At 35.9% G+C, this 115,343-nt stretch carries 103 protein-coding genes and 2 tRNA genes (2 of these 105 cut by a window edge); 56 read left to right on the top strand and 49 right to left on the bottom strand.

The genetic code is table 11. From position 1 onward, the window contains the following. Together IP023_RS09380 and mqnB are read right to left on the bottom strand one after the other, a co-directional pair. Positions 1–730 carry the 5' portion of a pyruvate dehydrogenase complex E1 component subunit beta gene (locus IP023_RS09380; protein ID WP_241790013.1) on the bottom strand. 254 nt of this gene lie to the left of the window's left edge, so 730 of the gene's 984 nt are visible here — the first part of the coding sequence; the start codon lies at positions 728–730; its stop codon lies off the left edge, out of view. A 124-nt stretch (positions 731–854) separates the two neighbouring features. After that, positions 855–1,466: a futalosine hydrolase gene (mqnB, locus tag IP023_RS09375; protein WP_241790012.1), complete on the bottom strand. Its 612-nt coding sequence runs from the start codon at positions 1,464–1,466 to the stop codon at positions 855–857. A 53-nt stretch (positions 1,467–1,519) separates the two neighbouring features. Between mqnB and IP023_RS09370 the strand changes: the two genes are divergently transcribed. The 10 genes from IP023_RS09370 (at position 1,520) to IP023_RS09325 (ending at position 8,562) form a co-directional block, all read left to right on the top strand. Continuing rightward, complete coding sequence (locus tag IP023_RS09370) at positions 1,520–1,933, top strand: 6-pyruvoyl trahydropterin synthase family protein (RefSeq protein WP_241790011.1); 414 nt, start codon at positions 1,520–1,522, stop codon at positions 1,931–1,933. 23 nt (positions 1,934–1,956) lie between these two features. Further along, positions 1,957–2,586: a GTP cyclohydrolase I FolE gene (gene folE / locus IP023_RS09365; protein ID WP_241790010.1), complete on the top strand. Its 630-nt coding sequence runs from the start codon at positions 1,957–1,959 to the stop codon at positions 2,584–2,586. Between the two features lie 152 nt (positions 2,587–2,738). Beyond that, positions 2,739–3,374, top strand: coding sequence for an O-methyltransferase (locus IP023_RS09360; RefSeq protein WP_241790009.1), 636 nt, complete (start codon positions 2,739–2,741; stop codon positions 3,372–3,374). Positions 3,375–3,453: 79 nt separating this feature from the next. Continuing rightward, entirely contained in the window at positions 3,454–3,897 is a 444-nt protein-coding gene (locus IP023_RS09355; protein ID WP_241790008.1) for a glucosaminidase domain-containing protein, read from the top strand. A gap of 18 nt (positions 3,898–3,915) precedes the next feature. Continuing rightward, positions 3,916–4,833 (top strand): glucosaminidase domain-containing protein, encoded by a 918-nt coding sequence (locus IP023_RS09350; protein ID WP_241790007.1) that lies wholly within the window; start codon positions 3,916–3,918, stop codon positions 4,831–4,833. Between the two features lie 266 nt (positions 4,834–5,099). After that, complete coding sequence (locus IP023_RS09345) at positions 5,100–5,408, top strand: hypothetical protein (RefSeq protein ID WP_241790006.1); 309 nt, start codon at positions 5,100–5,102, stop codon at positions 5,406–5,408. 3 nt (positions 5,409–5,411) lie between these two features. Beyond that, positions 5,412–5,642, top strand: coding sequence for a hypothetical protein (locus IP023_RS09340; RefSeq protein ID WP_241790005.1), 231 nt, complete (start codon positions 5,412–5,414; stop codon positions 5,640–5,642). A 239-nt stretch (positions 5,643–5,881) separates the two neighbouring features. Next, positions 5,882–6,640 carry a hypothetical protein gene (locus tag IP023_RS09335; RefSeq protein ID WP_241790004.1) on the top strand — a complete coding sequence of 253 codons (759 nt, stop codon included), beginning with the start codon at positions 5,882–5,884 and terminating at the stop codon, positions 6,638–6,640. 7 nt (positions 6,641–6,647) lie between these two features. Then, positions 6,648–7,643, top strand: coding sequence for a DUF3078 domain-containing protein (locus IP023_RS09330; protein WP_241790003.1), 996 nt, complete (start codon positions 6,648–6,650; stop codon positions 7,641–7,643). A 7-nt stretch (positions 7,644–7,650) separates the two neighbouring features. Continuing rightward, positions 7,651–8,562 carry an N-acetylmuramoyl-L-alanine amidase gene (locus IP023_RS09325; protein ID WP_241790002.1) on the top strand — a complete coding sequence of 304 codons (912 nt, stop codon included), beginning with the start codon at positions 7,651–7,653 and terminating at the stop codon, positions 8,560–8,562. Positions 8,563–8,735: 173 nt separating this feature from the next. Here IP023_RS09325 and IP023_RS09320 read toward each other — a convergent pair whose 3' ends face one another. From IP023_RS09320 to IP023_RS09295, 6 genes are all read right to left on the bottom strand, one after another. Continuing rightward, positions 8,736–10,439, bottom strand: a complete 1,704-nt coding sequence (locus tag IP023_RS09320; protein WP_241790001.1) for a sodium:solute symporter — start codon at positions 10,437–10,439, stop codon at positions 8,736–8,738. A gap of 108 nt (positions 10,440–10,547) precedes the next feature. Continuing rightward, on the bottom strand, positions 10,548–10,745 hold the full coding sequence (locus tag IP023_RS09315) for a hypothetical protein (RefSeq protein ID WP_241790000.1): 198 nt from the start codon (positions 10,743–10,745) through the stop codon (positions 10,548–10,550). Between the two features lie 13 nt (positions 10,746–10,758). Continuing rightward, entirely contained in the window at positions 10,759–13,137 is a 2,379-nt protein-coding gene (locus tag IP023_RS09310; protein WP_241789999.1) for a PIG-L family deacetylase, read from the bottom strand. 417 nt (positions 13,138–13,554) lie between these two features. Further along, positions 13,555–13,812: a DUF6952 family protein gene (locus tag IP023_RS09305; RefSeq protein ID WP_241789998.1), complete on the bottom strand. Its 258-nt coding sequence runs from the start codon at positions 13,810–13,812 to the stop codon at positions 13,555–13,557. Next, complete coding sequence (locus IP023_RS09300) at positions 13,793–14,107, bottom strand: thioredoxin family protein (protein ID WP_241789997.1); 315 nt, start codon at positions 14,105–14,107, stop codon at positions 13,793–13,795. The genes IP023_RS09305 and IP023_RS09300 overlap by 20 nt, the downstream gene beginning before the upstream one ends. Before the next feature lie 63 nt (positions 14,108–14,170). Further along, the gene (locus IP023_RS09295) at positions 14,171–14,803 is read right to left on the bottom strand and encodes a peroxiredoxin (RefSeq protein WP_241789996.1); all 633 of its coding nucleotides are present in this window, start codon (positions 14,801–14,803) and stop codon (positions 14,171–14,173) included. Positions 14,804–15,115: 312 nt separating this feature from the next. Between IP023_RS09295 and IP023_RS09290 the strand changes: the two genes are divergently transcribed. After that, positions 15,116–15,196: transfer RNA gene (locus IP023_RS09290), tRNA-Tyr, on the top strand. Positions 15,197–15,360: 164 nt separating this feature from the next. On the opposite strand, the gene IP023_RS09285 is transcribed toward IP023_RS09290, so the two are convergent. Beyond that, a complete protein-coding gene (locus tag IP023_RS09285) occupies positions 15,361–16,539 on the bottom strand; it encodes an MFS transporter (RefSeq protein ID WP_241789995.1) in 1,179 nt (392 codons plus the stop codon). Between the two features lie 486 nt (positions 16,540–17,025). Between IP023_RS09285 and IP023_RS09280 the strand changes: the two genes are divergently transcribed. Further along, positions 17,026–17,526 carry a MepB family protein gene (locus IP023_RS09280; protein WP_241789994.1) on the top strand — a complete coding sequence of 167 codons (501 nt, stop codon included), beginning with the start codon at positions 17,026–17,028 and terminating at the stop codon, positions 17,524–17,526. Positions 17,527–17,722: 196 nt separating this feature from the next. Then, positions 17,723–17,794 (top strand) — tRNA-Arg (locus tag IP023_RS09275). 453 nt (positions 17,795–18,247) lie between these two features. Here IP023_RS09275 and IP023_RS09270 read toward each other — a convergent pair. Then, positions 18,248–18,409, bottom strand: coding sequence for a hypothetical protein (locus IP023_RS09270; RefSeq protein WP_241789993.1), 162 nt, complete (start codon positions 18,407–18,409; stop codon positions 18,248–18,250). Positions 18,410–18,544: 135 nt separating this feature from the next. Here IP023_RS09270 and IP023_RS09265 point away from each other — a divergent pair, with 135 nt between their 5' ends. Further along, the gene (locus IP023_RS09265) at positions 18,545–19,096 is read left to right on the top strand and encodes a TetR/AcrR family transcriptional regulator (protein ID WP_241789992.1); all 552 of its coding nucleotides are present in this window, start codon (positions 18,545–18,547) and stop codon (positions 19,094–19,096) included. 5 nt (positions 19,097–19,101) lie between these two features. Continuing rightward, positions 19,102–20,346, top strand: a complete 1,245-nt coding sequence (gene fabF, locus IP023_RS09260) for a beta-ketoacyl-ACP synthase II (RefSeq protein ID WP_241789991.1) — start codon at positions 19,102–19,104, stop codon at positions 20,344–20,346. A 149-nt stretch (positions 20,347–20,495) separates the two neighbouring features. Here the strand turns inward: fabF and xpt are convergent, their stop codons facing one another. After that, on the bottom strand, positions 20,496–21,068 hold the full coding sequence (gene xpt / locus IP023_RS09255) for a xanthine phosphoribosyltransferase (protein ID WP_241789990.1): 573 nt from the start codon (positions 21,066–21,068) through the stop codon (positions 20,496–20,498). Between the two features lie 559 nt (positions 21,069–21,627). Here xpt and uxaC point away from each other — a divergent pair. From uxaC to IP023_RS09220, 6 genes are all read left to right on the top strand, one after another. Next, positions 21,628–23,043 (top strand): glucuronate isomerase, encoded by a 1,416-nt coding sequence (gene uxaC / locus IP023_RS09250; protein ID WP_241789989.1) that lies wholly within the window; start codon positions 21,628–21,630, stop codon positions 23,041–23,043. Positions 23,044–23,119: 76 nt separating this feature from the next. Continuing rightward, complete coding sequence (locus tag IP023_RS09245; RefSeq protein WP_241789988.1) at positions 23,120–23,575, top strand: hypothetical protein; 456 nt, start codon at positions 23,120–23,122, stop codon at positions 23,573–23,575. A gap of 311 nt (positions 23,576–23,886) precedes the next feature. Then, positions 23,887–24,948, top strand: coding sequence for an aminotransferase class I/II-fold pyridoxal phosphate-dependent enzyme (locus IP023_RS09240; protein ID WP_241789987.1), 1,062 nt, complete (start codon positions 23,887–23,889; stop codon positions 24,946–24,948). A gap of 190 nt (positions 24,949–25,138) precedes the next feature. Beyond that, positions 25,139–25,432 carry an HU family DNA-binding protein gene (locus IP023_RS09235; protein ID WP_241789986.1) on the top strand — a complete coding sequence of 98 codons (294 nt, stop codon included), beginning with the start codon at positions 25,139–25,141 and terminating at the stop codon, positions 25,430–25,432. A gap of 14 nt (positions 25,433–25,446) precedes the next feature. Continuing rightward, positions 25,447–26,286, top strand: coding sequence for a tetratricopeptide repeat protein (locus IP023_RS09230; protein ID WP_241789985.1), 840 nt, complete (start codon positions 25,447–25,449; stop codon positions 26,284–26,286). A gap of 297 nt (positions 26,287–26,583) precedes the next feature. Beyond that, on the top strand, positions 26,584–28,137 hold the full coding sequence (locus tag IP023_RS09220; protein ID WP_241789984.1) for an Rne/Rng family ribonuclease: 1,554 nt from the start codon (positions 26,584–26,586) through the stop codon (positions 28,135–28,137). A gap of 74 nt (positions 28,138–28,211) precedes the next feature. Here the strand turns inward: IP023_RS09220 and IP023_RS09215 are convergent, their stop codons facing one another. The 3 genes from IP023_RS09215 to uvrA all read right to left on the bottom strand — a co-directional run bounded on the left by IP023_RS09215 (position 28,212) and on the right by uvrA (position 33,196). Next, positions 28,212–28,649, bottom strand: a complete 438-nt coding sequence (locus IP023_RS09215) for an RrF2 family transcriptional regulator (protein WP_241789983.1) — start codon at positions 28,647–28,649, stop codon at positions 28,212–28,214. A 73-nt stretch (positions 28,650–28,722) separates the two neighbouring features. Next, positions 28,723–30,366 carry an alkaline phosphatase PafA gene (gene pafA / locus IP023_RS09210; RefSeq protein WP_241789982.1) on the bottom strand — a complete coding sequence of 548 codons (1,644 nt, stop codon included), beginning with the start codon at positions 30,364–30,366 and terminating at the stop codon, positions 28,723–28,725. 34 nt (positions 30,367–30,400) lie between these two features. After that, positions 30,401–33,196 (bottom strand): excinuclease ABC subunit UvrA, encoded by a 2,796-nt coding sequence (uvrA, locus tag IP023_RS09205; protein ID WP_241789981.1) that lies wholly within the window; start codon positions 33,194–33,196, stop codon positions 30,401–30,403. Between the two features lie 181 nt (positions 33,197–33,377). Here uvrA and IP023_RS09200 point away from each other — a divergent pair, with 181 nt between their 5' ends. From IP023_RS09200 to IP023_RS09185, 4 genes are read left to right on the top strand one after another with little or no spacing between them, the layout of a single operon-like run. Next, on the top strand, positions 33,378–36,116 hold the full coding sequence (locus IP023_RS09200; protein ID WP_241789980.1) for a TonB-dependent receptor: 2,739 nt from the start codon (positions 33,378–33,380) through the stop codon (positions 36,114–36,116). A gap of 7 nt (positions 36,117–36,123) precedes the next feature. After that, on the top strand, positions 36,124–37,311 hold the full coding sequence (locus tag IP023_RS09195; protein WP_241789979.1) for a DUF4876 domain-containing protein: 1,188 nt from the start codon (positions 36,124–36,126) through the stop codon (positions 37,309–37,311). A gap of 2 nt (positions 37,312–37,313) precedes the next feature. Further along, the gene (locus IP023_RS09190) at positions 37,314–38,870 is read left to right on the top strand and encodes a DUF6850 family outer membrane beta-barrel protein (RefSeq protein ID WP_241789978.1); all 1,557 of its coding nucleotides are present in this window, start codon (positions 37,314–37,316) and stop codon (positions 38,868–38,870) included. 42 nt (positions 38,871–38,912) lie between these two features. Continuing rightward, entirely contained in the window at positions 38,913–41,126 is a 2,214-nt protein-coding gene (locus IP023_RS09185; RefSeq protein WP_241789977.1) for a HEAT repeat domain-containing protein, read from the top strand. A 261-nt stretch (positions 41,127–41,387) separates the two neighbouring features. Here the strand turns inward: IP023_RS09185 and IP023_RS09180 are convergent, their stop codons facing one another. The 7 genes from IP023_RS09180 to xseA all read right to left on the bottom strand — a co-directional run bounded on the left by IP023_RS09180 (position 41,388) and on the right by xseA (position 50,475). Next, positions 41,388–41,996, bottom strand: coding sequence for a hypothetical protein (locus tag IP023_RS09180; RefSeq protein WP_241789976.1), 609 nt, complete (start codon positions 41,994–41,996; stop codon positions 41,388–41,390). A gap of 95 nt (positions 41,997–42,091) precedes the next feature. Continuing rightward, positions 42,092–43,216: a cytochrome-c peroxidase gene (locus IP023_RS09175; protein ID WP_241789975.1), complete on the bottom strand. Its 1,125-nt coding sequence runs from the start codon at positions 43,214–43,216 to the stop codon at positions 42,092–42,094. A gap of 10 nt (positions 43,217–43,226) precedes the next feature. Next, positions 43,227–44,723, bottom strand: coding sequence for a DUF6850 family outer membrane beta-barrel protein (locus IP023_RS09170; protein WP_241789974.1), 1,497 nt, complete (start codon positions 44,721–44,723; stop codon positions 43,227–43,229). An 8-nt stretch (positions 44,724–44,731) separates the two neighbouring features. Next, on the bottom strand, positions 44,732–46,027 hold the full coding sequence (locus IP023_RS09165; RefSeq protein WP_241789973.1) for a DUF4876 domain-containing protein: 1,296 nt from the start codon (positions 46,025–46,027) through the stop codon (positions 44,732–44,734). A gap of 18 nt (positions 46,028–46,045) precedes the next feature. Then, positions 46,046–48,790, bottom strand: coding sequence for a carboxypeptidase-like regulatory domain-containing protein (locus tag IP023_RS09160; RefSeq protein WP_241789972.1), 2,745 nt, complete (start codon positions 48,788–48,790; stop codon positions 46,046–46,048). 167 nt (positions 48,791–48,957) lie between these two features. Continuing rightward, on the bottom strand, positions 48,958–49,215 hold the full coding sequence (gene xseB / locus IP023_RS09155) for an exodeoxyribonuclease VII small subunit (RefSeq protein WP_241789971.1): 258 nt from the start codon (positions 49,213–49,215) through the stop codon (positions 48,958–48,960). A 3-nt stretch (positions 49,216–49,218) separates the two neighbouring features. Next, positions 49,219–50,475, bottom strand: coding sequence for an exodeoxyribonuclease VII large subunit (gene xseA / locus IP023_RS09150; protein ID WP_241789970.1), 1,257 nt, complete (start codon positions 50,473–50,475; stop codon positions 49,219–49,221). Positions 50,476–50,623: 148 nt separating this feature from the next. On the opposite strand from xseA, the gene IP023_RS09145 reads away from it, so the two are divergent. Together IP023_RS09145 and IP023_RS09140 are read left to right on the top strand one after the other, a co-directional pair. Continuing rightward, a complete protein-coding gene (locus IP023_RS09145; protein ID WP_241789969.1) occupies positions 50,624–51,910 on the top strand; it encodes a serine hydrolase domain-containing protein in 1,287 nt (428 codons plus the stop codon). Next, complete coding sequence (locus tag IP023_RS09140) at positions 51,910–53,067, top strand: dipeptidase (protein ID WP_241789968.1); 1,158 nt, start codon at positions 51,910–51,912, stop codon at positions 53,065–53,067. The genes IP023_RS09145 and IP023_RS09140 overlap by 1 nt, the downstream gene beginning before the upstream one ends. Positions 53,068–53,277: 210 nt before the next feature. Here the strand turns inward: IP023_RS09140 and IP023_RS09135 are convergent, their stop codons facing one another. Together IP023_RS09135 and IP023_RS09130 are read right to left on the bottom strand one after the other, a co-directional pair. Continuing rightward, a complete protein-coding gene (locus IP023_RS09135) occupies positions 53,278–53,898 on the bottom strand; it encodes a hypothetical protein (protein WP_241789967.1) in 621 nt (206 codons plus the stop codon). Positions 53,899–53,902: 4 nt separating this feature from the next. Then, the gene (locus IP023_RS09130; RefSeq protein ID WP_241789966.1) at positions 53,903–54,403 is read right to left on the bottom strand and encodes an RNA polymerase sigma factor; all 501 of its coding nucleotides are present in this window, start codon (positions 54,401–54,403) and stop codon (positions 53,903–53,905) included. Positions 54,404–54,493: 90 nt separating this feature from the next. On the opposite strand from IP023_RS09130, the gene radA reads away from it, so the two are divergent. The 7 genes from radA to IP023_RS09095 all read left to right on the top strand — a co-directional run bounded on the left by radA (position 54,494) and on the right by IP023_RS09095 (position 64,853). Then, positions 54,494–55,882, top strand: a complete 1,389-nt coding sequence (radA, locus tag IP023_RS09125; RefSeq protein WP_241789965.1) for a DNA repair protein RadA — start codon at positions 54,494–54,496, stop codon at positions 55,880–55,882. 775 nt (positions 55,883–56,657) lie between these two features. Then, positions 56,658–57,308, top strand: a complete 651-nt coding sequence (locus tag IP023_RS09120; protein WP_241789964.1) for a TonB-dependent receptor plug domain-containing protein — start codon at positions 56,658–56,660, stop codon at positions 57,306–57,308. A gap of 42 nt (positions 57,309–57,350) precedes the next feature. Next, positions 57,351–60,527, top strand: coding sequence for a SusC/RagA family TonB-linked outer membrane protein (locus IP023_RS09115; RefSeq protein ID WP_241789963.1), 3,177 nt, complete (start codon positions 57,351–57,353; stop codon positions 60,525–60,527). Between the two features lie 12 nt (positions 60,528–60,539). After that, positions 60,540–62,105, top strand: a complete 1,566-nt coding sequence (locus IP023_RS09110) for a RagB/SusD family nutrient uptake outer membrane protein (RefSeq protein ID WP_241789962.1) — start codon at positions 60,540–60,542, stop codon at positions 62,103–62,105. Between the two features lie 17 nt (positions 62,106–62,122). Next, a complete protein-coding gene (locus tag IP023_RS09105) occupies positions 62,123–62,839 on the top strand; it encodes a hypothetical protein (RefSeq protein ID WP_241789961.1) in 717 nt (238 codons plus the stop codon). Between the two features lie 8 nt (positions 62,840–62,847). After that, positions 62,848–63,906, top strand: coding sequence for a DUF5007 domain-containing protein (locus tag IP023_RS09100; RefSeq protein ID WP_241789960.1), 1,059 nt, complete (start codon positions 62,848–62,850; stop codon positions 63,904–63,906). A 209-nt stretch (positions 63,907–64,115) separates the two neighbouring features. Further along, on the top strand, positions 64,116–64,853 hold the full coding sequence (locus IP023_RS09095; protein WP_241789959.1) for a discoidin domain-containing protein: 738 nt from the start codon (positions 64,116–64,118) through the stop codon (positions 64,851–64,853). A 427-nt stretch (positions 64,854–65,280) separates the two neighbouring features. Here IP023_RS09095 and IP023_RS09090 read toward each other — a convergent pair whose 3' ends face one another. From IP023_RS09090 to IP023_RS09080, 3 genes are all read right to left on the bottom strand, one after another. Next, positions 65,281–65,523 carry a hypothetical protein gene (locus IP023_RS09090; protein WP_241789958.1) on the bottom strand — a complete coding sequence of 81 codons (243 nt, stop codon included), beginning with the start codon at positions 65,521–65,523 and terminating at the stop codon, positions 65,281–65,283. Positions 65,524–65,611: 88 nt separating this feature from the next. After that, positions 65,612–65,923, bottom strand: a complete 312-nt coding sequence (locus IP023_RS09085; RefSeq protein ID WP_241789957.1) for a transposase — start codon at positions 65,921–65,923, stop codon at positions 65,612–65,614. 122 nt (positions 65,924–66,045) lie between these two features. Next, positions 66,046–66,432 (bottom strand): SRPBCC domain-containing protein, encoded by a 387-nt coding sequence (locus IP023_RS09080; RefSeq protein ID WP_241789956.1) that lies wholly within the window; start codon positions 66,430–66,432, stop codon positions 66,046–66,048. Positions 66,433–66,577: 145 nt separating this feature from the next. On the opposite strand from IP023_RS09080, the gene IP023_RS09075 reads away from it, so the two are divergent. Next, a complete protein-coding gene (locus tag IP023_RS09075) occupies positions 66,578–67,945 on the top strand; it encodes a methyltransferase RsmF C-terminal domain-like protein (RefSeq protein WP_241789955.1) in 1,368 nt (455 codons plus the stop codon). On the opposite strand, the gene coaBC is transcribed toward IP023_RS09075, so the two are convergent. Genes coaBC through IP023_RS09060 form a run of 3 tightly spaced genes read right to left on the bottom strand, consistent with a single transcriptional unit; the run spans position 67,940 to position 70,427 of the window. Further along, positions 67,940–69,145 carry a bifunctional phosphopantothenoylcysteine decarboxylase/phosphopantothenate--cysteine ligase CoaBC gene (gene coaBC, locus IP023_RS09070; protein ID WP_241789954.1) on the bottom strand — a complete coding sequence of 402 codons (1,206 nt, stop codon included), beginning with the start codon at positions 69,143–69,145 and terminating at the stop codon, positions 67,940–67,942. The two genes, IP023_RS09075 and coaBC, sit on opposite strands and share 6 nt — an antisense overlap. 12 nt (positions 69,146–69,157) lie before the next feature. Next, entirely contained in the window at positions 69,158–69,487 is a 330-nt protein-coding gene (locus tag IP023_RS09065; protein ID WP_241789953.1) for a DNA-directed RNA polymerase subunit omega, read from the bottom strand. Positions 69,488–69,512: 25 nt separating this feature from the next. Beyond that, positions 69,513–70,427, bottom strand: a complete 915-nt coding sequence (locus IP023_RS09060) for an outer membrane protein assembly factor BamD (protein WP_241789952.1) — start codon at positions 70,425–70,427, stop codon at positions 69,513–69,515. Positions 70,428–70,641: 214 nt separating this feature from the next. Here IP023_RS09060 and IP023_RS09055 point away from each other — a divergent pair, with 214 nt between their 5' ends. Together IP023_RS09055 and IP023_RS09050 are read left to right on the top strand one after the other, a co-directional pair. Further along, complete coding sequence (locus IP023_RS09055) at positions 70,642–70,887, top strand: NifU family protein (RefSeq protein ID WP_241789951.1); 246 nt, start codon at positions 70,642–70,644, stop codon at positions 70,885–70,887. 93 nt (positions 70,888–70,980) lie between these two features. Further along, positions 70,981–71,637, top strand: coding sequence for a peptidase associated/transthyretin-like domain-containing protein (locus IP023_RS09050; protein WP_241789950.1), 657 nt, complete (start codon positions 70,981–70,983; stop codon positions 71,635–71,637). A gap of 12 nt (positions 71,638–71,649) precedes the next feature. Here IP023_RS09050 and IP023_RS09045 read toward each other — a convergent pair whose 3' ends face one another. From IP023_RS09045 to polA, 12 genes are all read right to left on the bottom strand, one after another. Next, complete coding sequence (locus tag IP023_RS09045; protein ID WP_241789949.1) at positions 71,650–72,900, bottom strand: FtsX-like permease family protein; 1,251 nt, start codon at positions 72,898–72,900, stop codon at positions 71,650–71,652. Then, positions 72,897–73,538, bottom strand: coding sequence for an MBL fold metallo-hydrolase (locus IP023_RS09040; RefSeq protein ID WP_241789948.1), 642 nt, complete (start codon positions 73,536–73,538; stop codon positions 72,897–72,899). Before IP023_RS09040 ends, IP023_RS09045 begins: the two co-directional genes overlap by 4 nt. Positions 73,539–73,555: 17 nt before the next feature. Next, on the bottom strand, positions 73,556–74,131 hold the full coding sequence (gldD, locus tag IP023_RS09035; protein WP_241789947.1) for a gliding motility lipoprotein GldD: 576 nt from the start codon (positions 74,129–74,131) through the stop codon (positions 73,556–73,558). 1 nt (position 74,132) lies between these two features. Continuing rightward, positions 74,133–74,882 (bottom strand): shikimate dehydrogenase family protein, encoded by a 750-nt coding sequence (locus IP023_RS09030; RefSeq protein WP_241789946.1) that lies wholly within the window; start codon positions 74,880–74,882, stop codon positions 74,133–74,135. Further along, positions 74,879–76,288 (bottom strand): tetratricopeptide repeat protein, encoded by a 1,410-nt coding sequence (locus IP023_RS09025; protein ID WP_241790041.1) that lies wholly within the window; start codon positions 76,286–76,288, stop codon positions 74,879–74,881. The genes IP023_RS09030 and IP023_RS09025 overlap by 4 nt, the downstream gene beginning before the upstream one ends. A gap of 164 nt (positions 76,289–76,452) precedes the next feature. Continuing rightward, on the bottom strand, positions 76,453–77,844 hold the full coding sequence (locus tag IP023_RS09020; RefSeq protein ID WP_241789945.1) for an OmpA family protein: 1,392 nt from the start codon (positions 77,842–77,844) through the stop codon (positions 76,453–76,455). 248 nt (positions 77,845–78,092) lie between these two features. Continuing rightward, positions 78,093–79,106: an inorganic phosphate transporter gene (locus IP023_RS09015; RefSeq protein ID WP_241789944.1), complete on the bottom strand. Its 1,014-nt coding sequence runs from the start codon at positions 79,104–79,106 to the stop codon at positions 78,093–78,095. Positions 79,107–79,138: 32 nt separating this feature from the next. Further along, positions 79,139–79,786 carry a DUF47 domain-containing protein gene (locus tag IP023_RS09010; RefSeq protein WP_241789943.1) on the bottom strand — a complete coding sequence of 216 codons (648 nt, stop codon included), beginning with the start codon at positions 79,784–79,786 and terminating at the stop codon, positions 79,139–79,141. 71 nt (positions 79,787–79,857) lie between these two features. After that, on the bottom strand, positions 79,858–80,670 hold the full coding sequence (locus tag IP023_RS09005) for a sensor histidine kinase (protein ID WP_317224541.1): 813 nt from the start codon (positions 80,668–80,670) through the stop codon (positions 79,858–79,860). A gap of 279 nt (positions 80,671–80,949) precedes the next feature. Then, positions 80,950–81,603: a phosphatidylserine decarboxylase family protein gene (locus IP023_RS09000; RefSeq protein WP_241789941.1), complete on the bottom strand. Its 654-nt coding sequence runs from the start codon at positions 81,601–81,603 to the stop codon at positions 80,950–80,952. A gap of 47 nt (positions 81,604–81,650) precedes the next feature. Continuing rightward, positions 81,651–82,778: a toxin-antitoxin system YwqK family antitoxin gene (locus IP023_RS08995; RefSeq protein WP_241789940.1), complete on the bottom strand. Its 1,128-nt coding sequence runs from the start codon at positions 82,776–82,778 to the stop codon at positions 81,651–81,653. 6 nt (positions 82,779–82,784) lie between these two features. Then, the gene (gene polA, locus IP023_RS08990) at positions 82,785–85,580 is read right to left on the bottom strand and encodes a DNA polymerase I (RefSeq protein WP_241789939.1); all 2,796 of its coding nucleotides are present in this window, start codon (positions 85,578–85,580) and stop codon (positions 82,785–82,787) included. 116 nt (positions 85,581–85,696) lie between these two features. Between polA and rsgA the strand changes: the two genes are divergently transcribed. From rsgA to IP023_RS08965, 5 genes are all read left to right on the top strand, one after another. Beyond that, positions 85,697–86,617: a ribosome small subunit-dependent GTPase A gene (gene rsgA, locus IP023_RS08985; protein WP_241789938.1), complete on the top strand. Its 921-nt coding sequence runs from the start codon at positions 85,697–85,699 to the stop codon at positions 86,615–86,617. 68 nt (positions 86,618–86,685) lie between these two features. Continuing rightward, complete coding sequence (locus IP023_RS08980; protein ID WP_241789937.1) at positions 86,686–88,602, top strand: AsmA family protein; 1,917 nt, start codon at positions 86,686–86,688, stop codon at positions 88,600–88,602. Between the two features lie 114 nt (positions 88,603–88,716). After that, positions 88,717–90,420, top strand: a complete 1,704-nt coding sequence (locus IP023_RS08975; protein ID WP_241789936.1) for a TrkH family potassium uptake protein — start codon at positions 88,717–88,719, stop codon at positions 90,418–90,420. Between the two features lie 25 nt (positions 90,421–90,445). Next, positions 90,446–91,126 carry a potassium channel family protein gene (locus IP023_RS08970; RefSeq protein ID WP_241789935.1) on the top strand — a complete coding sequence of 227 codons (681 nt, stop codon included), beginning with the start codon at positions 90,446–90,448 and terminating at the stop codon, positions 91,124–91,126. 76 nt (positions 91,127–91,202) lie between these two features. After that, positions 91,203–93,668 (top strand): YfhO family protein, encoded by a 2,466-nt coding sequence (locus IP023_RS08965; protein ID WP_241789934.1) that lies wholly within the window; start codon positions 91,203–91,205, stop codon positions 93,666–93,668. Positions 93,669–93,729: 61 nt separating this feature from the next. Here the strand turns inward: IP023_RS08965 and IP023_RS08960 are convergent, their stop codons facing one another. Then, on the bottom strand, positions 93,730–94,326 hold the full coding sequence (locus tag IP023_RS08960; protein ID WP_241789933.1) for a ribonuclease HII: 597 nt from the start codon (positions 94,324–94,326) through the stop codon (positions 93,730–93,732). Between the two features lie 137 nt (positions 94,327–94,463). Between IP023_RS08960 and IP023_RS08955 the strand changes: the two genes are divergently transcribed. The 4 genes from IP023_RS08955 to fabD all read left to right on the top strand — a co-directional run bounded on the left by IP023_RS08955 (position 94,464) and on the right by fabD (position 100,317). Continuing rightward, complete coding sequence (locus tag IP023_RS08955) at positions 94,464–95,192, top strand: hypothetical protein (protein ID WP_241789932.1); 729 nt, start codon at positions 94,464–94,466, stop codon at positions 95,190–95,192. Positions 95,193–95,213: 21 nt separating this feature from the next. Next, positions 95,214–98,039 carry an outer membrane beta-barrel protein gene (locus IP023_RS08950; protein WP_241789931.1) on the top strand — a complete coding sequence of 942 codons (2,826 nt, stop codon included), beginning with the start codon at positions 95,214–95,216 and terminating at the stop codon, positions 98,037–98,039. Positions 98,040–98,130: 91 nt separating this feature from the next. After that, complete coding sequence (locus IP023_RS08945; protein WP_241789930.1) at positions 98,131–99,363, top strand: M16 family metallopeptidase; 1,233 nt, start codon at positions 98,131–98,133, stop codon at positions 99,361–99,363. A 63-nt stretch (positions 99,364–99,426) separates the two neighbouring features. Beyond that, positions 99,427–100,317 (top strand): ACP S-malonyltransferase, encoded by an 891-nt coding sequence (gene fabD, locus IP023_RS08940; RefSeq protein WP_241789929.1) that lies wholly within the window; start codon positions 99,427–99,429, stop codon positions 100,315–100,317. A 55-nt stretch (positions 100,318–100,372) separates the two neighbouring features. Here fabD and IP023_RS08935 read toward each other — a convergent pair whose 3' ends face one another. Further along, a complete protein-coding gene (locus tag IP023_RS08935) occupies positions 100,373–100,792 on the bottom strand; it encodes a nucleoside-diphosphate kinase (RefSeq protein ID WP_241789928.1) in 420 nt (139 codons plus the stop codon). Positions 100,793–100,918: 126 nt separating this feature from the next. On the opposite strand from IP023_RS08935, the gene IP023_RS08930 reads away from it, so the two are divergent. The 3 genes from IP023_RS08930 (at position 100,919) to IP023_RS08920 (ending at position 104,131) form a co-directional block, all read left to right on the top strand. Beyond that, complete coding sequence (locus tag IP023_RS08930; protein ID WP_241789927.1) at positions 100,919–101,767, top strand: 4-hydroxy-3-methylbut-2-enyl diphosphate reductase; 849 nt, start codon at positions 100,919–100,921, stop codon at positions 101,765–101,767. Between the two features lie 69 nt (positions 101,768–101,836). Further along, the gene (gene hemH / locus IP023_RS08925) at positions 101,837–102,865 is read left to right on the top strand and encodes a ferrochelatase (protein ID WP_241789926.1); all 1,029 of its coding nucleotides are present in this window, start codon (positions 101,837–101,839) and stop codon (positions 102,863–102,865) included. Between the two features lie 9 nt (positions 102,866–102,874). After that, entirely contained in the window at positions 102,875–104,131 is a 1,257-nt protein-coding gene (locus IP023_RS08920) for a metallophosphoesterase (RefSeq protein WP_241790040.1), read from the top strand. A 71-nt stretch (positions 104,132–104,202) separates the two neighbouring features. Here IP023_RS08920 and pfkA read toward each other — a convergent pair whose 3' ends face one another. The 4 genes from pfkA to IP023_RS08900 form a co-directional block, all read right to left on the bottom strand. Then, a complete protein-coding gene (pfkA, locus tag IP023_RS08915; RefSeq protein WP_241789925.1) occupies positions 104,203–105,177 on the bottom strand; it encodes a 6-phosphofructokinase in 975 nt (324 codons plus the stop codon). Between the two features lie 56 nt (positions 105,178–105,233). Then, positions 105,234–106,934 carry a protein-disulfide reductase DsbD family protein gene (locus IP023_RS08910; protein ID WP_241789924.1) on the bottom strand — a complete coding sequence of 567 codons (1,701 nt, stop codon included), beginning with the start codon at positions 106,932–106,934 and terminating at the stop codon, positions 105,234–105,236. Between the two features lie 82 nt (positions 106,935–107,016). Further along, positions 107,017–107,472 carry a protein-disulfide reductase DsbD domain-containing protein gene (locus IP023_RS08905; protein WP_241789923.1) on the bottom strand — a complete coding sequence of 152 codons (456 nt, stop codon included), beginning with the start codon at positions 107,470–107,472 and terminating at the stop codon, positions 107,017–107,019. 105 nt (positions 107,473–107,577) lie between these two features. Next, positions 107,578–108,351 carry a biotin--[acetyl-CoA-carboxylase] ligase gene (locus IP023_RS08900; protein ID WP_241789922.1) on the bottom strand — a complete coding sequence of 258 codons (774 nt, stop codon included), beginning with the start codon at positions 108,349–108,351 and terminating at the stop codon, positions 107,578–107,580. A 45-nt stretch (positions 108,352–108,396) separates the two neighbouring features. Between IP023_RS08900 and rsfS the strand changes: the two genes are divergently transcribed. From rsfS to IP023_RS08880, 4 genes are read left to right on the top strand one after another with little or no spacing between them, the layout of a single operon-like run. Beyond that, entirely contained in the window at positions 108,397–108,771 is a 375-nt protein-coding gene (gene rsfS, locus IP023_RS08895; protein ID WP_241789921.1) for a ribosome silencing factor, read from the top strand. Between the two features lie 27 nt (positions 108,772–108,798). After that, positions 108,799–110,871, top strand: a complete 2,073-nt coding sequence (gene ftsH, locus IP023_RS08890; RefSeq protein ID WP_241789920.1) for an ATP-dependent zinc metalloprotease FtsH — start codon at positions 108,799–108,801, stop codon at positions 110,869–110,871. Positions 110,872–110,910: 39 nt separating this feature from the next. After that, positions 110,911–111,558 carry a LutC/YkgG family protein gene (locus tag IP023_RS08885; RefSeq protein ID WP_241789919.1) on the top strand — a complete coding sequence of 216 codons (648 nt, stop codon included), beginning with the start codon at positions 110,911–110,913 and terminating at the stop codon, positions 111,556–111,558. Between the two features lie 6 nt (positions 111,559–111,564). Further along, a complete protein-coding gene (locus tag IP023_RS08880) occupies positions 111,565–112,191 on the top strand; it encodes a rhomboid family intramembrane serine protease (RefSeq protein ID WP_241789918.1) in 627 nt (208 codons plus the stop codon). Here the strand turns inward: IP023_RS08880 and IP023_RS08875 are convergent. Beyond that, on the bottom strand, positions 112,188–113,726 hold the full coding sequence (locus tag IP023_RS08875; RefSeq protein ID WP_241789917.1) for a YifB family Mg chelatase-like AAA ATPase: 1,539 nt from the start codon (positions 113,724–113,726) through the stop codon (positions 112,188–112,190). The two genes, IP023_RS08880 and IP023_RS08875, sit on opposite strands and share 4 nt — an antisense overlap. A gap of 193 nt (positions 113,727–113,919) precedes the next feature. Between IP023_RS08875 and IP023_RS08870 the strand changes: the two genes are divergently transcribed. The 3 genes from IP023_RS08870 (at position 113,920) to IP023_RS08860 (ending at position 115,246) form a co-directional block, all read left to right on the top strand. Next, positions 113,920–114,189, top strand: a complete 270-nt coding sequence (locus IP023_RS08870) for a YtxH domain-containing protein (RefSeq protein ID WP_241789916.1) — start codon at positions 113,920–113,922, stop codon at positions 114,187–114,189. Positions 114,190–114,276: 87 nt separating this feature from the next. After that, positions 114,277–114,750, top strand: a complete 474-nt coding sequence (locus IP023_RS08865) for a phage holin family protein (protein WP_241789915.1) — start codon at positions 114,277–114,279, stop codon at positions 114,748–114,750. Then, positions 114,734–115,246, top strand: a complete 513-nt coding sequence (locus IP023_RS08860; RefSeq protein WP_241789914.1) for a hypothetical protein — start codon at positions 114,734–114,736, stop codon at positions 115,244–115,246. The genes IP023_RS08865 and IP023_RS08860 overlap by 17 nt, the downstream gene beginning before the upstream one ends. On the opposite strand, the gene fcl is transcribed toward IP023_RS08860, so the two are convergent. Further along, positions 115,243–115,343 carry the 3' portion of a GDP-L-fucose synthase gene (fcl, locus tag IP023_RS08855; protein ID WP_241789913.1) on the bottom strand. Its footprint extends 829 nt past the window's final position, so the window shows 101 of its 930 coding nt (coding positions 830–930); the start codon falls outside the window, past its right edge; the stop codon is at positions 115,243–115,245. The two genes, IP023_RS08860 and fcl, sit on opposite strands and share 4 nt — an antisense overlap.

Genomic DNA, 115,343 nt, shown 5'->3' with positions numbered 1-115,343 from the left:
AATCAATAGGACGTACTGAACGTAAATCTATTAACTCAACACTGATACCTTCTTTTTCTAATTCTGCTACCGCAGGAATTACAACACGTGATAGCATCTTACCAAATGAAACTACAGTTACATCTGTACCTTCTTGAATGGTATTGGCTTTACCAATCGGTAAGTAATATTCTTCTTCAGGAACAAATCCTTTGTCACCATACATAACCTCAGATTCCATAAAGATAACAGGATCTGGATCGATGATAGCAGACTTGAATAATCCTTTAGCGTCATATGGATTCGAAGGAACAACTACTTTTAATCCTGGTGTATTTGCATACCAGTTCTCAAAATTTTGTGAGTGCTGGGCGCCCAATTGACCTGCATTTCCTGTAGGGCCACGAAATACGATAGGACATGATAATTGTCCACCAGACATTTGACGGATTTTTGCTGCAGAGTTGATGATTTGGTCAATTGCTACTAATGAGAAGTTGAATGTCATGAATTCAACAATAGGCTTCAAACCATTTGTAGCAGCTCCTACAGCGATACCTGCAAAACCAAGCTCAGCAATAGGTGTATCTATAACGCGTTTTGCGCCGAATTCCTCCAGCATACCTTGACTTACTTTGTAAGCACCGTTATACTCAGCAACCTCTTCACCCATTAAAAATATAGTTTCATCTTTACGCATCTCTTCGTTCATTGCTTCACGAAGGGCTTCTCTGAATTGAATTTCTCTCATTAGTATTAAAAATAGATCTATTTAATTTGAATATGCAAAACTACTATTTAATAATGATATTTCGTAATAATAGCAATGCATTTAGCTTGATATTTGTCACTTTTTGATAAAGAATAGGTCGCAATTAATAATATTTTTGAAGGAATGAAACCAACCATTCATTTATATTTTTAACGGCCAAAGGGATATTCCATGTTGATTTATCGCGTTTCTCGACGTGATTTGATATGGATCGAACTTGTAGGGATGGTATGTTTAAGTGATGGGCTACGTAAAAAAACGATGCTCCCTCCATACTTTCGATACTTGCCTTTGGAAACAAATTTTTTACATTATTTATAGATTTTTCTGATCCATGGATGGTGTTGACCGTGATGCCAATGTGCTTAGGTAGATATGTTTCTATACTTGAAAGGTTAATTTTTCTGTATTCGGACTCCCCAAATCCTAAGTCCTTGATCTGGATGAAATGATCACCATCCTCAGCCCCCAATTCCGATAAAATATCGCAATCGACCTCTATTACAGTACCTATGTCGATGGTTCTGTCGATGGCTCCCGCAATGCCAACCTGGAGGAGGAGGTCACAATTGTTGGTAGATAGGTAGCGCGTAAGCGCATATGTCGTCGCAACCATTCCTACGCCCGTAATGAGGTATGGGATATTATGTTTTTCCAAGAATGGAATGCTATTTGCAATTTCTTCTCGTGTAGCAGAAACAATTAATGGTCTCATTTTGTTATTTTTGAAATACTAAAATATAGTTTTTTCAGGTATCTTTGCATAAGATGATTTACATTACTAGACGTGAGCGCTTTAGCGCAGCACACAAATTGTATAAAGAAGAGTGGTCTACGGAAAAAAATGTAGCCATTTTCGGGAATTGTGCTAACCCCAACTGGCATGGCCATAATTATGAACTCTTTGTAACAGTAAAAGGTGAGGTAAATCCAGAAACGGGGTTTGTCATAGATCTCAAAATTATGAAAGCCATTATAAATTCTGCTGTCATCGATAAATTGGATCACAAGAATATAAACTTGGATGTCGATTTTATGAACGGTAAGATGGCCTCAACAGAAGTCATAGCAATAGAGATCTTTCAAGTGTTGGCACCCTTGTTTAATGCGCATAATGTACAGCTGCATAGTGTGAAGCTACATGAAACAGAAAATAATTCAGTCGAATATTTCGGCAATTAATCATATTTAATATTAGAAAAGTAATGAGTAATTCTACGGATTTCAATGAGGAATTAGACGGATATAAAAAAATAGATCAGTATAACCCTGTGCAGGTAGATCGTATCGCAGCACACTATACCGATATATTAAGTGCATTGGGGGAAGATCCTAATCGTGAGGGATTGCTAAAAACACCGGAGCGAGTTGCTAAAGCATTACAGTTTTTGACGCATGGCTATGATATCAATGCTGCTGAAGTCTTGAAAAGCGCTATGTTTGAAGAAGACTATAGCCAGATGGTCGTGGTAAAGGATATTGAGGTATATTCTATGTGTGAGCATCACATGTTGCCCTTCTTTGGGAAAGCGCATATCGCTTATATTCCAAATGGTCATATCGTAGGTCTAAGTAAGATTCCACGTATAGTAGATGCTTTTGCACGTAGACTACAAGTGCAAGAAAGATTGACCAATGAAATCCGTGACTGTATTCAAGAAACTCTCAATCCTGCAGGTGTAGCTGTAGTATTAGAGTGTAAACATATGTGTATGGCAATGCGTGGTGTACAGAAACAAAATTCTGTAACGACGACTTCTGCTTTTACGGGAGCTTTCCAAAATGATGTTACACGATCTGAATTTTTACGCCTCATAACGGCGTCTTTAGCATAAATTAACATTTATAAAATTATCCCCTATAAAGCCTTTAAAACACACGTTTTAAAGGCTTTTTTACTTTTTTTATTAATCCTTTTCCCTTCACTTTAGTCCGTATATCCAACAAAATGAGTTGATTTTTAAATAAGTTGTGTAACTTTGTACTTATGTTTCAAAATGAAGATCAGGTAAATACCTATTTGGAAGCGCATAGTGATGAGGAAGATTCTTTACTAAAAAGGATCAATAGGGAGACATATCTTAGAGAAACAATGCCACACATGATGTCTGGACATTATCAAGGTAGAGTGCTTTCTATGATTAGTAAAATGATCAATCCTAAACGAATTTTAGAGATAGGTACATTTACGGGGTATGCTACTTTATGCTTAGCTGAAGGGCTACAAGAAGAGGGTGTAATTTACACTATTGATATCAATGAGGAGCAACAAGAACGCGTTTCTGGATATTTTGAAGCGTCGTCTTTTGCGCATCAAATAGAATATCGAATAGGCGATGCCTTTGAAATTATACCTAGCATAGAAGGGCAATTTGATCTTGTATTTATTGATGCAGATAAAAAGAGGAATTTGGTGTATTACAATATGCTAATAGACAGAGTTCCCAAAGGAGGATTGATTTTAGTAGACAATGTTTTGTGGAAAGGAAAGGTCTTTGATGAGAACCCGGATAATCAAACAAAACAAGTATTAGAGTTAAATAGTACTTTGGCAATCGACAATCGTGTAGATAAGTTGATATTGCCAATTAGAGACGGGCTTTTTGTGTTACGCAAAAAGTAATGGTTGGACTAAATAATAGAAAATGCAAAAATCTTTAGTAAGCAGAATAATGCTTATAATGGTGTTATGCTTCGTTTCGATGTCAGTAACATTTGGTCAACAGAAGTTTTCCATATCAAGTTATATCGATCAGCATAAAAAAGTTGCACAACAACTTATGAAAGAAACAGGTGTTCCTGCATCTGTAATTTTAGCGGTAGCTATTCATGAAAGCGCATACGGTAATAGCCGTGTGGCAACAAATCTAAATAATCATTTTGGGATAAAAGGGAAGAATAATAGTACGGCTATACGGTCTGCATATAAAGGCTATGGTTCTGTTTTTGATTCTTATAATGACTTTGTAGGTTTATTAAAAAGAAAGAGAACTACGCAAGCTTTGTTTGAGACGAAAAGCTCTACTGATTACAATGCCTGGGTAAAAGGAATAGCCCGTTCAGGATATTCCGCATCAAAAGGATGGGGAAGTAAAATAATATCTACAATCAATCGTTATGATTTGAATGAATTAGATGTTAAATAACGCTTATCATTTATATATATGCGAATAATTGTACTTTCTTTATTGATGATATGCTTGATGTCATCTTGTGCTTCAAAAAAGAATACTGTTTTGAGGAATCCTTCTTCTGTTTCCAAGGAAAGGACTAAGGAGACCCATTCCATGAAAGTACATACACCAAAAAAGGAAACTCATCCAACTAAATCGCATCAAAAAGCTAAGGAAATACCGAATCTAAGTGCTAGTAGCGGAAAGAAAGGTACTTCAGTACAAGGGCTCAATTATATTGATGCATACAAAAGTGTCGCTATTCGCGAGATGAATCAATATGGCATTCCTGCGAGTATCAAATTGGCACAGGCCTTATTGGAGTCTGGCAACGGAAACTCCTATTTGGCAATCGAAGCGAACAATCATTTTGGAATTAAGTGTGGTGGTGTATGGTCTGGAAAGTCCATTGCACGTGATGATGACAATCCTAATGATTGCTTCAGAGTATATGATAATGTCGAAGCGTCTTATAAAGATCACTCTCAGTTTCTCCTGCGTAAGCGCTATGAGAAGCTGTTTTCTTTAGCTAAAGACGATTATAAAGGGTGGGCTAAAGGCTTAAAAGAGGCAGGTTATGCAACCAATCCAAGATATCCTCAATTATTGATTGATATCATAGAGCGCTATGATCTACATCAATATGATAGCAAAGAATCTTCTGTTGAGCATGACGTACGACAAGATAAAGTTATTCATTTGATCGAAGATAAGATCGTTTCAGAACCTGTCGTCAAAGCGGAACAAATAAAGACGCCTCTGGCGATGGTCATCCATGAAGTGAAAGCTTCACAGACACTTTATGGTATTAGTAAGCAGTATAAAGTAACTGTTGAACAGATTAAATCGTTGAATAACTTGTCAACAGACAACCTCACTATTGGGCAATATTTGGTGATTTCTAAGTAATTTATCCTCTTATGGGCATATGTCCCATTTATACTGTGTATATAGTCGTTCTTATCTTTACTACGGCTAATAATCTCCCTTTAAACTCTGTTTTTAATATCACTTTCTTCTTTCAAACAAATAGTTATAAGCATTAATAAGCGTGATAAATATTGTTCTGCCGTCAAATAGAGCTCGATTTACATGATTACTGGAATGAGGCTAGTTGGAATGCTGTTTGAACTTACGTGGATAAAGGTGGCAAAGTATTTTATACAATGGATGAAATGGAACCTAACAATGTTAATGCTCCAACGAATAAGTTCTTAACAGGTTTATTAGGACAACCTTTATTAATCGCTAAGCCAAGTGAAAATTATGGTGTTTATAGATTTACAGATACGCAAGAGGGAGAAAATGATGTTGCTATCTTGGATGGTGTCTTTGGAGATGTAAGGCCATATTATTGGGGACAAGATAGGGTAGGAACCACATATGTAAGAGGTTATACGGGAACAGATGCAATTGTATATAGCAACAGGGCGCAAAATTATAAACCTCAAGTAAAGCCAGGGATGGCATTTTTTAGACTTTAGTCATTGAATTATTTTTATGTAAGTGATGGCGGTTTTTTTGCTAACAATGCTCCAGGAGAAATGAATAGGGAGCGTGATTGGGACAAGTGGCCATTTAGAACGATTGCGACTGGACCTGAAAAAGATTTTCCTGTAATTAATAATTATGGTCATGCCGCATATAGTGATTCTCCTACTTATTATGCGCCCTACAAAGGAGCTAGTGTCGGACATATCCAATTGCCAATGCTATGATGTTTGGCAATATGTAAGCTTGGATGTTAGAAATGGCCTATTTCGATCCAGTAGATCGAAACTGATAAGAGAATTATTTGATTTTGAAAAATAAGTTTTAAAAATGGGTGCCTTTAAAAGCACCCATTTTTTGTAATACTATGTTTTGTGGATAGGTACACTTTGTAATATGTCTGTTTAATGTATTAATTTATGTTAAAATATCGGTAAATTATGCATAATATTGTAGTTTTAGTACTGTGATTCAATTTACTTCAATATTATTTTTCCTGTATTTTTTTGGGAATATAGGTGTAGTGTTTGCGCAGCAAAGCACTGAGGGGATCGTATTTGATAGGGATACTAAACAAAGGGTAGGCAAAGTTCTACTATTTAATAAGAGTACCAATCAAAAGATTTTTAATAATAGTAGAGGTGAATTTAAGATAGATCTTAATGTTGGCGATATGCTGATCGCTAGCAAAGAGAATTATTTTACGGATACCCTTATTTATCAGGGTGACAAAGTGCTGATTATAAACATGAAACGAGCTTCAATATATATAGATCCTGTGACCGTAGTAGCTCGCAAAACACCAGATCAGATACTTACTGAGCGCAAAAGAGATTACAATAAGGCGTATCGCTTGGCGGATCCTGGAAGTTTATTGAGTGTAAGTGATAATGGGGCAGGGTTGAGTATAGGAGCTATATATAATTATTTTAGCAAGGAAGGCAAAAATGCAAGGCGATTGACGCAGTATTTCGAGCGTGAATACCAAGAAAATATTATTGATATGCGGTTTTCTCGTGAATTGGTGCGTATCACTACCGGGTTGGAAGGGGAAGCTTTGGATAATTTTTTGGTTCGTTATCGCCCGTCATATGACTTTGTGTTGCGCGCAAACCATTATCAATTGATAAGTTATATAAAATCTAAGTATGAATTTTTTAAATTTGTACCTTATATTAAGCCATTACCGGATTTAAGTGAATTTAGTATTTCTCCTAAAGGATAATTTAGATATGAATTTTAAACCATACTTTTTGTTTGGACTATTGTTAGTGCTATGTTGTATTAGTGTTAATGCTCAAGAAAATTTGAAAGAGCTTCGAGAGAAGCCAGGTACTCAGATATTGAATGCAGATACTATTGCTAAGATACAAATAAAGCAAATCACGGTACCTATTCCACAATTAGGATTAAAGGTTAATTATTGGAAACATTGGACCAAATTTGGTATCAATGCCAATCAATCATCCTTCAGTGATAGTTGGAATGCCGGTGGGGTAAACTCTGTCGCTCTGTCGGGCTTGATATGGCACAAATCAGATTATACAAAAGATAGATTCAATTTCGTAACGGAGCTAGATATGAAGTATGGTAAAGTATGGAATGAAGACCAACTACCTAAGAAAAATGTCGACCGTATTTTCTGGGATAACAAAATAGCACATCGAATAAGTGAAAAGTGGTCCGTTTACTTCTCTTTAACATTCGAATCTCAATTTGATGTGGGTTATAAATACGGTAGAAATCAGGAAGGGAAAGAGGTTATTTTAGATACCGTTTCAGCATTTATGGCACCCGGATATTTTACAGAATCCCTAGGTTTGGAGTATAAGCTAGACAAGGCATTTTCGTTACGTCTAGGTACAGGTACTGCACGACAAACATTGGTTTTGAATAACAAGATAGCGCCTAAAGAAGGTGGGTCCGAAGTGTATGGTGTAGAACCAGGTAAAAAATTCCGTAATGATTTAGCCTTTCAGATTACAGCAAATTTAGACCGTAATTTATCACAAAACTTAAATCTAAAAGCGCGATATAACTTATTTGCAGATTACAAGGATGTAACTGATCCTGATCAGCGTCTTGATGTCACGGTGACGGCAAAAATTACTAAATTAGTAAGCGTTACTGCCAGTGGTGTTGTTTTCTATGATCCTGATCAACAGAATGGTAGAGTTCAATTTAGTCAAGCACTATCTATGGGCTTGATCTATTCATTACCTAAATAATATGTTGATGAAAGGTTTTTTTTGTGCTGTATTTGTCGTGTTAATGATAGTTGGGTGTGGGACAGCTAAAAAGCCATCTAAAAAATCTTTAATTAGCCCTGTTTCTTTAATTGATCAGCACAGGAAAGATTCAGTCTTATCGGCTATAATAAATACACAGGTCGTAAAAGATAGTGTCATCCCTAATCTTACAGCTAATACTGATGATACCGGTTTGGTTATTCAGGATAAGTTACAATTACAAAAAGCAACAGGAATCTATAAGGGAGCAGATTGGACTCCCGCGATTCATTATGATTTGCGTAAGCCTAATTATGTGATTATTCATCACACCTCTCAGGTAAGTGTTGCGCAGACGATACGTACCTTTCAAGTACCGCATTCCAAGGTTAGTGCACATTACGTAATAGGTAAGGATGGTCAAATAATACAGATGCTCAATGACTATGAGCGTGCATGGCATGCTGGGAAATCTAAGTGGGGCAGTATGACGGATATAAATTCTGCTTCTATCGGTATCGAGCTTGATAATAACGGAAGGGATGCTTTTCCTGATGCACAGATCAAGTCTTTATTAATATTATTAGATACCCTAAAAAGTAAATATTTAATTCCACAATTGAATTTTATTGGGCATGCGGATATTGCACCTACGCGCAAAAATGATCCTAATGTTAATTTTCCTTGGAAGATATTAGCAGAGAATGGATTTGGGATATGGTATAATGAGGATTTTCTGATGACACCACCTAATGATTTTAATCCCATTGATGCACTTAAAATAATGGGATATGATATGACTAAGCCGGAGTCTGCAATTGAAGCTTTTAAGCGTAAGTATATCGTCAAAGAAGTTAATAAAGTATTAACGCCTTATGACAAAAAAGTACTTTATGATCTGTATCGTAAGTATTATTAAGGCCTATTTGTATTTTACTGTTTCTATTTGAGGAAGCTCATTTTGAGCCTTTGCTCTGCTAGTTGACACGAAAGGAACTTTTTATCAATTGGCTGTTGAGCAGTTGCCCGTTCTAATTTCTGCTATTACTACATTTAATAATGAAGAGCTGTGTTTAGTAGCTTTGGGATAGCTTAATTACTTGGTAGTTTCTTTCTTGAATTTATAAAAATTTGTAGCATCAATCCCAATAGGATGACTAATATACAGCCTATCAAGTTGAGCCATAAAAAAGCTACAATATTCATCTTCCAAATTGCAAATACACCTACTTCTGATAATACTGCTGCCCAAAAGACTGCTTTCCCCCCTATATTTTTTAGATAAAAGGCGACTAAGAATATCCCTAATATTGTGCCGTAGAATAATGATCCTAATATATTAACGGCTTCTAATAGGTTACCCAATTTGTTCGCATATAAGGCTATTATAACCGTAAATACGCCCCAAACTAATGTAAATAGTCGCGACGCTTTGAGGTCCATAGCTTCTGTTCCATTTTTAGAGATAAAACGCTTATAGATATCTATTACTGATGTGGATGCCAACGAATTAATAGCACTCGCGGTGGCGCCCATGGAAGCTAACATAATAATAGCTATTAGTAGGCCTATGAATCCTTTTGGAAATGTCGTGGTAACAAAATGTAGAAAGATATAATTGTTGTCATTGGTATCTGCTTTTTGATCATTTTTTTTGATTAAAGTAATTACCTCTTCTCTTAATTTCTCTCCTTTATTATTTAAATCCTGTATTGTATTACGTGATTCATCTATCGCAGGGGTGTTATCTGATGAAATAGCTTGTGTAAGCTCTGCTAATGTGATTTTTTTGGCCGCGCTTAATTTTTCTTGCTCTTTAAGGATATTATTATAATCGTTAGCATAGATGCTTTGCTCTAATTTGTAGGTTTCTTGACTATTAAAAAATAAGGGTGCCGTATTGAACTGATAATATACAAATACTAATACTCCGATCAGTAAAATACAGAATTGCATAGGTACTTTTAAAAGCCCATTCATCAAGAGCCCTAATCTACTTTCTCGGACTGATGCACCTGTTAAATAACGACCAACTTGACTTTGGTCCGTACCAAAATAAGATAATTGCAGAAAGAAACCTCCGATTAGACCTGTCCATACCGTATATTGGTTGTCTAGGTCAAAGCTGAAATCTATAGCATTGGTCTTGCCCGATTTGCCCGCAATTTGCAACGCTTCTGAAAAACCTATGTTTGCTGGTAATAGATAGATAACCATGATTCCTGCAGCCAATAGTCCACCAAAAATAATACTCATCTGTAGCAGCTGGGTGTATGACACTGCTTTGGTACCGCCATATACTGTATATATAATCACTATACTACCTATTAATAATGTAGTAAGCGTCACATCTATATGCAATATGGTAGACAATATAATTGAGGGAGCAAAGATAGTGATCCCTGTGGATATGCCTCTTTGTATAAGAAACAAAAATGCTGTTAATGCTCTTGTATTTACATCGAATCGTTGCTCCAAAAATTCATAGGCCGTGTATACATTGAGTTTTTGGAAGATAGGGACAAAGGTGATACAAAGAACTATCATCGCTAAAGGTAGTCCAAAATAAAATTGAACGAAGCTCATGCCCGATGAATAGCCTAATCCTGGCGCTGACAAAAATGTAATTGCACTGGCCTGAGTAGCCATGACAGAAAAACCAACAGTATACCACGAAAGAGATTTGTCTCCGAGTAAATAGCCGTTTATGTTTTTAATATTCCTGCTTTTGTAGATGCCGTAGGCAACTATCAAAAGCAGGGTAGTGAAAAGTACGATCCAATCCGTTGTACTCATGAATAATATTTCGTGAAAAAATACATTAGTATAATACACACGAGCAACCAAGCCACAATAATCCAATAAAATTGCGACCAGCTATTTACGAATGGGGGTAATCCTTTCTTATCTATCACTTTCTCTTTGAGGTAATAAAACGCTATTGAAGAATACTGCAAAAACTAATCCTACAACTGCTCCACCGATTATACTTAAAAATGTACCACAAGCTACAGAAGCAATAAGAGCACTAAATACAGCAGCTACTAATAAGATAATACCTTTAACGTTTAAGGATTCTGTTTCTTTTAATTGATTTTCCATATATAATGATTGTTTATTTTTCTTTTGCCAACAAATTTACAAATAATCTATAAGCTCCGGGCACTCCGGCAGGTAATTGTCTGAAAAAAGATAACGATGTATATACAAATTTTCCTTTACCATGGTCGACAATCAATAATGATCCTTTGCTAGGCTCTTCATTTTTGTCGTTAATCAATATTGGAGTTCTGTAGTGTGCATCAATATCTTCTGCAAAATAAAGCCCTCTTTCTTGAATCCATCCCTCGAAATCTGTTGCTGTAATCTTATTCGGGAATTGTAAGGCCTGATCATTACTGTCAAAAGAAACCTTAGCATCTTCTTCAGTTACACGTGCGCGTGAGATAGTAAATGGATATGGACCTATTTTATTAGAGTTTAACCTTGTATTTACATTGTATTGTATTAATACAGTACCTCCATTTTCGGCATAGGCCAATAATGCTTGCATTGTTTGATCACTTTTGTCACTGATATTGAAGTATCGAATTCCCACTACGACAGCATCATAGGCTTGTAGTATTTGTTGCGTTATCTGTTGTTCGTTAATAAGGGTCGTTTCTATACCAATCTGATTCAATGATTCGGCAACTAAATCTCCTGCACCTGCTATATATGCTACTTTTTTGACTGGGTTTATAAGTTGTAAATTTTGAATCCTTGCCTTTGCTATTGGAAACCATGTGATAGAAGGTATATGGTCGTATTTGATCGTCTTAGTATTGTGTAAGATCTCATTATTCCACGATAAATGCAAGGTTCCTTCTTTTGCTGCTCTAGATACTGGTTTTATCTCTATTTCTTTGGTGATGGTATTTTCTTTACCAAAATCTAAATCTATTACCGATGGTGAGATTTGCCATCCGTTGATTTTAGCGATATTGATCTGAAAAATTTGCTTATGAAGATCGTTTCTTGTAAATGTGATATTTACTTTTTGTGGTTTATCATTTATAATAATAATATTATCGTTCGCTATTGATGCTGTGATAGTAGGCGCTATTATAATATCTTGATATAATTCTCCTTGTACAGGATCTACTGTTTTATATTGTATATCCGTATTGATAGCAAGCTCTTCTCCATTAACTTTTAATACAAGTCGTATACTCGGTTTATCACTATTAGTAGGATTTCCTAAATCATGTTGTGTTACTTCAAATTTACCTAATGAGTGTGGTAGATTTAACCAATATGGTTGTGTTATTTGGGGCCAAGTGCTATTTTCTTTTCCTTTCCAAGGGATGTTGCAATACAAGTTGTAATTGACTTTGTCATTATTGACCTGTACTAGTTCCACATTTACATTTGGAGTTCTGACTAGTGCTTCTATATTAACTTCAAAAGTAGTATTTACAGGGTATTGACGGTGTTCTGCAGTAGCCTCAACCCACAGTCCTGCGCAAGATATAATAAGCTCATTTACTTCTTTTGTTTTTTGTGCTCTCCAGTAGTTATCATCAATCTTTTGAATCAGCTTTTTTAAAGCTAATAAATCAGGAATACTTTTTTCTGGTTGAAGGGGGTTGAAATTTGTATTTAGTTTGTTGATTAATTGCTGAATAGGCTCTGTATTGTTGATTCTTTTCCAGGAAGTTATGACCTCGTCCATGAGTTCTTCCTTGGCAGGAACCCCATCTACGTAAGCAAAGTATTCGGTGCTATTTCCTCTACTTGAGGCAGCGCCAAAGCCTTGACTTTTGTGCTGAGAACGGCTGTTAGCCGCAATTTCACCGTATGATTGTCCTAATAAAGGGTTGTATGCGCCGATATTGATCTTCAGCTGATCTTCAGCAGTATTATTAGCGCCACCAAAGTTGGCTGTATTCCAAAGTAATCGTTTTGCTTGCCAAGGTTTTACTTCTTGGAGCTGATCTGGAAACATCGAAGGATCGGCGGCAGCGATAAATGCTTCATGTGCCAATATAGCAGATGCTTGATGATGGCCATGTCCTCCTCTTTTGTCTGGAGGGAATCTAGTGATGATTACATCGGGCTGAAACTTGCGTATCAACCAGACCGCTTCACGAAGCGCTGTTTCTTTATCCCAAAAAGAAAAGGTTTCTTCATGCGTTTTGGAGAAGCCAAAATCATAGGCTGAGGAGAAAAACTGTTCGCCATTGTCGATAGATCGTGCCGCCAGAAGCTCTTGTGTTCTTATAAGTCCCAGTTCTATCCCTTGTTCGGTTCCAATCAAGTTTTGTCCACCATCACCTCTTGTTAGAGATAGATAGCCTGTTCTGTATTTTTTCTCCTGGGCCAACCATGCGATTAATTTTGTGTTTTCGTCATCTGGATGCGCCGCAAAATACAATACTGATCCTAAAGTGTTAAGTTTTTGTAGGCCTAGTTGAATTTCGTTACTTGATTTGGGTTTGATTTGAGCTTGCACATTTAGTTTGGCGATGCTACAAATAGAAAATAAAAAGATCCATTTTTTTAACATGTATTAAATATACAGCTTATGGATAATATAACATATAATGTACTGTAATAATGTTATTATCTTAGGATAAAGGAGCTAAAATAGAAAAAGGAACTTCTTATTAGGAAGTTCCTTTTTACCAACAATTAAAAATCTTCAGTCTTAAATATTTCTCTTTTAATCGCTACAATTGAAAGCTAAATAGTATTTCAGTGTTGAACGTAATGTACAATTACTTAACTATAGTAAAAGTAATATAAAAAGTGGATTTTTATGTATTTGTTGAAATAAAAAATTTTCCACACTATTCGAGTTGTGCACATTGAGCAGTGTGGAGGTCCCGATAACGAGAAAAAGATGCTTCTCGAGGTAGATATAGGGGTATTATTTGTCGATCGACCCTAAAACGCGCTTCATAAATAAATTTAAAGCCTCTTTCTTAGGTGTTCCTTCTTTTATTAACTTGTCTACTTCGATAGCGCCATACATATTAGAGATCAATTCTCCAATAACATCCAATTCTTCATCTTTCAATGAAGGGACTTCTGTTAAAGCTTCTAATGTTTCGATAGTTTCTAAAACATAATCTGCATCATTAGCTTCAATAAAGTCAGTTAAGTGCTTAATTACTGGTAACTTCATTTAATAAATCGATTAATCCGTCAATTTTGTTTGTTTGTACTTGGTTTACCAATTGTCCATTTTTGAAAGCTGCAAAAGTTGGTAAATTATCTACATTAGCTAATTTTCTAGATTCAGGAAATTTCTCTGCATCTACGATTACGAAGGCTACGCTATCGTTCTCGCCAGCCAATTTTTTGAACTTAGGTTTCATAATACGGCAGTTGCCACACCATGTTGCCGAATATTGTACTATTACTGTATCGTTGCCTACTACGACATCTTGTAAGATATCGCTTTCTAATTCTTGTAACATAATATTTTGAATCTTTTAATGTAGAGGCGGAGGGAGTCCGCCTCTTGACAATGTCTGTACCTATTAATTTTCTGATAAGTAAGAAGCTACACCTTCGCGAGTTGCGTTCATTGCTTCTTTACCTTCTTCCCAGTTTGCAGGACATACTTCACCATGTTTTTGAACGTGTGTGTAAGCATCTACTAAACGGATATATTCTTTTACGTTACGACCTAAAGGCATATCATTTACGGATTCATGGAATACTTTACCTGTCTCATCAATTAAGTATGTAGCACGGAAAGTAACTGCTGAACCTTCTGCAATCGTACCATATTCTGGATGCTCTACTTCTTTAACATCTAATATACCTAAGATGCTAGATAAGTTGCGGTTTGTGTCAGCAATAATTGGGTATTCAACACCTTCGATACCACCGTTGTCTTTAGCTGTATTTAACCATGCAAAGTGAACCTCGTTTGAATCACAAGAAGCACCAATTACGATTGTGTTACGTTTTTCAAATTCTGCAACAGCTTCTTGGAAAGCGTGTAATTCAGTAGGACAAACGAAAGTAAAATCTTTTGGATACCAGAATAATAATACTTTTTTGTTCTCTTGTTGTGCTTTTTCAAAAATGTTAATTGAGATGTAATCACCTAAATAATCGATAGCATCTACTGTGATGTTTGGGAAATTCTTACCTGTAAAACTCATAGTTGTTTCTTCTAATTTTTATTGTAACACAAAGGTAAATATTTTAAGCTCTTTTGTGTATAATAAATTATTATATGTTATAGTTAAAATCTATCAGTGAATTATATTTTTATAAAGGCGGTTTATGAGCTGTTCAGCGCCCTTATCGTGCATTTTGTCTCTATTCCTTATTTTTATACGAAATTATTATTGTAACAAAAAATTAACTCGTTTATATTCTTTGTGTTAGTAAAAATTGAGATGAAATATTGTGATTATTAATATTATTTTCCGATGTTTGCATCGTTCTCTTAGAGAACAGAATAAATTGCTGGAGGGGTTCCAGAGCGGTCAAATGGGACGGACTGTAAATCCGTTGCTTCGGCTTCGAAGGTTCGAATCCTTCTCCCTCCACATTTTTTCTTTCCTTAATATATACAATCAGCACATCTTAATAGAAAAAACAGCTTCCTTATCAAAGGACAAGCTATGTTCCTTTTCTTATGATGCTTTAATAGCTTAAAAAAAGGCGATAACCATTTGATAGTTATCGCCTTTTTTTGCTATTTGATCCCGTATTATTCGTCTCTAAACATTTTTAGTTTGCTGGTCATCACAAACATCATCAATCCAAAGAAAGCAAATACGCCGTACGAGTAGCGCAAGCTAAATAACTCGGCAATATAGCCGATCAATGGAGGCCCCATCAAGAAGCCTAAAAAGCTGATGCTAGAAACCATTGCTAATGCCACACCTGATGGTACTTTTGTGCTCTTACCCGCCAAACTATATACTGTAGGTACATTGCAAGCAACTCCTATACCTACTAGCATAAAGGCAATCGTACATAGCCAAAAGTCTGGGAATATGACCGATCCCATCATTCCTATAAACATCAAAAGACCGCTGCCTTGAAGTGTTCTTTTGCGGCCTATTCTGCTAATAATATAATCACCCACAAATCGACCTGCAGCCATCGTTACCATAAAGGAAGCATATCCTACTATGATTAGATTTTCTGGTGCTTCAACTATTTCTTTGAAATAAACGCCACTCCAGTCAAACATAGCACCTTCTGTAGCCATACTGAAAAAGCCGATAATACCCAATTGTACCAACGATTTTTCGGGTTTAGAGAAGAAAGATGTTTTCTCAGTCTCCTTTGCCTTGCCAGGGACCAAAAATCGGTAGTTGACTAAGGTGTTTATTACGATTAATACGAATATGATGATAAAATGTGTTAAGGTATCTATACCGATATTCATCGTCAATAAGCCGATTAGCGCACCTGTAAAACCAGCAATACTCCATGCACCATGGAAAGAGGACATGATAGATTTTTTGAAGATTCCTTCTGCTGCTACACCCTGTGTGTTAACGGCTATATTGCACATATTACTTGCTATCCCAAAAGCTAATAATACAGCTCCTAATTGTATAGCATTCACTGCAAAAGATATCATGCAAAGCAAGCATGCGTAAATAATAGGCATTATTCGGAGTACTTTTGAACTACCGTATGTGGTTACTAATTTGCCTGATAGAGCCATTGTGGCTAATTGTCCAACAGGAAGCATGAGTAATAATGTACCTAATTGAGCCTCCGTTAGAGCGAGGTTTTCTTTGATGACAGGAATACGACTTGCCCATGAGGCAAAAACTAATCCTTGACAAAAGTAGAATAAAGAAACAGCTATTCTAACTCTGTTTCTTTTGTTGTAAAGTTCTTCTTCAGAGGTGATTGAAGATGTATGCATGATAATAAATTTGAGGGTGCAAAGGTACGTTTTTTTGAGTAATATAATTTATTTTAATGGTATGATTTTCTGTATTTTATGTTAATGATTATTAAATATATAGGATACGCTAATTGTGAATAATTTTTACCTCCTTTTCAAGGCTTACTTTGTGAAGTAATACTGCTGAGTTTTTTTTACGTAAAAAAAACATCTCAATAGACAAGTTAAACACTTAGTATTAGCAGTGGGTCGAAAGTTGTAGTCGATCTGAAGGCATATTATGTTTTTAAGGTGTGACGTGATATAATTGAAATGAAAAAAGTAATTTTAGATTTCTATACATTACAAACAGTAATGTGTCAACCGGAAATATTGCTTATTGGATGCTATACGATTGGATGGCTGAGTGCCAAATAGGAAGTCATTGCTTTATAGTTTGCTTCTGTTGATATTATACCTCCAAAAGCGTTTGCCTAGGTGAAATATTATCTAAAAAATGTATCGATGATTAATGTATTTAATAAAATTGAAAAGCTACTTAGTGTAAATCCTTTATCTAAAGCTTCTAATCTAATGGAAGAGGAAGGAGCAAAGGAGTATTTTGGTGTTAATTTTCAAGTAGATCAGTTGAATTTTAAATTTAGGAAAGCGAAAATTACACCTAAAAAGGTGGGTTTATTCCTTACATTATGGAGGCGGAATTCCGAAAATCGAACGGAATCATTTAAAAAATCTGATAATTTCGATTTTTATATTGTTGCAGTTGAAGAAAATGAAAATCATGGATTCTTTCTTTTTCCAAAAAATGAATTAGCGAAAAGGCAAATTCTTACTACAAATTTGAAAGAAGGAAAACGCGGTTTTCGAGTTTATCCAAATTGGATAAAAACTGAAAGTAGACAAGCGGTAAATACCCAAATTTGGCAAAGTGTATATTTTGTTGATTTAGCTAATGCTAATTACGACAATACTGTACGAATAAAGGAAATATTAGCAAATAGATAATATATTTTGGTTGAATATTAGAATAACGAAACTAACTCAAAAACATAGTGGATTCTTCATCGTGTAAGTAAAATTATCATCTTCTTTTAGATCTTATAAAAGGATTCGATATTGCATCTACTCTATTTTTAAGAAATGGGGGCATATAAATTTGTTAGAATGTTTCGATTATGATACATTTGTTGTATACTGTATTGGCCCCGTAGTTCAACGGATAGAATAGATGTTTCCTAAACATTTGATAGCAGTTCGATTCTGCTCGGGGCTACAAATATTAGACTTTAATTAGTTTATTTTCAATGTGTAACGTCCGTGTGTTGTTGTCGTGATATTATTTTTGCACTTGGATTTTGTACGTTAAGAATATAATCTCCTTTTTTATATATAAGTTTTTAGTATTCTGGTTCAAAATAACAGATTGCCACGTCGTACCTCCTCGCAATGACGAAGGGGCAAAAACGTCGTACCTTCTGGCAATGACGAAAATAATCCACCGTCATTGCGAGTGTCACACTGCGTATATCGAAGTGCAGCGAAGCAATCTGTGACAAACTGGTACAGTCTTAAAATAACAGATTGCCACGTCGTACCTCCTCGCAATGACGAAGGGGCAAAACCGTCGTACCTTCTGGCAATGACGAAAATAATCCACCGTCATTGCGAGTGTCACACTGCGTATATCGAAGTGCAGCGAAGCAATCTGTGACAAACTGGTACAGTCTTAAAATAACAGATTGCCACGTCGTACCTCCTCGCAATGACGAAGGGGCAAAACCGTCGTACCTTCTGGCAATGACGAAAATAATCCACCGTCATTGGGAGTGTCACACTGCGTATATCGAAGTGCAGCGAAGGAATCTCTTACTACGGATCTGTCGTTCATATGGATCCTGCTGAATTATTATGGTCGTAATACGCTATTAGCAATTAGTTATAGATTGGTATCTCTTGGACTCCTACAAATGTAATTTTTTTTAAACAATTTGTCTATCTACTAGTAGGTAGGTATATTTGTGCTATGAATACTAGAGATAAAATTGTTTTACGAGGAGATAACCTAATTCGACGAGTGGGATATAACGCTTTTAGTTTTGGTGATATATCTAAGGAATTGTCGATAAAGAATGCCTCCATTCATTATTATTTCCCTACAAAAAGTGCTTTAGTGATGGCTATTATTCAAAAACATACTTTGCTGCTCGAAAAGTTTAAAGGGTATGTACGAAATGATGAGCCATTAGAAAAGATTAATAAATTTCTTACCGTATATAAGATGGCGAGATTCGGTGGTAGGATTAGTATTCTGGGCGCTTTAGCCAATGATTTTCTCAATTTTGATTTCGATGTACAAACAGAATTGAAAATTCTTACCGATAATACGGTCAATTGGTTGACGGATACGTTGATTGAGGGACAAAAAACTGGCGTTTTCCATTTTAATATTCCCGCTAAGAACAAAGCACTTATTCTAATTACCAATATCCTTGGAGGAGAACAGCTGTCACGTATTACCTACCAAAGCGATTTTCAACAAATAAAAGAAACAATAATTAGTGATTTAATAAAATAAACGAAATGAGAAGAGTTGTAATTACAGGAATTGGAGCATTAACTCCAATAGGAAACAATGTCAATGATTTTTGGGAAGCAGCGAAAGCAGGAAAAAGTGGCGCTGCTCCGATAACTCGTTTTGATGCTTCACTATTCAAAACAAAATTTGGTTGTGAGCTTAAGGATTTTGATGCCTTAGATTTTATCAAAAAAGCTGATGCCCGAAAATATGACCGATATACGCAGTATGCATTAATTGCTGTCGAGGAAGCGGTCAAAAATGCAGGAATTAATTTTGACGATTTAAATAAAAATAGAATCGGTGTAATATGGGGATCTGGAAATGGTGGTATAGAAACTTTTCAGGATCAGGTTAAGGAATTTGTCGAAGGAAATGGCGTGCCTCGATTTAATCCTTTTTTTATTCCTAAAATGATCGTTGATATTGCATCAGGTGTTATTTCTATTCAGTATGGTTTACGCGGTGTCAATTTTACCACCGTATCTGCTTGTGCTACTTCAAATACAGCTATTATAGATGCTTTTAACCATATCAAGTGGAACAAAGCTGATATGATTATTACTGGTGGTTCAGAAGCAGCGATTACAGAAAGTGCTGTCGGTGGTTTTAATGCGGCGCGCGCATTGTCGTTAAATAACGATAATGCCGAAACGGCATCTCGACCTTTTGATATTACGAGAGATGGTTTTGTGATGGGTGAGGGTGCAGGAGCTATAATATTGGAAGAATTGGAATCTGCCAAACGTCGTGGCGCAACTATTCTTGCGGAGGTTGTTGGTGGCGGTATGGCAGCAGACGCTTACCATTTAACAGGAACACATCCTGAAGGTGAAGGTGCTTACCTGGGGATGATGGCGGCACTGGAAGAGGCAGAAATTAAACCCGAAGAAATTGATTATTTGAATGTACATGCCACATCAACACCGCAAGGTGATATCAGTGAGCTGAGAGCTGCTGTACGACTTTTTGGTAAAGATAGTAAGTTGAGTATTAGTGCAACAAAATCTATGACCGGCCATCTATTAGGTGCTGCGGGTGCTGTAGAAGCTATCATATGTATTAAATCAATTATGGAGAATATTATTCCTCCGACGATTAATACAACAGCGATGGAGCCAGAGTTTGATGGTGTTTTTGATATCGTATTTGGCGAAAGTAAAAAGAAAGAAGTGCGCTATGCTATGAATAATACATTTGGATTCGGTGGACATATTGCAACGAGTATTTTCAAAAAATACGAAGAGTAAATCAAAATATGATGTTCTTGAACCCTTTATAATTTGGATTATGAGGTGTTTATGATTTTAATCGTGTTTTGTCCTTATAGGACAAATGAAAAATAATAAATTCAACAAAAAGCGGTTCCCGTATTAGTTAACCGCTTTTTGTTGAATTCTTAATCTTCAAATGTTACTTGATTTAAAGCTAATGTTTTGATACGCGCTAGAGATTCAATTTGAATATCTGTTTTTTGGCGTAGTATATTTCCACCTTCTTGAAATGCCTTTTCAATAATAAAACCCATTCCTAAAATTTGAGCTTTCGCTTCTTTTGCCAATTCAATAATTCCCAAAGCAGCATTGCCATTGGCCAAGAAATCATCAATAAAAAGAACCTTATCCCCTTCTTTTAAAAATTCTTTACTTACACATACATCATATGTGCGATCTTTAGTAAATGAATATACCTGCGCAACAGCCATATTTTCCATGGTTTTTGGTTTTGCTTTTTTCACAAAAACAACGGGCAGCTCCAGTAAATATCCAACCATTATAGCAGGTGCGATACCAGAAGCCTCAATAGTAACGATTTTGGTAATAGGTAAATGTGCAAATCGCTTAACAAATTCTACGGCTACAGATTTCATAAGAATAGGATCCATTTGATGATTAATAAAGCTATCAACCTTTAAAATACCCCCATCTAGACTTTTACCATCACGTAGGATTCTTTCCTTTAACTGTTTCATACTATATTGAATAAAGTGTAAAAATAAGTCTTTATATATAAAATACGGTTTCTTAGCATTTTATTAATTTATAATTAAAGACTTCTTATTGCATCATATCTCCTTTTATATTCTTTAATACGAATATCCTGTTTTACTCTTGGAAAAAAATTATACCTATTCAAAATGCAGGCTATTAAATGTTTTTGATCTTTTATACGCTTTTTGAATAAAATGTAAGGGTTCGTTTTTTGGCTACAAAAAACAATTTTAACAGCCTGATTTTAACGATTAGTTAATTTTTTAAGTATATTACTTAAGTAGAAGTGCACTTCTATTGAGAGATGTTTCCGTTATAATAAGGAAATTATATAACCAATAATAAGGAAAATACATTTAGGCAGATTGTAGTAATATTCAACGACGAACAGCTGCTTCAATATATAGTATATTATAACCGGTATATAGACTGCATAAGTTTGTTTAGTAGCTAAGGTCAATAGTATTTCTTATTGGTGTTCCCTTGTGGAATGTAATCTTCAATTAAAATATTTAATAATCAGAACCATAAATATATAGTATGAAAACATTTATAGACGATAATTTTTTGTTGCATACCCCATTTGCACAAGAATTGTATACTAATTATGCAAAAGATTTACCTATTATAGATTACCACAATCATTTGAGGCCTGAGCAGATAGCTAATGATATTCAATTCGAAAATATCACCCAAGTATGGCTGGAGGGGGATCATTATAAATGGAGGGTAATGCGTGCCAATGGCGTAGATGAAAAATATATAACAGGGGATGCCTCCGACAAAGAGAAGTTTATGAAGTGGGCCGAAACAGTACCCTATATGATGCGTAATCCATTGTACCATTGGACCCATTTAGAATTAAAGCGTTATTTTGGTATTGACGAGCGGTTAAATAGAGATACTGCGGACCGTATATTTGAAATTACTACAGATATGCTCGTTACATCCGAGTACTCCGCACGCAACCTGTTGAAGATGATGAATGTAGAGGTGATATGTACTACCGACGATCCTTTAGATAGCTTGACGTATCATCAGCAATTTGTGAAAGAGAAGGAATCCTTCAAGATGGTGCCTACATACCGTCCCGATAAGGCTATTAATACCGATGATATTGATGCGTTGAATGCGTATATTGATCAGTTGAGTGCTGTTGTAGGGCTGGCTATTGCTACCGCTGACGATTACTTGTATGCGTTGAAGCTACGGCATAATTATTTTGCTGCAAATGGCTGTTCCGTTGCGGATCATGCTTTAGAGTATATGTGCGCAGTAGATTATACCGATGCTGAAATTGAAAGGATTTTCACTAAGATTCGTGCTAATAGTACACTCTCAGCAATAGAAAGTATACAGTTCAAGTCTGCTATGTTGTTTAATTTTGCTATTTGGAATCATGAAAGAGGATGGGTCCAACAATATCATTTGGGAGCTTTACGAAATAACAATACGCGTATGCTGCGCGATATTGGGGCTAATATGGGATATGATTCTGTTGGAGATTTTAGCCAAGCAAAGGCTTTGTCTAGGTTCTTAAATCGATTAGACAGTAGTGGTCAATTAACAAAAACTATAGTGTATAACTTAAATCCTGCAGACAATGAAGTGATAGCCACCATGCTTGGTAATTTTAATGATGGCATCACTGCAGGCAAGATGCAATATGGTGCAGCATGGTGGTTTTCGGATCAAAAGGAGGGAATGACAAAACAGATTAATACGCTTTCAAATATGGGGGTCTTGAGTAGGACAATTGGTATGCTTACGGATTCGCGCTCTATTCTATCATTTCCTAGGCATGAGTATTATAGAAGGATAATGTGTGATATCTTCGGTAAAGATGTCGACAATAAAGAGCTTCCAAATGATATCGAATGGATTGGTAAAATTGTTCAAGATATTAGTTATAATAATGCGAAAGCATATTTCAAGTTTTATCTGGCCAATACATAGCGTATATATAGATAATATATATTTTGTGAAACAATGATGTCTCCTAATTTGTATATTTAGATAAACACAAAAATATATGCGTTTATTATTATTACTAGTCGCAACCTGTAGCTTTTTTTTTGTTAAAGGTCAAGAACTCGGAAAATCCAGTTGGATTGTAGGACCTAGCGTTGCTTATCAATACCAATCGAACAATTTTGTGAAGCTTTCTTTTTGGGGCTTGACAGATTTGGGATATGCTGATTATTTGAAGATAGATGCTGGAGCAGATTTCACGTGGAGCAATAAGAAGATGCATGTTATTCCGGAGTTGGGGCTGACCTATTACCTCAATAGCAGGTTGATTTGGCCTTTTATAAAAGCTGAAGTCACACCGTATACCATCAGCCCAAAGGTGGGGCTTGGGATATTCAATATTATAGAGTTGGGCTTGGGTTATGGATGGTCTTTGAAGGATAAAAAAGAGCTGGGGGCTATCAAAGGGTTTAATTTTTCGTTAGGGTTAAGCTTGCCTTTAAATTATACGTTGTAAACACATGGTCTTTTTTCCTAAAGCAGCAATTATAATTTAGAGCTTTATATTGAACTTCTTTATATAAGAAAATTAAAAATCGGGTAAGATTTATTATACGAAGTCGATAATAGTAGTTTCAAGTTTATTCTTTCTTATCTTAAGTCCAATTTTTTTGCTTTAAAATTTGATTGTACCAGACAGTTAATCAATAAGCTGATGTATAGGTAGATCGTACCTAGATCTATTAGCTAAACTCTTTTTCACTTTAGGTTGTATTCTAATTTATAAAATAAGAGATTTGCTATATCGCAAATACTAGTAAATTATAAATGAACGCATTTCAAAACCTACACCAACCCACGAAGCGTATATTGACAATAGAGGAAAAGGATTATCTTTTTTTTGGTGGCACGGCTTATTTAGGATTACTGGACAATCCACAATATATAGCGCTATTTAAAAAAGGAATAGATAAATATGGCCTTAATAATGGGACTTCGAGATCTAATAATGTGCAGTTGGGCATATATAATGACGCAGAAGAAAAATTGGCCTTAAGGTTTGGTTTCGAGGCTTCGGCCTTGTTTTCTAGTGGTTATTTGGCTGCGCAGGCTACAGTAAGGGCATTGACGGATGGCAGTGAAGTGATCTATGCGCCGGCAAGTCATCCTGCATTATGGATGGATGGCAACCCACAGGTAGAGGAGAGTTTTGAACAATGGGCATTGCGTACTATTAATTATATTAATGACGCCAAGCGGCAAAAGTTTGTAATTGTGTCGAACTGTATTGACAACCTACGCCCCGAAAATTATGATTTTTCTGTATTTGATGCGGTATCCTCTGAGAGGGAAGTATTATTTATTCTCGATGATTCTCATGGATTGGCTGTCGTAAATAAGAATGATGTCTCTTCGAACATCGGCGCCTTAAAAGCAAGACCCAATTTTGAAATAGTTATTATATCTTCTTTGGCAAAAGGCTTAGGTACGGATGCTGGTTTAGTATTGGGCGATTTAAATAATCTTATGAAGATCAAGCAACATCCCATATTTATGGGGGCTTCTCCAGCTTCTCCTGCAGCAATTTATGCTTTAGTAAATAGTGAAGCTATTTATGATGCTGCATTTGAAAGGATGCATGCTAATATTGATTACTTTTCTAGCCATCTCCCTGCAGATTCTGGCTTGAGTCACATTCCTAATTTTCCTGTTTTTAGTTCCAATAATCCTGATTTGTATAGTCATTTGGTAAATAATAATATCCTAATTTCTAGCTTTCCATATCCTTTGGCATCAAGTCCATTGCTCAATCGTATTGTAATATCTGCTTTGCATAGTAAAGGGGATTTAGACTGTCTTCTTGATATTTATGGCTTTAAATGCAAATAAAGGTTTGAAAATCAGTAAAATAGTTGTATTTTTGCAGACTATTTCGAAGGGCTTATTTTACTAATCGTTTGAAAATGAAAAAAATAACTGTTATAAAACAGCTAAAATATTTTTAATCATCATATAAAAACGATAATTTTGCAACCCCAAATAGTAGGTGGAGAAATAAATAATTACAGTATAAATAGATATGACTAAAGCAGAAATTATTGCAGAGATCTCTAACAAAACAGGTTTAGAGAAGGTAGATGTGCAGGAAACAGTTGAAGCGTTCTTCAAAGTTGTTAAAAATGCGATGATCGAGGGAGAAAATGTATATGTAAGAGGTTTCGGAAGTTTTGTAGTTAAGAAAAGAGCAGAAAAAACAGCACGAAATATCTCTAAAAATACAGCAATTATTATCCCGGAGCACTTCGTGCCTAGCTTTAAACCAGCAAAAGTTTTTGTTGAAAAAGTTAAAAATGGTAATAAAGCAAAAAAATAGTTTAAATTCGCCTTATGTTAAAGACCAAACAAATAGTTGTAGTGTTATTAGTACTTGTACTAATAGGCACGTTGTTTGCAAGACCGATAAAGGGTTTGGTAGATAAAGATGATGAAAGTAGCTCTTCTAATACAGCCGAGAATTCCTCTTCGGCGTATAATTTGGAGTCCGTTTCGGAATTATCTAAACAGGGCGTTAATGCTAGTTTATTGCAAGATATCTTTGCTTTAGAAACAAAAGTAGCTAAGGCTGAGGGAGAAGAAAAAATTGCTTTGTATGGTGAATTGGCTAAAAAGTGGGATGATCTCGCAAAACCAATTCCGCAAGGATTTATCTTTCAGGAGATGGCAAAAATTTCTCCTAAATTTGAATACTACTTAAATGCAGGTGATGCTTTCCGTGCTGGATATACCAATCAACAAGATACTGCACTCGCTGCAGAGCTTAACAGATTAGCGATATCTGCGTACGAAGAAGCATTAGCATTGGATGCGAATAGTCTGAAGGCTAAGACAGGCTTAGGTGCTGGCTTAGTAACGGGGTCAAACAATCCAATGTCGGGAATTGCACTATTACGTGAAGTAGTAGCAGCAGAGCCCAAAAACGTAGAAGCTAATAAAACATTAGGTACGTTTTCAATGCAATCTCAACAGTATGATAAAGCGATAGAACGTTTTAAAACTGTCATTGAGGTTCAACCTGATGCGGAAACTTATTTTTATTTAGCTGCTGCATATGTAAAAATCGGACTTAAAAATGAAGCTATTTCTGCTTATCAAAAAAGTAAAGAATTAGCGGCAGACCCGTCCTTATCTCAATATATAGATCGTCAGATCGAAGAGTTGAGTAAATAATTAACAAAATTTATTAACATTATTTAAAAACTTTAAAGCTATGCCAAGCGGAAAAAAAAGAAAAAGACACAAAATGGCTACTCACAAGCGTAAAAAACGTTTAAGAAAAAATAGACACAAGAAAAAATAGTTCTTGTTAGATAGTCTAAAGCCTTTAAAAAGCACAAGACATTATACAATCTATGGCAACAAACCTTGTTTGTCCCGTAGATTGTATTTTTTCATTAAACAAGTTTTATGTTCATTGGGATTATATAATGATGCGCGAGGCATCATTTCCCCTAATTTTAGTAGCTGTTGGTAAAGGAATTAATTATCGATTCAACTCCTGAAAATGGAGTGACTATTGCTTTGCTACAGGATAAGCAACTTGTAGAGTTAAACAAGGAAAAGGCAGGAAATAATTTTGCTGTTGGAGATATCTATCTCGGACGCATCAAAAAAATCATGCCCGGCTTAAATGCAGCATTCGTAGATGTAGGCTATGATAAGGATGCATTTTTGCATTATTTAGACCTTGGACCTCAAGTATTGTCCTTGCTGAAACTAACGCGTGTAGTAAAGAACGGCAGTTATCAAGAGAGCCTGCTCAATAGTTTAAAACTTGAAAAGGATATCGATAAAGCGGGTAAAATTTCGGATGTATTAAGCCGTAATATATTAATACCGGTACAGATAGCAAAAGAACCAATATCAACCAAAGGTCCACGACTAAGCTCTGATTTATCTATAGCTGGTCGCTTTGTAGTATTAGTTCCTTTTTCAAGTTCTGTTTCCATTTCCAAAAAAATCAAAGGTAGCGCAGAACGTAGTCGCCTAAAGAAGATTGTAGAAAGTATAAAACCTGCGAACTTTGGTGTTATTATACGTACTGTCTCGGAAGGTAAAGGAGTTGAAGAACTTCAAAAAGACCTTTTAGATTTGATTGCAAAATGGGAGCTTTTTACCAAACGTCTTAAAAATGCTGAACCTCCACAAAAGGTATTAGGTGAAATGGATAGAGCATCTACTATTTTGCGTGATATATTGACGGATGAGTTTACGCATATTCATGTTAATGATCCTTCTATTTACGAAGAAACAAAATCGTACATACAGGATATCTCTCCAGATCTGGAAAAAATTGTCAAGCTTTATAAACATAAAGAACCGATTTTTGACCATTTTGGCGTTGAAAAACAGATTAAGGCGTCTTTCGGTAGGACGGTTAATTTACAAGGTGGTGCATATTTAGTAATAGAACATACTGAAGCTTTGCACGTCATTGATGTAAATAGTGGTAACCGAATTGCGAGTAAAGAAAATCAAGAAGATAATGCACTTTTAGTAAATAAAGAAGCAGCAAAAGAAATTGCCAGACAATTAAGATTGCGTGACATGGGTGGTATCGTCGTCATTGACTTTATCGATATGCACAAGCCTCAAAATCGAAAAGAGTTGTATTCTTATCTTAAAGATTGTATGAGCGAAGATAGAGCTCGTCATACAATTCTACCGCCAAGCAAGTTTGGCTTGGTTCAAATCACACGTCAGCGTGTGCGTCCAGAGATGAGCGTGGTGACCAATGAAAAGTGTCCTGCTTGTGATGGTACGGGAGAAATTAGATCAAGTATAGTATTGCTTGATGACATTGAAGAGAATTTGAGCTTTATTCTTGAAGAGCAAAATGAAAAAGGAATTACATTGAATGTACATCCTTATATTGACGCCTACATTAAGTCAGGCTTTATCTCAAGAAGACTTAAATGGTTTTTCAAGTATGGCAAGTGGATTAAAGTAAATCCAGTACAGTCATATTACCTTACTGAGTTTCATTTTTTCAATTCGAAAGAAGAGGAAATTAAACTATAAAGATCTTATCTTATATAAAAAAGGCATTACCTCGAAGAAGTAATGCCTTTTTTTGTATACGCTAATTTGGTTATTTAAACCTCTAAATTAAGCTCACTTTCTTTGTTTATTAACGTAGCAATACTCGTGTCATTAAGGATTTGTAACATCGAATTGCGGACATCGGTGAAGGTGTCTCGAATACCACAAACATGCTCCTCTACACATTCGTCACAACGACGGTAGAAGTTCAAACTAACGCATGGTAGCAAGGCAATAGGTCCATCGATCAAACGCATTACCTGCGACAAGAAAATGTCTTCAGGCGCTTTATTTAAGCTATATCCGCCTCCGGCACCTTTTTTGGAATACAAAATACCGGCATTGCGCATTTCCAATAGAATTTGTTCTAGGAATTTTTTTGGAATGCGTTCTTCCTCTGCAATTTTCACAATTTGCATCGGATCTTTACCATAGTTTCTTCCTAAAACCATCAATGCTTTAATGGCGTATTTCGTTTTCTTTGATATCATAAATAATGCTTGTAATACTCAAAAATACAAAATATTCTTAGAGATATTATTTTATACTTTTCTTTATCTTATTCTATTGTCCTAAAACCTCTACAATTGGCTTTCCAATGCTTCCATTTGGCTCCATTACATGCAATAAAGACGCTAAAGTAGGTGCTATGTCTATGTTATAAACTTCGCGGTTACTAACGCCAGGTTTTATGCCCCATCCCATAAATATTAATGGAATATGGGAGTCGTACGATGACCATACACCATGTGTGGTGCCTGTACCACGTGGTGTACCCGAATACCACTGTGGCTCTGCTATTATTTGAATCGACCCACTGTTTTTACGGTTGTAGCCATTTGTTATTTTCTCACGGATAGGAGCCGGTATAAGCATATTTTCGTTTGCTTCTAAGTCAATAACATAGGCTATGCCATCTTGCTTTTTAAGGTTTTTAATAACCACCTTTTTAATATCATCTCGATCCAAATCTAATGAATCAATTAATTTATTATTCAGATGTACTTGATAATTAGCGAATGATATAACTAATTTATCTTGACCAAACTTGGCTTTTAGCTCATTGTTTATCTCACGTTGTATTTGTCTGGTAAAAAGGTAACCACCATTTCCTTTTTGATCGGTATAATACATTGGATTGTACGATGCCGCATGATCTGCAGTTAAGAAAAGGGTGTAGTTGCCTTTTCCCACCGTCTTGTCCAAATAGGTTAAGAAATCGGCTATATCATGATCTAATCTTAGGTAGGTATCTTCAATCTCTACCGACGACAGGGAGTATCTATGACCTACATAATCTGTAGCTGATAAGCTCACACATAGAAAATCCGTGTTATTAGTAGGATTGTTACCTAATTTTTCACTTTCAATAGCACTTTTTGCAAAGTCTAATGTAAAGGTGTTTCCTTGAGGAGTAGTCTTAATAAGTTCGTAGCCGACATCTTTCATGATAGAAGATGTTTGGTGTGGAAATGTAGGTGTTTTTTCCCCAGGCCATTTACCTTCGTAAGGATTATTGTCACTGATACTATTTTTTGCATAGCTTTCAATTGGATACAAAGTATTCCAATCTTGTTTTAAGTATTTCGCAGCAAGGCCTTTTTTATTGAATTTCTCCACCCAGTTAGGTAATTTTTCCATGTAAAAAGTACTGCTAATCCAGTCGCCAGATTTTGCTTCAAACCAATATGCGGCGTCTGCAAAATGTCCCGCAGGCAGAATACCGCCACGGTCTTTAATAGCAATCCCTATTACTTTGGACTGAAAATTAGTACCTAATTTTAGTTCATCTGTTATCGTTGATGATAATAGATTGCGTGGAGATTGTTTTCCTTCCGCTTCTTTGGTGCCTACACCGTCGACGCTATTATCTTCTGTACAATACATGGATTTGCCTGTCGCTTGTACGATCCAGTCATTGCCAGCTATACCATGTATTGAAGGGACAGAGCCTGTGTATACGGAGCTATGTCCAATAGCAGTATAGGTAGGAATATAATTTATTAACGTGTTTTCACATGAAAATCCCTCGCGCAATAATCTTTTGAAGCCATCTTCTCCAAATCGATCAGAGAATCGATATAAATAGTCCCATCTCATTTGGTCTACCATAAGTCCCACCACCAATTTAGGTCTTTCTACTTGGGCAAATAGAGATTGGCTTAGTGCGATTAGGGCTATTGTTGCACCCATTAGATATTTTCTCATAATATTTAGTACTTATATTATCAAATGTATACAATTACAGGTAGTTCTTTAGAAATTGACCTGTATAACTTTTATTACATTTTGTTAAATCTTCTGGTGTTCCAGCAAAAACAAGCTCTCCACCACGTTGACCTCCTTCTGGACCTATATCAATAACCCAATCTGCAGATTTTATCATGTCCATATTGTGCTCAATTACCAAAATGCTATTTCCTAGGGCTATCAAAGCTTCAAATGATTTTAACAATTTTTGGATATCATGAAAATGTAGACCTGTAGTAGGTTCGTCAAATATGAATAGTGTTTTTTTGGTATTATTCCCTTTTATCAAGAATGAAGCTAACTTGATACGTTGTGCTTCACCACCAGATAATGTACTTGATGATTGTCCTAGTTTGATGTATCCTAAGCCTACATCTTGCAATGGTTGTATCTTAGCTAATATTTTAGGGAGATCAGCAAAGAATAATAATGCCTCATTAATACTTAAATCAAGGATATCTGCTACCGACTTCTCTTTGTATACGACATCGAGTACATGTTGTTTGAAGCGCTTGCCATTGCACGCTTCACAGGGCAGGACAATATCTGCCATGAATTGCATCTCTATTTTTACCTCACCATCACCTTGGCAGATGTCACAACGTCCACCTTCAACATTGAAGGAGAAGGCTGCAGGTTTCAATCCGCCCGCTTTGGCAAGGGGTAGGTTGGCGTATAGCGCTCTAATCTCGTCCCAAGCTTTGACATAGGTAACAGGATTGGAGCGTGATGATCTCCCTATTGGATTTTGATCTACCAATTCTACCTGTTCTATTTGTGCATAATCACCTTCGAGGCTATCGAAAATACCCGTCTGTTCGCCAGAATAGTTTCCTATAGTTTTTTGTAGTGCTGGGTATAATACACGTTTTATCAAGGATGTTTTGCCAGAGCCTGATACGCCTGTTACTACCGTAAATACATTTAGCGGGAAGTCTACTGTTATATTTTTAAGATTGTTCTCGCGTGCACCTTTGATGCGGATTGAATCCGTCCATTTTCTTCTCTTTGTAGGTACCTCAATTTTTATTTCCCCACTCAGGTATTGTCCTGTCAAAGATTTTTTGTCTTTAATTATCTCTTTATAGTCGCCCGCAAATACTAATTCGCCACCATTGATTCCGGCCTCAGGGCCAATATCAATGAGGTAATCTGCGGCTTCCATCATTTCTTGCTCATGCTCTACTACGATTACGGTATTACCGATATCACGCAAAGTCTTCAGGACCTCGATAAGTTGCTTTGTATCTCTAGGATGTAATCCTATACTTGGCTCATCCAGTACATATAATGAACCTACTAATGAGCTTCCTAAAGAGGTCGCTAGGTTGATACGTTGTGATTCTCCTCCAGACAATGTATTACTCAATCTATTCAATGTTAGATAGCTCAATCCGACGTCTGATAAAAACTGAATCCTATTTGATATCTCCATCAAAAGACGTTTGGCTATGATAGCTTCGTTCGTTGTGAGTTCAATATTGTTAAAGAGAACGAGCAATTCATCAATTGGTAGGAGTACTAAATCAATAATAGATTTACCGTTTATTTTTACGTAAGTAGCATCTTTACGTAGTCGTGTTCCTTTACATTCAGGACAATCCGTTTTCCCACGGTAACGGGATAACATGACACGGTATTGAATCTTATATGTTTGTTCTTCGAGTTCTTTAAAGAACTCATGTAGACCTTTAAAATACTTGTTGCCCGTCCATAAGAGTTCTTGTTGCTCTGGGGTTAGGTCTGAATAGCTACGGTGAATAGGGAAATCAAATTTCAGTGCTGAACTAATCAATGCTTCTAAATATACACCCATTTTTTCGCCACGCCATGGGGCAATAGCGCCATCGTAAATAGATTTACTTTTGTCAGGCACAACTAAATCGGGGTCGATTCCGATTACTTTACCATATCCTTCACATTTTCTACAGGCTCCAAAAGGATTGTTAAAGCTAAAGAAATTTGGTGTTGGTTCTTCGAAGGTAATCCCATCGAGCTCAAATTTTTCGGAGAAATGAAGGCGTTCACCTTCTGCTTCAACAATACACTCACCTTTACCTTCAAAATAAGCGGTTTGAATCGAGTCTGCTATGCGGGCAGTTGTTTCTTCGGTACCATCTAGGCGCAATCTATCGATTACAATCTCTAGTTGTCCAGCTTTGAAATCCTTATTGGCTACGGTTTTATCTTCTATTAGTGATTCTACCTTATGGATGGAGTCATTGAAATAAACTCGAACAAATCCTTTTTGTAATAATAAGGAAAGCTCTTCTTTCAATTTACGGCCATTTGTCGGTTGCAATGGGCTGTATATCGTGATGGTAGTATCTGTCGCAAAATTTAAAATACGATCTACTATTGAGGAGACCGTGTCTTTAGTAACAACCTCTCCAGAGATGGGAGAATATGTTTTGCCTACTCGTGCAAATAATAACTTCATATAATCATAAATCTCTGTAGATGTACCTACAGTAGATCTAGGATTGCTAGTGATCACTTTCTGCTCAATAGCAATGGCAGGAGCAATACCTTTGATATAATCAACCTCAGGTTTGTTCATACGACCCATAAATTGTCTAGCATAAGACGATAAGCTTTCTACATAGCGTCGTTGTCCCTCTGCATATAAAGTATCAAATGCTAAGGATGATTTTCCTGAGCCTGACATCCCAGTGATTACCACAAGTTTGTTTTTAGGGATATCAACATCAATATTTTTTAAATTATTGACACGTGCTCCTTTAATCTGAATATATGATTTTGGATTCTTTTCCGAATTTTTTGCCATAGGATACAAAGTTAATCATTTATAAGGAGTTGATAGCATTGACTATCGTTTCTTCTTCTATCTTGCTATGGATACTATGATCCATCAAATATCATGTAAGTACTTAAAAAGTTAAAATAAGTGAGAATTGTTATTTAGTTTAATTCTAAATAGTATATATTTGCGCCACGTTAATCACCTTATGAAGAAAGTAATTCTATCCGTTGCCTTAATAAGCAACATTTTGTCGTTGGATTATGTATCCGCAAAGACACCGGTTTATTCGTTTAAAGATCTTCAAAAATCAAACGAATTAATAGGTACTGTTTATTCTAATGGTAAGGCGCTAGTGGGTGCTACAGTTACTATATCCGAATTGCAGCTGATCTCTACCACGGACAAGAACGGTAGATTTATGTTCCACAAAATACCTAAAGGGGTCTATGTATTGTCTGTACAATATACAGGGATGAAGGTGAGCCAAACTAAGGTTGCAACGGGAGAGAATATAAAAATAGAGCTTATTCCAAATGCTATTGATATCGATGGGGTACAGGTATTGGGACAAAAGTCAAAGGTCAAAGGTGCTACTTCGACATTGATAAATCGTCAAGCGATAGAGCATTTGCAAGCAACAAGTATCGCTGATGTTTTACAACTACTGCCTGGTCAAGCAATATATAACTCTTCTTTTGCGGGGGTCAATACACCTAGTATTCGACAAGTTAGTGGTGACCCTAGTAATACGACGCGGGATGCGAGAGCAGCTAATGTAGCTTCGCTGGGGACTTCTATCATGATCAATGGTGCGCAGCTATCAAACAGCGCAAATATGCAGGCTATAAATACGGCAACTAGTGGTCTATCTTCGAGTTTTAATAACTCTACAGGTATGGGAACTGACTTGCGTCAGATTACAGCAGATAATATAGAGTCCATAGAGGTGATAAGAGGAATTCCTTCTGTAGAATATGGTGATCTGACAGCTGGTGTGATTGATGTCAAGACAAAAGCTAACGTACAACCCTTGCAGGCCAAATTTAGATTAAACCCGACCTTAAAGCAAGGTTGGTTAGGTCAGGGGTTTGCGCTAGGGAAGGGGGCTTTATTTGTTGATCTAGATTACACGTATGCTACGCATAAACAGATTCAAGCATCTGAATCGTATGAGCGTTTTAATACATCTGTACAGTATACAAATACATTTGGTGCTCACAAAAATCTGTATACGAATACCACATTAGCGTTTGGGGGCTACTTTGATAAAGATAATATTGATCCCGATTTAGTGACGCTTCAGGAGATTAATAAGGCTGAAAATTATGACCTTAGATTTTCTACAAATGGTCGTTGGAATATCGATAAGAAATTTGCGCGTAATATCAATTATGTAATCTCGGGACAACTAGGTTTTCAGAATGGTTTTCAACAGAAAATGAATACTGGTGAGGTGTCTGCTGTATCTAATGCTATGCATGATATCACGCAGGAAGTAGAATTTCTTCCCTCAAGCTATTTGCAACAAATTTACCTCAAAGGGAAGCCTTTGAATATACAAGCTCGTCTATCGGACAATTTTTATTTTTCTTCGGGACAGACGAGACACTCTATCATGCTGGGTGCAACATATACCTATGATAAAAATTTGGGCGAAGGTCGTTCTTTTGGGGATGGGTTACTGCCCAAAACTAGTGATGGCTTAGGGTATAGACCACGCCGTTTCTCAGATATACCTGGTATGACTCAAATAGCGGTATATGCAGAGGACAAAATAGCAACTACAGTATGGGGGAGACCATTGAATGTAGTAGCAGGCCTGCGCTACGATTGGACACAGCCTTTCCGACATGATGTCAAGCTTGCTTTTTCTCCGCGTGTGAATGCTTCCTACCAATTGTTTAATGATTTTAATGTGCGTGGGGGATATGGATTGAGCGCAAAAGCGCCTTCATTGATATATTTATATCCTGATCCTGTATATGTCGATGTATTCAGCCTCAACTATTACAAACAAGATGCTAATGAGCGCTTGGGCTTGATGACCACGCGTGTGTTTGATGCCGCAAATGAAGACCTAAAAATGGCTGTTTCTCGGAAAGCAGAAATAGGTGTAGATTACAAAAAGTTCGCTGTGACATTATTTGATGAGCGCATAGATAATGGATATGATATGTATCAGAACTATAATTTCACAACTATCCCTATTTATGCCGTTGCTTCGCAGCATGCTGGACAAAAGCCAGAATTAAGCCCCCTTGTGAAGGATTCATTATATGTAACTGATTATAATATCCCTACCAATGGTGCAAACATCATAAATAAGGGAATAGAGTTTGATTTTGATTTTGGTCAAGTAAAGCCTATTCGTACATCTTTTACCTTAAACGGAGCATATACTTATACCAAGTCAGTAGATAATAATCCGTATGTATATGCACGTCGTGTTGCTAATCAGCCCTACAATCAGCTTGGTGTATTTGAAGGTAGAGGAACGGAGCGCTCTAGATTCTTGACTACTTTGCGAGCTATTCACCATATCCCTGAGGCACGATTGCTAATCACGGTGACGGCACAGACTATTTGGACGGAAAAGTTCAATTATCTAAACTATAGCAGCCTTCCTTATGGTGTCATTGATATCAATGAAGGCAATAATAGTAATGTACGATTATTGTCGCCAGCAGAGATTGCGGGCATTCCGGAGACATCGGGGATATATATGAGTGTAGGGGACAGTTATTACTTGAAAGACTCTTGGAAGCCATTGTGGTTGTTCAATACTAAAGTGACTAAGGAGTTTGGTAAGAATTATGGTTTTTCTTTTTATGTAAATAATATCACAAATAATAGACCATACGAACAAAGTAAACGCAACCCTACGGAATATACAAAGCGTAATATTCCAATATTCTTCGGGATGGAATTAAGTATTAAATTTTAGTTTAAGCATGATGAAAAATCTATTTATATATATAATAGCATTAAGCATATTTGGATTGGCAAGTTGTCGTAAGGACTTCCAAGAGATAGCGGCAGTACAAGTGACTTTGCAGCTAGATTTTCCGGACAACTATGTCGATGGAAGCATTGCTAAGAATATCCCTGTCAGCATCAAGAATACTATAACAGGACAGATCGTAAGCTTCATCTCTGATGATAGAGGACTCGTTACTGCGGATTTGATCCCAGGGACATATAGTGTGATAGCTTCAAAATCCTTCTCCGCTGCTGAGGCAAATATATTGACTGGATATGAGCAAGAGTCTTTTGTCAACGCGAATGTCACACCATTGATTATCGATGGCCCCAAAGTGGTAGCCATAAAATTGAATGGCAGTCGTTCTGGTGGTTTGGTAATCCGTGAATACTATTATAGTGGCGTTCCCTCTGCTTATTTCTATGACTTATTTATAGAAATATATAATAACTCCAATGCCGATATTCGTGTCGATAGTCTTTATTTAGGTAATACAAAGACTGCTTCGACTACAGCATACGGATTTACAAAGTATACACAGGATTCTGTGTACCTGGCGCAGGTATTTATGGTGCCTAATGAAGGTAGTCCACGTTTCTTGAAGCCTGGGGAATCGCTAATAGTGGCGATGGATGGTATAAATCATAAAAGTGATCCGTTGGGAAATGCTAATTCTCCTGTAGATCTTGGGCCTGGCGTAGCGGATTATGAGACTTTTTGGAGCTACTCCGCCAAAGAATTAGATGCACCCGATGTGCCCAATCTAACACACGTATATGGCAGTTCTACATCCGGTTTTGATTGGTTGCCAGGATTAGGTGGTTGTGGACTTGTAATCTTCAATACGGCTGATTTTGATAAGCTCCCAGTGATGAAAGAACCAGGAACAACGGCTGCAACACAATTTAAAGCAATACCAACGAAAGATATTATTGATGGATTAGAGACGGTAACAAACTCCAATGTACAAGCTACCGCGAAAAGGTTGCCTATCGCGATAGATGCTGGAATGACTACAGTAGGGGCTATGTATAATGGTAAATCGGTACGTAGAAAGATAAAATCTGTTGTCGATGGGCGGACCATTTTTGTAGATACCAATAATTCATCTGCAGACTTTGAAGTTAACAGTACCCCTTCACCTCGTAAATGGAATTAATAATGCATAGAAATATTGTTTTTAGCCTGATGGCTATAGCGAGTATAGGTGTTGTAAATGCACAAACAGCACCATTTGAATTGGAAAAATTTAAAACGCAAGAGGTAGGATTAAATAGTAATAATGCGGCTTTATTGAATACGGTTGATTTTAAAAATCTGGGTGAATCCTCTGTTTTTTATAAAGGTGCTTCTGGAGCTTTTAAGCACCCTCTGGTAGGGGAGAAGTCTCAATATGGAGGCTTTCAAACCGCACGTTATCAAGCGCTGAAAAAGTGGAAATTCTATGGGAAGTTTGCATTAGACTTTGGCAAGGATAAAGAGGTTAGCAATACAACGCAACTGAATCCTTTGCGCTTGAATCCTTTTATTATTGTTGATTCTTTGTCGGGAGATTGGAATAAGCAAAACTACGATATAGCAGTAAAAATAGCCTCGCCAATACTAGCTGATAAGTTCTCTTTTGGATTAGGGCTAGATTATAAAGTGTCAACGGGTGCTAGGCAGCGTGACCCTAGACCAGAGAATACCAACAATATATTGACGGTAAAACCGGGGGCTACTTATTTAATAGACCAAAATAGTACGATTGGTATTAATGGCTTATATCAAAATTTTGTGGAGGATTTCACCGTATCTAATATCAATACCACTACGGTACACAATATGTATAAGTTGATTGGAGTTGGTGAGTATATCGGTAGTGCTCCTTTTTTTATATCTACAGGAGGAATTACGCGTAGATATGAAGGCAATAAGTTTGGTGCTGGTTTACAGTATGTGCTTTCACATGATCAATGGAGATTTGCTGCAGATGCATTTTATAACCACAATAAAGAGAAGGCTATCGATGGTACAACATATCCACAGCAGGCAGGCCAACATGAGTATGATGAGTATGGCCTAAACTTGGAGGCGCTATGGCATGCTAATACAATTCAACATCGTCTAGATATTGGCTGGATACAGCAAAATATAGATAATACTGAATTTCATCAATATCAAGATGTTATAAGTAAAGAATATATAACGTTATTTTCTAATGTCTTCAATACAAACTTAGTTACAAATGCTAATTTGAATTATTCATTTGTAAAGTACAAAGGCAATGATTTGAATTGGAAATGGGGTGCTAACTTAGCTTATGCTGGCTGGGATAATAGGTATTCCGTAAAGGAGAGTCAACAGACGGTAGACCGATTAACCTATGGGCTTAACTTTAAGAAATATTTTAATTTTGCTAATTTATCTGCTTTATCATTTGCTATTAACCCTGCATATAGTCAATCTATTGAATCGACCTTTGCGTATGATGAGAAGGCATATTCTACAAATTTTGTTGCCAACAACATATTGTACCCAGCAAATGATTATTTAGCAGCCAACTATTTTACGATTGCAGCGAATCTTCAATATGTATTTAAGCCGTCTAAAAATAATACGCAGGTATATATTAAAGTTACAGAAAACTTTATTAAACCTGTTGAAAACACAGATTATTTTAGTAAATCGCAACGTCGTTTGGATTGGCAATTGTCTGTGGGACTATTGACATTCTAATTATCTAAGGTATCCAATAAAATATAGGTATATATGAAGAATATGAAAAATATAGTAGCGGCATTATTGCTGTTGGGGGTGACTAATACGTATGCTCAACAAATCGAAAAACCTACGATAAAGTCAAAGACTACTTTTGCTATTATCGTAGACAGGGCTACCTATTCATCTGCTAAAGCAGAGATCGATGCCTATAAAGAGGTAGTGCAGAAAGACGGTTTGGGAACATATATCGTATCGGATGAATGGACTTCGCCAGAGAAGATAAGAGAGATACTCCATAAATTGTATCTCGATAAGAAAGCTCCTTTAGAGGGGGCTGTATTTGTAGGTAATATTCCAGTGCCAATGTTGCGTGATGCGCAGTTTATGACATCAGCACTGAAGATAAATCAAAAAATCCGTTGGGACAAATCCTCTGTTCCCTCAGATCGTTATTATGATGACTTTGATTTACAATTTGACTATCTCAAACAAGATACTGCAAAAGGTAGGGAATTGTACCATTACTACTCCCTCAGACCCGAGTCACCTCAGTTCCTAGAAATGGATATCTACTCTGGTCGTATCAAACCTCCAGTACGTGATGGCGAAGATATGACGCAGAAGATAAAAGATTATTTAACCAAGGTGGTATCACTTAGAAAGCAGTCTTATCCTTTGGATGATATGATAGTTTCGGTGGGGCATGGGTATAATTCAAATTCTGTGAATTCTATATTAGGTGAATCTGCCGCTTTGAAATCACAATTTCCATACTTATTTAAACCAGGTGGTTCTATTAAATTTTTAAACTACCGCAATGCGGAATTTATGAAGTATAATTTGCTGACAGAGCTGAAGCGTCCTTCTGTGGATTTTGCTTATATGACTGGTCATGGTACTAGTACATTGCAGATGATAAACGGATACCCAGTGAGCTCGGCGCCACAACCATCTATGGCCAATGTAGCCCGCTATTTGCGCTCCAAAATGCTAGCTGCCAAAGAGAGCAATAGAGATACATTTAAGGTAAAAGAGGATTTTAAGAAATCATTAGGGCTATCTGACAAATGGTTTGAAGATGCTTTTGATGCGAATGCTATCAAAGCGGATTCTATTTACAATATCAATTTGGATGTACAGATCGATGATTTGAAGGATGCTAATATCCAAGCAAAACTTGTTTATCTGAATTCTTGTTTGACAGGGTCATTTCATTTAGATGATTATATTGCTGGTTATTACCCATTCTCAAAGAATCAAAATATAGTGGCTATTGCTAACTCGGTAGGTGTATTACAAGACCTTTGGCCTTCCGAATTGATGGGATTATTGGGCAATGGATATCGTGTAGGCAATTGGTTGAAACATATAGCATATTTGGAAACACATATCCTTGGTGATCCTACTTTTCACTTTGCTTCAGCGCGAGCGCAGGAGCTGAATGATGCTACAGCATTGAATCAGTCTGTGGGATATTGGAAAAAAGTACTAAAAGAGAATGATGCTGATTTGCAGAGTTTAGCCTTAGAAAAATTGGCTGGTATTCTTTCTGTAAAGGAGGTGTCACCATTATTGAAGGAGTATTACTTTAATTCTCCATTTGAATCGACACGTATGCAAGCGTTCCAATTATTGGCTTACATAGAAAATGATGATTATATTGAGGTGTTGCATGCCGCAAAGAATGATCCTTATGAGTATATACGTCGTAGAGCGATTTATGATCTTACAGATTTTGGTTCGGATGAATTTACTAAAGATCTAATCCAATTTTATGTTGATGATCCACATTCCGAGCGTGTCGCATATCGCGTACGTTGGGCTCTTCAATTTATGAACCCCGTGTTGGCCAAGAAAGAAATCAATACCCTGATCCGAAATAATCCGGCAGTTGTTGGCGGTGCTGTACTGGCTGAAAAATTGGATAAGGATGTAGATTATGCAGCAAAGAAAGCGAATGACTTGGCAAAGGCATTAAATGACACCTCATTGTCTGAAAAAGAACGATTGGGAGAAATCAACTCTTTACGCTTATATAGACATCATGCTGTAGTGCCTGATGTGATAGCATTAGCAAAAAATAAAGATAATTCTGAAACCATACGTATCAAAGCATTAGAAGCATTGGGATGGTTTACGTTATCTTATCAAAGAAATAATATAATCGCTGGATGTGATGATATTATAAGCTCTGAAGCGCCTAAAGCTGTAAAAGCAGAGGCTTTGAAGACAAAGAATAGAATCAAAGGTAATGCACATAAGAAATCGTAAATATATCGTTTGTCCATTATAGCTATATTATACGGGACAAACTTCATCGATATCTAATCCTCCCAAAAGTAATAGCTACTATTGGGAGGATTTTTTTTGTCGCAAGATAGTTATACTGGGGACGGTTTGTAGGTACGTTATCTGCTTACTTAGCGATATAGGATGTGGTGTTTGGTATATACCTAGGTATATGCTATAGATAAACTATAAACAATAAAAGGCTTACGTTTTGTAAGCCTTTTATTGTTTATAATATTGCACTTAGTGCTTATGATCGTCAAGTGGTGGTGTAATCATGATATGTGCTTTGTAGGAACCTTCGTCCATCAACCAAGGCATACCAATGTTATTACTTTTGTTCGAAAGACCTAAGTCAGCTGCTTTTGCGTATGGTATATAAATTACATATCTGCGCTTAGCATCTTTTATTTCTCCAGTAGTTGCATCTACATTTTGTGAGTTACCCCAATAGCCATATAATGTTGTTGGCGTCTGTGGGATAGATAATTTACCATCTTTAAATTCTTGCTCACGGATTTTATCTCTTTCTTTACGTTTACCTTGCTCTGTTAATTCACGTCCGCGTGCCATAAAGGGCTCTAAACTTTCGGGGTAACAATAGGCATAGTACATTGACATCTTGTAATCTGGAGCTAAACAGATGTATCCATTTTTTCCTTCACGTAATGTCACCAATTTTCCGTTTTGATCATAGCCATATACTTTGGCTTCTGCTCTAAATTCTGCTGGTGCTGCTTGAGTAGCGATTTTAATCTGTAGGTCGGCAGGAAGAATCTGCTTTGCTTGCTGTGCATTTGTTGTAAATATTAATGCTACAAATGCAATAGCTAAACTTGCTATGTTTTTCATGGTTTTAACGTTGAATTGTTATAAACAAATATAGGTCTAAATAATTTATTTAGACCTATATTTTGAAAGCTAAAATAGCTCTTTATATAAATATTTTAACGGGGCAAAGTCTCTGGCCTTGGCATTTTATATTTTGAACCTGTCGCCGCTTGCAGGAATGCAGCAACGGCTTGAATCTCTTCTCTTGTTAAGTCTAGTGGCTTCAACAAAGGGTCTGTATGTGGAAACATAGGGTCTGCCAATTGTGCTGCTGTCTTTGGGTTGTTCATCACCATGCCACTATTATACATATTTAAAACGCCTATCATATTGTCAAAAAGACCATTATGCATCCACGGGTTCGTGTTCATTACATCTCGCAGAGAAGGGGTTCTAAATTTACCTACATCTGCAGGGTTTTTTGTTACTTCATAACGGCCTAAATCCTCATATTTCCGTTTGTAATAGGTCAATCCTAAATTGTGAAAGCTTTCGTCTGTAAGGAATTGACCATTGTGGCAGTTCATACAGCGTGCTTTGGTGCGAAATAAGTGCATCCCTTGAATCTCTTGATCTGTCATCGCATTGTGCTTGCCATCCAAAAACTCATCAAAACGGCTTCGACGGCTTTGTAAAGTACGTTCGAAAGACGCTATTGCTTTCATCACTTCAGGGATAGAGAAGTCCTCATCGCCAAAAGCTTCTTCAAACATTTTTCTATATCCAGGTACCGCTTTAAGCTTAGGGATTACTTTTGTTATATCCATATCCATCTCATGGTGTGCCTCGATTGGGAATAATGCCTGTTCTTCTAAAGAGCCTGCTCTACCATCCCAAAACATACTCTTGCGTGCATATACATTCAATAGGGAAATACTATTTCGGGTGCCTTGTAGGTGGTCATGTCCTGTAGGTACTGTCAGGTGATCTGCCCATGAGGTCTGTGGATTGTGGCAGGAGCTACAAGATATCTGATTTGAACTTGACAATATAGGGTCAAAGAATAGGGTCTTTCCAAGTTTTATCAAGGGATGATCCATCTTCCTTAAATAGCTGCTGTCTATCTTCGGTAGCGACTTAAATTCGGACCATACTACCCCCGAATCAATCGTCGGTTTGGGCCATTCAGTAATAGGTTTACTGTATAGCACGCGCAAATCATCTATTGATTTATTACTTAGTAAAGTAATAGAAAGAATAATACTTGATAACGTAATAAATACTACACTCAATCTCTTCATCGTTACAAATTTAAAAAACAAAACCAGAAGTAATGCCAAATTGTGTCAAATTATAAGCAGATGCATGGGATATATTTCCGCCTATAAAGTAGGTTTGCAGCTTTTTAACGGGAACAGCTATCTTCACCGCAAAGTCTATTAATGAAACTTCTGTATTTTTATAATCAAAATTATTGGCCAACATTTGATATCTCATTGATGTTGTGTTCATTCCTGTCCATGCTGCTTGGGAGGATAGGGGCTTACTTAGTGAATATCCTATTTTTGCAATTAATGTGTTTTTTGCAATTTTTTGATTCAGATCAATCTGACCACCGACATGGAGTAATTTAATATTTTCAATAGCCGCAGGTAGTAAGTAGGATTCTTTGCTGTCGATATGGTAACCGAATATTTTCGCCGCCCATGTCGTAGGAGAAGTGTTTTTCTGATAGGACAAATAACCTCCTATTGATTGGTTAACTGCATTAAACAAATTTTCTTCACTGATTTTTACAAGGCCTATTTGGCTGTCTAGATTATTGAATCGTCCTTCGAATCCATCTATGTTTTTGTAATTATATTGCACAGCAGCTTCAATTCTTTGGGATGAATTTATAGCAACTTTATACCCAAGTTGTACGTCGAAATCATATTTATCTGCTTCGTTTATAACTAAAGCGACATCTTTTATTTTCTTTTGGATATTTGATCCAATGAATTTGGTCCTTGCAAACCAACCAAGGTGATTGGAAGGGACGTAGTGGATAGAGAACCCGTAATTATACCCTAGGTATTCTGCATTGTCTCGTATACCAGCAAATATTTTGTTGTAATTTCCTAAGCCTGTCTCGTGAATGATAGTTGGTCGTCCTAACTCACTATTAAATGATACCTTAGCTTTTTGGAAGTAGCGTGCACCTATTAGTGCTATACCTAAGTTGTAATTTGAGGTCGTTTTATATGCTAAAGAAAATGTTGCATTGAGATCTGAACTGATATTGTTGGTTCTAGGATCTCTCTGCCTTGTTGACTGCTTGCCTATAAAAGAAGCTTCAAAGGCATATGTCATTTTATTATAACTCTTAGAAAGTCCTCCTAAGATCTTGTATTGTTCATTTGTTAAATCGCCCCCAACGGTATCTGACATGATGTATGGATACAAATAATCATAGTCCAATGTTTCATTAAAATTGACATTCTTCGTTTTAATGTTATTGTATTGGAAATCACCCCAAAGGTTTAAGTTCTTATTTTTTGTTTGGAAAGACTCAATATTAATATTGAAATCGTTTGTTGCAGAACCTTTTTGAAGGATATACCTTTTACTATCTTCAGCGGTGTAATTCACGCTCATATTCGTGTATTGAATGGGAATGTTGAGCGACTTTAACGCAGGAGCATCATAGTATTTATTTAATTCATTATTGAGGGTATTATATTTTGATAATACCACAAAAGTACTATCCTGAGCATGAAGTGTCGTGCTCAGGATAGAAAGTAATGATATGATTGTTAACAATCTCATTTAAAATATTATTTCATTAAAGAAGGCTTTGATTCTGGGGTAAAATCAACGCTTGAATTATTGGTGTCTTGATAGATAACACGTCCATCAGGATTTGTTGTTAATACTTTGCGCAATACCGATTTACCATAGCGTGTAGCGTCAGATGAAGTTCTACCACAGTATGTCCAGCCCATATCCAATTGTGGAGAGGTAAGGATCCATTCAAAATCTGTTTCTACGGATAAATTAACAGCGTCCAAAATGTATGTGTTTGGTATTTTGTATGAATTTGAATTAACAGGGTTGCCAAGAGCATTTAAATAACTATATGTATATAAATGGTCCGTTTTGTAATTGTCTATAGTCATTCCTTCTGGAAGTCTAGCCAATACATACGATTTAAAACCTCTATTGTTCATAAGCATAGTCCCATTAACAGAGATCATATTTGTTACTTGTGGGTTGTCAACATTGATAGTAGAAATTAAGTCAATTTCGAACTCTGCATTTCGAAGGTCAAGAGAGTTCGGATTGTATTCTATATGGTCAATAGCGTTATTGGCAATTACAATTTGTTTACCAGGTAAAATAGGGGATTGTTTTCCTGTCCCTGGAACCATAATAATTGATCCTGCAGTAAATGCTTCATTCATTATATTTGGGGTGTATTCTCTTTTTGTTGTTGTTAAGAAAGCTGCTTCTGAAATAATCAAGCCATCAGCATATAGCGTTTCATCAGAATTATTGTAAATAATAAAATATTTGTCACCATTATAGGATTTGTTTTCCGGTGTAACTGTTCCGGTAAAGAATATCTCTTTCAAGATAAGACCTGCTGTTTCATCAAAAATGAATAAGTCTAATTGAATATTTACGTTTGGACCATTAATAACTATTCCATTTTTAGAACCTCTTACTTTAGACGTTATCGCTTGGCCATCTTTGTTATAACGCATAGATCCCTCTAATGTGACATCGTATGTTCCATTTGGTAATGTACTAGCGAAATCGTTGATAACACTTGCGCCAGAATCACTAAATTTTACTATTCCATCGGCAGCGGCATTAACCCCAACCGTATTAGAAGAAGCTACTTTTGATAAATTCGTTGTCGGGTTAATAACAGTACTTGTCACAATACCTGTATTAATCTCCGTGAATTTTAATGTAGCATTTTCTATGGCATAATCTTGGATCCCTTCAGGTGCTTTCATGGATACCTCAACATCGTTGAATTGTATATCTTGATCTTTCGAACAAGAAAAAAACAAGGTAGAGCTGATTAATCCTACAATTAGTAAAATCGTATTTTTTGTATTCATTGTGTTTGTATGTTATGGTTATAGTGTTAATGTTAATTCCATCCCAAAGTATGCCGGATCTAAGGTTCTCGTTACTGTCGCACCACTTGGTGTTGTATAATTTGGTTTATACAAGAATAAGCGGTTGACAAATACTGATGCTCTTAGGTAGTTTTTAAATATTTTCGAAGCTTTTAGATTAATCTGTAAATCTATGGGTTGCTTGCTCGGGACAAACAAGGTTAAATTGTAAGATTCGACTAACTGCTTTAGCGTAGGATCATTTAGTGATTCTGCTGTAAATGGTCTTACAATTTCATCTTCGACAAATTTATAGGCTATAGGAATGCCTAACTTGGGCATGCTCTGCGATTTGTAATACCATAAGGCTTGAAATGAAGCTGATATATTTAGACCTAAAGAAGGCAAATAACTATCAACAGTGAAATTTGAATTCAACATATCACGGATATAGCCATCATCGTCTAAGTACAATCCTGATATCTGACGTGTTTTTCCATTGTGGATAATATCATCGTTTAGTTTCCAGATAGGCAAGCTATTCTTATATATTGTTTTATACCAAGCTCCATTAACTGTAAAACGGGTGTTGATACCACGGAAACGTCTTGTTGTTAACTGAAACTCTAAACCATCTTTAAGAATCTGGCTTTCATTTTCAGATTGTGAATAGGAGTAAAATTCCTTTGCTTTCTCAGCATCAAAATCTGCAAGAGAAGGTTTTTGTGTTAGATTTGATACATCAATAGAGGTATTATTATATTTAGTATACTCAATAGATTTTTGAATATTGTTTGGTCGGAACGCATCATTCATTCTTTCTTTGAAGAATGTAAAAGAAAGTCTATTACCATCGTAATCAAAATCTGTAGTTACCTCAAATTTTTTATTAGTAGCGGGTAATATATTGTAGTTTACCGGATTGGTAATGTCTGTATAAGCTTGCGCAATACGGTATTCTGGATTGTTGTGAAAGAAATTTAATTCTACGATATCACGATAATGCAGGTTTGGATATAAATGATCTAAGGTTGGTGTTTTTTTGTGAATACCAACTCCACCGCCAACTGTTACACCAAACGGTTTGTGATCAATATTGAAACTTGGCAAATGTAATCTTACATTGGCACGGGGTTCAGCATATATCTTGTTAGACATGTTATATTCTTTTGATAAAGATGTCATTGAAAAGGCTCTTATTCCGATCATTGCTTCCAATCTGAATTGGTTGAAATTGTAAGATAGGTTGTCTTCTGCAAATGCAGATAGGGTATGGTAGCTAGGGATATCTTTAAATGCTCTAGGTCTAGCTGTTATCGCAGTATTGGTTGGGTAGTCGAGATCATATACTTGACCTTTACCATAGTTTTTAGAAAAATTACTTTCAACACCTAGTTTTATATTGTTCTTTAGGGCATTGAAGTCTATATTATGCTGAGACGTCAATTTTGTATACGCGGTAAAAGGAAGCCCCTCTACATACAAATTTGAAAGGTACGAAGGAGTCAGAAATTGTGCCTCATGTGAACCTTGCTCTAATGAATTGACTAGTATAGTAGCTGTTCGTGCTTGAATCCACTTATCCTCTTCAATGATATCTTTTTGGAACGTTAGATTGGATGTAAGGTGTAAATTTTTAATCCATTTGTTAGGGTTGAAAGTGATTAAAAATTGATTGTTCCATCCAAAGCGCTGTTTTCTCCCATAATAGCTATCTGCCACAAATGAATTGTCGGGATCTGTCTTGTTATTATCTAATGTAGTATTGTAATCTAGATTAGACTTGAAGTTGTAGCTGTGAAGACCTATCCATGTTTTATCTAAGCGTATAGATCCACTTGCACGACTAAAGTTGACAAAACTATTCGTTGGATCGGACTGTGCTCGAATGTAACCAATGTCAGCATTTATGAATAAATTGTCCTTTAGTGAATAACCTTTGCTTAGTGAAAATAACTTGCCGAAACCATCTGCTTTAGCACGGAATGTATAAGGGGAATAACCTTTCTTTCTTTCGATTAATACTAAGCCAGATGTCAAATCACCATATTCTACCGAAGGAATACCTCTTACGATGGTTACCTTTTCAATATCATCTGTACCTAATGACCTAAGGTCCAATCCTCGATTTGTGTTTTCTACATTGCTATTTAATCCTGATGTAGTGTATCCTCTTACGGACTGTAAATCGGAGTTGGTGTTGATTGGTGCACCATCCATGACAAAAGAGATGCCCAAAGAAGACATATCATATTTGTCTGAAGTGATAGTTTTATCTTTTAGGTTTACCTCACGTAGCTTGATCGCATTAAAGGAGGTTAACTCTGGGTCCTGCGCACGTCCTCCGGGCAATAATTCTAATAAATCTGCAAAACTTGAAGGTTGCAATAACTGCATGGCTTCTTTGGTGATGACAGAGCTGGTATTTAGATTTTTGGACTCTTGTGCTGTAACATATACTTCATCAATATTTTGTACAGCATTTGAAAATTGCACATCCAATATGGTATTGTCATCTATGGTTATATTTCTGGTTATTTTATTATAACCGATGTATTGGAATACAATCGTGTGTGGCCCTTTACTAAGCGTTAGTGCATAGGAGCCATTCTTCTTACTCACTATCTTTGTGCCATTTGTAGAAATAGTAACATTCGCTAGAGGAACCTGTTTTTCATTGGTGATAGTACCCGCTAGTTTATATGTTTGAGCGAATGTGAAATTCGTCGACAATAAAAATATTAGTAAGAATATGTTTTTCAAAACTTATTAAGATTAAATCTAAACAATGCAAAATAACATAAAATTATTGAGCTGTTTAGAATAATTCTTAACACATAAATGTAAATTTTTATTGTTGTCTTTTATTGATTAAATATCGTCAGAATTTAATACGAAAGTTCAACAATAAATAGAAAATTGTTTTCTATTTATTGTTCTTCCATATCTTCCTCAATATCTTCTTCTGTTGAATCGCTTTCTTCTGCTTGTTCAACTTGTAGTTGATTCAATAATTCTTGAACCTGCGCTTCGGATGCGGTAAGTTTAGATTTGCAAATATTGATTAATAGGGAAGCACGTTCAATTTTAACAGCCAGTTCGTCAACATTCACTTCACCCAATTCTATTTCTGAAACGATTTGTTGCAATTCGTTGTATGCATCTATGTACGTATATGTAGTTTCCATGATTTATTTTTTTTGCGTTACAGTGCTTGTGACTAATCCATCTACAAATAGCGTTTCTATTTCATCGCCTATGTTGATTTCCTCTTTTGAAGTAATTGCTTTACCATTCTTTCTGCTAATACTAAAACCTCTCTTCAATAATAAATGGGGGTCAGCCATTTTTATTAATCGGCTTAGATTATCCAATTCATGATGTTGTTGTTTGATGAAATGTTCGCTATATAGTTGTAGCTTTTGTGCGAGCAAGCTGATTTGATGTTGTTCTGATTTGATGTTATTAATACTTGACCAATTTATGGTTTGCACAGCATTTTGCAATTTTGACCTTTCTGTGTGAAACAAATTGTTGATAGCAAGAATAAGCTGTTTTTGAGCATTATCAAGCGGAATAGCGAAGTTGTGGAACTTTTGGATCAAGAAATCAGCTAATTCACTTGGTGTAATCGCATTTTTATAAGCTACCATTTCACTGACTGTTTCATTTGTCGAATGACCAATTCCTGTTAGTACCGGTATTGGGAAAATAGCAATTGCTTTGGATAAATGATAGTTATTATAACTAGAAAGACCTACCTCACCACCACCACCACGAATGATGGCTACAGCATCATATTGATCGGTACGTTCGGCAATGACGGCCATTTGTTTGATGATGGAAGCTATAGATTTGTCGCCTTGTAATAATGCAGGATACAATGTGGTTTCTATTTTATAACCCCAAGGATTGTTATTAATTATCTTATAAAAATCAGATAATCCTTTACTTGTTTCTACCGAAATAATGGCCAATCGCTTTGGTATAAGTGGAAATGGAATGCGTTTGTTGGCATCGAATAGTCCTTCTTCCTGAAGGCGAAATATACTCTCTTTCTTTTCTTTCTCCAACTCGCCGAGTACAAAGGAAACGTCTATATCAACAATCCGAAGGCTCAAGCCGTGCAATGGATCATAAGAAATACCTGCCTGAAAGTAAATCGTAATGCCATCACGGAGGGGTTCGTTCAGCAATTTGATAAACTGAGCATTGACACGTTCGAAGTCAGACTTCCATAATATAGAACGTATCTCGGCGACGATTTTACCGTCTTTTTTTTCGACTAACTCGGGGTAGCAATGTCCAGAATGTTTGTAGTGATTGAGTTTGTTCATCTCTGCTTTTACCCAAAATAAGCTTTTGTAGCGATCAGAAATTGTTTTCTGAATGCTTTTCGTTACTTCTAGTAAGGAGAAGATCGTCTTATCATTAATCACTTCTGGCATCTCTCAAATATAAGCTAAAAAAGATGTGCTATCAAGATTATTTGAATAGGGTTGGTTGCTTAAATAAAGTAATTGTTACAAAGTCTATGCTGTTGTTTTGCGGTTTCATGCGTTTTATTAGTACATTTACTCTAGAAACCTATACATAATGAATACACTAAATCGACTATCCGTTCTACTATTAATTGCTGCTTTACACGCAAGTGGAACTGTGTATGCGCAGCGCAAGCCAGCTAATTCGTCTACAATAAATTTTGATAATTCATCTTCTTCGGTCTATAATCTGAAGAAAATGACTAAAGAAATTGATGCGATAGCGCAGGAAGCTATACGCGAAAAAGCAACACCTGGAATGGTGGTGATGGCAATAAAAGATGGTAAGGTTATTTTTGATAAAGCGTATGGTTATCACACCTATGCTAAGAAAGTACGTACAAAGACAAGTGATATTTTTGATTTAGCTTCCATTAGCAAAATTGCTGGTACTACTCCAGTGATCATGAATCTTTACGATAAGGGTATGCTAGATTTGGATGATACCATGGGGAAATATTTACCTGAGGTTCGCAACACGGATAAAGATACGATTACCTTGCGTTCAGTATTATTGCATGAAGCAGGTTTTACACCATTTATTCCTTTTTATAATGATTTAAAGAAAGGAGATTTACAAAAGTCTTATGCAGAGACACATCAAGTAAAGCTGGCTGATGATGCATTCTTGAAAAACAATTATTATAAGGATGTGATGTGGCCACAGATGATGAAATCTACTTTGAAGACTCCCGGTAAGTACGTGTATTCGGATATCAGTATGTATGTGATGAAGGAGGTAGCAGAGCAGATCACAAATGTTCCTATGGACCAATATGTAACGGATACTTTTTATAAGCCTATTGGAATGCATACCGCGGGTTATAATCCTAGAAATCGTTTTGCAAAAAATAGAATTGTGCCAACAGAAAATGATACCTCTTTTAGAAAAGTGTTATTGGAAGGATATGTGCATGATCAAGGTGCAGCCATGGCAGGTGGCGTAGCAGGGCACGCTGGCTTGTTTGCGACAGCAAAGGATTTAGCTATTTATGGACAAATGTTGTTGAACAGAGGAGAATATGCTGGTGTTCAGTATTTCAAACCTGAAACCATTGATTTGTTTACGTCTAGTCAGTCCAAAGTCAGTCGTAGAGGCCTTGGTTTTGATCGTTATGATCCTTCATCAGCAAGTGGTTATCCTTCTAAGTTGGCGAATAAAACGGTTTATGGGCATACAGGATATACAGGTACTTGTATTTGGGTGGATCCACAAAACCAGCTTGTTTATATATTTTTGTCAAACCGCGTACATCCGCAGGTATCTACGAAGTTGTTGAATCTGAATATCCGTAGCCGCATTCAGGATGTTATTTATCAAACCATAAATCAAGTTAAATAATGATTAAATATATTGCAGCATTAACTATTGCTACATCTTTGTCGACAAGTTTGTGGGCACAAGATTATAAGCAAATCCATAAGGATATGATCGTTGTCGATGGACATAATGATGTTATTATTTCTTCAATATTGGATGGCCATGATATTGGATATCTATTGAAAGTAGGGCACACAGATATTCCTCGTTTGATAGAAGGAGGTGTTGATGTACAGGTGTTTGCCGTGTGGTCTGATGATAAAAGATGGAAAATTGGTGCCTTCAAGCATGCTAATGATCAGATTGATGCGCTGGAGGCTGTTGTAAATCGAAATACCGATAAGATCCAAATTGCAAAGTCATATGCTGATATACAACGTATCCAAGCAGCAGGCAAGATTGCTGCAGTAATCGGAATTGAAGGTGGCAATATGATTGAAGAAAGTGTTGATAATTTAGAATATTTGTACAATCGTGGTGCGCGTTACCTTACATTAACATGGAATTACAATTTGCCTTGGGTTACAGCGGCTGCTGTTGAAGATAGTAAACCGGAAAATGAACAACAGGGATTGTCCAAACATGGGGTGGAGATTATTCGTAAGATGAATCAATTGGGGATGATGGTTGATCTATCGCACGCCAGTAAAAAGACATTTTATGACGTGATGAAAGTGAGTAAAAAGCCTGTTTTGGTATCACATAGTAACGCGGCAGCTTTGACACCACATTCCAGAAATCTAGATGATAAACAACTTAAAGCACTCAAGAAGAATAAAGGTGTAGTAGGTGTAAATTTCTATTCTGCATTTTTGGATTCTACCTACAACTCACGTTTAAATACGCTATATACAGTGCAATTGGGCGTAGCACCTTCCGAAAAAATGGGCTCTACAGCTAAATATAATAAATTGACTCCGGAAAATCAGGCTAAAGCAGATGCACCTATCGAGCGATTATTGGAGCATATCGACTACTTAGTGGAAAAGGTAGGTATCGACCATGTCGCAATTGGCTCAGATTATGACGGTATAGAATCTGCCCCTGTAGGCCTGGAGGATGTTTCTAAATTCCCTGTCCTTACTAAAGCGCTGTTGGAACGCGGTTATTCCAAAAAGGATATCAGTAAAATAATGGGATTGAACTTTCTACGTATTTTAAAAGATAATGAGGGATAATAAGGTTCAATAGTTTGTTAATTAGTAGAGTGTGAAACGATATCTACTTAATTACGAATTAAATAGGCTATATCTACTATTTTATTTATCCTGTGATAAGCCTATTTTTGAAGCCTTATTTTACGCATTCATCAATCCATTGTTACGGTCACTATTAGCGTCATTTTCTTTCTTAAAGATCTAGCATCCTTCAGTTGCTCAAGATCTTTTTCAACTTTCTAAGCTAACGAGTTCGTCATAGTTTTTCTTCAGTTTCTGTATCAGACGTACATAGACAAATCTGTAATATAAGAGTAGAAGTATGCCTATTATGGTAAATGTAGTAAGCATGATCGTTACCATAGCTGCATTTGATACGGCGGCTGTATGTTCTGCGCCTGCACCATCTGTAAAGCCTTCTTTAAACGAATGAAATACAGACTCGTCTAGGATGCCAAATGTCCATTGAACGATAATGATACCCATGGTGATAGCGATGTACATCTTTACCCAAGATCGAGCTTTTAGTATGCTCTTCATTAGAGACTTGGTATCGGTATACGTTTTTATTTTATTATATTCTTTATAGAATACAATAAGGAAATATGCTGTCGCTAGGGTACCTAGTACTTCCAGAACTATATCATAGTTTTTCATCTTTTCTGTTTCATAGATGAGGTAATATCCCTTTAAGGATAAGCCTACGATAAACTCTGCCAAACAGATGAATAGTATCCAGCGCAAGATAGAAGAAGAGTTCTTATGGAGCATTCTTCTTATTTCATCTTTATTTATTTTAGGGAAGTGGTCTGCCTTTTTCCAGTGTGTCTTTAATAAATCTAGTTCTTCCATTGTACTATCCCTCCTGATTAATCATTGTTTTCAATTTTGTCTTGATGCGGTTCATCTTTACACGTGCATTAACTTCGCTAATACCCAATGTTTCCGATATTTCAGCATAATCTTTATCTTCTAAATACATATATACTAGCGCCTTTTCGATATCATTTAATTGGCGTACTGCGCTATATAGGGAGCTGAGTTGTTGCTCTTGTTGGTCATCATATTCTTCGTATCGAATATTTTGAAGGGAGTTATCCCATTCTACGGTAGTAATTTTTCTCTTTTTTACACGATAAAGTGATATTGCAGTATTCAAGGCAACACGATATGCCCATGTTGTAAATTTTGAATCTCCTTTGAAGCTCGGATACGCTTTCCACAACTGAATGACCATTTCCTGAAATAGGTCTTTATGTGCATCGATATCTGTGGTATAGAGGCGGCAAATTTTATGGAGGATATTTTGATTCTCCTCCAGTAGGTTGACAAAGTATAGCTCAGCTTGTGGATTCATATATTGACTTATATGTCGAATTTACGTACTTATTGTTACAGGTTATTTTTAATTTTTAGGTTACCGCTCTTTTTTTTATAATTTCGCTATATGGCTAAATCAAAATCAGCACACTTTTGTCAATCGTGTGGCTACGAATCGCCCAAATGGTTGGGACAATGTCCTTCCTGTAAACAATGGAATTCTTTCGTCGAAGAAGTTGTCGAGAAGGCCTCTTCTCGTGTGCCGGAATGGCGTAGTACAACGACTGCCTCTGGCGTACAAAAAAGAACGAATAAAGCCGCCATTATCCATGAAATAGTATATTCTGAAGAACAACGTATTACGACTCCAGACAATGAATTTAATCGTGTCTTGGGAGGAGGGATCGTACCCGGTTCTTTGGTGTTGATAGGTGGTGAACCTGGTATTGGTAAATCTACGCTTATGTTACAATTGGCACTTTCAATTCCAAACATCAAGGTGTTGTATATCTCTGGTGAAGAGAGTGAGCAGCAGATAAAGATGAGAGCAGAGCGTTTGTCACAGCATTCAACAGCAAATTGTTATATCCTAACGGAGACTTCTACACAGAATATATTTAAACAATTGGAATCCATTGAGCCCAATGTGGTGGTTATAGATTCAATTCAAACACTACATTCATCGCAGATTGAATCTGCACCGGGGTCCGTATCCCAAGTGCGTGAATGTACAGCTGAATTACTGCGTTATGCTAAGGAAACAAATACACCCGTTTTTATCGTCGGTCATATCACTAAAGACGGGTCGATAGCAGGGCCTAAAGTGTTGGAACATATGGTGGATACGGTTTTGCAGTTTGAAGGGGATAGACACCATGTATATCGTATTCTGCGTGCTGTAAAAAATAGGTTTGGCTCTTCTTCTGAATTGGGTATATATGAGATGCAGGGCTCTGGATTGAGGGAGGTATCAAATCCCTCGGAGATCATGATATCGCAACGCGATGTACCCACCAGTGGTGTGGCTATAGCAGGTATGTTAGAAGGGGTACGTCCTTTGATGATTGAAGTGCAAGCATTGGTGTCCAATTCCGCCTTTGGTACGCCACAGCGTAGCTCTACCGGTTTTGATACCAAGCGTCTCAATATGTTACTAGCTGTTTTAGAGAAGCGTTTTGGCTTTAGACTTTCGGCACAAGATGTATTTTTAAATATTGCCGGTGGTCTTCGTGTAGAAGATCCCGCCATTGACCTTGCTGTTATTGCGGCGATTATTTCATCGCAACAAGATATACCGTTACCGAGCAATATCGCTTTCGCTGGTGAGGTCGGCTTATCTGGCGAGATTAGAGCGGTCAATAGGATAGAACAACGTATCTCGGAGGCCGAGAAATTGGGCTTCGATGGGATCTTTATTTCAAAATACAATACTAAGGGCTTAGATGCCAAGAAATATAACATCGCTATTCGCCCGATGGCAACCTTAGAAAATGTATTTAGTGCATTATTTGGGTAACAAAAGGGAGCTTCTTACAAGCTCCCTTTTATTTGCACTCTTAGTTTATACATTGCAAGTGTATAACTTTGAAACTCTACCAGCCTATAATTAGGGTTAAGATCTGATTTTTCTAATATCAGTTTATTTGTTGTACGGGATAGGTTGTGCTACATTTGTATTCAGCCTTTAAATATTATTTTGCCTAAGCAGATTATCATTTGATATCGTCTCCTAACGAGAAAAAATTATCTTAATAATATAATTAATATTCATGTTGGATGTCAAAAAGTGTGTGATTTTACCTAAAATAGCCTATTTTCGACGTTTTTATCACTAGATAGCACTATACCAATTTGCTATTATAGGTATTATTGGTGCTGATGATCTAATGATTTAAATACTTCCTATTATTACTGCCATTTTATTTGCGTCATAACGCTTTTTATGGACCTTTTGTCTTTTGATTGATAGGTTTTTAACTGTTTGGAGGGCTAATTGTTAGTCTTATTCATTCCAATTTGATTGAACCAGCTTTTTTTTATGTCTATTATAAGCTATTTATCCTATCGCCATAAGGTTTTGTTTTACTTTTTTGTTACAGAAGGGGTGCTCTAATAATTATTCCCTTCTTAACGAAACCGATTGCGTAAAATACGCAATCGGTTTCGTTAAGAAATTGTTAAAATAAAATGTAAAATTCCTTTTTTATTAACAAGCTGATTATTTATCATTGTTTATTAAGTCAAACTTAATAAGAAAATACTACCAATAAATAACACCTAAAAGCTTACCTATGTTAAGGAATTTTTGTGTATTAATGACCGCAGTAGTGGCAAGTATTACAACTGCAAAAACCATTGATATTGAAAGTTTGAAACTTTCAAAAAATTGGAAATCTAAAATTGATACTACTGAAGAACAGTTGTCTAAAGAGGCGCTAGATAAATTTGCTGGTTTTAGATCTACTTCTAATAGTATTGATACTGTCAATGTAAAACAGGCACAACTACAAACATTTACAAATCTAGCTAGTATTATTCAATCACAGGTAGCAGGTGTATATGTTCAAAAACCTAGCGCTGAACCTGGAGCATATCAGAATGTTAAAATTAGAGGAGCCAATTTGCCAATTTTTGATAATGCTGCATTGAATAATGTTAGACCAACAGTCTATGTAAATGCTGTTCCAATGAGTACAACACATAGCTTTGCCTACAATATTCAAAGTTATGATTTCAACAGAATTGGTCCCGAGACGGACTTTCTTAATTTTGTAGATGTCAGTGCAATACAGAGTATTGAAATCGTAAAGGATCCTGTTCAATTAGCTACTTTGGGGACCTTGGCTTCAAATGGTGCTATCTTGATCACGACATATGGCGGTAAGTCTGGTAAGCGTGAAATATCGGTAAATTCGTATTACTTCTATAATAATTTTATGTGATGTTACTTTAGACAAGTAAAAATTAAAACTAAACCCTAATTTATGAACCCAAAATTCTACCTTAGTATACCTAAGGATTTTCTTTTTACTTTATTTTTTATTCTTTTTTTTAGTTTACCCGCCTTTACTCAGCATGTAGTTAAAGGTAAAGTTTCTGATAGTGATGGACCTCTAGCTGGAGTTTCTATCAGATCACAGAATAATAGTAAAGTCATTTCTTCAACAAATTCAGATGGCTCATTTAGTGTAACTGTTAATGATAATGATGTGTTGATTTTTAGTATAGTAGGATATCAACAAAAGCAAGTATCTGTTGATAAAAAGACTGTAATCAATGTTTTGATGGTTCCTTTAGAGAACGTATTAGATGAAACTATTGTTACGGGGTACACAACGATAAATAGAGCCAAGAATACTGGAGCTATAGCAAGTATATCGTCTAAAGATATTGAAAATCTTCCTGCAGCAAGTATTGATGTGTTGTTACAAGGCAAGCTTCCCGGCGTAAATGTACAAAATTTTACAGGTATGCCAGGGGTGAAGACATCATTGGTGATTCGTGGTAATTCGAATATCCCTAGATCAGGTAGTCAGTTTGATACAGAGAATTTGACTAGTAATCCCCTCTATGTAATTGATGGTGTTCCAATTTCTGATGATGAAATTAGAGCTTTCAATGTAACGGGGACAAATTTTTTGTCAAGCTTGAACCCTAATGATATAGAATCAGTGGATGTTCTGAAAGATGCATCTTCTGCAGCACAGTATGGCTCTAGAGCGAACAATGGTGTTATCATAATAAAAACGAAACGTGGTAAAGTAGGTAAGCCAAGAATAAGTATAAATACTTATCAAGGTTTTATTGTGAAGCCTGAGAAACTAAACACATTGGTCGGTAGAGCTGAACGTGATCAAAAACTTGGTTTACTTTACCGTTATGGTACGTATGCGCAGCAAGGTAATTTGCCCATCATGCTTACAGATAGTCTAAATCCTGCCTTCAATGGTAATACAGATTATCAAGATTTATTTTTCCGTAATGGACACCTTCAAAATTATGATTTATCAGTGGCAGGTGGAACAGAGCATATTAATTACCGTATCTCGGGAGGGTATTATGATGAGAAAGGGATTGTTAAAAATACAGGATTTAAACGTTATTCTTTTACGAGTAATGTAAACTTCAACTTTTCAAAATCATTAGAGTTGCTGACAAATTTCAAGGTGTCTACGATGGATCGTAAAGAAGGTAGGGGTACGACTGAGTTTTTGCGTGCAGGATCATATAGAAATGTATATGGCGTAAACCCTATAAACATGTACTCATCCTTGTACCAGCTTTCTGATGAAACTATAGATGGTATTTTGAATCCTTATGAACACCAACGAAACGATAACATCAATGTAGATTTGACTGGGGTTGGTGAATTGAGATATTCATTTTTGAATGACTTTAGGTTAAGCACGAGAAGTATTATTAATTATTCAACAGCTAAGAATGATTTTTTTTCCCCTTCTTATATGAACTCTGATAAGTTAGCAGCAGGTAAGTCTACTCATACGAAATATAGAAAATACTTGATGACTAATAATTTATTATGGACTAAATCCTTTAATGATGTTCATAATTTTACAGCTAATTTTGTTCAAGAGTATGAGACACGTACGAATACAGGTATGTATTTATTAGGCATAGGTATTCCTAATGATAATATTCAAGTAATTAAAGGTGTAGGTTCGGCAGGAATTGAGGGTTATACAGATTTATCTAGCTATGCTAAATTATCTTATTTGGGAGCTGTACATTATGACTATGATAGTCGTTATTTATTTGATGCTGTATGGAGAAAAGATGCCTCATCACGCTTTGGTAAAAATCATAAGTGGGGTAATTTTCCTTCAGTAGCTGCTGGTTGGATCATTTCAAATGAATCATTTACGGATGGGTTTGATTGGATGAACGAGTTGAAACTGAGAGCAAGCTGGGGACGTACAGGTGATGAGTCAAGTATTACAGATTTTGACCGTTATAACGCTTATATTCCAGGGGATGGTTCTTATGCAGGATCAGGAACCGTTAATTCATACGGTGGGCAGACTGCAATTATTCCTAATTATGCAGGTATTACAAATGATGATATTACTTGGCAACAAACTGAAACATGGAACCTAGGTGTTGATGGTAGCTTTTTCAGAAATAGATTATTTTTCAATATCGATGTGTATTCTCGTGAAACATCAGGTCAAATGTTAAGTATCACAATCCCTGAGTACACGGGTTATACTAGTACATTTACGAATGCTGCCTCTGTTAGAAATTCAGGCTTAGAGTTAAATATCGGTGGTCGTATTTTTGATCAAGAAAAAGCATTTCAGTGGACTCCTTCTATTAATATGGCATTCAATAAAAATATGGTTACTGAATTACCTAATGGGAATCGTGACATTTATTATGGTGATAGAGCTGTATATGTAGTGGGTAAACCGCTTAATATGTATTATGGTTTTTTAGTAGATGGTGCGATTAGCTCTTCAGAGGATATTATCGTCAACCCTTATACAGGTGCTGTTGGTAGTACAAAATGGGGTACTTTGAAACCAGGCTATGCAAATTGGGTCGATGTAAATGGAGATTATACTATTTCGGATGGAATAGGCGCTGATGACCGTACTTTCTTTGGTGACTCAAATCCTAAAGTAGTAGGTGGTTTTAACAATTTATTTACTTATAAAGATTTCTCTCTACAAGTATTAACGACTTTCACATTTGGTCGCGATATTATGAATCAATCTTTTGCTCAGCGTATGTCAAATAGTTTCTTCTATGGTAGTCCCTTTGATATGGCAAGAAGATCAATGGGTGATTTAGAGCAATATAATTATTGGAAGCAAGATGGTGATCAAGCAGATTATCCAGCATTCAATCCATACTTAGGTTTATATACTTGGAGAACGGGGCAATCTATGTTTATGGAACCAGGATGGTATGTGCGTATCAAAAATGTAAACTTGACTTATCGTTTTAATCCTGATAAACATAGCTGGATGCAAAGGGCAAAATTAAACTCATTAAGATTATATGCTACAATAGATAATGTTATGATGTTTCAGTCATTCTCGGGTATCGATGCGGAGCGTGTAGATGGTCAAGGTTATGATATGGCGGATGGTTATCCGTTGCCAAGAAAAATAACATTAGGTCTTCAATTCGATTTTTAAAAATAAGATAACATGAAAATAATAAATATATCGAAGTTAATTCTCTTTATAGCTTTATTATCAGGAACGACTTTATTTGTGTCTTGTGAAAAGCAATTAGATAACGTATTAAAAAATGACACTTATAGTGATGCATTCTGGAAAAATCAATCTGATGTAGAGTCTGCAATAAATGGTACATACGGTTTATTTCGTAGATCATTGAATAATAATCAAGCATTCTTTGTATGGGGAGATACACCAATAGGTAATTTTGTGACGAACGATGGTACGCTGCACTCAGATATTTTTACAAAAGGATGGTTAGTACCTTATTATAGAGAAGCGGGAACTATTAATTGGACAAATTGGTATCGTATAATTGATTTATCGAATCTAATTCTTGAGAAGACACCTAATATTCCTGATGCTAATTTTGCTGAAGGCCAAAAAGATAATTTAATTGGTCAAGCATATTTTATGCGTGGTTTAGCATATTTTTACCTTACTCGTGTATGGGGTGACGTCCCTTTGCAACTTAAAGCTACAGAAAGTGGTGATGATGTGGAGTTGAAAGGAGCTACATCTAGTACAGAAATTTTAGAAATCATAATTGCGGATGCACAAAAAGCATCAGCATTAATGACATGGGAGTCTGTAAATAAATCTGCTCGTAGAAAAGCAAATAAAGGAGCAGCATTAGCCTTACTTGCACATGTATCTGCATTTCAAAATGATTATGCAAAAACCTTAATATATACGGATTCAATTATCAATCAGGCCAGTACTTTTTCTTTATTAAACAAAGGAGAGGTTTCTGATGTATTTTCTAACAATGATGCTAGAGAGAATATTTTTGTAATTACACAAAAGGACTCCGAGAATGAGTCGGCTGCTCATACAGATAATATTTTCACCACATCCGTAAGTTTTAGCACCAGCAGTTCTATTAGCTTTCCTGGATTTCCGTTTACAGTACCGAACTATTACATTGATAAGTCACGTCTTGATAAATTATATAGTCAAACTGATGCTAGAAGAGATGATTTTTTCTTAAAATTTGATGACGGGCCAGTTGCTATTGATAATCAAGCTATTACTGATAGATTTCAATTAACGAAGTACACGAATTTCTTGTTCAAGAATGCTGCGAGTTTGGGCGATTTGCGTGCTGAAAGTAATATTGTCATTTTTAGACTAGCTGATATGATTTTGTTAAAATCAGAAGCTCTTTACCAACTGGATCGAATAAATGAATCTCGTGAAGCGTTGAATATTATTCGTGAAAGAGCAGGGCTAGATCCAATAGCTACAAATTTGAATAATAGAGCCTATTATACTGAAATTCTGAAAGAAAGACAGCGCGAATTAATTGGTGAGGGGCATAATTATTTTGATATTGTTCGTAATATTTGGAAGAAATCAAATATTCAAGAGTTTCAATTCAATCCATCTGACTTAATCTCTTGGAATCTCTCTTTGGGTGATGGTGGAGTAGATAGATTCGCTCAAAAGGGATACTATTTCCCAATCGAAAATGTAAATCTAAATTCAAATAGACTACTTTCTCAAACTCCATATTGGATGGGTAAATACTAACATTAATTTAAAAAGAAATGAAAAATATTATAAAATTTTGTTTTGCTACTTGTCTGTCTTTAGTGATTTTCTCGGCATGTACTAAGGATACGATTATTGATGGAGGTGTGAGCAATCCAAAGGTGAATATGACTACTTATGAATATTTAAAGTCGCACCCTCGTGGTTTGTTCGATACGTTAATTATGATTATTGATAAGGGACAGATGGTTGATTTAGTTAATACTCAAAAAACTTTTTTTGCACCTACAGATTACAGTATCAATGCTTATATCACACTTCGTCAAAGCTTAATTCGTAAAGTTGATGAGCGTAAAAATTATACATTAGATTCTTTATTCAAGGAATTTACACCTCAAATGTTGAGAGACTCTATGTCAGTTTATTTATTTCGTGAAGAAATTAAGAGAGAAAATTTAGATGCAACAGGTAAGACATTTAGTAGTGCATTAGCTGGATATAGTTTTTTAATTACATTAGAAGAACATGCTAATGATGATTATAACGCTGGTGGTTTAATTCCTGAGCGACCTAAATTTATGTATTACAATAGGGTTATTGGTGAACGTGATGTGTTGTCAGCAGGACAATTAAAAGACCCTACAGGAACAGCAAATCTTTTGGATGTAAAGGCTCAATGTCAGACTACGGGTATTCTTACGAATACTGGAGTGTTGCATGTGATTAATAATAGTCATACATGGGTTAGATCATTGAAATTAAATATTAATTAATACATCGGATGAAAAATATATTAATAAAAACATTTAGTATTTTGTTTGTTGGCGCCTTGACTTTAGCAGGCTGTAGCAAGGTTGATGTTGGCTATTTGAGTGATAATATCCGTTATGGATCAAATCCAATTACAGTAGAAAAGGGAGTTTTTAAGATTGTTACGGGTGTTATTCCTGACAATTCAACGCCACCTTTTAAGATTAGTATTTTGGATGTTCGTAATAAAGAAACGGGGTTGCGTGAGGAAGCTTTTTTCCAAGAATCAGAAATTACTGTTTGGAAAGAAAGATACGACCCTAGGACTGATACTACTTTAGCCCTTATAGATGCCAAGCGTGAAAAACAAAAATCTTTGCCTTTTCAAATCATCGAAAAAAGCGGTCAATTGATGTTTACACAAGCATCTGAAAATATTCCGACTGGTGATTATTTATTAGATATTGTAGTAGAGAATTCTAGAGGAAAGAAAGAATACAAAGGTATTACAACATTACAAATAAAAGATCCTTTACATTTCGAACATGTAAATGCTCCATATTATACATTAGTAAAGCCAGAAGATGGCTCTAATGTAAGATATGCCCACGATGTAGATTGGTTTGATATTAATAATCAGGAAAGTGGAACTGCTCGATTTAAAATAACAAGGGATGCAAGTGGCCCTAATCAGGTAATATTGAAAGTGTATGATAAACACGGAAATGTATTCCCCGGTAAAGCTTTACAACGCAGGCCTGATGGCAATGGTTTCTTAAATACGATGTCGACATTTGCATATAAAACCACGGTTACAGACGATGCTGTAATTCACGATTATGCGCAAGCACGCTTCCCAGATGTATATTGGGATTCTCAAGTAAATAATATTTTGTGTTATTATAGAATTTATGATGAATATATTGAATCAGCAGATTATGTAGATGTATGGAACCCACCGTATGAGGTTTCTTATAAAACTGATCCACGACCGTATATATTGCAATTACGTTTTGGTTTGAAATTTAATCTTCCGGGCACTTATTTAGTAGAAATGCACCTAAGAGCAACGAAGAAGCCAGGATCTTAACTTAGGGCATTATCATAAATAAACGGTATAAAAAAGTTTTTTAATAAAGGAACCCCATCATTAATAAATGGTGGGGTTCCTCCGTTTTTGTCCCTGAAATTTAGTATTTTAAAGAATACAAAAAAACGATTATACTGTGACTAAAATTCTAATGGGCTATTGGGCTTAATAATTTACCCTCTCAAAAATATACCTATAAGGTAAAACCTTTGCCTTATGCTGCTACGACGGTATCGGAGAATATAATCTTCGATTGGGCCTTAAATACGGGATACCTACGTGTCAATAATACAACCCGTGCGGTGACGACACTATATTATAAAATTGATAATGCAGCCTCGTATACCGAATTAGTTGTCCCTAATCCGACCATGGAACTCGATGTTGAGATACAGGGCTTGTCACGTGGCGCACATACATTATCGTATTACGTGACAGATGCTATCGGTGGTCAAAGCAAAGTGTTTACCAAGGACTTTATATCGTTTGATATTGTGAAGATCCCGAATACGGAATTGTCCGCTGAAGTGTCTTCTATTGAGCTTGGTGAAGGTGCAGGTAATGGTGTTGCTGCTTCATTGATCGATGGCAATATCAATTCTTATTGGCATACAGCATGGAGCTTGGCTACAAATCCTGCTTACCCGCATTGGATTATATTGGACTTAGGTAAGGTGCGCGCCTTCTCTGGATTCGAGATGATCCGTAGACACAACAATACGACAGGTGGATTCAAGACGTTTACGGTGGAGCATTCTACAGATAATGTGAATTGGACTATTCTTAAAAAGGATTTGAATTTTAACTCAGCAGATTCGCCTGCAGCTTTCCAACGCTATAATTTTGATACTACGAATACACGATATATTAGAATAAATATAACAGCACCGATGGGATCTGTACCGAGTACACATCTTGCCGAAATCAATGTTTTTGAAATTTTATAATACTTAGATTTTAATTATTAATACTAGACAAAGCAGGTGACCCAAAAGGTCACCTGCTTTGTCTAGTATATTTTTTCCGAATATTTTTAATTATGATGTAGCATTGCATTTGTTGCTTTTCTTTTGCCCGAAAAAAGCTCCCACTTTTATCTAGGTAAATAATCTTCTTCTAACTTTTTTATTTTCTTCTGCTTATACTTACTCTTTTCTTTTAAATATATCTCCACCCAATGGTACTAATTCCATCCTTCATTTAGGGCACAAAATCGCTGACATTGAAAGATAAACTCTTTCCGTCATTAAGACCCAGCATTGCTGCTTTCTTGAACTGTTCAAAGTCGAATGGCATCTTTTCTTTCATGACCATATCGTATGAATAATTAAATATAGATAATCTTATCAAATTATTCTGCTGACACAGTTTATGTTACAGCCGTGTATTTATTTGCTCTATTTTTTTTCTCAGCTCCGTAATATCTATAGCCTTAGGAACTTCTTCTGGACCTAGTTCGGACTTATCATGTTTGATTTGTGCATCTATATCAGCAAGTACGGAAGCGATGTTAGCTTCTAGTTTAGCCTTATCCTTTTCGTTAGATTTTTTCCAGACAAAGGTACAGCGCCCAGCAGCAGGCTCAATCTTGCTGGCACCAATATACTGAACCTCCAAACTGAGATAGTTCAATTCATGGAGTAAGCGAACAATATCTGCAAAAAGTCCTTGAATAATACCCTTAAGACGTTTGCCACGAAAGTAATTAATGGTACGGTACGATGCTGCTGTGGCCTGATAACCACATGAAGTGTATATTTTCTGTAAGCTCTTTTTCTATCTTACGACAAGAATAAATATTCTTTAGATAGGCATAGAACAATACTTTGATAAGCATTCTAGTATGATAACGTGTAGTTGCTCCTCCTTTATATAGTTTTATTATTGGCTCTAAATCAAGATTATCAACAACCTGATTAATCAAACGAACAGGATGGTATGCAGGTATTTTAGCAGAAATATCTTCAGGAAATAGACTCGGTCTATTGGATGGTAAAGCTTTAAATTGCATTTTCATGACTTGTTTTGAGGCTTCCTATATTATAAAATTTTAATTTCAAAACATAAAACCCCGACATTTTGTAATGTCGGGGTTCTGTTTTTTTTAAAAAAGCTTTTTAGACAGCCTTTTTGTTCTGTTTACTCTTCGTCCTCATAGAAGTCTATCAAGCTAGCTACATACTCGTCTTCCCATCCGGATACGATTTCTTCATATGCTTCATCGGGGATATTAATGTGGTTGACTTCAAAAGAAGTACCTTTTTTATGCTCATGTAGTTTGATGGTAACAATAGACTGTTGATCTTGTTCTCCAAAGTACCACTCTTGGACAATTTTTTCAAAAGGAACCATCTCTATAAAACGTCCTGTAATAGCGCCATCCCAAAGGGAAAATTCTCCTCCTTCTTGGGGATCTATTTCGACAAGATCTCCAGTCCATAGGCGGATAGTGACTTCCGTAGTCAATGCTCTATAGATCTCCTCGGGTGTAGCTGGAATGATAAAATATTTCTTAAAAACTTTCATATGTGCATGTGTTGATCATATTGACAGCCAAAGCTGAGCAATAAGTATAGCCAAATTTATTGACTTTGTATTATATCGACAAAGCTATTTATTTGTTTTTGTATTTTTAGCTTTTACTTTTGAATATGAGTTTTTACTTTTGATTATGAGTAACAAACTCCCAAATGATTTAATAAATCATCTTAAAGATGATCCTCACTTTAATTATCAGGCTTTCATTGCTGTACATGACGAAGAGGAAAAAACGTCTTCTATACGTCTCAACAATCGTAAAAAAATAGCTATAGATGCATTTGTTATCGACAAAGCTATTCCTTGGTGCAATGAAGGGTATTATTTGAAACAAAGACCAATTTTTACATTAGATCCTTTATTCCATGCGGGCTGTTACTATTCCCAAGAAGCAAGTTCTATGTTTTTGGATCATGCCATTCGTCAGCTTCAGCTTGATAGGCATCCGCTAAAGGCTTTAGACTTATGTGCTGCTCCTGGTGGAAAATCTACATTGATAAATTCTGCTCTGCATGAAGATAGCCTTGTTGTTGCCAACGAAATTATTAAAACTAGGGTCACTGTGCTTCAAGACAATCTGATGAAGTGGGGGCACCCCAATACGGTTGTAACAAACAATGATCCTTCTTCTTTTGAGCGTTTGCCTGGTTATTTTGATTTTCTAGTCATTGATGCTCCTTGTTCTGGCTCAGGGATGTTTCACAAAGATCATGATGCTATCGACGAATGGTCTTTAGCAAATGTTAAATTATGTAGTGAACGTCAGCAACGGATTTTGGCAGCAGCATTACCTTCTTTAAAGACTGACGGCTATTTGTTCTATTCGACATGTTCTTACTCCAGAGCAGAAAATGAAGAAATGGTAGATTGGATTATTGATCAATTTGGCTTTGAAACGGTAAATATACCTGTTGATGAGCGATGGGGGATAGATGTTTCCGAATCCATGAAGCATAAGGCTACTGGATATCGTTTTTATCCGCATCGCGTAGCTGGTGAAGGTTTTTTCTGTGCTGTTCTTAAAAAGAAAGCAGAGCAAGCTACTTTTTCGATGAAAAGAGTGAAATTTGAAAAAAGTACTGCTCCTCAGCAGATAGCTAAGCAATGGATTGATGATCAGGGATTGTATACATTTGCACATAATGATAATCTTCATGTCTTTCCCAAAGCCTATGAACAAGATTTAACAGCTCTACAGAATGTATTGTACCTCAAAAATGCAGGTACACAGTTAGGAAAGCTTGCCGGCAAGGATCTGATCCCTAGTCATGACCTAGCATTGAGCACTTTGATAAGGGCTGATATTCAAGGTATAGATTTGGATCTTGAAGGAGCATTAAATTTTTTACGTAAAGAAACAATCAATGCAGATTTAAATACAGATAACCTAAAGGGATGGGTATTGATGCGCTATAAGAATATCAATTTGGGATGGATTAAAGCTATGCCAAATCGCATAAATAACTATTATCCGAAAGAACTTAGGATCGTAAATCTATAAAGACTTTTGATGTTCGATGATGAGGTTGCTGATATCTAAGGCGACTTCATCTTTTGTTTTTAGCGCATAATTAATGGTTTTGCCATCGCGCGAAAGTATCGTTACTTTGTTGGTGTCTGTTCCAAATCCTGCACCTTTATCTTGCATCGAATTTAAGACGATAAAATCTGCATTTTTTCTCTTCAGCTTGTCCTGCGCATGTTCCAACTCATTATTGGTTTCTAAAGCAAATCCTACAAGTGTTTGTTTGGAGGTCTTCTGTTGCCCCAAAGTGCCTAAGATATCTACTGTTTTCTTTAATGCTATTGAAAAATCTTCTGCTTTCTTTTTTATTTTTTGATCAGCAGGATTTTGTACGGTATAGTCTGCTACTGCTGCACTCATCACAATTATATCACTTATAGCAAATTCCTGCGCACATGCATCATACATCTGTTGTGCAGATTGTATACGAATAGTGCGAATTGAGCTATTGGCCTGTAATGATGTAGGGCCACTTACCAGTGTCACTTCCGCTCCGAGGCGCAGCAGTTGATTGGCTATCGCATAACCCATCTTACCTGAAGAGTGATTGCCAATAAAACGTACGGGATCTATTGCCTCGTAGGTAGGTCCTGCGGTAATCAAGGCTTTCTTGCCTTGCAAAGGAAGGTTACTTGCTAAGTCAGTTTGGAGGTAGCTGATGATATCTTCGGGCTCCGCCAATCTACCTTCACCATTCAGTCCACTCGCAAGCTCGCCTTTACCTGGAGGGATAATCTTATTGCCATAGGATTCCAGAAGTGCTATATTACGCGTTGTAGATGGGTGTATCCACATATCCAAATCCATAGCTGGTGCTACATAAACGGGGCATTTTGCTGATAGATATACCGCAGACAATAAATTGTCACATAGACCATTAGCGAATTTGCCAAGGGTATTGGCTGACAATGGTGCTACAAGCATCAGGTCTGCGTGTAGACCCAAATGAACATGGTTGTTCCATTCTCCTGTTTTTGGATCATAATAATCTACTAAAACAGGGTTCTTGGATAATGTAGAAAGTGTAAGTGGGGTAATAAACTGCGTAGCTTCACGCGTCATTATAACTTGTACAGAAGCGCCTTCTTTAATTAATAATCGAATTAAAGAAGCTATTTTGTATGCGGCAATACTACCGCATACACCTAGCACAATATTTTTGTCTTTTAAAGACATGCTGTATATAGCTTATTCTTGTTCTTTAGAAGGGTTTCTAAAGTAAACTTTGTCGTTCAAAAATTCGTCTATAGCAATTAATGTTGCTTTTGGAAGACGTTCGTAGTGTTTTGAAATCTCGATTTGTTCACGGTTTTCAAACACTTCTTCTAAATTATCATTGCTACTCGCAAATTCTGCTAATTTAGAATTTAATTCTTCTTTGATCTCTACACCAATTTGGTTTGCACGTTTACTGATAATAACGATGGATTCATAAAGATTATCTGTTGCTACGTCCAATTCTCTTAAATCTCTTGTTACTGTAGAGGTTGGGACAGCATTGCTTTTTGCGTGACTCATATTTATTTAAATTAATGTAAATATTCTAATTTTTACCTTCTTCTATTTTAGCCTCAGCTGGGCTGATACCTAATTCTTTATTGCGTTCTTCTATTTGCTTGTTCATTTCGTTCATACGACGAATAGCAAATAAAATCTTTTTGTCTGCATCTGCCTTCAGGTTGTTTAGTTCCGATAGGTACTTACTCTCTGGGAAATGATTTACAAAGATATCATAAAAATCAATAGCATCATTAAAACGTGATTCTTGTTTATAGGGTGAGCTATGATTTGCGTATTCATATTGAGCTTTGACCATTAAATACTCAATATCTTCTGCATATTTAGTATCTGGATATTGCTTCAATACATTGTCAAAAGCAATTACGGCAGCACGGTAATCATCTGGTGATCCCATGTTGTAGTATAATTTAGCATTATCAAATGCTTTTTTCTCTAATTTGTCACGTAAGTCTTGAATTAATACAGCGGCTTCTTTTGCTTTCTCTGATTCCGGATAATAGTTGACAAAAATTTGTAACTCATCTATTGCCTTACGTGTGTTTTCTTGATCTAATGATGATCGTGGAGACTCTATATAATAGCAATAGGCTGCCATGAATCTACATTCCTCAGCACGTGGACTACTTGGATAGGTACTCGCAAAGTTCTTAAAATGAAAACGTGCCGATGTATAATCGCGCATTTTATAGTTTGCATTAGCAATCAAATAGAAAAGATCTTCTGCTTGTGCTTGACCTCTGTATTTACTCGATAGGTCATCAAATAGCACAAGTGCTTTAGAATACTTTCCTTTTTCATAAAGTTTAACCGCTTCTTGATATTTCATAGCGATATTGTTACTATTTCTCAATTTCTCAAACTTGCTCTTACAGCCAGTGAAAAATAAAGTGAAAAGTAGCAGGATGAATGTTGAGCTAATACGTCTATTTAAAAACATTTTACAAAGATACATCAATTAAAAATAATATTCAATTAAAATTTGATACGCAATTTACTTGAATTTAATGGATTAATATTACGGGTACTAACGGTTTAACAAACTTTAACCATATATGTCATTCGTGTCATCGGAGTGCTATAAAATTTCGATTGATAATCGAACTACGCTAAAAAAACGCTATATTTACACTTATTTAATATTTAATAAACAGATGACTTTACTAGAAAAAGTTGAACAAGCGTTGGACACAATGCGTCCTTACCTAGAGAAAGATGGTGGAAATGTGCGTGTTGAAGAAATAACAGCCGATAATGTGGTACGTCTAAAGCTGTTAGGTGCTTGTGCTAGTTGTTCAATGAGCATTATGACATTTAAGGCAGGACTAGAGCAGGCTATCAAAAAAGCAGTACCAGAAATTGTCGCTGTAGAAGCTGTTAATTTAACCGTTGTAGAGTAATCTGGACTACCCTGTAAATCATAACATCATTGTTAGCTGTTTATTAACAGTATTTAACAAGGCTATTTCAATCATTTCTTTATTTTTGTTAATATGCCAAGATTCCTAATACATATCTCTGTTTTTTTATTAGCACTTTTTGTGGGTGGGTATAATTCATTGTATGCCCAGCAACGGAATATTGTACAGTTTAGTGGAATTATTACTTCCCCGGGGTCAGAATTACCTGTGGCATATGCTTCCATAAAAAATATATCTTTCAAGGATCAGGTATTTATGTCTAATAACGATGGTTATTTCTCTTTTGTGGCACATGTTGGAGATACCATTAAATTCTCTAGCGTAGGTTATGATCCCGTGACATTTGTAATTCCTAATGTACCCGATGATAAATATACAGCACATATTAGTATGCGTAGTTTAGTGATTGAACTGCCTGCGGTGACTCCATTTCCATGGGCTAGTTATGAAGATTATTTGTCTGAATTTATGGCTATGTCGTCAGGCATTGACCCTGTCGCTAATGCCCGAAAAAATCTTAGCCCGCAAGCGATGGCTGCAATGGCAAGGGTTGTGCCTAGAAGTGCTGAAGAGATTCAAAGCTTTAATTCTAAGCAGCGTCATAATATCATGAACAATAAGAATATTAATCAACGCTATAATAACCCTTTACTTAATCCATTTGCTTGGGCAGAATTCATCAATCAAATAAAACGTGGTGATTATAGCCGAGAGAAATTAAAGTATTAATAATTGTTATTTTTATTCAGCACTTTTAAGATCTGTTATTTTACCTATCCCTTTTACACTTAGTTTGGATGAAAAATAAGCAACTAGTGATGATAGTATAAATACGGTCCCAAATACTAAAATAAAGTCTAATAGACGAATGTCAACGGGGTATATATCTATTAACGAGCCAGCTCCTTCACCTGTTCGTATAAAGCCAAATTGCTCTTGGAGTTTGCAAAATATATAACCAATCACAATACCAACTATACTACCTAACAAAGCAATCATAAGCCCTTCTATAAAGAAGATACGCTCGATAGTGCTGCGTTCGGCACCTAGATGTTGTAACACCTTCATGTCATCTTTTTTATCTATCACGAGCATCGTTAATGATCCAATAATATTGAATATTGCGATTATCCCTATGAAGGTTAGGATGAAAAACACAATCCATTTTTCAGATTTTATAGTTTTATAGAGTGTTGGATTTTGTTGCTCTCTATTTTTAACTTTAAATTGATCTTTTAGCTCTTTTTCTAAATTATTCTGAATATCAGTGGTCGATTTTTTGTCCTTCAAGTATATTTCAATAGCAGATATTTTCTGATCTTCACCTAATATCTCACGTGCAAATTCCATTGGAACTAGTACCAGATTGTCAAATTCTGGTTGATACGTTAATATTCCATTGACGCCTATATTTCGAATGTTGAAATCATCTAATGGATTAATGTTATTTAAAGAAATACCCTTACGTGGGAAATATAACTCTATTGTATTGAAAAAATTGCTGATCGGAATTTGTAGATTTGCTTGTATTTGCGCCCCTATTAAGGCACGAGGGACACTATCTTCCATGATAGAGAATATACCATTTTGGAGGATGTCATCTTCATTTAGCTTAGTAAAACTTTCTTCTTCAATTCCCTTTAATTGACCTACAAATTGCTTGTTGTCATATTGTAAAAGAATTTTATCCTCTAATGATTCTGAATAATTCTTTACCTCCGGGTTATTTTTTAGATTTTCAAATACTATTGTTTTGGCATCAAATGTCTTCCCTTCTGTAGGCTCAATGCGTAGGTCTGGTGTAAAATTACTATACATAGATAGTATAAATTGTTCCATACCATTATAAAATGATAGTACAATAACCAAGGCCGCAGAACTAACTAGTACGCCAATAAAGCTTATAAACGATATGATGTTGATGGCATTTACCGATTTCTTAGAAAAAAGATATCTATAAGCAAATAGAAATGGAATTCTTAGCCCTTTCATGCACGTATGAATTGGTTATACTTCTTTTCATAACCTATAGTTGTAGTGCTTCCGTGACCTGGATATACAACAGTAGTATCGGGTAAAGTATATATCTTTGTTTTGATATTATCCAGCAATAATTGGTGATTACCTCCTGGTAGGTCTGTGCGACCTATACTATTAAGGAATAATACATCCCCACCAATCAATAGCTGATCTGCTTCACTATAGTAACAAAGGTGTGCAGGAGAGTGCCCTGGTGCATATATTGCTATAAGCTTATCGTTTCCAAATTTGATAGTATCTCCTTCTTCAATAAATGTATCCGGTATAGGGGAGGTTTCATAACGAATTCCCATCTGTGGAGCATAATTTTCTACTGCAACCAATACGGGGATTTCTCCTTCATGAAAATTAGGCTTTAAGCCCCATTGTTCAAATACAAATCTGTTACCCAATACATGATCTATATGGCAATGTGTATTCAGCAGTAATACGGGTGTGAGGTGATTTTGTGCTATGAAGTTCTTTAATACCTCCTCCTCATTGTGGTTATGCATACCGGGATCTATAATGATACAATCTTTGTTATCATTAATGAGTAGATAAGTATTTTCCTGATAAGGATTAAAAGTGAATGTCTGAACAGTAATCATAATTCAAATGTAATGAATTATTTCCACCTAATTGTGCTTATAAGGTGTTCTATGTCTGTTTTTAAAAAATCTAATACGGGTTGTATGCTGTCTAGATTTGGCTTTTCATTAAAATACAAGGCGCCTCTTAGGTAATGATTTGTGCTATCTGAAACATAAAATTGATAGTTGGAAGCCGTATTTCCTTGTATATAGTATTCTAACCCATATATATTATTTGGGGTATTAATGATTTTTTTTTGGTCGATTGATGTTGCTTTTGTTGTATGCTTAAACGCAAATGTTCGTGCATCTTCTATAAGCTTATTAAATGTTGACTTTTCATCAATATCAAAGTAACTCAAGTGCAATGTCGCATTAAATTGTGGGAACGCTAAGTTTTTCCAGCATTTTCCAGCATTTTTTGTGTCGTCTGTTTTTAAGGTAGTATAGATTGGTATTTCAAATGTAAAAGGACAGCCTTCTTCCATCTTGATATACTCCTTGTCGGGAAATTCAATGCGGTGGAAGCCACGTGGTTTGGGGCTAAAGTCTTGATTTGCACAAGAGCTATATAATATGACTAGGAAGAAAAGCCAAATTAGTTGCTGCATTTTAGAAATTATTACTCCAAATAGCCCAATTTTTTTCAGCCTGCAAGAGTAGCATGTCATAGCCATTCTTTATGGTTGCACCTTTTTCTTTGCCCTTTGAAAGAAATAATGTCTCCGCCGGATTATATATTAAATCGTATAATAGATGGTCCTTAGTGATCTCTTCGTATGGAATAGTAGGACATTGGTCGATATTAGGAAATGTTCCTACTGGCGAACAATTGATTATTATTTGATGCGCTGCGAGTGTTGTAGCATCTAATTCCTCATAGGTAAGGTCTCCATTATCTTTTGTTCTACTGACGATTAAATAGGAAATACCAAGCTTAGTGAGTGCATATAGTACCGCTTTAGCAGCCCCTCCATTGCCTAATACTAAGGCTTTCTTATGACAACTTTTTAAGAGTGGCTTCAGGGATTCCTCAAAGCCAAATGCATCAGTATTGTATCCTTTTAGTATAGGTTGTCCTCCCTTGTTGTCTATTGTGATGCAATTTACTGCGCCAATAGCTTCTGCCTCTGGAGATAATTCATTTAACAAGGGCATTACTGCCATTTTGTGTGGAATCGTCACATTAAATCCTCTGAATTCCACGTCTGTATCATATAATTTTTTAAATGAATCTATAGATTCTAATGCATATAATTCATAATCAATCCCCGTTATATCCTCGCGCTCAAATTTATTCAGGTAATAGCTTTTTGAAAAGGAATGACCTAATGGAAAACCGATTAAACCTAGCTTTATCATGATTCTTCAGTATATTTTTTTATAATATCTATTATTAAATGATTTCCTTGTAACTGTGGTAGATAATCAAATAGTATATGATGTTTCTCTGGGCCAAAAGCAAGAGCCAATTCTAAGAAATTTAATGCTTCATTATATTGGCCATTAGCAAATAAATAAGCAACTAGACGATAGAATAATTCTGCACTTTGAGGATTTGCTTGTATAGCATCGGTCATCACCTGTATAGCTTCGTCTAATTTCTTCCTTTCGTAGTATATACTTGAATAATCTAGCCATGCTTCTATATCCGTAGGATTGAGGTTTACGACTTTATCATAAGCGAATTCCGACTCTTCTATTTGCCCCAATTTATACCTAGCATCTGCTATTGCGAACCAATAATCGGGGTTCGAATCATCGATATCTAATGCTTTTTTATAAAAATGTAATGATTCGAAGTAACGGTCTTCGAAGTCTAATGTAACGCCAATACCAAACCATGCATCAGCTAAATCAGCGTCTAATTTAACAGCTTTTTTGTAATGCTCTCTAGCTGTTTCCATTTGTTCTAATTTTTCATAGCATTCACCCATAGCGCAATATGTATCTGCATTAGGTGGTTCGTATTCGAAGGTTTGTTTGTAAACTTCTATAGCTTCAGCATATTTATCTAAGTTTACCAGCGAATTACCTTTATTAAAGTATGCTGACGAGAAATTTTCTTTTATCAGTATTGCGTAGTCATAGGCATCTATGGCAGGTTCGAACTGTGATAATTTATGATAGGCATTGCCTAAATTATACCAAGCGGAATACGAATATGGGTCCTTGTCAATAAAAGCGGTGTAAAATGAAATGCTCTCTTCTTGCTTATTTAGTACATCATAGCAAAAAGCAAGCTCATATAATGCATCTTGATTATCTTGATTTAAATGAAGTGTTTTCTTTAAGTAGTATAAACCTCGTTCGTAATTCCCTTGCAGTTGGAACAATCCTGCTAATTGATAATATATATCTTCTTTATTGTCGCTATTTTCTAATGCCTTGTAAAAACACTCCTCTGCTTCGGAAAAAAGACCCATATTAGCGTATATACTTCCTCTAATAAGATTGATATCACCATCTGAAGGCTGTAATATTTCGGCTTGTGACAAAGCGTCTAATGCGGCTTCTGATTCAAGCAAGGTTGCTAGAATTTGAGCTTTTTTTAATAAGAATGATGTTTCAAATGGGTGTTGATTCATGGCAAAGCTTATCACTTGCAATGCTTTTATGGGGTCATTTTTTTCTGTATAGAAGTCTATAATCCCCTCAAACGCTATAGAATCAAAAAAGTATTGGTCTTCGTTACGAATCATTTCTTCATAACGATTTACCGATGCCTTTTGTTCTTCGGGACTACCGAAATCAAATTCCTCTTCCATTACTTCTCTATTTTCGGAAAAATACACTTTTTACAAAGAAAAAGAAGTATTTTATTTTCCACATTTAAACAATATAGACTTGGACGGCCCTAATTGGTTTAAAATAAATAAAGCCATCACTAATGTGATGGCTTTTATATTTGAATTAAATTTTATTGCTAAAATTATAATTTGATCTCAACACGACGGTTTTGAACACGACCTGCTTCAGTTGCATTAGATGCTACTGGATCAGCGTCACCATAACCTTTAGTAGTGATTTTTGATGCAGCAACACCAGCGTTAACTAAGTATTGTTTTACTGCATTAGCACGATCTTGAGATAATGTAACGTTGTATTCTGCTGAACCTTCAGATGATGCATAACCATTCAAAAGTACTGAAGAGTTAGAAGCACGTAAATCTTTAGCTAATCTGTCTAATTCTGCATATGAGCTAGTTTTTAAAACTGAGCTATCAAATTCGAATTGGATTGCAGAGAATTTCTCAGCTTTAGCTTGCTCAACAACAACAGCTTCTGGGAACAAGATAGGACATCCTGAACCATCAACTACTGTACCAGCAGGAGTGTTAGGACATTTGTCAAATCTGTCAGATACACCGTCACCATCAGTATCAGTACCTAAGATAGCTACTGCACCTTCTAATGTAGAAACGCGTTGTTTTAATGCTTCAACTTCGTTACGTAAAGATGGATCTTTTAACTCATCGTATAAGTTAGCAACTGGGTTAGCAAAAGTTAAGTTTTCTTTGTCTTTTGAACCTAAAGTGAATTCTAAACCACCGTATAAGTTACCAAATCTTTGGTTGTATTGGCTTTTCGCTGAATTTCCGTATAATAAACCATCATCCGTAAAGTTCATTGTGTAACCTAAGTTTAAAGCAACAACTTCAGATAATTTGAATTTAACACCAACACCAACTGGAACATACATACCTAAACGGTAATCTCTGTTTCCAACTCTTTCGCGGTCACCGAAGATTTCTTCACCCCATTTACCTTTGTTGTTGTAAACTTCAGCACCTGTGAAATCGTTATTAGCATATTGAACAGGGTTGAAAGCCATTGCACCTAAACCTACTTTAGCGTAGAAGTTAATTGCATTCTCTCTTCTCATGAAGTCAATTGTACCTAATTGGAATACACCATTTAAGCTTGCTGCCCAGTTAACAGAAGTTTTTGCAGATCTTGCAGTTCCAGCACCATTAGCACCTGAACCAGCTTCGAAACTCGCTAAGTCAGAGTTAAAAGTTTTGATTGAACCACGGTTCGCTTCAACTTCTAATCCGAAAAGGTGAGAGAATTGTTTACGTACAGTTAATCCGTAGTATTCTCCAACTTTATTTTGGAAATAACCTACTTGTTGACCGAATGCATTTTGACCACCGATAAGAACATTAGGTGTAGTGATACCACCTTGAACACCGATAGACCATGTTCTGTATTGAGAACGGCCACCAAATACTTGAGCTTGAGCTTGTGCATTTTCAGCATAGCCTAATGCAGCTACTAATGAAGCAGCAATAGCTGTTTTTTTAATTGTAGAATAGTTCATACTCTTTTTTTTAAGATTATTAAATTTTTAGTTGTTTCTATTTTTAACATTACTTAACAATAATAATGCCAAAACTACTCACCTTTTAGTGTCTGAAGCTTCGCTTTATAAATCATCAAATAAGGCATAAATTTACATATTTATATGCAAACAACCAAATTAATAGGTTAAATTTAATATGTTTATCAATAAAAAATCGACCTGTAGGTGTTAACTTACAGGTCGATTTCTTGTTGATTTATATATATTTATAGTATATAATGAATTATTGCTAATGTTAAGCCACCTAGTACAGCGCTTACTGGGATAGTAAGTACCCATGCCCATAATAAACTTATTGTAACACCCCATCTAACTGCGGAAACTCTTTTTACAACACCAACACCGATAATAGCTCCAGTAATGGTGTGTGTAGTAGATGCAGGTATACCGTAATGTTCTGTAATACCTAATGTCAATGCTCCAGCAGCTTCAGCACTTACTCCTTCTAATGGCGTAACTTTAGTGATTTTTGTACCCATTGTTTTTACAATTTTCCAACCACCACTCATTGTACCTGCTGCGATCGCTATATAACACGATAATGGAACCCATTCAGGCATATCTTCTATACCGCCAATTACACCTTGTGCGATCAATGCTGTAGCAATAATACCCATTACTTTTTGTGCATCATTACCACCGTGCGCAAAACTTAATCCCGCTGAAGATATTAATTGTAATATCTTAAACCATTTTTCAGCGACTCTAGGTTTACTGTTTTTGGCAATATTGATAATAACCAAAGTTATGATTATAGATATCGTCATACCGATAACTGGCGCTAAGACAATAAATGAAACAATTTTTAAAATTGCAGAAATGTTGATCGCCTCGATTGGATTTACGCCTAAGAAAACAGCATAGGCCATTCCTGATCCCGCAAATCCACCTATTAGGGTATGAGAAGAACTAGATGGTATGCCATAATACCATGTGAATAGATTCCATGATATGGCGGCGACGAGTCCTGCAAAGATTACTTCTAGTGTTATATACTGTTCTAGTACAGTTTTTGCAATTGTGTTTGCTACTTTGTGATCTGTGAAATAAAAATATGCTGCAAAGTTGAATATTGCAGCCCAAAGTACAGCCATAAATGGTGTCAATACTTTGGTTGATACAATAGTTGCAATAGAGTTGGCGGCATCATGAAAACCGTTGATGTAATCAAATGCAATAGCCAATACAATAACGACTACTAATAATGTTGTTATACCCATAGTAAATAAATTATAACTTGATAATCTATGCCTTAGGCATTTTTAACAAGAATACTCTCTAAAACATTAGCAACATCTTCACACTTGTCGGTAGCGTCTTCCATTGCAGATAATACTTCTTTTTGTTTGATAAGGTTGATAGCGTCGCTTTCGTATTCGAATAAATCTGCTACGGCTTTATCGAAGATGTAATCTGCCTTATTTTCAACACTGTTTATGCGAACACATGAATCGGTGATGTTTCTGATGTTTTTCAAATCTTTCAATTCGTATAAAGCTTTTGCTACATGTTCTGTAGCCTCTAAGATCAAGTCTGTGATCTCTATCATAGGTAGGGTTACCTTTTCTACTTTATACAATTGCATTCTGTTTGATGCACCATGAATAAAGTCTGCAACATCATCTATGGAGCTTGCTAGCGCATGAATATCTTCACGGTCAAATGGAGTAATGAAATTTCGACCTAATTCTAAATGAATTTGGTGTGTGATCTTATCACCAACATGTTCTAAATCTTCTATTTTTTTTGAAAGATCTTTTCGTGCCTCAAGGTCAGTACTATTAACACTTGCTTGAAGAAGTTTTGCCATATCTATAAGGTTGGCGCCTGCTTGTTCAAACAGAGGAAAGAATTTTTTGTCCTTAGGGACAAAATACTGGAAAATGCTATTTAAAGACATAGTTGTAAATGTATTTGATGCAAAAGTAAAACCTTAATGTTAAGTTAATGTTAAGTTTAATATTATTAGACTTATGTATTGCGAGTTTTTTCGAGTGTGAATCCAAAAGTCGTGCCTAAACCTTCTGTACTTCTTGCATTTACGGTTTGTTCGTGTGCCTCAATTATGTGTTTTACGATCGATAAACCGAGTCCAGAACCACCGATTTCTCTTGATCTGCTTCGATCTGTTCTAAAGAATCTTTCAAATACACGGGCGATATTTTTTTCTTCTATACCCAATCCATTATCTGTAACTTCTATAAGGACTTGATCTATCAAATGAAATATACTTATTGTTGTTTTGCCTCCTTCTTTACCATATTTTAAGGAATTGTCTATGAGATTAACCAATACCTGTTGAATTTTTAGTTTGTCTGCCTCAACTAAGATTGTTGTGTTGGTTTTGAAGTTTAGTATAATATTTATATCCTGTTTTTTTGCTTTATCTTCTAATTGTTCTTTTGTTTCTATAAGTAATGGTATGATGTCAAATTTCTCCATATTTAAAGAAATTTTACCAGTTTCTAATTTTGATATTTCATCCAAATCTGAAATAAGATAGGTCAATCGATCTATATTTTTTGAAGCTTTGCTAAGAAATTGAATAGATAATTTGGGGTCTTCTTCAAGCATTCCGTCTTGCAGTGTTTCAATATATCCCTGTATAGCAAATAGCGGGGTTTTGAACTCATGTGATATATTCGAGAGAAATTCTCTTCTGTACTTTTCTTGCTCACGCAAACGCCTAATTTCTGAAGATCGTTGATTTGACCATTCCCGAACTTCTTCTTCAGCACTGAGGATTGGATCGTCGCTAGCATGCTCAGCAAGTACTTCTTTCATATCTTTACCTAGCTTTAGGCTACGTATTAATTTGTATAAGTTGCTGATTCTATTATTTATGTACCTAAGTATGATTGTACTTAATGTAATAAAGCTAATGATAAAGGAAACAATTAAAATTATGAAAAAATCATTCCAATTGTTTTCGTAGTATAAACTTAAGCAGGCTAAGGAGAGTGCAAAAAATAAAGAAATGTAGATAACTAGTATTTTGTAATTCATAAAAAAAGCTTCAAAATTATTTGAAGCTAAATTTAGTTATATTTTGTAAACTTAATGTTAAAATTGTGCTATCACAGTTTTTCCACCAACTACTTTATCATCTATATTGACATTTATTTTTGTGCCTAATGGCAAAAATAAATCTACGCGTGACCCGAATTTAATAAATCCAAACTCGTCACCTTGTTGAACCTCTTGACCTTCTTCGACATACCATACAATTCTACGCGCTAATGCGCCCGCAATTTGTCTGAATAATACTTCAACACCATTTTTTTTCTTAACTACTACAGTGGTGCGTTCGTTGTCTGTCGAAGATTTAGGATGCCATGCTACCAAAAATTTGCCTGGGTGATATTTAAAATAAGAAACAATGCCTGAGACAGGGTTGCGATTAACGTGAACATTTACGGGTGACATAAAAATAGACACTTGAATACGTTTGTCTTTAAAATATTCACTTTCTTCCGTTTCTTCAATAACGACTACCTTTCCATCTGCAGGACATAATACTACGTTATCATCTAATAAGATTGTCTTTTTTGGACTTCTAAAGAATTGTACTATCGTAATAAATAAGAAAGCAGATAATATATAAATAACCCATTTGATAATAGTATTTACATCATAATAGTCTGCAATAGCATTAATTACAAATATAAATAGAATGACTAAAGCTAGACTTGTATAACCTTCTTTGTGAAACTTCATTTTAAAATAATTTTTGCAAATATAAATAACTAACTCGAATTAAAAACTTAGAAGCCCTTTTCTCTAACAATTTGAACGGGTGGGATCACGATTTTATCTCCTGAAATATATATTTGTAGTGAAATATTTAACCTATCATCAATACTTTTGTTGTCTAAATATGAAGGTAGATAATATTGGATTTGGTCAATCATTCTTTCAAACATAAGCCTTTCGTTACGAGAGAGTTCTCTAGAAGATTCTGTAAGGGTGGATGTGAAAACTAATCCTGTTTTTGCAACTCTAGCAGTATAGTTTAAGGCTATCGTCCCTTCTTCATCTACATATTTTCTATTGTCTATAAGGAAGCGGGTAAATTTCTTAGCAATAAAACTATTAAAACCCGTATGTTCATCAAAAGTACAATTCTTACTTTGTAATAATTCTGCTATATGAAATGCTTCTATAGGAGAGAAACTCAATGTATTATAGTCTATTAACATATCTGTAAAGTAATCATTAATTTCTCTAGCACGTAATTGACCATTTTCATAGGTGGAAATCATGAGAAGGATAGCACGTGGTTTTTTGTCTTCTGTAATAAAAGAAGTATTCCATATGTCGTCGGGAAGTCCATCTTTTACTTTTCCAGTGGTTTTATATTTTGTGTAACCATGCTCCGTAAATCCGATGATTGGTAATGTAATATCTATTTGACCTTCACCATCTTTGACATCTTGATTGCCCTCTTTGTCCCAATATTGTTTGATATACGTATTTGCATTGTCTGCTATCAACTCTAACATTGGCTTACCATCAGGATAATAGTATTTTATGGGTCCCTGCGGCTGGTTATTTACAAATGTAGCTTGCCATTTTTGGGTGCCGTCAGGATAATAAGCAATAAAATCACCTTCTTTGCTTCCTTTAACATAGTTTCCACTTAATACTGTACGACCATTTGAAGCGAAATCTCTGAATTGACCATTAAATTTGTTCGTGGGGATATCAAATTCTGCAACACGTTCGATGGTTTTAAATTCACAGTTTTTGTCTACCAAGTAATACTCATAGTCATAGTAAAATCGAATTGTATTATTTGGTCCTTTCTCAAAAACCGTAGCCACTGCATCTTGAGCAAATGTTGTCTTAACAGAGCCTAAACAAATAAATAGTGCTAAAAATAAATATTTCATAATTAATTAGTGTGCTTCTAACCAGTTATTTCCTTCCCCAATTTCTACTTCTAGTGGGACACGTAATTCGATCGCTGTTTTCATGCGGTGCGAAATAATATCTTTAAAAATAGTAATTTCTTCTTTAGGAACATCAAATACAAGCTCATCATGTACTTGCATGATCATTATACCTTTAAGATTACGATCGACAATATCCTTCTGAATATTGATCATCGCAATTTTAATCATGTCGGCCGCCGAACCTTGGATAGGCGCATTGATGGCATTGCGCTCCGCAAAACCCCTAACAGTCATATTTGCAGAGTTTATATCTCGTAAATATCGCTTTCTTTTAAGGATTGTTTCGACATAGCCATTTTCCTTAGCCAACTCTACAGCTTTGGACATATATAATTTAACGCCTTCGTATTGATTGAAATATTGATCTATTATTTCGGCCGCTTCTTTACGACTAATACCTAGGTTTTGAGATAGCCCAAAAGCAGATTGTCCGTAGATGATACCAAAATTAACGGCTTTTGCATTTCTTCGTTGGTCGGAAGTGACTTCTTCTAAGCTAACGCCGTATACTTTGGCTGCTGTAGCTTTGTGTATATCATGCCCTTGCTGAAATGCCTCTAACATATTCTGATCTCCACTAAGCTCTGCCATAATACGTAGCTCGATCTGCGAATAATCGGCAGATAATAAGGTATGATCATCATCTCTAGCGATAAATGCTTTACGTACTTCACGGCCTTTTTCGGTACGAATAGGGATATTTTGTAAGTTAGGGTTCGTAGAGCTTAATCTTCCGGTAGCCGCCACTGCTTGATTATAGGATGTATGAATTAATCCCGTATTCGGATTTATTAGTAGGGGCAAGGAGTCTACGTAGGTAGATTTTAATTTTTGGTATTGACGGAAATCGAGGATGTCTTGTACAATATCTGATTTGTTAGCTAATGCTAATAATACATCTTCTCCTGTTTTATATTGACCTGTTTTAGTTTTTTTAGCTTTCGGGTCTAATTGTAACTTGTCAAACAATACTTCTCCCAATTGCTTTGGTGATGCAATATTAAATTCAACACCGGCTTTTTCGTAAATACTTGTTTCTAGCGATTTAATATCTTTTTCTAAGGTTTTAGAAAATGAATTTAAGGTGTCTACATCTATTTTTACGCCATTTTTTTCAATCTCTGCCAAGGTGTATACCAGCGGGAATTCAACCTTCTCCGCAAGATCTTCCGTTTTATTATCTTTTAGTAAAGGTTCAAATTTTTGGTAGAGCTGCCAAGTTATATCAGCATCTTCAGCAGCATATTCTTTGACTTTTTCAATCTCTACATCACGCATATTGCCTTGATTCTTACCTTTTGCGCCTATCAGTTCAGTGATAGAAATAGGGCTGTAGCCAAGGTATGTTTCCGCCAATATATCCATTCCATGTCGCGTGTCAGGATCGATTAAATAATGTGCAAGCATCGTGTCAAACAACTTTCCCTTCACTTGAACATCATATTTAGCCAGTAACAAGATGTCGTATTTTATATTCTGACCTACTTTAGTGATCTTTTCATCCTCCAGTATTGGTTTGAAAATATTTATTACCGCTAATGCTTCTTGTTTGTCTGCGGGTGTAGGGATATAATATGCAGTACCTTTTTCATAACAAAAGGATAAGCCTACAATTTCGGCCAACATCGCATCAAGGCCTGTCGTTTCTGTGTCAAAGGCAAATATTTTTTGTTTTGCAAGATCTTGAGCAAGTTGTTGCATGCTTTCGCTCGTATCCACCAAAATATAATTGTGTGGCGTATTAGTGATGTTGGAAGAAGGGGCTGATTCTGGTTCTTCTTGGCTCCTTGTGACTTCGGACGTGGCGCTGCCTGTAGCAAACATGTCCATCTGACCGGTATTGTTTTTGCTAGCTTCTGTAACCGTAAAATCGTCTCCAAAAACACGCTTTCCTAATGTCCTGAATTCTAATTCAGCAAATAGAGGTTCTAAAATGTCTTTATTTGGTGGTTGAACTTCAAAATTGAAATCTTTAACCTCAACAGGTACATCTAATAAAATAGTGGCTAATCTTTTGGATAATAGCGCTTGTTCGGTAAAGTTGATTACATTTTCTTTAAGCTTACCTTTTAGTTTATCAGCATTCGCAATCAGACCTTCTACGCTACCATATTCTTGCATCAGTTTTTTAGCCGTTTTTTCACCAATACCGGGTATTCCGGGGATATTATCCACCGCATCTCCCCAAAGGCCTAGAATATCGATTACTTGTGAGACATCACTTATTTCCCATTTTTCCAATATTTCTGGAACACCTAATACTTCGGCACCATTACCCATACGGGCAGGTTTAAAAATAAATATATTTTCGGATACCAATTGACCAAAATCCTTATCAGGGGTCATACAATATACGGTATAACCTTCTTTTTCGGCTTTCTTTGCCAATGTACCGATGATATCATCTGCTTCAAATCCATCCATCGTAATGATAGGAATATTGAAACCTTCGATTAATTTGAAAACATAAGGGATAGATTTACGTAGATCCTCTGGCATTTCTTGTCTATTCGCCTTGTATGCTTCGAACTCAACATGTCGGTTGGTTGGCGCTGAAGTATCGAATACAACAGCTATATGGCTTGGATTTTGGTTTTTTAAAACTTCCAATAAAGTATTTGTAAAGCCTAATACGGCTCCAGTATTAAATCCAGAAGAAGTCAAGCGAGGAACTTTGCTCAGGGCAAAGAAAGCTCTATAAATCAGAGCCATTCCATCTAAAAGAAAAAGTTTTTTCACTAAAATCTATTTTACGTGTATCTATGCAAAGGTAATAAAATCAATAGATGATGATATTAATAAATTTTTGCGACTTTTGTAGAATAAGTGAATTCAAAAGATTAGGTTTATAATATATGAGAGGATTAGTCAGAAAATCTACCGGCAGTTGGTATTTAGTATTAGGTGAAGATGGGACGGAATACAATTGTCGAATAAAAGGTAAATTTCGGACTAAAGGGATTAAAACCACCAATCCTATAGCAGTGGGCGATTGGGTTAAATTTGAAGTTGAGCCTGGTCAAGAATCCGCTGTAATTCATGAGCTTGAGCCTCGTAGGAATTATATTATTCGTAAATCCGTAAATTTATCCAAGCAAACACAAATTATTGGTGCCAATCTAGACCAAGCTGTTTTGGTTGTTACTTTGGCTTCTCCACCAACATCTTTGGGCTTTATTGATCGCTTCCTAGTTACAGCTGAGGCGTATGATGTGCCAGCGATATTGGTGTTCAATAAGTTAGATTTATTTAGTGATGAAGGATTAGAAATCTTGCAGGAGTATAAAAAGATATACCAAGATTTGGGGTATGTATGTTTTGAGGTGTCAGCAAGAGTAGGGACAAATATCGAGCTCCTAAAAAGCTTGTTGAAAGATAAAGTAACCTTAGTTTCCGGCCATTCGGGTGTTGGGAAATCTACATTAATTAATAGCTTAGTACCTGGCGTGGTTTTAAGAACAGGCGATATATCTGACTGGTCTGATAAAGGAAAGCATACCACCACTTTTGCAGAAATGATTGATTTGCCTTTTGGCGGTCAATTGATAGATACACCAGGAATTAGAGAATTAGGCGTAGTTGATATTGAGAAAAATGAACTTTCTCACTTTTTCCCTGAAATGCGAATGCGCATGAATAAATGTAGGTTCAACAATTGTATACATATTAATGAACCCGGTTGTGTGGTGTTGGAAGCGGTAGAAGAAGGGGTTATCGAATCCTCACGTTATGATAGTTATTTAAGTATTTACTCTAATGATGACAATAGAAGCTAGTTAATTATATAGTATCAAAAAAACAATTATTTGCTTTTATTGTTTTTATTACAAAGCAATAAAATCTCATGAAGAGTTGGTGGAAATGGTTATTAGGAGTTTTCTTCTCTATTATTGTAATCATATTTTGTGGAACATGGTATCTAACCAAGAATTGGAAGCCAATTATTGAATCCAAATTAAAGGAGGTGATAATCAATGCTTCTGATAGCTTGTATACTCTCCATTATACGGATATGGATGTCAATTTCTCCTTTGGCAATATAGCATTAGATAGTGTTGCGCTAATCCCTGACACCGCTGTTTATCAGAAGCTTGTAAAGCTCAAAAAAGCACCCAATAATATATATAATATTCAATTAAATGCTTTGAGAATAAAGCATTTTAGTATTACGGATATCTTATTTAACAAAAAATTGAATATAAGTAGTGTCGTTTTTGATGGGCCAAATATTCATATGACACATGAATACCATGCCTATAATGATACTGTTTCTACTGAAACCCCCAAAAATCTTTATGATCACATTAAAAGTATCTTTAAATCTATTAATGTAAATAAAGTTACGATCGATGATGCTGATTTTAAATATTCAAAAGTTGAAGGTCAGGTCACTAAAGTAACAGCTATCAAGGGTTTGAATATTAATATCAAAGACATATTGATTGATTCCTTAGCGGCATTGGATTCCTCTAGACTTTTTTATACTAAGGATATTGACGTTCAATTGTCTAATTATGAATACAACCTACCCGATGGTTTTTACAAGGTGGCTTTTGATAATCTTCATATCAATACGCGCAATAAATCCTTGTCTATTAAGAATGTGGTCTACAAGCCTCGAATGAATAAAAATGATTTCTTTAGGCGCAAAAAGGAAAATACGACCATGAGTGCAATTAATTTTGATCTTGTACAATTAAATGGATTGGATTTTAAAAGGATGGTGGATTATCAACAGGTTTTTGGTTCTAATGCAAAAATATCTAATGGCCTAGCCTCATTTTCGGAGGATATGCGTTATCCTAGATTCCCTAAAAATAAAATTGGACATGCTCCATATCAGCAGTTAATGAAAGTGAAAAGTATATTTCATTTTAATACTGTTTTTGTGGATAATGTAACGGTAACTTATGATGACTTCAGTGCTAAATATGATAAATTAGGTGTAATTACGTTTAATAATGCAACTGGTGTATTAACTAATGTCACTAATGATAGATTGCTTTTGCAGCACAATAAGATGATGCATGCTGATCTAACAGCAAAAGTAATGAATGCCGGTAAATTACATATTAAGTTTGGATTTGATATGTTGAGTAAAAATGGCTCATATACATATGTCGGTTCGCTGACGCCAATGAAAGCAGCTGATTTCAATAGAATTTTGACCCCATTAGTTAATGTGCAGATTGCTTCTGGAAATATTAAAGGTATTTCTTTTAATATGAAAGCTACAGATTATAAGAATTGGGGTACTTTTAAATTTGATTACGATAGCTTGCACGTTAATATACTTGGAAAGCCTAAAGATGGTAAGGAAGCAGGGACTAAAAAAACTATTACTTATATCATTAATAAAGTACTAATCAATCAGAGTAACCCTGACTCTAAAGGAGTATACCATGTTGGTGCTGTTGAATATACTAGAGTACCTGAATATTCATTTTTCAAAACCATGTGGCAAAGTTTATTAGTCGGTATCGTACAATGTGCTGGGATTAGTGCCAAGACAGAGGCTACAATCATGGGGGCTGCCGAAAAATCTGGGAAGGTGCTTTCTACGATGGGATCCATGGTCAAAGGGACAGAAAAAGCTGCTGTAGCTGTAGGTAGAGGAGTAGGTAAAGCGGGCAAAGCAGTCGGTAAAGAAGCCGGTACTTTAGGCAAAGAAATTGGTAAAGAGGCAGGAAAGGTCGCTCATGGTACAGATAGCTTGTTTAAAAGAATATTTAAAAAGAAAAATAAGGAAATTGAAGAATAATACTTCTATGCAGGATATTGCTATGTTTGTATAATGGGATCGTTAATAGACGCTTTAAAATTTTTTTTAAAATATAGAAAAAAGCTGATTAATCAGATTATGCTCTATGTAAGTATGATTTGTGCAGTGACGGTGATTGTTGAGTTTGGATATATTACAGATCCTCTGCTCGCCATTGAAGTAAAAAAAGCGGTTACCTTCATGTTTTATGGTCTTTTTGTGCTGGAGCTTTTCCGTACCTTTTCGTCTATTTTTGTATTTCGAAAGATTTCTGTCACTCATTATTCCAGGCTTATAGTTATCGTTTATTTTTGCATTATTGTCTTTGCAAGATTATTTGATATTGCATGGCTATCTTTCTTTGACCATGATCAATGGATGTATCTCGGCATAGCTATTGTCTTTCTTACTGAATTATCCAAAAGCAGCTTAGTTTTTGATAATTTCTATTTTAACCCCACTATTATATTTGTAATCAGTTTTATAAGCTTAATATTGATAGGGGCTGTATTTCTGATGCTCCCTCGTGCGACAGTCAATACACCATTGACGATTATTGATGCTATTTTTATGTCTGCGAGTGCGGTATGTATCACCGGATTAGCTGTTACAGATATCGCTACTAATTTATCTTTGTTTGGTCAAAGTATTGTATTAGTATTGATTCAAGTAGGTGGATTAGGGATTATGACATTTACAGGTTTTTTTGGTTATTTTTTTTCTGGTGGTTTTTCTTTTAAGAATCAATTGATGTTTGGTGAAATATTAGGAGAGAACAAAATCAATGCTGTTATATCTACTTTATTGACCATTATATTCATTACTTTATTATTTGAGTTTATTGGTGCATTATTTATATACGCTTCTTTAGATGCTGCTTTATTTCCTTCGGAAGGGGAAAGGATATTTTTTGCTATATTTCATGCTGTATCTTCCTTTTGCAACTCTGGATTTTCTATTCTGAATAATGGTATTGCCAATGAAGGGTATCGCTATAACTATAATTTTCAAATTGTATTGGCTTTAATATTTATATTGGGAGGATTGGGGTTTGGTACTGTTTTCAATTTTTATACATTTCTGAAGAATAAGGCTAAAAGTATATGGTATATGTTCCTGCAAAAGGAATATAAATATAAAGCCCAATATTTTAGTTTCAATACCAAGTTTATTGTAGCTTGTAATGCTATAGTGCTGCTGGTCATAACTATTTCTTATTTTCTATTGGAACAGAAACATACCTTGACTGTGGATAGATCTGTTGCAGGAGAATGGGTGACTTCATTTTTTATGGCTAATGCATCGCGTTCAGCAGGTTTTAATAGCGTTAATATAGGGTTATTAGCAGCGCCAACACTTATCATGGTGACTACATTGATGTGGATAGGAGCCTCTCCGGGGTCTACAGGTGGTGGCGTCAAAGTAACAACTGTAGCGGTAGCCTTTTTGAATATTATTGCGCTCGCTAGAGGCAAGGAATCTATAGAAGTGTTTAAAAGAAGGATTGATGTGGAATCGTTAAATAAGGCATTTGCTATCATTATACTCTCGGTAGTTGTGATTACATTTTCTTTTGTGATGCTCAATTTTACCGATGGTGACAAACCGATGAAAGCGCTACTTTTTGAATGTGTTTCGGCTTATACTACATGTGGGTTGAGCCTCGGTATTACTCCGCTATTGAGTACTGGAGGCAAATTTGTTATTATTTGCACCATGTTTGTTGGACGTGTAGGTACGCTTACTTTGTTGATGGCTATTATCAAGAACACAAGAAACAAAAGTTATATTTATCCAGCAGAGAAATTGCTTTTTTAACCACTTTTTTATTTAATTACACGGAATGAAATACATCGTTTTAGGCTTAGGGCATTTTGGAAGATCTTTAGGTATTCATCTTACAGAATTGGGACATGAAGTAATTGGCGCAGACCGAAATATTCAGATAGTGGAGCAATTAAAGGATAAAATTACCCATACCGTATGTCTCGATACTACAGATAAAGAGGCTGTATCCTCTTTACCACTCAAAGAATGTGACGCTGTAATTGTCGCTATTGGTGAAGACGAAGGTGCTTCATTGTTGACTACAGCATTAGTAAAGCAATTTGGGGTAAAAAGAATTATTGGACGTGTGGTCTCTGATTTGCAAAGAACGGTGATGGAAGCGATGCAGATCGATGAATACATCATGCCAGAGGAAGAGGCCGCAGAGCGATTAGCACTACGTCTGGATAATATTGATATTGTAGATTCCTTTAAAGTATCTGACAAATATTCTATTATAGAAACTAAAGTACCCTCAAAATATGTAGGCAAGACATTGATGGAGGCTAATTTGACCAATACCTATAAAGTAATTGTACTAACGACAATTACTATCTCTGAAAAAAATAAAGGCTCAGGACATAGTAAATTGGCTTCAGGAATCGCCAAATCCGATACTATGCTTAATGAGAATGATCTTTTAGTACTTTTTGGAGAGATTACTGATATTAAAAAATTAATCGAAAAATCAAACTAATCGAAATTGCGTATCAAATATTAAAATCTATTCTATATTTTTGGTTTTTAATAAAAATGTAACCTCTAAATTATTCATGAAAAATTGGTTTAAGGAAAATTCTTCCCATTTAATTGTTATTGCCATATTCTTTGCATTGGTGTTCTTTTATTTTTCGCCAGTATGGCAGGGAAAAGGCTTGTCACAACATGACGTAGTGCAAGCAATGGGTAGTCAAAAGGAGCTTTTTGATTATAGAGCCAAAGATGGCACTGCTCCACAGTGGACAAACTCTATGTTTGGAGGGATGCCGACATTTCAGATATGGTATGAACATGCTAATAATATTGGAACATATATAAATAGAGCAATCACTGCTGTGTTTCCATCACCAGCTGACGTAGTACTTATATTTTTGTTAGGGGCATATTTTATGTTGAGTGTATTTCGTGTTAGACCCTGGCTAGCTGCGGTAGGTGCTATTGCAATCGCGTTCTCTTCTTATAACTTTATTTATATCGAAGCAGGGCACCTCAATAGGGCTTATGCAATTGCCTACTTAGCGCCTATCATTGGTGCTATAGTATTGTCGTATCGCGGCAATAGAGTCTGGGGTACATTACTTTTAGCCTTATTCTTAGCCTTGGAGATCCGGACCAACCATATCCAAATGACCTATTATCTATTGATAGCTATGTTGGTTTATGTGGGTTATGAATTATATTATGCTATTCGTGATAAAAAATTAAATCAATTTTTGAAGGCTACGGCATTCCAAAGTGGGGCTGTTATCATTGCTATAGCGGTGAATGCGTCTGTATTGTTTCCGACCTATGAATACTCTAAACTTACTACTAGAGGAAAAGCAAATATTGTAAAAGTCGAAGAAGGTGCTAAATCTTCTGGTTTAGATAAAGATTATGCTTACGCTTGGAGCCAAGGGATAGGAGAGAATATAACCATGTTGATCCCTAATGCATATGGTGGACGTAGCCAAGGGGTATTAACAGAGAAGTCTAATGTCGCTAAATTTTTTACTAGTGTAGGAGCACCACAAAATCAAGCAGTACAGTATGCGCAAAGTATACCCACGTATTGGGGAGACAAGACTTTTACATCTGGTCCATGGTACTTTGGTGCCGGAGTAATGGCTCTTTTTATATTAGCCTTATTTGTAGTTAGAGACAGGGTCAAATACTGGGTCGTATCGGCTATTGTATTGACTATGTTATTAGCTTTAGGGAGTAATTTTTCTATCCTCTCGGATTTATTCTTCGATTATGCGCCTTTGTATAATAAATTTAGAGCGCCTGAATCTATATTAATCATTCCTTCTATTTTAATTCCTTTACTCGCTGTTTTGGGGGTAAATGATTTGATTACGAGAAAAAATGAAATTCCCAACTTGGACAAAAAAGTCCTTTATAGTTTTGGTGCGGTAGCTGCAATATGTCTGTTGGTAGCCTTGATGCCTAATTTCTTAGACTTAAGAGGTGCTAATCATCAGGATTTTATTTCTACTTTGTCGCAGCAATTTGGTGATGCCAATATGGCCAATCAATTGGCGGATGCTTTGGTCAAAGACCGTGCTGATATTGCTTCTGCTGATGCTTGGCGTTCCTTCTTTATTGTTGCTATCATTTTTGTTTTGGTATGGACATATTTGAAGCAAAAGATCAGTTCAACAGTGTTGGTTGTTGTATTAGGTGTCGTTACGTTGGTAGATTTATGGTCTGTAGATAAACGTTACTTGAATGATAGTGTTTTTGTCACTAAATCACAAGCACAGCCCGTGATACCAATGCGTGAGGTAGATCAGTTGATCCAGATGGATAAAGATCCTAGTTACCGTGTGTTGGATTTGACATCTAGTGTGTTTTCTGATGCTAAAGCATCCTATTACCACAAAAGTTTAGGTGGCTATCATGCCGCTAAATTGATGCGCTTTCAAGAGATCTTAGACAACCAGTTCAATGGTGCGATCAATGAGGATGTATTAGATATGTTTAATGTACGCTATGTAATTACTCAAAATCCTCAAAATGGTTCTGAAGGTATTCAACGTAGATCAACAGCAGCAGGAAATGCTTGGTTTGTAGACAAAGTTACTTTTGTTAAAGATAACGCACAAGAAATGCAAGCTATCAGCAGTTTTGATCCTACAAAGGAAGCTTTTGTTCATGATGAATTTAAAGGTAAATTACAACCCGCTAAATTAGGGGGTAAAAATAATGCCTCTATAAAGTTGACTTCTTATCATCCTGATAAAATGGAATATGAATACTCTTCTCCTAATGATGCATTTGCCGTATTCTCTGAAGTATTCTATGACAAAGGCTGGAAAGCATATGTAGATGGCGAAGAAGTGCCTATTATTCGTGCTGATTATATCTTGAGAGCTTTGCAATTGCCGGGCGGTAATCACAAAGTAGAATTTGTATTTGATCCAGAGACGATGAAAGTATCTAATATTATATCCCTTATAGGATCTTTGGTATTGGTGTTAGGTTTTGTAGTGGTAATCGGCTGGTCTTTCAAGAAGAAAAATGTAAAGACTACTTAATATAAATATATGTGCACAACATAATAAAAAGGCTCTACTACTAAGTGGAGCCTTTTTATTGTTAAAATAATTTTAATTGAGGATCTGTAACTCGGAATGTTTTTCTATGATGTGGGGTCAACCCATATTTCAGTACTGCAGTGCGGTGCTTGACCGTCGGATATCCTTTATTGGACAGCCAGTCATAATTGGGATATTCCATAGCTAGGTTGTCCATATACTCGTCGCGGTATGTTTTTGCTAGTATTGAAGCTGCAGCAATGGATAGGTACTTACCATCTCCTTTGACAATACATTCGTACGGAATATCACGATAAGGGATAAATTTGTTACCATCTATAATTAAATGCTCTGCCTTTAGAGCCAATTGGTCCAATGCGAGATGCATTGCCTTGTAAGATGCATTATGAATATTGATTTTGTCTATTTCGGCTGGGCTAACACTAGCCACAGCAAATGCTAAGGCTTCTTTTTCAATTATCGGGCGCAGTGCCATTCTTTTTTTTTCGGAAAGCTTTTTAGAATCATTCAGAATGGGGTTGTAATAGTCTTTGGGGAAGATGACAGCAGCAGCAAATACTGGTCCGGAAAGACAGCCTCTACCGGCTTCATCACATCCTGCTTCTACAAGTATATCGTGAAATTGGGATAATAACATATTGAAATTCAATGTAACTTCTCTGTGATTTTATACTGTTTACACTTATTTACACAGAGAATTCTTTTTTTTGTATAATATTATACGGTTTGACTTTTTTAACCAATCCAATATATAAAGGTAGAAATATTCTCATCATGTGTAAACAGTATTTATTATTTGTACTTTTTGTAATTCCATTTTTTCTTTTTGCACAAAAGAAAAAAAAGGACCTATATGATATACAGCATATATCGGGCATTATAATTGATGCTAATATAGACGACTGGGAGAATAAGCTTTATAATCTAAAGAGTGATGTGTGGAGCTATGCTGTTGCATCTGATAAGACAAAAATATATGCTGCGGTAATTATAAAGGATAAAAAATTGATGGATGAGGCAATTCGTAATGGAATACTTTTCAATATCAGTTATTCAGACAAGAAAATGGATGGTGCCCGAATAATCTATCCAAAATTTAATTTAGAAAAATTAGAAAATAGTATTGCTGATGACCCTGAGGAAGGGCGGACTATAGTACAAGAGGAGTTGTTACAAAGTACCAAAGGGTATTATGTAGCAGGATTTGATAAGGTAAGGGACGGTTTATTGGCTCGCAATAATCAATACGGTATTAAGGCTTTGTGTAAGATAGATGAATCTGGAAGCCTAGTGTATGAATGCGAAATACCGTTGCACTTGATCAAGTTTAAAACTAGTACGATTGTTGCACAGTTAGCGGTTAATACACTGTATTTTAGTCGTCAAAAGATGTCTGCCGGCATGCGCTCAAGTGGATACCATACTAGAGGTATCTCTAAGCCGACGCTAAAAAATCCCTACACGGAGAATACGGACGTTTGGTTCTCGGGAATTATAAAATAAAAATGAATTTGAAATAGATATATGAATAATTTTAAAAACTGGGTAATTGTTATTTTATTACTTGTAGTGAGTAATAGTAGTTATGCACAGAGGGCTGTTCAAGGGATGTTGCGTGATTCCTCTTTTAGAATCGCATCTGGTGCATCCGTTAAATTGATTTCCAATGGAGATACTGTAGGTACAAGCTCATCTGTAGGCGGGCTATTTAGATTTGATAATGTAAAAGGTAATCTTTTTAAGATAAAGATTAATAGTTTAGGATTTGAGCCTTTTGAGCAGGAGTATACCTATCCTACAGGTGAGAATAACTTCGTGATCCCTACGATTCTATTGAAAGGAATTCCTAATATGTTAGAAGAGGTAGTGGTAAACGGTGTTGTTTCTATCCAAGTAAAAGGTGATACCGTAGAGTATGCAATGGACAACCTGAAATTGCGTCAGGGAGCAGTGGCTGAAGACGCGCTAAAGAAACTGCAAGGGGTAGAAGTAGATAAGGATGGTGCCGTGACGGCTCAAGGTGAGCAGGTCACACGGGTCCGTATTAATGGGAAAGATTTCTTTGGGGGTGATGTGAAGACAGCTACACAAAATCTACCTGCTGAGATTATACAAAAGATCCAAATTGTAGACGATTTTGGCGATATGGCTAATCTTACAGGCAACAAATCTGGTGAGTCTACCAAAGTGCTTAATATCCAAATTGACCCTAAGTATAATAACGGTTATGCGACCACTTTGCGTGTCGGTGGTGGTACAGAAGAACGCTACCAGGCAACAGGTATGTTGATGGGTTTTAAAGCGAAATCACAGGTTTCTATTTTGGGGAACTTGAATAACATGAATGCCCCATTATTTGACTTTAATTCAATGGGTGGTGGAGCTAGAGGTCGTCAAGGTGGTGGTGGTCGCCCTGGTGGTGGTGCTTTTGGCGGCTCCCAAGGGATCACTAATACTGGATCTATAGGTGTAAATCTTCGCCATGATTTCTCTGATAAGTTGAAAGTATATGGTTCTTATTCTTATGGTAGAGATGATAACAATACTTTGTCTAAATCTTTTACTGAATATATTGGACAGAATCTAACACAAGATGCAGAGACAAATAATAATGGTATTCTTGGAAATCACCGCTTTGAGGCAAATTTAGAGTGGAATATAACTGAAAAAGATTATATAAAGATTACACCACAACTAGGATACAGTGACAACAGTACTAATAATCTTTCTAACTCTATCTATTATAGTGGTGGAATTAAAGACAACTCTCAGTTGCAGACGACATTGGGTGAGGCTACTACCCCACGATACAATGTGTCTGGATTGTATAACCGTAGGTTGAATGATAAAGGGCGAAATATTTTCTTCAATTTCAACTACGATAACGCAAATACAAAAAATGATGTTGATCAAATATTAGACCGTGCAATTTATGACGGTGCTAATCAAAATACTTCTGTAACCGAGATTTATGAAAGAACAATTCGTGACGCACAAAATAAAAGCTGGAATGCTGGTGCGTCGGTATCTTATTTAGAGCCACTGTCGGACAAGAGTAAATTGGAAATTGCGTATGATTATAACACAAATGACTATGATAACTATGACAAGCAAATAGGCTTGGATAAGCAAGGAAATAGTCTTAACGATCCACAGTTGAATTATTCGTATGATTATGATTATGGTTTTACTACGCATAGAGTAGGTGCTAGTTTTATCTTCGAAAATGATAAATTGAAGTACTCTTTTGGTGCTGCTGTTCAACCCTCAATTTTAAAAGGTAATGCGTATTCTGCAACAGAATCTGCTGTTATCGATCGCACTAATTTTAATATTATTCCTATTGCGCGTTTTGAATATAAATTCTCTCGTCAATCGAATGTTTCATTTAACTATTCAGGACGCTCTTCTGAGCCTGGAGTGTCACAAATATTGCCCTTCGAGGTAAGTACAAACAGAACGAATACGACAATAGGTAACCCTAATCTTAATCCTGAGTTTAGACACTCGATGGCGGTAAGATTCAGGACAGGTGACTTCCAAAAGGGAAAATCTTTCTTTGCTACGGTAAAATCTGATATCACTCAAAATAAAATTGTATCCTTGAATAAACGTTACCTTAATTCGGGCGTGGGAATTATTCAAGATGTAGGCTACATCAACTCTGCTGAACCTGCTGTTAGTATTACTTCATTCTATCATTTGTCGAGATCATTAAAAGAGAAGACATATAATATTATGTATGGGGGTGGTGTAAACTACGCACGTACGATTTCGTATTTGACATCGGATGAAAACGCTCAATTGGCCAATAATCCTAATGCATTAGGTTTTGATAAAGGTGTAAACAATAACACAACGATCTTCCAAATGCTTTTCTTCCGTTACAATCCATCTGAGTTTTTAGAGATAAATCCTGGATTGAGATACAATTACAATATTACAAGTTCTACATTGCCTGATTTTGAAGCACCTAATTCACAGAAAATTACCCCTACTTTGATTGCTTCTGTTAATCTGACGAAGTCTACAATTTTTGGAGTAGATCTATCTAAAGAGTTTAACTCTGGTTTTAGAACCAATGTAAATCCATTTATCATCAATACATATATTGAGCAAAAACTGTTGAAAGGTCAACGTGGAGCACTGCGTTTGCAAGCGTTTGATTTATTAAATCAACAGACCAATATCAATCGTACTGTAGGTGAGGTGTTGACAGATACTCAGACAAATAGATTGGCGCGATATTTTATGTTGACATTTACCTTCAAACTACAAAAATTCTCTGGCATAAATCCGATGCAGGAGCAAGGTCAATTTCCTGGAGGTATGCGTCCTCCACGTATGTAATATGATTTATAATAGACATAACGGCTGCAAGAGATTGTGGCCGTTGTTGTTTTAATTATGTAATTTTGCTGACATTAAATTAAATCTATTGATGAAGGAATATAGTCTTATTCAATTGGATAATGGTATCCGCATATTATTGCATTATCAAAATTCGACCATAACACATTCTTGTATGATTGTAAATGCAGGTTCTCGATATGAAGATCCGGGCAATTTTGGTGTTGCTCATTTTATCGAACATTTACTTTTTAAAAGAACAACACGTCGTTCGACGAATCAAATATTAAACCGTCTAGAAGAGGTTGGTGGTGATTTGAATGCCTATACGACCAAGGAATATACATGCATTCATGCTTCATTTTTAAAGCCGCACTTAGAGCGTGCTTTAGATCTTTTTGAAGATGTTTTATTTCATTCTACTTTTCCGGAGAATGAAATGGAGAAAGAGAAAAGTGTCATCTTAGATGAAATAGCTTCTTATTTGGATAGTCCCGAAGAATCTATAATGGATGATTTTGAAGACCTTCTTTTTAAAGATTCTGGATTAGGGCACAATATATTGGGGCTGGAGGATGATTTAAATAAGATGAATCGAGAAGCAATAAATAAATTTATGCTTCAAAATTATAATACAAATGAAATCATTGTAGCTATAGCAGGTGACTATACCGAAGCACAAGTAAAACGATTGGCTGATAAAATATTTGCCGGTATCCCCGCCAATAATACCGCCAAAGTCCCACAAAATGTAGCCTGGAATGGTGGTTTTGATACGGTGGTTGAAAAACCAATCAACCAAGCCCACTATATGATTGGGGCGCAAACGTTTGGAATCTATGATGACCAAAAGACAGCTATGCTTCTTTTGAATAATATGTTGGGCGGTATTGGGATGAGCTCCATCTTGAATCTCGGTATTCGGGAGAAATACGGTATTGCCTATACGATAGAATCTAATTTGACATTGTATAGTGACACAGGTAGCTTTAGTATTTACCTTGGTACGGATGAGGAAAAGCTCAAAAAGGCGATTTCGCTCGTTCATAAAGAGTTGAATAAGCTCAAAGAAACACCTTTCTCGGAAACACAATTGAGAAAAGCGAAAGAAAAATTTAAAGGACAAATTGCCTTAGCCGAAGAAAATCGTATGAGTATGATCATCGCGGAGGCAAAAAATATTATCGATTATGGTAGAATAATGTCTTTGCAAGATGTTTTCAACAAGATTGATACCATTCAGGTAAAAGAGCTGTCAGACTTATCTAATCGTTTTTTAGACCCTAAGAATCTTTTATCATTGGCATTCGTCCCTGAGGATTAGTGAAAATAACATGATTTAGTATATTTGCGTAGAATTTTAACCGACGAACACAAGTTATTTTATATGAAAACAGCTTATATTTTTCCAGGTCAAGGTGCTCAATTCGTAGGAATGGGCCAAGATCTATATAATCTAAATGACGAATCTAAAGCTTTATTTGAAAAAGCAAATGATATCTTAGGGTTTCGAATCACTGATATTATGTTCAACGGTACGGACGAGGATTTGAAACAAACGAATGTGACGCAACCTGCGATCTTCTTACATTCTGTTATATTAGCTAAAGCTCTAGGTGATTCTTTTCAGCCAAGTATGGTAGCAGGACATTCATTGGGTGAGTTCTCTGCTTTAGTAGCAGCTGGAGCCTTGTCTTTTGAAGATGGTCTTAAGTTAGTGGCACAACGTGCTAATGCAATGCAAAAAGCATGTGAATTGCAGCCCTCAACGATGGCCGCTATATTAGGGTTAGATGATCAGACTGTCGAGCGTATTTGTGCTGATATTGATGAGGTCGTGGTTGCCGCAAATTACAACTGCCCTGGTCAATTGGTAATCTCTGGATCGATGGAAGGTATAGATAAAGCTTGTGCTTTATTAACTGAAGCAGGAGCTAAACGCGCACTTAAGCTGAATGTTGGTGGTGCTTTCCACTCCCCATTGATGGAACCTGCGAAGGTTGAGCTGCAAGCGGCGATAGAAGCTACAGCTATTCAAGCGCCATTGTGCCCGATATATCAAAATGTAGATGCTAAAGCATATACGACTCCTGAAGAGATTAAAGCAAATTTGATAGCACAATTGACAGGAGCTGTACGATGGACACAAACGGTACAAAATATGTTGGCAGATGGTGCCGAAGCTTTTGTAGAAGTAGGCCCTGGTAATGTATTACAGGGATTGGTCAAAAAAGTAGATCGTCAAGCGCAGACTTCTTCTGCTAAGATTGCTGAATAATACAAAAAAGGGGTGAAATAATTTTCACCCCTTTTTTATATACGATTGGTTTTCCTTAAAATCTCTCGAATGAAGAGAAGAAGAAGTTACCTTCGATAGCTGCATTTTCGTCAGAATCAGAACCGTGAACAGCGTTAGCATCGATAGATTTAGCGTATTTGTTACGGATTGTACCTTCAGCAGCATCTGCTGGGTTAGTAGCACCGATTAAAGTACGGAAATCTTCAACAGCGTTATCTTTTTCTAAGATCGCTGCAACGATTGGGCCTGAAGTCATGAATTCTACTAAATCACCGTAGAAAGGTCTTTCTTTGTGTACTGCATAGAAGTTACCCGCATCTTCTTGTGAAAGTTGGATATATTTCATTGCTACAATTTTGAAACCACCAGCGATAATGTCGTTTAAAATAGCACCGATGTGACCATTTGCTACTGCATCTGGTTTAATCATCGTAAATGTTCTGTTAGTTGCCATAACTTTTTAAATAGTAATTTTTTGCAAAGGTACGGTAAAAAGTAAAAACTTTAAAGAAAAATTACGCCACTCATTTACTAGCTATACTTATTTCATGGTAACGATTCTTATTATTAACTTTGTGCTATGTCAAAAGGTCTGCAAGTTACAATAGATAAGGATTCTGGGTTCTGCTTTGGTGTAGTATACGCCATCGATATGGCAGAAGAAATATTGGAAGATGAAGGATATCTTTATTGTTTGGGAGATATCGTTCATAATGATGAAGAAGTCGCTCGCCTTAAGGCCAAAGGTCTTCGTATTATTGGGCATGAGGTATTGCCTACTTTGAGCAATGAAAAAGTATTGATCCGTGCACACGGTGAAGCTCCCGAAACATATCGTATAGCACTAGAGAATAATATAACTCTGATTGATGCCTCTTGTCCTGTAGTACTCAAATTACAGAATCGTATCAAGACATCGCATGATAGTGATGAGAAGATATTGATTTTTGGTAAACATGGGCATGCCGAAGTAATCGGTCTCTCAGGGCAAACAAATGATGAAGCCTTGGTATTTCAAGATATTGCAGAACTTGACAATGTGGAATTGCCCCCTTCATTTACATTGTATAGCCAGACGACAAAGAGTGTAGATAAGTTCTATGCTATCAAAGAGGAATTATTGAAACGTGGATATGATGTAAAAGCAAATGATACAATTTGCCGTCAAGTTTCTAATCGTTATGATGATTTGGGTGACTTTGCCCGTCAATACGACAAAATTGTCTTTGTCTCTGGAAAGAAATCATCTAATGGCAAAGTCTTGTATGATGTCTGTAAAGCAGCTAATCCTAATTCTTATTTTATCTCGGAAATTAATGAACTAGATTCGTTGATTTTTAACGTAGGCGAAAGTATTGGTATCTGTGGAGCAACATCTACGCCTATGTGGTTGATGAAAGATGTAAAACACGCCTTAGAGCAGCTTTAACAAGTCATGTTATTTTCATTTTCTATATCTTAAGATAGAGTACTATAAATTTTATATATTTTTGTATCAATGAAAACAAAAGCTAAAAAGGGAGTTTTGTTGGTGCAATTGGGGACTCCAGATGCGCCTGTAGCACAGGATGTACACCGTTATCTTACCGAATTTTTGATGGATCCGCGCGTGATGGATATTCCTTATTTAGGACGTTCTTTACTCGTAAAAGGAATTATAGTACCTAAGAGAGCTGCCGCATCTGCTGCAACCTATGCTACGATTTGGGATGAGGTGAATGGTTCGCCATTAATGCATTATTCTATTTTGCAACAGAAGATGCTTCAGGAGCAATTGGGGGAAGACTATCATGTTGAATTAGCTATGCGCTATCAAAATCCTTCTATTGAGTCGGCATTAAAAAAAATGGAAGGTATGTTTCTGGATTCTATTAAGGTGATTCCTTTATTTCCACAATATGCTTCGGCTACGACTGGTTCTGTTATTGATAAAGTAATGGAAATAATGCGTCAATGGCAATATATACCTTCGGTTTCTTTTGTTAGTAATTACTGCGAAGATGAAGATATGGTCGCTACATTTGCGGAGCATGGTCTACGTCACGATATCAGTAGTTTTGATCATATATTATTTAGTTATCACGGATTACCGGTTAGGCAATTAGGTAAAGTAGATCCTTCTGGAGAACTTAGTTGTCCCGATTCAGGTTGTGATACGTGTAAAATACAAACAAATCCTTTTTGTTATGTTTCACAATGCTATGCCACGACTCGGGCTATAGCAAATAAGCTTAATCTGCCTAAGGACAAGTATTCGGTATGCTTTCAGTCCCGCTTAGGAAAGACGCCTTGGATTCAACCTTATACGTCGGATGCGCTACATGATCTAGCTAAAGAAGGAAAAAAGAGACTATTAGTCTTTAGTCCTGCTTTTGTAGCGGATTGTATTGAGACATTAGACGAGATTCAAGTGGAATATGCTAATGAGTTCAAAGAGATGGGTGGAGAAGAGGTAGCGATGGTGGAAAGCTTAAATGATGACCCACGCTGGATTCAGACATTGAAAAAGTTAGTTCTTTCTAATTAAAAAGCTATGATGGTTATTATTAATGCATTCCTTTTATTTCTATTTGATTTTTATATTTTCTTTGCTCTACGTGCAACATCTATAAAATTTGTTAAGAAAAAATGGTTTGCTTGGTTATGGTGGGGATATTCTGCGTTATTATTAACGGGTTTATTTGTTTCTTTCAAATTTAATATTCCACTTAGTTATAGATCAATTATTTTAGTTGCTTTTTTTATGACTGCAACGAGCAAGTTCATCTTTGTATTGATCTTGTTTATTGATGATCTTAGAAGAGGCGGTATCTGGTTCTCTAGATTGTTTAGAACGAAAAAAGAGGAAACTTTAGAAGAGCGGATTGAGGATATTAAGCAACCTTTACCTGAGGCTCCGCAACATGGGATTAGTAGATCTGAATTTTTATTAAAGTCTGGTATCGTTGTGGCATCTTTGCCAATTATACCGTTGACATGGGGTGTTTTGTCAGGTGCTTATGATTATCAAATTAGGCGCCAACGTTTAGTACTGGCTAATCTACCTAAGGCATTTGAAGGATTCACTATTGCGCAAATCTCTGATGTTCATTCCGGATCTTTCTATAATAAAAAAGCGGTATTAGGTGGGGTTGAAATGCTATTGGGAGAAAAACCTAATGCAGTATTTTTTACTGGAGATTTGGTGAATAATGTAGCTACTGAGATGCGTGATTATCAAGATATCTTCTCTAAAATAACTGCAGATTACGGCGTATATTCTTGTTTAGGAAATCATGACTACGGTGATTATTACTATGGGAAAGAAGATAGTCCTGCTAAGCGCAAGAATTTTCAAGATATGATTGATGTTCATAAAGTGATGGGCTGGGATTTATTGATGGATGAAAATCGTAGCTTGAAGATAGGTGGTGAAGAAATTTCAATTGTCGGTGTTCAGAACTGGGGTACAGGTAGGTTTCCGAAGAAAGGGGATATTAAAAAAGCCTTAATAGGAACTGAGGATAAACCTGTTAAATTACTGTTGTCACATGATCCGTCACACTGGAGAGCTCAAATATTAGATACAGATGTAGATGCTATGTTTGCAGGCCATACGCATGGTATGCAGTTTGGTGTACGCGGAGAACATTACCAATGGAGTCCAGCGAAATATATATATAACGAATGGGCAGGACTTTATACTGAAGGTAATAGCCAATTGTATGTTAATACAGGGTTTGGTTTCTTAGGCTATCCAGGTAGAGTAGGTATTGTACCAGAGATTACTATATTTGAATTAGTAAGTGCTTAATTATTCTTAAAAAATAAAAAAGCTGTGAGAATTATTAATTCTCACAGCTTTTTTGTTTTTTAAGAATATCGTTATAAGGATAGTATCTCTACGATTCTTGTCAAATTTGTATTTATTACATCAATGTGTTTGATAGCCTTGGAGAATGGAGTATATTGGACTTCACCGTGGATAAGTCCTGCCATTTCACCTCTACGACCTTTTAAAAGTCCTTCTACAGCAGCAACACCTAGTCTACTAGCGAGTACACGATCCATACAAGAAGGTTTTCCACCACGTTGGATATGCCCTAAAATAGAAACTCTAACATCGTAATGAGGATATCTTTCTTTTATTCTATCTGCTACTACTAAACCACCCTCATCATCGCCTTCGGCCACGATGATAATACGTGAGGCTTTATTTTTTCTAGTTTTCTCTAAGCGGTCTAATATAGAATTATAGTCAACTTCTAATTCCGGGATTAATACTGCTTCGGCACCTGTACTTATACCTGATCGTAAGGCAATTAAACCAGAGTCTCTACCCATTACCTCGATTACGAACAATCTGTCATGTGACTCTGCTGTATCGCGGATTTTATCTACAGCATCTACCACGGTATTGATTGCCGTGTCATAGCCTATCGTAAAATCTGTACCTGCCAAATCATTATCTATTGTACCAGGTATACCGATAATAGGTATGTCAAATTCCTCAATAAATTTAGAAGCTCCAGTGAATGTACCATCGCCACCGATGACCACTAAAGCATCAATCCCCAATTTTTTGATATTGTCATATGCCTTTTGGCGTCCTTCGGTAGTTCTGAATTCATCACTACGTGCTGTTTTTAAGATAGTGCCACCGCGTTGTATAATATTTGCTACAGATTTAGCATCCATAGGGATGATATCCCCATTTACTAAACCATCGTATCCCCTTTTTACACCAAACATATTGACACCGTGGTATATGCCTGCGCGTACTACTGCACGAATACCTGCATTCATCCCTGGCGCATCTCCGCCAGAAGTTAATACTGCAATGTTTTTAATGTTATTCATATTTTCAAATATACCAAGATTTAGGTTTATTAATTATTAATTTTATAGTAAGTCCTTTATTTTTTTGTGTGGAACGCATCTATTCCTGATTGCAAGAAAGCGGCATAACTATCTACATTGTAATCTGCTCCAGTTTGAGGTACTAATACGTTACCTTCAGGGTCTACAATAACATATAAGGGCTGTGAGTTACTATTAAATGTCGCTGCTTGAAAATCGGAATTCTTATTACCTATAGTTTTAATTTTTTTTCCACTGTAGGTAGATACATATTGTTCAGAAGCATCAAGCTCTGTACGATCATCAACAAATAATTCAGCCATTATAAAGCCTTGTTTCAATAAGGTAGCTACTTTAGGGTCTGTCCATACATTTGCTTCCATCTTACGGCAATTGACACAGTTCCAGCCCGTAAAATCTATTAATACAGGTTTGTTGGCTACTTTTGCGGCAGCAAGAGCTTCTTCGTAATCATAATATGGATCAAAACCTTTTGGGGTTCCACGGTCATGGAATATCTCGTAATATTTTTTCTTTTTACCGTCTATAGAAAGTGTCGCAGTTGTCCCTGTCTGTGCCACCGATAGATCGAAATCTTGGGTTGCACTAGGGGGCAAAAATGCAGATATTGATTTTAATGGTGCTCCCCACATCCCTGGGACCATATATACCACAAAGGCAAATACCACAATAGCAAACAGTGTTCTCGGAACAGATAAATAAGGTAAATCGCTGTCATGTGAAAATTTAATTTTTCCGATTAGATATAAGCCTAACAAGCCGAAAATAACAATCCATAGTGCTAAGAATACTTCACGATCTAGCCAATTCCAATGGTATGCTAAGTCAACATTAGACAAGAATTTTAACGCCAAAGCCAATTCTAAAAATCCTAATACTACTTTTACACTATTCAACCAGCCACCAGATTTAGGCATTGATTTCATCAATGATGGAAACATCGCGAATATCACGAATGGAACAGCTAAGGCAATTGAAAAACCTAACATACCGATAGCAGGGCCTAATCTTTCTCCTTTGGATGCGGCATCGACCAATAATGTCCCGATTATAGGGCCCGTACAAGAAAATGAAACCAAAGCTAAGCTGAAGGCCATGAAGAATAAACCTATTAATCCTCCTTTGTCAGATTTTGCATCCATCTTATTAACAAAAGAACTCGGCAATGTTATCTCAAATGCACCAAAGAAAGATGCCGCAAAAACGACTAATATTAGGAAGAAGAAGAAATTAAATATCCCATTTGTAGATAGTGCATTCAACGCATCTGAACCAAATGCTATCGTAATCAACATACCTAATGCAACATATATTACAATAATAAATAAACCGTATAAAAGTGCTTGCGATATAGCTTTGGTGCGAGAGCCTGCTTTCTTGGTAAAGAAACTAACCGTCAGTGGTACCATTGGGAATATGCAGGGCATAAAAAATGCGGCAAATCCGCCTAATATTCCTGTAATAAAGATGGTCCATAAAGAATCTTTTTCTCCTGCTGTATCTATAGGGGTATTTAATTCTATGGCTGTAGAGTCACTATTAGAGATCGTAGAAGTATCTTCACCATCTGTAAAATTCAAATCACTGGGTATTTCGATCAAGGTGCTAGTGTCTGTAGCTATACCATCAGAGAATTCAATGTCGTCGAAAGAAATGATACTATCCTGCTGGGTATTAGCTATAGAAGAAAAGCCAATAAGAAAGGAAAGGAAAAAAGAAAATAAATAGACTTTCATGTTTAATATTTATTATATGAAAGCATAAAAATAGCAAAAAGGCAGTAATACTACTGCCTTTTGCTATTTATTGTATAAAAAATTACTTAATTGTTACGCTAAAATTGTACTCGTCTGGAGGAAGACATTCTGTTTTATCACAGGCCATAAACTCCACTACACCATTTACTGTTGTCGCCTTATTACTGTTTAGTTTAACTTTTTGCTGGAAAACTACTTCTTGTGTAAAATATGGGACATTCATTTTGAAGACATCTTCATATTTTGTTTTTGCTTTAATATTTGAAAGTGTTCCGCCATTAAGTGAGTAATCTTTTGATGTCTTAAAGGTGAAGGATGTTGATATAGGACCGCCATTAGGTACATTCTGTCCATAAATATGCCATCCGTTTTCAATTGTTGCTTTGATAAATACAACGGCTTCTTTATTGTTTAATTTTTTTGAGGCTACCGTCCATTTTACCGGAGTTTTAATTTGTGCAACAGCTGTAGTAACAGTGATTAGAACGGCTACGATTAATAAGCTAAAATTTTTCATAATTAATATCTTCTATAATACTATTTGGGTTATATGACTAAATGAGATGTATATAGTTTAATGCAAAATTACGTTTTCTTACTTTAATTTGATAGGTATTTTTTGTTATAACTGATACCTTAATTCTTTTAAGTCGTATTTGTGGACCTCATCAGCTACTTTTAATAAAAGCTTACCATCTGTGTTTACGCCTAATATTTCGCCTTGTATTTCTAGGTTGTTTATGATGTAGGTCGCTATACAATTCTTTCTAAAAAGCCTATCCGTATATAGGTTCCATAATTTATCAATTTCTCCATCCGCAACAATCTGTTCGTAGCGAATCAATTGTTGTTGTATCCTTTTTACTAGTGAAATAATTGTCAGATTAAAATCAAAATTTTCTAAGGCTATAGATGTAGTTTTTTTCCTAAATTCTATCGGAAATTCAGTTGTATTTACGTTGATTCCTATCCCTATTATACTATGTTTTATAGCCGTAGATGTAATTTTATTTTCAATTAATATTCCTCCAATTTTTTTATTATTAACCATTATGTCATTAGGCCATTTAATTGACAAGTTTGACGGTATAAATTCACTTAGACTATCGTAAACAGCTAGACTAGAGGTTATTGTTGTTAAAAACTGGTCTTTTATTGCCAGGTGTTTAGGCGTGTTTAAAAAGCTCGCTGTTAGATTTTTATTAGGCTGCGCAATCCACGACGTTCCTCTTTGTCCTCTACCCATTGTTTGTTGCCTTGCCATTATGGCAGTAAAGGGTAGCTGTGGCTTGAAATTTGCCAATAGTTGTTTGAGGTAATCATTTGTAGATGATACATTGTCTAAAACAATTAGACTTGAGGGCTTAGAATATCCGAAAAATGTATTATTTTGCAAAAGATAAATGATTATAAAGTTTTGGTAAAACTATAATATTTCTTAATGAGTAAAAAGAAAAACGTTGAAATATCTAACAAGTTGGCAGAAATTGTCGTGTTGGGGATGCAAGAGAAAAAAGCAAATGAAATAGTAAAGTTAGATATGCGTGAAGTAAATGCAACTTTGTCTGACTATTTCATTATTTGTCATGCTGATAATGGTCCACAGGTAAATGCTATCGCAAAAAGTGTGGAGGATGAAGTTTATAAAGTATTCGGTCAAGATCCTTGGCATAAGGAGGGGCATGGTAATGGCGAATGGGTTTTATTAGATTATGTAGATGTCGTAGTTCATATTTTTAAAGGAGATAAGAGAGATCACTATCGTATTGAAGATCTTTGGGGCGACGCTAAAAAGGAATCTTATCAAAGTGCTTAGTTTTAAATTGTATTTATATTTTAAATAATGAAGAAAATCCCGAGTAAAAAGATTACTCCAATCCCGCCTAAGTTTAATATGATGTGGATATATATCGCTGTCGTATTAGGCTTTTTAGCTTTGAATTATGTTTATTCTGGTGGTGGTCCTAAAGAGATTAACTACGAGAATTTTGAAAAGAATATGCTTTTATCTGGTGATGTAGATAAACTTGTCGCTTTCAAAAGTAATGATCTTCTTGAAGTTGAAGTATTTATTAAACCAGATAGCTTAAAAGATAATCCTAAATATAAAGACCTCGTTCCTAAAGGAAATACTATGTTTGCGGCAGCAGAAGCTGGGCCGCAGTATTACTTTAAAATGGGATCTGATGAGATTTTTGAGAAAAAATTAGCGGCTTCAGAAGCACAGTTACCAGAAGGTGTTGCTCCTGTTACAGTTTCTTATGAAAGTAGAAATAACCCTTGGGGTGGTTTCTTTATGACTTTTATCCTTCCTATAGTTATTTTAGCAGCATTGTGGATTTTCTTAATGCGTCGTATGAGTGGTGGTGGTGCTGGCGGTGGTCAGATATTTAATATCGGAAAATCTAAAGCCCAATTATTTGATAAAGAATCTCAAATAAATATCACTTTTAATGATGTAGCAGGTCTTGAGGAGGCTAAAACGGAGGTTATGGAGATTGTTGATTTCCTTAAGAATCCCAAAAAATATACCGATTTAGGGGGTAAAATTCCTAAAGGTGCATTATTAGTAGGTCCTCCAGGAACAGGTAAAACATTATTAGCAAAAGCCGTTGCCGGTGAAGCACAAGTGCCTTTCTTCTCTTTGTCGGGTTCTGATTTTGTCGAAATGTTTGTTGGTGTTGGCGCATCACGTGTACGTGATTTATTCAAACAAGCAAAGGAAAAAGCACCATGTATCATTTTTATCGATGAGATCGATGCTATAGGTCGTGCTCGTGGTAAAAACTCTGTAATGGGAGGGAACGATGAGCGTGAAAATACATTGAACCAATTATTGGTTGAAATGGATGGTTTTGGTACTAACTTAGGCGTAATTATTTTAGCAGCAACTAATAGATTGGATGTTTTAGATTCTGCTTTATTAAGACCAGGTCGTTTTGATAGACAGATATCTATCGATAAACCAGATTTAGTAGGTCGTGAGCATATCTTTAATGTACATTTGAAGCCATTAAAATTGGCTGAAGAAGTAGATGCTAAAAAATTGTCTGCGCAGACACCAGGTTTTGCAGGTGCTGAAATAGCGAATGTATGTAACGAAGCTGCATTGATCGCTGCACGTAAAGGGAAGCCTGCTGTAGAGATGCAGGATTTTCAAGACGCTGTGGATCGTGTAATCGGTGGTTTAGAGAAAAGAAATAAAATCATCTCTCCAGAGGAGAAAAAAATTGTAGCTTATCACGAAGCAGGTCACGCAATAGCAGGTTGGTTTTTAGAACATGCAGATCCATTAGTGAAAGTGTCTATCGTTCCACGTGGAGTTGCGGCATTGGGTTATGCTCAATATCTTCCAAAAGAACAATTTTTGTACACAACCGAACAATTGTTGGATAGTATGTCTATGACAATGGGCGGACGTGTGGCTGAGGATATTACCTTTGGGCGTATCAGTACTGGTGCACAGAATGATTTAGAACGTATTACTAAATTGGCTTATGCTATGACAGCAGTATATGGTATGAATCCTCGTGTTGGTAATATATCATTCAATGATAGTTCGGGTGAATCTCAATTCCATAAACCATATTCTGATCAAACAGCAGAATTAATTGATGATGAAGTACGTAAACTTATTGCAGAGGTTTATGAGCGTACAAGACAATTATTACTGGAAAAACAAGATGGCTTAATTAAGATAGCTGAACAACTTTTAGAGAAGGAAATACTTTTCCAATCTGATTTGGAAGATATTTTAGGAAAACGACCATTTTCAAATCGTACTACTTACGATGAGTTTGTCAATGGCGGTGCCGATGGTGGAGGTGTTCCGCAAACCAATCTGGAACTACCAACTACTCTTGAAGATGTAGAGGATGTAGAACCGCCCTCTTCTTTAAATGAAACTTCTAACTAGAATATAAGGTGTACTTTTTAGTACACCTGTTTTTTATATATGAATATTAGAAATATCACGCCTAAAGAAGCAATGCTTAAAAAAGTAAGACAAGCATTACTAGAGAAACGAGATAATCCATATCCTGATTTTGAGGATTCTCAATTGTATGTAGACGAGGAGGATACGCTAGATGTAACATTTGCACGCGAGTTTAACGCTGTTTCAGGAAAATTTATCTACTGTGATGGAGAGATTGCTGTAATAGAAAATCTGATCGGTTTAGTAGAGGAGTTGGGTATTACAAAAATATATGCTTGGGAACCATCTGTTCAAAATCTTTTGGGGAATTATGGATTTCCTATCATCGCTAATGATGTTGAATTTTCGAATGCCGAAGCTGGCATTACAACCTGTGAGGCATTGATAGCTCGAAATGGTTCTATCCTTATCTCTAACCAAACTCATTCAGGACGTCGATTGAGTGTATATCCTCCAATTCATATTGTATTTGCTAAGGCTTCTCAACTGGTAATGGATATCAAGCATGGTATGAAGCTAATGAAAGATCGATATGCTGATGATATGCCATCTATGATTAGTACTATTACTGGGCCAAGTAGAACTGCTGATATAGAAAAGAGATTAGTATTAGGGGCACATGGGCCTAAGGAATTGTATGTTTTTCTAATTGAAGATAGATTTTAAAATAGCATGGAACAATATTTAATATACTCGCCTGTGGCGAGTGTTATATTCGCGATAACTGTAGCAACAAGTATTTATGCTTTTTCTAATCCTTCTGTTTTAGGAAATATGATGCTCCATCCTTATAGTATTCAACGTGACAAATCCAAGTGGTTTACCGTATTTACAAGTGGTATAGTGCATGCTGATTGGATGCATCTTATCTTCAATATGATGACTTTTTACTATTTTGGATTTGCATTAGAAATAATATTTGTTCAGGCAAGTGGGGATATTGGTCATTTGTATTTTGCCTTATTATATTTGATTAGTTTAGTATTAAGTGATATACCGACAATTATCCAAAATAGGAATAATCCTAATTACTTTAGCTTAGGCGCTTCCGGTGCAATATCTGCTGTACTTTTCAGCTTTATTCTATTCTATCCAAAGACTGAATTAAGGATTTTCTTTGCTATCCCTATGCCTGCGTATATATTTGCCGTTATTTATGTTGGTTATTGTATATGGGCTTCTAAGAAAGCAAATGATCATATTAATCATGATGCCCATTTATTTGGTGCATTGTCGGGTATTATTATCACCTTGCTCTATTATCCGTGGATTTTGAAACATTTTATAGATCAGTTCTAGCCTGCCCAATTTTCACGATCCAAGCTGCGGTATTGTATAGCTTCGGCGAGATGTTGGTTTGATATCAGGTTCGAATTTTCCATGTCAGCAATTGTACGGGCTACTTTCAAAATTCGATCATAGGCGCGAGCAGAGAGATTGAGTTTTTCCATAGCAGCTTTGAGGAGATTTTTGCCCTGCTGATCTATAGTACAAATATCGCGAACAGCTTTGGCACTCATTTGTGCATTGCAATGTACTTCGTCGTTTGTAGCAAATCTTTCTGCTTGCTTATTTCTAGCATTAATTACTCTTTTTCGGATACAATTGCTTTTTTCAGCTCGTTCCACGCTAGTAAGTTCAGAGAATTCAATAGGTGTTACTTCAACATGAAGATCTATTCGATCTAATAGGGGACCCGATATTTTACTAAGGTAGCGTTGCACTATCGGCGAACCACATATGCACTCTTTTTCAGGGTGATTGTAATATCCGCAAGGACATGGATTCATAGCTGCAATTAGCATGAAGCTTGCAGGGTAATCAATGGTAAATTTTGCACGAGAGATGGTGATGCTTCGTGATTCTAAAGGTTGACGCATCACTTCTAATACGCTCCGTTTGAACTCTGGTAACTCATCCAAAAATAATACCCCATTATGTGCTAATGATATTTCTCCTGGTTGTGGGTTTGTCCCTCCACCTACTAATGCGACATCTGAAATAGTATGATGTGGTGCTCGAAAAGGCCGTGTATGCATGAGCGATTCAGCGGCTGTAAGTTGGCCTGATACAGAATGTATTTTTGTCGTTTCTAATGATTCTTCAATGGTCAATGGCGGTAATATCGTTGGAAGTCTTTTCGCTAACATTGTTTTACCAGATCCTGGTGGACCAATTAGAATAACATTGTGTCCTCCGGCAGCGGCGATTTCTAAGGCTCGCTTGATGTTTTCTTGTCCTTTAACATCAGAAAAATCAACCTCGGTGATATTTATTTTATTAATAAACTCTTGCTCTATATCGACAGTAGTAGGTAATACAGTAATCTTGTGTGTCAAAAAATCAATAACATCGGTAAGATTGTCAATACCATATACGTTTATGTCTGAAACAATAGCAGCTTCTCTGGCATTTGCTTTTGGTAAAATAAGGCTTTTGAAATCGTCATTTCTAGCTTGTATGGCTATAGGAAGTGCTCCTTTGATAGGTTGAATCGTGCCATCTAGTGAAAGTTCTCCTAGAATAAGATAATCACCAAGATTATCGATTTCTATTTGACCGGAAGCGGCCAAGATTCCTATTGCCATGCTTAGATCATATGCAGATCCCTCCTTACGTATGTCGGCAGGGGCCAAATTTATGACGATTTTTTGGCGTGGCATTCTGTATCCTATCGCCATTATGGCACTTTCTATTCGTTGCAAACTTTCTTTAACAGCATTGTCAGGCAGCCCTACAATATAATATTTCGTTCCGGTTGTTATATTTACTTCTACTGTAATTTTTGTAGCTTCAATTCCGTAAACGGAACTTCCGTATGTTTTTATTAGCATGAATTAAATTAATGATTAAATAAATATACTTAAAATAAAGAGTAAAATTATACTTAAATTCGATAATTGGTTCTATTTTTGCTATATTATTGAAGAATAATTGTTATATTAACTAAGAGGTTCAAAATGTAGTTTTTTAGACCTTTGTTTTTTAATGTTTAATATCAAGTATACTCAGAATAAATATAAACATATGAAGGATAGTGGAAAAATAGTTACTGCGTTGTTGGCAGGATTAGCAGCAGGAGCAGTTTTAGGAGTTTTATTCGCGCCAGAAAAAGGTTCGGAGACACGAGACAAGATTAATGATTCTTTAGGTGACTTAGCAGATGCTATTAAAGAGAGAACCGAAGAACAATTAGATCAATTAAATGATTTAAAGGATAAAGTTTTGGCAGCTGTAAAAACAAAAGTTGCTACTGCAGATTCTATTTTAGAAGACGAAATTGAAGAGCACGCTTAATCTATTTAAGTTATAAGCCTTATAATATATAAATTAGATGAAGTGCTACGGTATTACTAAAGCACTTCATCTATTAATCATTAGTAAATGGAAGAACAAAAGTTTTCTTTTACAGGGAGTTTTCAGAAGACGAAAGAATATGCCGATACGCAGCTAGAACTATTTAAACTTAGGGCTATTGCTAAATCAGCGCGGATAGGTGGCGCTTTAGTGCTTGATGTTACTAAGCTTTTGCTTTCTTTGATTGTTGTCTTTTTTCTATCGTTAGCACTAGGTTTCTTTTTAGGGGAATTAATGGATAGCAATGCATTAGGATTTTTATCTACAGGAATTTTGTTCCTTATTGTTCTATTTATTGTTATTGCTAAAGAACCTAAATTAGAAGCGAAGTTTATGGACCTTACAATAGCACGTATCTTATCTAAATGGAATGATGAAGATGATTTAGATATCGATCAAAAAATTAAAGATGCTCATTTTGCTAATAAGAAGAAAGCGGAGGAAACAAAAGTTCAAGATTTTTACGAAGAGAATATAAGCGAAAATGAAAACAAAAATTAATAATCTTGATGAACTAAAGTGGGAGATTGCACGATTGACAGAACTGAAAAGAGAGCAAGAATCCTATCTGAATGATCAGTATACTTTATTAAAAAATAAAGTTGATATGCCGGCACGTGTATTTGGTACTGTGGCATCTTCTATTCCGGGATTTAATTTGGTGAAAAGTGTCGTTTCTTCTATTGGTAAATCGAGTCCTAAAGATGAGCATGGTGTAGCTAGTGGGGATTGGCTGACGAAAGGTATTCGAATAGGATTACCAATACTATTGAATAGTACTTTTCTGAAGAAATCAGGATGGATGAAAAAGGCTTTAGTTTTACTAGCTTCCCAAACAGCAACTTCTCAAATAACGCAAGATAGCGTATCTAATCTCTTGGCTAAGGTTACTCGTTTTATTAGACCTAAAAAGTCTAAAACCAAATCTAATAAAGTAGAAAAGAAACTTCAGGAAAATATTGAGGATTCTCCTGAAGAACAAATATTAGGTATCTAACAATATTTAGCTTTAAAATCAGCATAAGCTAGTTTAATCCCTTCTTCCAAAGGGATTTTGTGTTTCCATCCCAAACTATGTAGTTTTGAAACATCCA

This window comes from Sphingobacterium rhinopitheci (genome assembly GCF_022627575.1).
Lineage (GTDB): Bacteria > Bacteroidota > Bacteroidia > Sphingobacteriales > Sphingobacteriaceae > Sphingobacterium > Sphingobacterium rhinopitheci.
This window is presented reverse-complemented; position numbering and strand designations above follow the sequence as displayed.

Bases quoted from the DNA above. Each gene is read 5' to 3' on its own strand.
- IP023_RS08970 (WP_241789935.1), top strand. From the start codon at position 90,446: ATGAAATACATCGTTTTAGGCTTAGGGCATTTTGGAAGATCTTTAGGT.
- IP023_RS08870 (WP_241789916.1), top strand. From the start codon at position 113,920: ATGAAGGATAGTGGAAAAATAGTTACTGCGTTGTTGGCAGGATTAGCA.
- fabF (WP_241789991.1), top strand. From the start codon at position 19,102: ATGAGAAGAGTTGTAATTACAGGAATTGGAGCATTAACTCCAATAGGA.
- folE (WP_241790010.1), top strand. From the start codon at position 1,957: ATGAGTAATTCTACGGATTTCAATGAGGAATTAGACGGATATAAAAAA.
- IP023_RS09355 (WP_241790008.1), top strand. From the start codon at position 3,454: ATGTCAGTAACATTTGGTCAACAGAAGTTTTCCATATCAAGTTATATC.
- IP023_RS09230 (WP_241789985.1), top strand. From the start codon at position 25,447: ATGTTAAAGACCAAACAAATAGTTGTAGTGTTATTAGTACTTGTACTA.
- IP023_RS09350 (WP_241790007.1), top strand. From the start codon at position 3,916: ATGCGAATAATTGTACTTTCTTTATTGATGATATGCTTGATGTCATCT.
- IP023_RS09010 (WP_241789943.1), bottom strand. From the start codon at position 79,786: ATGTCTTTAAATAGCATTTTCCAGTATTTTGTCCCTAAGGACAAAAAA.
- IP023_RS08930 (WP_241789927.1), top strand. From the start codon at position 100,919: ATGTCAAAAGGTCTGCAAGTTACAATAGATAAGGATTCTGGGTTCTGC.
- xseA (WP_241789970.1), bottom strand. From the start codon at position 50,475: ATGCCAGAAGTGATTAATGATAAGACGATCTTCTCCTTACTAGAAGTA.
- IP023_RS09200 (WP_241789980.1), top strand. From the start codon at position 33,378: ATGAAGAAAGTAATTCTATCCGTTGCCTTAATAAGCAACATTTTGTCG.
- IP023_RS08965 (WP_241789934.1), top strand. From the start codon at position 91,203: ATGAAAAATTGGTTTAAGGAAAATTCTTCCCATTTAATTGTTATTGCC.
- IP023_RS09215 (WP_241789983.1), bottom strand. From the start codon at position 28,649: ATGATATCAAAGAAAACGAAATACGCCATTAAAGCATTGATGGTTTTA.
- IP023_RS09105 (WP_241789961.1), top strand. From the start codon at position 62,123: ATGAAAAATATTATAAAATTTTGTTTTGCTACTTGTCTGTCTTTAGTG.
- IP023_RS09285 (WP_241789995.1), bottom strand. From the start codon at position 16,539: ATGCATACATCTTCAATCACCTCTGAAGAAGAACTTTACAACAAAAGA.
- IP023_RS09320 (WP_241790001.1), bottom strand. From the start codon at position 10,439: ATGAGTACAACGGATTGGATCGTACTTTTCACTACCCTGCTTTTGATA.
- IP023_RS09305 (WP_241789998.1), bottom strand. From the start codon at position 13,812: ATGAAGTTACCAGTAATTAAGCACTTAACTGACTTTATTGAAGCTAAT.
- IP023_RS08910 (WP_241789924.1), bottom strand. From the start codon at position 106,934: ATGAAAGTCTATTTATTTTCTTTTTTCCTTTCCTTTCTTATTGGCTTT.
- IP023_RS08865 (WP_241789915.1), top strand. From the start codon at position 114,277: ATGGAAGAACAAAAGTTTTCTTTTACAGGGAGTTTTCAGAAGACGAAA.
- xseB (WP_241789971.1), bottom strand. From the start codon at position 49,215: ATGGAAACTACATATACGTACATAGATGCATACAACGAATTGCAACAA.
- IP023_RS09325 (WP_241790002.1), top strand. From the start codon at position 7,651: ATGAAAGGTTTTTTTTGTGCTGTATTTGTCGTGTTAATGATAGTTGGG.
- IP023_RS09060 (WP_241789952.1), bottom strand. From the start codon at position 70,427: ATGTTTTTAAATAGACGTATTAGCTCAACATTCATCCTGCTACTTTTC.
- IP023_RS09185 (WP_241789977.1), top strand. From the start codon at position 38,913: ATGAAAAATATAGTAGCGGCATTATTGCTGTTGGGGGTGACTAATACG.
- IP023_RS09030 (WP_241789946.1), bottom strand. From the start codon at position 74,882: ATGATAAAGCTAGGTTTAATCGGTTTTCCATTAGGTCATTCCTTTTCA.
- IP023_RS09065 (WP_241789953.1), bottom strand. From the start codon at position 69,487: ATGAGTCACGCAAAAAGCAATGCTGTCCCAACCTCTACAGTAACAAGA.
- IP023_RS09135 (WP_241789967.1), bottom strand. From the start codon at position 53,898: ATGGAAGAACTAGATTTATTAAAGACACACTGGAAAAAGGCAGACCAC.
- IP023_RS08950 (WP_241789931.1), top strand. From the start codon at position 95,214: ATGAATAATTTTAAAAACTGGGTAATTGTTATTTTATTACTTGTAGTG.
- IP023_RS09280 (WP_241789994.1), top strand. From the start codon at position 17,026: ATGATTAATGTATTTAATAAAATTGAAAAGCTACTTAGTGTAAATCCT.
- IP023_RS09265 (WP_241789992.1), top strand. From the start codon at position 18,545: ATGAATACTAGAGATAAAATTGTTTTACGAGGAGATAACCTAATTCGA.
- IP023_RS09050 (WP_241789950.1), top strand. From the start codon at position 70,981: ATGCCAAGATTCCTAATACATATCTCTGTTTTTTTATTAGCACTTTTT.
- IP023_RS09080 (WP_241789956.1), bottom strand. From the start codon at position 66,432: ATGAAAGTTTTTAAGAAATATTTTATCATTCCAGCTACACCCGAGGAG.
- IP023_RS09130 (WP_241789966.1), bottom strand. From the start codon at position 54,403: ATGAATCCACAAGCTGAGCTATACTTTGTCAACCTACTGGAGGAGAAT.
- IP023_RS09115 (WP_241789963.1), top strand. From the start codon at position 57,351: ATGAACCCAAAATTCTACCTTAGTATACCTAAGGATTTTCTTTTTACT.
- coaBC (WP_241789954.1), bottom strand. From the start codon at position 69,145: ATGTCTTTAAAAGACAAAAATATTGTGCTAGGTGTATGCGGTAGTATT.
- IP023_RS09180 (WP_241789976.1), bottom strand. From the start codon at position 41,996: ATGAAAAACATAGCAAGTTTAGCTATTGCATTTGTAGCATTAATATTT.
- IP023_RS09270 (WP_241789993.1), bottom strand. From the start codon at position 18,409: ATGAACGACAGATCCGTAGTAAGAGATTCCTTCGCTGCACTTCGATAT.
- pafA (WP_241789982.1), bottom strand. From the start codon at position 30,366: ATGAGAAAATATCTAATGGGTGCAACAATAGCCCTAATCGCACTAAGC.
- IP023_RS09000 (WP_241789941.1), bottom strand. From the start codon at position 81,603: ATGAAGTTTCACAAAGAAGGTTATACAAGTCTAGCTTTAGTCATTCTA.
- fabD (WP_241789929.1), top strand. From the start codon at position 99,427: ATGAAAACAGCTTATATTTTTCCAGGTCAAGGTGCTCAATTCGTAGGA.
- gldD (WP_241789947.1), bottom strand. From the start codon at position 74,131: ATGCAGCAACTAATTTGGCTTTTCTTCCTAGTCATATTATATAGCTCT.
- IP023_RS09110 (WP_241789962.1), top strand. From the start codon at position 60,540: ATGAAAATAATAAATATATCGAAGTTAATTCTCTTTATAGCTTTATTA.
- pfkA (WP_241789925.1), bottom strand. From the start codon at position 105,177: ATGAATAACATTAAAAACATTGCAGTATTAACTTCTGGCGGAGATGCG.
- IP023_RS09020 (WP_241789945.1), bottom strand. From the start codon at position 77,844: ATGAACTATTCTACAATTAAAAAAACAGCTATTGCTGCTTCATTAGTA.
- rsfS (WP_241789921.1), top strand. From the start codon at position 108,397: ATGAGTAAAAAGAAAAACGTTGAAATATCTAACAAGTTGGCAGAAATT.
- IP023_RS08960 (WP_241789933.1), bottom strand. From the start codon at position 94,326: ATGTTATTATCCCAATTTCACGATATACTTGTAGAAGCAGGATGTGAT.
- IP023_RS08980 (WP_241789937.1), top strand. From the start codon at position 86,686: ATGAAGAGTTGGTGGAAATGGTTATTAGGAGTTTTCTTCTCTATTATT.
- rsgA (WP_241789938.1), top strand. From the start codon at position 85,697: ATGAGAGGATTAGTCAGAAAATCTACCGGCAGTTGGTATTTAGTATTA.
- IP023_RS08995 (WP_241789940.1), bottom strand. From the start codon at position 82,778: ATGAAATATTTATTTTTAGCACTATTTATTTGTTTAGGCTCTGTTAAG.
- IP023_RS09040 (WP_241789948.1), bottom strand. From the start codon at position 73,538: ATGATTACTGTTCAGACATTCACTTTTAATCCTTATCAGGAAAATACT.
- IP023_RS08860 (WP_241789914.1), top strand. From the start codon at position 114,734: ATGAAAACAAAAATTAATAATCTTGATGAACTAAAGTGGGAGATTGCA.
- IP023_RS09055 (WP_241789951.1), top strand. From the start codon at position 70,642: ATGACTTTACTAGAAAAAGTTGAACAAGCGTTGGACACAATGCGTCCT.
- IP023_RS09140 (WP_241789968.1), top strand. From the start codon at position 51,910: ATGATTAAATATATTGCAGCATTAACTATTGCTACATCTTTGTCGACA.
- IP023_RS08905 (WP_241789923.1), bottom strand. From the start codon at position 107,472: ATGAAAAATTTTAGCTTATTAATCGTAGCCGTTCTAATCACTGTTACT.
- IP023_RS09165 (WP_241789973.1), bottom strand. From the start codon at position 46,027: ATGAATACAAAAAATACGATTTTACTAATTGTAGGATTAATCAGCTCT.
- IP023_RS08955 (WP_241789932.1), top strand. From the start codon at position 94,464: ATGTGTAAACAGTATTTATTATTTGTACTTTTTGTAATTCCATTTTTT.
- IP023_RS09330 (WP_241790003.1), top strand. From the start codon at position 6,648: ATGAATTTTAAACCATACTTTTTGTTTGGACTATTGTTAGTGCTATGT.
- IP023_RS08945 (WP_241789930.1), top strand. From the start codon at position 98,131: ATGAAGGAATATAGTCTTATTCAATTGGATAATGGTATCCGCATATTA.
- IP023_RS08975 (WP_241789936.1), top strand. From the start codon at position 88,717: ATGATTTGTGCAGTGACGGTGATTGTTGAGTTTGGATATATTACAGAT.
- IP023_RS08880 (WP_241789918.1), top strand. From the start codon at position 111,565: ATGGAACAATATTTAATATACTCGCCTGTGGCGAGTGTTATATTCGCG.
- IP023_RS09240 (WP_241789987.1), top strand. From the start codon at position 23,887: ATGAACGCATTTCAAAACCTACACCAACCCACGAAGCGTATATTGACA.
- IP023_RS08935 (WP_241789928.1), bottom strand. From the start codon at position 100,792: ATGGCAACTAACAGAACATTTACGATGATTAAACCAGATGCAGTAGCA.
- uxaC (WP_241789989.1), top strand. From the start codon at position 21,628: ATGAAAACATTTATAGACGATAATTTTTTGTTGCATACCCCATTTGCA.
- IP023_RS09300 (WP_241789997.1), bottom strand. From the start codon at position 14,107: ATGTTACAAGAATTAGAAAGCGATATCTTACAAGATGTCGTAGTAGGC.
- IP023_RS09025 (WP_241790041.1), bottom strand. From the start codon at position 76,288: ATGGAAGAGGAATTTGATTTCGGTAGTCCCGAAGAACAAAAGGCATCG.
- IP023_RS09175 (WP_241789975.1), bottom strand. From the start codon at position 43,216: ATGAAGAGATTGAGTGTAGTATTTATTACGTTATCAAGTATTATTCTT.
- IP023_RS09085 (WP_241789957.1), bottom strand. From the start codon at position 65,923: ATGAAAATGCAATTTAAAGCTTTACCATCCAATAGACCGAGTCTATTT.
- IP023_RS09075 (WP_241789955.1), top strand. From the start codon at position 66,578: ATGAGTAACAAACTCCCAAATGATTTAATAAATCATCTTAAAGATGAT.
- IP023_RS09315 (WP_241790000.1), bottom strand. From the start codon at position 10,745: ATGGAAAATCAATTAAAAGAAACAGAATCCTTAAACGTTAAAGGTATT.
- IP023_RS08920 (WP_241790040.1), top strand. From the start codon at position 102,875: ATGGTTATTATTAATGCATTCCTTTTATTTCTATTTGATTTTTATATT.
- IP023_RS09295 (WP_241789996.1), bottom strand. From the start codon at position 14,803: ATGAGTTTTACAGGTAAGAATTTCCCAAACATCACAGTAGATGCTATC.
- IP023_RS09195 (WP_241789979.1), top strand. From the start codon at position 36,124: ATGATGAAAAATCTATTTATATATATAATAGCATTAAGCATATTTGGA.
- IP023_RS09145 (WP_241789969.1), top strand. From the start codon at position 50,624: ATGAATACACTAAATCGACTATCCGTTCTACTATTAATTGCTGCTTTA.
- uvrA (WP_241789981.1), bottom strand. From the start codon at position 33,196: ATGGCAAAAAATTCGGAAAAGAATCCAAAATCATATATTCAGATTAAA.
- IP023_RS09235 (WP_241789986.1), top strand. From the start codon at position 25,139: ATGACTAAAGCAGAAATTATTGCAGAGATCTCTAACAAAACAGGTTTA.
- IP023_RS09190 (WP_241789978.1), top strand. From the start codon at position 37,314: ATGCATAGAAATATTGTTTTTAGCCTGATGGCTATAGCGAGTATAGGT.
- radA (WP_241789965.1), top strand. From the start codon at position 54,494: ATGGCTAAATCAAAATCAGCACACTTTTGTCAATCGTGTGGCTACGAA.
- IP023_RS09015 (WP_241789944.1), bottom strand. From the start codon at position 79,106: ATGGGTATAACAACATTATTAGTAGTCGTTATTGTATTGGCTATTGCA.
- IP023_RS09170 (WP_241789974.1), bottom strand. From the start codon at position 44,723: ATGAGATTGTTAACAATCATATCATTACTTTCTATCCTGAGCACGACA.
- IP023_RS09245 (WP_241789988.1), top strand. From the start codon at position 23,120: ATGCGTTTATTATTATTACTAGTCGCAACCTGTAGCTTTTTTTTTGTT.
- IP023_RS09120 (WP_241789964.1), top strand. From the start codon at position 56,658: ATGTTAAGGAATTTTTGTGTATTAATGACCGCAGTAGTGGCAAGTATT.
- mqnB (WP_241790012.1), bottom strand. From the start codon at position 1,466: ATGAGACCATTAATTGTTTCTGCTACACGAGAAGAAATTGCAAATAGC.
- IP023_RS09005 (WP_317224541.1), bottom strand. From the start codon at position 80,670: ATGAAAGAAGTACTTGCTGAGCATGCTAGCGACGATCCAATCCTCAGT.
- IP023_RS09045 (WP_241789949.1), bottom strand. From the start codon at position 72,900: ATGAAAGGGCTAAGAATTCCATTTCTATTTGCTTATAGATATCTTTTT.
- IP023_RS09370 (WP_241790011.1), top strand. From the start codon at position 1,520: ATGATTTACATTACTAGACGTGAGCGCTTTAGCGCAGCACACAAATTG.
- ftsH (WP_241789920.1), top strand. From the start codon at position 108,799: ATGAAGAAAATCCCGAGTAAAAAGATTACTCCAATCCCGCCTAAGTTT.
- hemH (WP_241789926.1), top strand. From the start codon at position 101,837: ATGAAAACAAAAGCTAAAAAGGGAGTTTTGTTGGTGCAATTGGGGACT.
- xpt (WP_241789990.1), bottom strand. From the start codon at position 21,068: ATGAAACAGTTAAAGGAAAGAATCCTACGTGATGGTAAAAGTCTAGAT.
- IP023_RS09360 (WP_241790009.1), top strand. From the start codon at position 2,739: ATGTTTCAAAATGAAGATCAGGTAAATACCTATTTGGAAGCGCATAGT.
- IP023_RS09100 (WP_241789960.1), top strand. From the start codon at position 62,848: ATGAAAAATATATTAATAAAAACATTTAGTATTTTGTTTGTTGGCGCC.
- IP023_RS08875 (WP_241789917.1), bottom strand. From the start codon at position 113,726: ATGCTAATAAAAACATACGGAAGTTCCGTTTACGGAATTGAAGCTACA.
- IP023_RS08885 (WP_241789919.1), top strand. From the start codon at position 110,911: ATGAATATTAGAAATATCACGCCTAAAGAAGCAATGCTTAAAAAAGTA.
- IP023_RS09345 (WP_241790006.1), top strand. From the start codon at position 5,100: ATGGAACCTAACAATGTTAATGCTCCAACGAATAAGTTCTTAACAGGT.